Below are 115,343 nucleotides of genomic sequence, written 5' to 3'. Positions count from 1 at the left end.
GCTTATCAGTCTGTGCTGTGCTTTGTAATTATAATGTTTGTCAACTGGATAGTCAGAAGATATGATAAAGACTATGCACTGTTCTAAATCTTGACATAAAAGGGGAGATAACATTGAGAAAGGGTAAGGATTATATCCTCTTTAACATTGTCGGATATATATTCATAACAATAATCGGACTATTTACTTTCATACCTTTTGTTGCGCTTGTTGTAAGTTCATTTGCTTCAGAAAACTATATCATAAATCACGGTTACACTCTAATTCCAAGAGAATTTTCACTCAGTGCATACAAGCTCATCTTCCAAAACCCTCAAAGAATTTTCAGAGCTTACTTGGTAACCATTATAGTGACAAGCGTTGGTACAAGCTTGTCGTTGTTTCTTTCCACAATGGCTGCGTATGTTATGTACAGAAAAGATGTGAAATATAGAAATGCATTGGCTTTTTTCCTGTACTTCACAACACTTTTTAACGGCGGTCTTGCTCCGTACTATATAATATTGGCAAATTACTATCATTTGAAAAACAACGTACTTGTTCTGATACTTGTGCCACTTTTCAATGTGTTTTACATTTTAATCTTGCGCAACTTTATCAGAGGTTCTATTCCAGACTCTTTGATAGAGTCAGCAAAGATTGACGGCGCAGGAGATTTTACAATATTCTTGAGAATTGTTTTGCCACTTTCAAAACCAGCTTTGGCATCTATTGGACTTTTTATAGCTCTCAATTACTGGAACGACTGGTGGACGCCGATGATGTTCATCGAGAAACAGAGCTTGTATCCTCTACAGTATACATTGTATTTAATCCTGTCAAGTGTCAATGTTGCGGCAAATATTCTGCAGAATGTGGTTAGAATTGATATGCCCAAAGAGTCTTTAAAACTTGCAATGACAGTTGTTGCAACAGGCCCAATAATTTTCTTGTACCCGTTTGTTCAAAGGTATTTTGTCAGAGGCATTACACTTGGTGCTGTGAAGGGTTAAGAAAATGGTATCAACAGGTGCTTTTTATAATGCCTGTTGGTATAGATTAAAATGAATCAGGGAGGTTGATTTTGTGATGAAAAAGAACTTCAGGCTTTTATCGTTCATTTTGACAGTATGTTTTGTACTTTCGACCGTTTTAGTTTCAATGTTTGTGGTTGGTTTTGGTGCGCAAACAAAGGCGAAAAGAACTGCACCCGGTTTTGATCCGAGCATTGATGTGTCAAAACCTGTCAAGATTGTTGGTTATCTTTTAGGTGATGCACCGGCTGAATTTCCAAACGTTATGAAAGAACTCAACAAAAAGCTTCAAAAAGATATCAACGCAACAATGGAGATTAACTACATTGGATGGGGAGATTTGAACTACAAATATCCGCTTATTTTGGCATCTGGAGAAAATGTTGACTGGATGTACGCAGCAAACTGGTGCTTCTACTTCCAGGAAGCTGCAAAAGGTGGATTTAAGGAACTAACAATGGATATGATCAAAAAATACATGCCAAGACACTACAAAGCAACACCTTCTGTTGCATGGCAGGAGGCAAAGGTAAAAGGCAAGATTTACATGATTCCGACTGCAACACCCGACAGAAAAGCTGATGTTGTAATTTTAAGAGGAGATTTGAGAGAAAAATATAAGCTGCCACCAATCAAAAAGTATAATGACATTGAACCGTTCCTTGCTGCAGTAAAGAAGAATGAAAAAGGCATGATGCCAATGAACTTGGACAACCAGTATGATTTGAACTCAGTTATGTGGAGACTTTTGGTTGAAAAAACAGATTACTTAGAAGATGTTGCAAGAGTATCAACAGGCGGTACAGGACTTTTCACAACAATATATGATACAAAACCAAAAGTTTACTATATTATGGATAAGGAAATACTTCCTGCATTCAAAGAGGCAGCAGAGAAGGTAAAGTCATGGTATGACAAGGGATATATCAACAGAAACGCTTATGCTAACAAAGTAAGAAGCAAGGATGCGTTTGACCAAGGAAAGTCTGCAGTTGCATTTGGAAACAGCCAAGATATACAATCAAATCTTGCAAATGCAAAAGCCAAGGGTTGGAAAGTTGAGATTATCCCAATATTCGATAGAAGAGGACACAGACCAGCAGACCCATATATAAACAATGGTGTTGCTCTTGTTGCAAAGACAAAAAACGCTGAAAGAACACTTATGGCACTTGACCTGATTATGGAAGAAAAGTCCTATAACTATCTTGTTTACTTTGGAATTCAGGGCAAGAATTATATAATCAAAAACAACAAAATTGATTTGCCAAAAGGTGTTACAGCAGATAACAACACTTATCCACCAGATGCTGCAGGGTTCTGGTTCACAAATAAAGACCAGTTCTTACCACTTGCAAGCTGGGATGATAACTACATTGCACTCAGAAACACAATCAAGAAGGCACTTGTAAGCTCACCACTGTCTTCATTCTCACTTGACCAGACAAAGGTAAAAACAGAGATTGCAAACCTTAATAGCGTTATGACACAGTATTATAATCCAATATGTTTGGGTATGGTAAAGAACGTGGATGAAGCATTTGCAACACTTGACAAGAAGCTCAAAGCAGCTGGTGTTGACAAGGTTAAAGCTGAGGCACTCAGACAACTTGAACAGTACTTCAGGGAGAGAAATCAGTAGATTTATAGAATAGTTTTTTGAAAAGGAAAGAGGCTACCAGTGATCAGAAGAGCGGGATGGTTTGCTGGTAGCCTCTACACTAATTTAGTCTACGCTAATTTAGATAGAAAATAGAGCATAAAGGATTTTTATAAATTAAATATAAAGTAACTTGTTGTGAAATGCAAATTTTTGAAACAAGTTCTTGCCTGCTTTTAAACGACAATAAAGGGGTGGAACAAAAAATGAAAAGAGTATTTACCATTTTTGTATTGCTCATTTTTGTCATTTCTTTTACTTTTGCTTTTCCTTTGTTGCCAACCAAGGTCTTAGCCCAGAATTCAGCTCAGGTAAAGAAGCAAATTGGGATAAAAGTTGACCCAATTGGTACTGATATAGCTGTGGGCAAAAATATTTTTTCTGACAGTGAAGCCCCAACAAATCCGGCAACCCTTGCAAATGACGGTGATGAGACTACTTTTTGGAGTGCACAGGATGCAGGCATTCATTGGCTGAAGATTGATTTGGGAGATGTTTATACAAACCTTTTTGCAACTGAAGTAGTTTTTAATGGTAATGGAAGCTATCAGTATAAAATTGAATATTCAATAGATGACAATAGGTGGACAGTGTTAGTAGACAAATCAAACAATAGTGACACTTCACAAACACAGTATGACAAGTTCATACCACCTGCCTCAGGGATAAGGTATATCCGTGTTACAATCACCTCAACACCAAACAATGAGCCAGCTTCAATAAAGGAGTTAAAGGTATACAGAATGGTTGATGATACTTTCATAAAGGGCGCAGATGTGTCAATGCTAAAACAAATAGAAGATTGTGGTGGTAAGTTCTATTTGAACAGAGTCCAGATGGATGCACTTGAGATTTTGAAATATTTTGGAGTTAACTGGATAAGGCTTAGAATATGGAATGACCCTAAAGATGCTGATGGTAATCCATTGGGAGGAGGAAATTGCAGTGCGGAGAATATGCTTGTGATTGCAAAAAGGGCAAAGGCTTTAGGTATGAAACTATTACTTGATTTTCATTACAGTGACTTTTGGGCAGACCCAGGAAAACAAGATAAACCAAAAGCATGGGCAAACCTTTCATTTGATGAACTAAAACAGGCAGTTTACCAGTATACTTATGACGTCATAAAAATGTACAAAGATCAAGGTGCTCTTCCTGACATGGTTCAGGTTGGAAATGAGGTTAATGGCGGTATGCTCTGGCCGGATGGGAAAACATGGGGCGAAAATGCTGGAGGATATGACAATTTTGCAGAGCTTCTAAAGGCAGGGATTAGAGGTGTAAAAGATGCTGCTGGACCTGATAATCAGGTAAAGATTATGATTCACCTTGCAAACGGAGGGGACAATGAACTATACAGAAGAGTATTTGACAATTTGACCCAGCGCGGTGTTGAATTTGATGTAATTGGACTTTCATATTATCCATACTGGCATGGAAAGCTTAGTGATTTAATCTACAATATGAATGATATTAGCAAAAGATATAACAAAGAGATAGTTATTGCAGAAACAGCGTATGCATACACTTTAGAAAATGGAGATGGACTGAATAATATCTTTGGCACAAGAGAAGCTGCAACAGCAGGATATGATCCATCAGTCCAAAATCAAGCGCTGGTTATTAGAAACATTGCAAACGCTTTAGCACAAGTTCCAGATGGCAAAGGACTTGGCATATTCTATTGGGAGCCAGATTGGATACCTGTTGAAGGTGCTGGCTGGAAGACAGGTGAGGGAAATGGATGGGATAACCAAGCTATGTTTGATTTTAATGGGAATACTTTGGATTCTCTGTATGTGTTCAAGATGCTCAATAACATTATGATCGTAGGTTACAAACCAGTTGTTGTTGGAACAGCTCCCGGTGAGATGCCAAAACTTCCTGCTAAAATCACGGCCATTTTGAGCAATGGTCTTACAAAAGAGGTTGATGTCACATGGGACAGTATTGACCCGTCAAAATATGCTCAAGCTGGTAGCTTTGAAGTTTACGGGTATGTTGAAGGAAGTGAGGTTACACCTGTTGCAAAAGTAAAAGTAGCAAATCTGATACAAAATCCTGGATTTGAAGAGGATTTAACTGGTTGGAATATAGAGGGGCAGACTGGAGCAGCAAATGCAAATAGCAGTGCTCCTGTCCGTTCAGGAAATAAGAAATTAAATATTTGGTATAACTCACCATACAATCTTGTAATATCTCAAACAATTACAGGCTTAGGGCAAGGCAAGTATACATTAAAAGCATGGTTTGTTAATACTGGTAGTGCTCAAAAACGTGATATTGTAATAAAGGATTATGGTGGACAGGAGATAAGAATACAAATTCCACAGTCAGCTTCATGGGATGCTTGGACACCTGCTGAAATAAATGATATTAATGTGACAACAGGAAAGTGCACAATTTCGTTTGAAATTGCTGCTGATTCAGGTTTTTGGTGTGCAATAGACGATGTTCTGTTCTATCGCCAAGACCCAGATATCGAAAAGAATATAGTGAGTGTTCAAAGATTAGATATTACAACAGAGGTAGGACAAAAGCCACAGCTTCCGCCAACTGTCATGGTGGTTTATGATGATGATACATCATCTGAGGCAAATGTTACATGGGAAGCTATTGATGAAAGTAAATACTCAGCGATTGGTGAATTTACTGTGACTGGTACTGTAGAAGGCACGACTCTAAAAGCGTATGCCAAAGTCAAAGTTATCAACAGCAAAAACCTTGTAAAAAATTACAGTTTTGAAGAAGGACTAAAGTATTGGATAAGTGAAGGAAATACAAATGCAGTCAAAACTGAAAGTGGAGGGCATTCTGGGACAGCGCAGCTTACTCACTGGAGTGACAAACCTTACAAGGTGGTCACATATCAAACAATTGAAAATATACCAAATGGTATATACATCTTCAGAGCCTTTGCAAATGGTGGTGGCGGTCAGAATGCTAACTACTTGTTTGTAAAAGATTATGGTGGAGAAGAACTGAGAATAAATATGCCAACCAAATGGGTTGCTGAATGGCATAGAATGGTAATTGCTAACATTAAAGTTACCACTGGACGCGTTACAATAGGGCTTTATTCAGATTCAGAGAATGCAGGAGGAACATGGTGTAACCTTGACGATGTAGAATTTTTCAAGGTTGCTGACAGTGAATTTGAGATTTCAAATACAAGCCTGCAAAAAGATAAAGGACTTATTGCAAGTGTTACGGTAAAACAATCAGAAGGTATTCAGCATGATGGCAGAGAAGTTGTAGTGTTTGAACTATTAAAAGGGACAACTCCTGTTTCAATTGTTGCTGTTGAAAAGGATGTAGTAGAAGCTGAAGACTTTAAGGCCTATTTTAATGTAAGTGATTATCTGAGCACTGACTACAGAGTAAAAGTATTTGTATTTGACAAATTTGACACAAGCCTTTCTGTTCCAAATAGTCTTGCTGAGCCTGTTGATCTTCGATGAGGTTTTAACTGCCCGGCAACTATTTTTAGTGGTTGCCGGGCAGATTTTAAAGGTTTTATAAGGCTATAATCCTAAAAGGAGGATTTTAGTAATGGAAAAAAGAACAAGGATAGCTTCAAGTATATTGCTTGTTTTTGTGTTTTTGTTCTCTTTATTGTCTGTGGGATATTCTGCCCAGGAAGTTATTTTAAATTCCATACCTGATAAAAATCCAGGTGAAGACGTTGTAATTTCTGGGCAAACAGTGTTTGATGAGATCGTTATCAAAGTGCTGAGACCAAATTCTACCATACTTTATATAAATACAGTGAAGGGGAAAAACTTCAGTGACAAATTTACTTTACCAGCAGACTCGCCTGAGGGTACTTACACAGTTGTGGCAGGTAAAGGTTCTATTGTCGATATAAAAACTTTCAATGTAATAAGGAAACAGCCATCTTTGTCTTCTTCATCCTTTGAGATTTTAACCCCTGAGTTTAAAGAAGCTGAAAGGCAGATAGGTAGTCAATCATCTCAAAAGGAAGATATTAAACAAAGTGATAAAGAGGCTTTCCCTGAAATTACGATTGACAATAGTGGGATAATTAGGCCCAAAATATATCAGCTGTCAGAGGGAAGATTAGACGTTAGATTAGATGAGTCTTTAGTACAAAAAGCGCTGCAGATGCAGGTGTCAAAAAACAAAATTTTAACGTTGGATCTAAAAAACAGCAAGCCTTTAGTACAGTACAATATTGTGCTTCCATCGAAAGTATTTACAGCTTCTTTTGATGTGCAGGAAGTTTTAGTTGATACAGATGAATTAGATTTGAAACTTCCAGCTGACCTATTAAAGGAAAAGAACATAGACAAGAACAAGCAAATAGAGATATTGATAAAAAAAGTAGAAAATTCTAATATACCTTCAGAGATTGGTGCGGCAGTTGGGAAAAGACCAATATATGAAATTGGGTTTTATCAAGATTTGAAAAAGGTGAATGTTGAAAGACTTACAAATTCTATAAAAATATCTATTGCTTATACTCCTGGAATAGAAGAGCTGAGCGGTATTGAAAACTTGGTTTTGTTTCATATAAAAGAGGACAGGAAAGCAGAGATTTTATCAAATAGTAAATATGTAAGGACATCGAAATGTGTGATTGCAAATGTGAATGGTTTTAGCAAGTTTGCAATAGGGTATGTTACCAAAAAATTTGACGACTTGAAAAATTATTCGTGGGCTGAAAAAGCTGTGTCTTCCCTGGCCGCAAGAAATATAATAAGTGGTGTTGACAAAAATAGTTTTAGACCTCAAGAGTATATAAAGCGTGGAGAGTTTGTCAAGTGGCTGGTAAATGCTCTTGGCCTTGATGCTCAGTATTCTTCGAACTTTGAGGATGTCAAGAAAGGTAGCAGCTACTGGCGTGAAGTTGCAATTGCAAAAGTACTTGGCATTGCAAAAGGTTATGCGAATAAGTTTAAGCCGGAGGATTATATAACAAGGCAAGATATGATGGTTCTTGTTGAAAGAGCATTGGAGGTTGCAAACAAACCAATTGTAAAAACAAAAAGTAGCCTTGCAACTAAATTTTCTGATTCGTCTGATATATCTACGTATGCTCAAGATAGTGTTTCTGTTTTGGTTGCAAATGATTTAATAAAAGGAAATAGCAAAAATCAAATACTGCCTCGAAAGTTTGCAACTCGTGCAGAAGCTGCTCAGCTTTTGTTCAGGATATTTTTCAAATGGGAATAGAAAGTAAAATAAATTTTGCAACTTTTCTATACGCAGTCTTCACAGTGAGTGGAGACTGCCTTTTTTATTTACTTTTCATAAATTCAAGTCTTTAATTTATTCAAATTGCAGCATATTGACAATGTTAATGAAAAGATATATAATCATTACAAAGTAAAAGCAAACCTTTGCATTAATAAATTGTATTTTTGATTTTTAAATTTATTATTTATTTGTGATTGTTTTAAAATCTTATCAAATTTGCTGGGAGGTAAGAAAGATGATAAGCTATTTTAAAGGCAAACGTTTTATAGCTGGTTTAGTAACATTCTTGTTTATTGCTACTCTTATTTTTCCAATTTCTATTTTAAGAGCAAATGAAAAGACAACTCTCATCATCCACTATTACAGGTACAATGAAGACTATCAAGGCTGGAATTTGTGGATATGGCCTGTTGAGCCAGTCGGTGCAGAAGGCAAAGCTTATGAGTTTACTTCCAAAGATGACTTTGGTGTAAAAGCAGTAGTTGAACTTCCTGGAAAGGTGACAAAAGTAGGTATCATAGTTAGAAAAGGTAACTGGGAAGCAAAAGATGTTGCTGTTGACAGGTTCATCTCAGGAATCAGCGGTTCAAAAGAGGTTTGGCTGATAGAAGGTGAAGAGCAAATCTATACATCTCAGCCTCAGAAAACTCCAAAAATGACAGCTTTTATTGATGGTCTTAATACAATCGTTGTAAAGCTTGCAAAGAAGGCAGATATCCTTTCAAATAACAGGACTCAAGGGTTCAAAGTTACAGCCTTTTATGAAGAAGTTTCTATCAAAAAAGTTGAGCCAGTTTTGCCTAAGATAAATAAGAATTTTAAACCAGAAGAAGCTGGGTATGAACTCATTGATGGTGGCACAAAAGTGAAATTTATATTAAAACCTGGAGCAGGTGATTTTAAATTTACAGACACCTCTGGTAAGATAGATGTATATGTCTCTGGAACAATGAACGACTGGGGCGGAACAGCATCTTCCGAAGGAAAGTACAAACCGCTTCCTGCATGGAAAATGACATGGAATGCAGAGAAAGGTTACTATGAACTTGTAAAAGAACTTGGCAAAGACGGTGTTGTAATTGGTGCTAAGTTCAAGTTCACCTCATGGGATGGTACATCTGCAAAGTGGTATCCGGATGGAATGGGGAATGACAAGGTTATTGAAGAGCTTTACACTGGTAATGAAAAGATAACAAAAGTTGACACCTTTAAGATTACAACTGAAGATGAATTAGAACCACAGGTTCCTTATGTTGTATCGAAAGATGGCTTCAAACCAACAGTTGCACAGGCAAGAAACATCTTAGACAATCCAAAATATTATTATAAAGGCAATGACTTAGGATGCACATATACAAAAGCTTATTCAGCGTTCAGACTTTGGGCTCCAACAGCAATTGGAGTTATACTAAGACTCTATGATGATTATAAGACTACCAAGTATAAAGAGTATGAAATGGAGCAGTCTGTCAACGGAACATGGTATCTTAAGATAAATGGAGATTTGAAAGGGAAATACTACCAGTATGAAGTTTGGCATGCTTCTAACTCTATAACTGACGATACAATCAGAAAATATGTTGTGCCAGATCCATATTCAAGAGCAACATCTGCAAATTCTGAAAGAACCTTAATCTTTGATCCAAAAGATACAAACCCTGTCGGCTGGGAAAAAGATACTTTTGTGACTCTAAAGAATCAAGAGGATGCGATAATTTATGAGACGCATGTAAGAGACTTCACAATAGATGATTCAAGTGGTGTAAGGCCAGAGTTTAGAGGCAAATACTTAGGTTTTACCCAAACAGGGACAAAAGGACCGAATGGCGTAAAAACAGGTATTGACCATTTGAAAGAGCTTGGTATAACCCATGTACATCTGCTTCCAACATATGACTTTGGTTCAATAGATGAGACCAATCCTGACAAAGGCTATAACTGGGGATATGACCCTGTTTTATATCAAAACGTTGAAGGTTCATATGCTACAAATCCAAACACAATTGCAAGGATTAAAGAGTACAAACAAATGGTCATGGCACTGCACAAGGCTGGCATAGGCATTATCCAAGATGTTGTTTTTAATCACACATTCCAGATTGGCGATGCAAAATTATCAATATTCGACAAGATAGTACCAGGATACTTCTACAGAAAAGACAAAGATGGAAACTACTCCAATGCATCAGGCTGTGGTAACGAAATTGCAACAGAAAAACCTATGGTAAGAAAGTTTATAATTGATACCTTGACATACCTTACAAAAGAGTATCACATAGATGGTTTTAGATTTGACTTAATGGCAGCAATAGACAGGGTTACTATGGCAAAAGCTCAAGAAGAAATAAGAAAGATAAATCCATCAGCAGTAATCTATGGAGAGGGCTGGCTTGCAGGTTCAACACCGCTTGATAGCTCACTTAGAATGGAAATAGGCTCATTTAATCAGGCAGGCCTTCACATAGGACTTTTTAACGACAGAATAAGAGAGGCAATAAGAGGAAACCTTGACAATGAATCTAAGGGATTCATGCAAGGGAATTACTCGTTTAGGCTTGAAGATCTCAAAAGAGGCATTCAAGGTGGTCTTGGTGATTTTGCTGCAGACCCGGATGAATGTATAAACTATGTTTCAGCACATGACAACCTAACTCTTTGGGATAAACTTCAAAAGAGTGTGCCAAATGAACCAGATTACATCAAGGATAAGATGGGTAGACTTGCGAATGCAATTGTTTTGACAGCACAGGGTGTTCCATTCTTGCATGGTGGAGTTGAATTCAACCGAACAAAATATATGAATCATAACTCATACAATGCGGGTGATAAAATTAATAAGTACAACTGGAACCTTAAAGTAAAGTGGTACAACACTTTCAAGTACTATCAGGGTCTGATTGCACTAAGAAAAGCTCATCCGGCCTTCAGAATGACAACTGCAGAAGACATACTGAAATATCTTACATTTATCCAAACACCGAAAGGAACATTAGGATTCAGACTCACATATCCAAAAGATACATGGAATGACATTATAGTTGTTTACAACTCAACAAAGAAAGTACAAGAGGTCACACTGCCAGAAGGGAACTGGGTAGTTGTTGCAAATGGAGATGAAGTTGGCACAACACCAATTAAGAATCTTACAAACTTTGTTGCTGGCAAGGCATTGGTTGCACCAATTTCTATGTTTGTTGCATACAAGAGCAATGAATTTCCACAAGGTTTTACTAAGGTAACCGGTAAGGACCCTGTATTATTAGAAAGCTCAAGTACAGTAGCAGTTCCAAAAGTTTATGGTAATGGAAATATTGAAGTCACATTTAAAGTAAAGGTACCAGCTGGGACAGATGATGATGTTATCTATTTGGCAGGTTCGTTTGGGAAAGCTGGACTTTCTGATTGGAATCCAGGAGATAAGGATGGAGCAATAGAACTTGTAAGATTGCAAGATGGGATATATACTGTGACTGTTAAACTTAACGCAGGTGAAACATTCGAATATAAATACACAAGAGGTAGCTGGACTACAGTCGAGAAAGGTGCAAATAAAGAAGAGATAGAGAATAGGAAACTAACAGTTAAAGATGAAGGCGGCGGAAAGATGATAGTCAACGATACAGTTTTGAACTGGGCTGATAAATAAAGCAAGATTATTTGCCCACCTTGCGCACCGTCCAATCTCTAAGTGAGATGGATAGGTGTGCAGGGTTGGGTATTCACCCCTAAAACCAAAATAAGTAGAAGGAGGTCAAGAGAAGGATGAGAATGCTATTAAAAAGGTCTCTTGCTCTGCTGGTAAGCATTGTCCTTGTATTTTCGTTGTTCTTAGGTGTTTTTCCACAGCAAGCAAGAGCACAAGATACCATAAAAATTGTAGGTAACTGGCAGGATGCTGGTAACTGGAATTTTGACAGCTCTAATATTGTTTTGAGTGAAACCTCAACTCCGGGACTTTATTATGGTGAGTATACTTTTAAAACTGGTGGTTCTTATGAGTTCAAAGCAGTTATAAATGGTAGTATATGGTGTACAGGTGCTCCAAAAGTAGCAGATAATAATACTAACATACCTCTTAATGTTACAGATGGTCAGACAGTTAAGTTTTGGTTCTTCAAAAATTCTCAGCTTGTAATTGACAGCACTCATTTTCCAAATGGGCCTGATAGTTTAGTAGGGCAAAATTCTTTTAAATTTGTAGGAGTTAATAGTGAATGGGACCCTAATGATGGTAAGTATCAATTTGTAAGAGTGCCAGATGCAACATATACCTATTTATATGATAATAGTTACAATGATTTTTCGATACCATATGGATTTAAGATTATAATAGGTGGTTTTGGGAACCTATCATGGGCATGGAATGGTGCAAAAGAAGGTTCAGTTGTTAAATTTAAAGAGACCAGCTAATTAAAGTCAAAAGTTTTTTAAAAAATTTTTGATAACATTTTATGGTAGAAAATTCTTTTAAAAGGGTATAAGAAAGTAAGCCATCCATTAGAAGTTGACATAACATATGGAGGCTGAGCACATATTATGGTTAACTAATGTTTCATTAATAAAACAACTATTTATACGCAATAAACAGCAGTGTTATTAAAGCATCTTCGAATATGTTCCTTAGGAGTTTCTGCTTTCAAAAGGTTTTTTATCACGCATAATAGCAAAGATGATACAAATAATTTTTCTCATAACAGCGAAAAATAGTAACTTTTTTGAGCTTTTTGTTGGGGTGTGTAAATAATTTTGTGTATTTAAGATAAGCCGTCCTTCTTGGTAAGTAATCATTCAAAATTTTATTGCCAACTTTCTATTTTTAGTATTTCCATTTCAATATTTTTTATGCATAAATTTTTAACTTCATGGAGAAAATTTAATACTGGGTTATATTATCTTTTTTTATTTGTTTTTTTAACTGCTTCTATAGAAGCAGTTAAAAAAACGCGAACAAATGATTGCTTCTACTTTATATATTCTTTCAACCGCTCAGGATACATTATTAAAAGCTGGTTTAATATCATATCCCAGTTTCTGTATCTTTGCGTCCACTTTCTTACAACATTTTTTGTCGCAAGATAAAGCATCTTTTCTAAAGCTATATCATTTGGAAATACTGATTTTGACTTTGTAACTTTCCTAAACTGTCTGTGAACACCTTCTATAATGTTTGTTGTATAAATTATTCTTCTAATCTCTGGGGGAAACTTAAAAAACGAGGTCAGCATTTCCCAGTTGCTTTACCAGCTTCTAAATGCATAAGGATATTGTTTCCCCCATTTCTCTTTTATTTGTACAAAAATTACTCAAATGCCTCTTCTTCATTTGTTGCCTGGTATACTCTCTTGAAATCTTTTGAAAATTCTTTTATGTGTTTATACGAAACATACTTAAATGAATTTCTCAACTGGTGGATTATACATCTTTGAATATCACTCTTTGGAAACACTGCTTCTATTGCTTCTTTTAAACCAGTAAGACCATCAACACAAAACAGCAGGACTTCTTCTACCCCTCTTGTCTTTAAATCATTCAAAACTCCAAGCCAGAATTTAGAACTTTCACTTTCTCCTATCCATATTCCTAAAACATCCTTATATCCCTCAATGGTAATCCCTAAAACAACGTAAGCAGCCTTATTTACAATCTTGCCTTCATCTTTTATCTTGTAATGGATTGCATCCATAAAAATAAACGGATATATCTTTTCCAATGGTCTGTTTTGCCACTCTCTTATTCTATGGTACTATTTTTTCTGTAATTTTGTTTACCATCTCAGCAGATACTTCAATACCATAGATATCTTTTATTTGTTTATGAATATCTCTTGTTACTATTGCTCTGGAATATAAAGCTATTATTTTATCTTCAATTTCAGAGATATCTCTTTTATATTTGAGAATTATCTTGGGTTCAAATTCACCTTCTCTGTCTCCTGGAATATCAATTTCCATCTCTCCAAATTTTGTTTTTACGGTTTTCTGGGTATATCCGTTTCGAGAGTTAGTAGTTTGTTTGTTTTTAATATCATATTTTTCATAACCCAGAGTTTCCTCAGTTTCTGCTTCTAAAAAGCTTTGAAATACATCTTTGAACAGGTCTTTCAAACTTTCGTAAATATCACTTACACTCTGAATATTATTTTTTCTTATAAACTCTAAGAGCTGCTCTTTTGTTAAAACATTCTCCATATCAAAAAACCTCCTTCTTTGATATTTTTGTTTATATTCTGATTCTTACCAAGAAGGAGGTTCTTATACTTTACACAAAATTATTTATAGTCTCAAGAAGGCTGTCCAACTCATTATTGAACAGCCTTCTATTTAATTACTCTTCATTATAATAATTACAAATTAATCTTAAACAGCATTTGTTACAAATTGGCTTTTTGCTTTTACAAATTTCTTTGCAATGCTTTACAATAAGTGCATGAAACTCATTAAAAAACTTGGTTTGAGGAGTCAGATTGGCCATAATAATTGCTTGTAAATCATTATATGATATTTTTTCACTTTCTATTAAACCCAGCCTATAAAAAAGTCTTTTTGTATAACTGTCTACCACAAAGATGGGTTTTTCAGCACCATACAAAATTATGCTATCAGCTGTTTCAAATCCTATTCCCTTTTGAGAAAGCAAAACCTGTCTCAAGCTGGAGATGTCAAGAGCAAATAATTTTTCTAAGTCAGAGTTAAACTCTCTTTTTAAAAAGTTGCAAAATTCCTTCAACCTTTTGGCTTTTTGGTTATAATATCCCGCAGCTTTGATTAATTCAGCAAGCTTCTCCTCAGGAGTTTGTAAAATTCCCTCAACTGAGAGAATATTTAATTTTTTCAGATTACAGATAGCTTTTTTAGCAGAGATCCAAGAGATATTTTGAGCTAAGATTGCACCAATGACCATTTCAAATTTGGTTTCAGCAGGCCACCAGTGTTGAGGGCCCCAATATTCATAGAGCTTGTTATATACGTTATAAAGAAATTGCGAAATATCTTCTTGTTTCATAGCGTTTTTCTAATCCTCGTCTCCTTTCTTTATCACAGTAAATTTATAAACCGACTTTAAAAACACATTAAAAAAGTCATTTGGGCTGTGGTCTTTTATCACAGATAAGAGCGAATATTCTTCTGGTTTTTTACTTCTATCGACAAAGAATGTAAGGACAATCATTTCACCGTCAATTAAAGAACTTTTATTGTTTTCAATCTTTTCTAAAGGATAAAACATTACAGCAGCATTTATATACTTTGATGTTACGTCAATTTTTTCAATGTACACATCATAAATTCCTTTTTCAAAGACATTTGACATCAAGATTTGAGACTTGATAAAACTAATAACAGGGCTATAATATTTCATCTCAGATGCAGAAACCTTATTTTTATAGTAAATTTTCTGAGTTGTGGTCCCATTTGAATTTTTACTACTTACAATATAAATGGAATCTGAAACCTTTTGAGTAAAGACATTGTCAGAGATAGTAAGATTATCATTTATTTGTTGATTTTCATACAGCTTACTGTATACAGAAGTCGAAATGTATGATCTATTATCAGAAATTTTATTTGGGGCTGTTATATAATACTGACGATTAGAAAAATGTTTAATCTCATTTTTTATCTTAACGTGGTTAACAATAGTAGTTATGATATACATAGGTACAAGCAAAAACGCAAGAATGGTAAAAAGTTTTACTATTGATTTGTTCATAGTTTTAAAATCTCCTCAACAAAAGTGTATATTGAAATATCTAATTTAGATTATAAAACATTTCAACAAAAAAATCAGCTTCAAAAGCTCATTTGAAATTGTTAGCATTTAACAAAATGAAGTTACATATTTCATTATAAAAGCTAATAAAAATACAACAAAAATATATTGAGAAATGACAAATTATTTAATATTAATTAACAAAAGATTAAAAAATCGAAGAAGGAGTTTTAAAATTTGCAGCGAAATATATAAATAGTTTGTTTAATAAATAAACCAAAAGGAGTGGTGTAATGTGAAGAGGCTTGGAAGAATTGTAGCGTTGGTAACTTTGGTTGTTTTTATGTTGAGCTTAGTTTTAGTTTTTTCACCATCTGAAAAGGCTTTCAGCTCAGCTGGTGGAACAAAAAAGATTGTATTTTGGCACATCACAACTGATGCTGTCGGAAAGCAAATGATTCAAAACCAAGTAAACAGATTTTTGAAAGCGCATCCAGACTTTAAGGTTGAAGTTGTTCCACTACAGAATGATTCATTCAAGACAAAATTAAAAATTGCTATGGGTTCTAACCAGGCACCAGATGTATTTGTTACATGGGGTGGTGGTCCTTTCTTTGAATATGTAAGGGCTGGTAAGGTAAAAGATATTACAGCTTATATGAACGAGAAAAATTATAAGAGCAGATTTGTTGATGCAGCATTTGGCCCAATTACTTATAACAATAAGATATGGGCAGTTCCAGTTGAAGGCGCTGGTGTTGCGCTTGTATGGTACAATAAGGAAATATTCAAAAAATACAATTTGAAAGTACCAACGACTTATGATGAGTTTCTAAATATTGTAAAGGTATTAAAATCAAAAGGAATAACTCCGATAACTCTTGCTAATAAAACAAAATGGCCTGGTTGTTTCTGGTATTGGAATTTGGTAAATAAATTAGGTGGTGCTTCAGCGTTTGAAAAAGCTGCTGAGAGAACAGGTGGTAGCTTTGCAGATGAACCGTTTGTAAAAGCAGGTCAGATGCTTCAGGATTTGGTCAAAATGGGAGCATTCCCAAAAGGATTTAATGGACTTGACTGGGATACGGGACAATCAAGAATGCTTTTATACTCTGGAAAAGCTGCAATGGAATTAATGGGAACTTGGCAGATACCTATAGTAAAGGCTGAAAAGAAAGAATTTTATGAAAAGAATCTTGATTTCTTCCCATTCCCGTCGATTAAGGGTGGGAAAGGAGATCCAACAAGTTTAGTTGGAATGGCGTCTTCAAACTACTATGCTGTGACAACTACATGTAAGTATCCAAAAGAAGCATTCAATATGATTCAATACTTGATTGATGATCAGGCAGTAAAAGAGAGAATTAACTATGGTCAAATTCCACCTGTAAAAGGATTAAAATTTACAGATCCAATGCTACAAAAAGTTTATGATGTAATTTCAAAAGCAAAGAGTATTCAGCTTTGGTGGGATCAATACCTTCCACCACAACTTGCAGAGACTCATAAGGATATTGTGCAATCTCTCTTTGGCTTGACAATTACACCAAAAGCTGCTGCAGAAAAAATGGAGAAAGCTGCTAAGGAATATTTCAAGAAGTAAGAATTAAATATTTTATACTAATAAAGAAAATTGGTATTAGCCATGGAAAGTAAATCTCCATGGCTAATACCAATTCAATTTTCTATAAAACTGTTTAAATTAAAACTTAATTTTGGGGAGTGAAGTTAAAATTGCAGAGAGATAAGGCATCAAAACTAATGCAAAATTTAGGCATTTTATTGTTTTTGGCTCCCGCTTTAATTCTTATTGGAGTTTATATAATTTGGCCAATAATAATGTCTTTTGACCTCAGTATGTACGAGTGGGATGGTGTTTCTCCTCGAAAATTATATCTTGGTTTTAAAAACTGGATTGATCTTATACATGACTCGATATTTTGGCACGCATTTGGTAATAATATTAAATTTATATTTTTATCTATAATAATCGAAATGCCAATTGCAATATTGATAGCAGTAATGCTTGATAGAGGTGGCAAAAAGTTTGATGCATTTAAGTCACTGTTTTATCTTCCAATGTTAATGTCATCAGTGGCGATTGGTGTACTATTTAAATATATATATGATCCATCATTTGGGCTTTTAGCTGGAATACTTAACTTTTTACACCTTGACTTTTTAAATCAAGATTGGCTGGGTGATCCAAATGTAGCTTTCTACTCTGTTGTTGCTGTTATATGTTGGCAATATATACCTTTTTACATGATATTCTTTATAGCTGCAATTTCTAACATTCCTCATGAACTTTACGAAGCAGCAAGAATAGACGGGGCAACACAAGGTCAGTATTTTTGGAAAATAGAACTTCCTCTTTTAGCCCCGTCCATAAAGACTGCTTGTATTTTATCCTTGATTGGTTCTCTTAAATATTTTGATTTGATTTATGTTATGACAGAGGGCGGACCGTCAAACGCAACAGAACTCATGGCAACTTATATGTATAAAAACGCTTTTGCCTCATTTAAGATGGGATATGGCAGCACAATTGCTTCGGCAATGTTCATAATAATTACAACAGCAGGAATTTTAGCATATTTTGCGACAAAGAAAAAAGAAGCTTAAATTTTAAGTTTGCGCCAAAAGGAGGTACAATACTATAATGGGTTTTGCAAAAGAAATTAAAAAATGGTATTTCATATTTTTAGCTATATGGACATTAGTTGCAGATGTGCCATTTTTGTTTATGTTTTTTACGTCTATAAAAACACAATCAGAGCTACTTGAAGGTAACACATGGCAAATACCAAAACAGCCTACTGTTGGAAACTATTCAACTGTAATTCATGGTAGTTTTTTTAACTACCTCAAAAATAGTGTTATTGCAGTTTCAATTTCAGTAATTTTAATACTTATTATATCTTCAATGGCAGCGTATGTATTTGCGAGAATGAAATTTTCTCTGAATAATATATTGTATTCTCTTATAATTGCAGGAATGGCAATTCCTATTCATGTTACTTTAATCCCAATTTATGTTCTTACTAATAAAATTAAGTTATATGATACTATATTTGCATTAATTGGGCCGTATGTAGCATTAAGTTTGCCTATGTCAATATTTATCCTGACAGAGTTTATGCGAGAGATTCCTTTTGAGCTTGAAGAAGCAGCTAAAATAGATGGCTGTTCCATGTTTAGATTGTATTCTGATATCCTTCTTCCTCTTTCGAGACCTGCTTTAATTACAGTTGGGATATACAATGGGACATATCTTTGGAACGAGTTTGTTTTTGCTTTAGTATTAACAAGTTCGCCAGATAAAAGGACACTCCCACTTGGTATTTGGGATTTTCAGGCAAGGTATGGTTCAGACATACCAGCTATCATGGCATTCTTAACATTATCGCTTTTGCCAATGTTGATTGCGTATATTTTGGGTCAGGACAAAATTATAAAAGGTATGATGGCAGGTGCAGTAAAAGGATAAGAAGTTGTTTTAGCGTCAAAAACTGTTTTCCTGCAACCTATTTTTGTTGTATAATAATTTGCAAAGCTTAATTAGCAAAGGAAAATGACAGGATGGGTAACCACACGCTGTTAAAACAAATAAATAAGCTTTTGGTTTTGAAAACAATTTTGGACAATAAAATAATATCCCGCGCGAAAATATCAAGGCTTGTGGATTTAAATAAAGCAACAGTCTCAAACCTCACAGATGAGCTTATAAAAGAAGGGTATATAGTAGAAAAAGGATATGGTAAGTCAAAAGGTGGAAGAAGACCTGTACTTTTGCAGGTGAATAAGGATGTAGGTTCAATCATAGGAATTGATTTGGGTGTTGACTATATTCATGTTATTCTTTCAAACTTTGTTGGTGAGGTTATTTTTGAAGAATATGCAGAAATGAAGATGGGGGAGGACAAAGACAAACTTTTTGATCTTCTTTTTGACCTAATTGAAAAAGCAATAGATAGGGCTCCGCACACACCAAAAGGAATTTTGGGTATAGGAATTGGTGTTCCAGGTATTGTGGAAAAAGAGTCTGGTATTGTGCTTATTGCTCCAAATTTGAAGTGGAAAAATGTTCACTTAAAATCAATTGTTCAGCAAAGATTCAACCTCCCTGTTTATATTGACAATGAAGCAAATGCAGGAGCACTGGGCGAAAAGTGGTTTGGTGAGTGGGGAAAAGTTAGTGATTTGATTTATTTGAGTGTTGGAATTGGGCTTGGTGCAGGAATTATTATCGACAACAAACTTTTCAGAGGTGCTGCAGGATTTGCAGGTGAAGTTGGACATACCACTATCAACTTTCAGGACGATGTTTGCAGCTGTGGCAATATTGGCTGTCTTGAGAACTTTGCATCCGAGAGGGCACTTTTGAGTGTTATCAAAAAGCTTGTAAAACAAGGAGTAGAGGATAGGTATATAAGCTGTGAAAATGTACATGAAATCACTCCTTCTCGGATAATACAAGCAGCAAAAGAAGGAAGCAGAGTTTGCAGGATGGCTATACTTGAGGTTGCTGAAAAGATGGGGATAGGCGTGGCAAATCTTGTAAATATTTTTAATCCTGAAATGGTAATTATAGGTAATAAGGCATCATTTTTTGGAGAGTTGTTTTTAGAAAAATTGAGGGAAGTAATTAACCAGAGATCCTTTATCGCCCAGTTTTATAATCTTAAGATAGAGGTTTCAAAACTAAAAGACAGAGCTGTGGTGCTGGGATGTATAGCTATGGTGATTTCCGACATGCTTTCTTTTCCAGAATATGCATGAGGAGGAGGTACTAAGTGAGTTGTTGCTTTTATAGAAGATTGAAAAGGTTTTCAGTATTGATTTTAGTAATTTTATTTTTGATTGTAACCTTAATTGGTATAGAAAGTACTAAAATTAGTAGAGTCATTGGAGAAACAAAAAAGAGTTTTGTGGAGTATAATTTTGAAAATAGGTTTATAGCACCATTTAAAGCGTCAGGAAAATCTATGAGTTTAAGGATTGACAATACAACAGCAGCAGAAGGGACCTTTTCACTTCTTGCAAGTGGCCGAAAACAAATAGATGATGGAATTTTGCTTGATGTAACCAATCTTATAGATTATGCAAATGAATATAAAATTACTCTATATGTTTATCACAAGTCAAGCAAAATGCAGCGTTTTGTTGTGAGTAGCGAAATTGAGACAAAAAGCGGAAAAGAAAACAAACTGCTGTGTGAAAAAATTATTATTCCAAAAAGTTGGAAAAAACTTGATGCAAGTTTAAATTTGACTGAGGAAAAAGGGATAAAAAAAGTTTGGCTAAAAGTATATGTACCAACCTCAACCACAAATTTTTACGTTGACCTTTTTACACTCAAAGTTGCTGACAAATCTCATCTAATAAAATTTGAAAACTTTGAAGATAAAAATATAGCAGGATTTATCTCTCAAGATAAAAAATGTAAATTATCCATTTCAAAAGAAAAAGCTTACCAAGGTACATATAGCATAAAAGTTCAGCAAACAGTTAAAAGACAAAACACAACAGTTATCTTGCCTGTAAAAGGAACATTTGAAAAGGGGAAAAGTTATTCAATATCTTTTTATATGCATCAATCCATTCTAAAGAGTTTAAATTTTGCAGTTGGTATAAGGTTTCTGGAAAGTGGAAAGAATATGAGAGAGATTGTGCTTGGGAGGGTAACCATTCCAAAGAATAAGTGGACAGAAGTATTTGCAAGTTATACGCCCTCTTTGGATTCAAAGATAAAAGACTTTGTGATTTTCATAAGACCCCTCTCAGATATTTCCTATTACTATATCGACAACTTTACAATTTCAGATGATGGATGGTATTCAGCTGTACCTGATTTAGATTTACCTTCTTTGAGAGAGAAATACAAAAACTACTTTAAAATTGGTGTTGCTGTACCATACAGGGCTTTGACAAATCCAGTTGATGTTGCTTTCATAAAGAGACATTTTAACAGCATTACAGCAGAGAATGAGATGAAGCCAGAAGCACTTGAACCAATAGAGGACAATTTCAACTTTTCAATTGCTGATGAGTATCTTAATTTCTGCAAAAAGAATAATATAGCTATTCGTGGTCACACACTTGTGTGGCATCAGCAAACCCCAAACTGGTTTTTTGAAAACCCTCAGACAGGGAAAAAGCTGACGAATAGTGAAAAAGACAAAAAGATACTTTTAGAGAGGCTAAAAAAGTATATCCAGACAGTTGTTTCAAGATACAAGGGTAGAATATATGCATGGGATGTGGTAAATGAAGCTATTGATGAAAATGAGCCAGATGGATTTAGAAGAAGTGACTGGTTTAATGTATTGGGTCCAGAGTATATCGAAAAAGCGTTCATATACGCTCATCAGGCAGACCCTAACGCTCAGCTTTTTTACAATGACTACAGCACAGAAAATCCAGTAAAGAGAGAATATATTTACAAGCTAATAAAGAGTCTAAGAGAAAAAGGAATACCCATTCATGGTGTTGGTCTTCAGTGCCATATTTCTGTAAGCTGGCCAAGCGTTGAAGAGGTAGAAAAAACTATAAAACTTTTTAGCAGCATTCCTGGTATTAAGATACATGTCACAGAAATTGATATAAGTGTGGCAAAAGAATATGGCAAAGACATAGATGAAGAAACAAAAAGATATCTTTTAATTCAGCAGGCAAGAAAGTTAAAAGATCTTTTTGATGTGTTCAAAAAATACAAAAATGTAGTAACAAGTGTTTCGTTCTGGGGACTCAAAGATGACTATTCATGGCTTCAAGGTGATTTTCCACTTTTGTTTGACAAAGATTATCAGCCAAAATTTGCTTTCTGGAGCTTAATAGACCCGTCAGTTGTGCCAGAAGAATAAAAAGCAGATAGAATGGGAAAGCACCACAAGAAGGTTTTAAACTTCTTTAGAAGTGGTGCTTTCCTATTTTTTGTGTGGTTATGAAGTTGAAAAAACTGAAAAATTGTTATATTATGAAATAGAAAATTTTAAAGAAAGGAGTCTGGGAAAATGCTTGATAATTTAGAGACAATTGCACAGAATGACCCAAGCGGTATGTTTGAGGCAGTTTATAATCTTCCTGAGCAAATTCAAAAAGCATACGAAATAGGCAAAAATATTAGCGTGAATGTAAAAGCAGAAGATATAGATAAGGTTGTGATTACAGGTCTTGGCGGTTCAGCAATAGGTGGAAACCTTTTGAGAGTATTTGTCCTTGATAAGTGCAAAATTCCTGTGATTGTTAACAGAGACTATGTACTTCCTGCGTATGTTGACTCTAAAACTCTTGTTATAGCGTCCAGCTACTCAGGTAACACCGAAGAGACACTTTCTGCATACCAGGATGCAAAGTCAAAAGGGGCAAAAATCATTGCAATCACAACAGGCGGAAAGTTAAAAGAGTTTGCCGAAAAAGACGGATTTGATGTAATCACAATTCCAAGCGGGCTTCAGCCAAGAGCTGCACTTGGATACTCATTCATTCCACTCTTGATGCTATTTGTCAAACTTGGTCTGATTGAACCTGTTGATGACCAGATAGAAGAGACAGTAAAGGTTTTAAGTGACTTGAGAGAGAGATATAAACCAGAGGTGCCGGAAGAGAAAAACCTTGCGAAGAGACTTACACTAAAACTTTGGAACAAGCTCCCAATCATATATGGCATTAGCGGAACCACAGAGGTCATAGCAGAGAGATGGAAGGGTCAGATTTGTGAAAATTCAAAATCACCAGCATATTTCAATGTGTTTTCAGAACTCAACCACAACGAGATAGTTGGAACTGAGTCGCCAAAACATATTCTTGGACTTTTTGAAATTGTAATGCTCCATGACACAGAAGACCACAAGAGAAATGCAATCAGAATGGATATTACAAAAGACCTTATAAAGGGTGTTGTGTCTGGTGTAAATGATATATACTCAATCGGAAATTCGAGGCTTGCAAGAATGTTTTCTCTAATCTACTTAGGAGACTATGTATCGCTTTATCTTGCAACACTTTATCAGAATGACCCAACTCCTGTGAAGAAGATTGATATTTTAAAGAACAAACTTGCAGAGATTAAAGATTAATGTATTTAACAAAATTTTTGATGAGAGCTGAGATGAAAATGTTTTTGGAAGTGGAAACACACTGTCATACCATTGCAAGCGGTCATGCTTACAATACCTTGGAAGAGATGGTACTTGAGGCACAAAGAAAAGGTTTGAAAGGGATATGTATTACAGACCACGGCCCTGAGATGCCAGGGTCGTGCAGTAGTTTATATTTTTACAATCTAATTGTTGTACCGAGAAAAATAAATGGTATAATGGTATTTAGAGGCTGCGAGGCAAATATTGTTGACTATGAAGGCAGAATAGATATCCCGGAAGATGCCCTGAAAAGGCTTGATTTTGTGATTGCAAGCCTGCACGATGTTTGTATCCCGAGTGGGACAGTTTTTGACCATACCAGGGCACTGATAGGTGCAATCAAAAATCGGTATATACATTGTATAGGGCATCCAGGGAATCCATTATATGAAATTGATAAAGAAGAGGTTGTGCTTGCTGCAAAGGAATATAAAAAAGCAATTGAGATAAACAACTCTTCGTTTTATGTTCGTGAAAAAAGTAAAGAAAATTGCATAGAGATTTTAAAGCTGTGCAAAAAACATGGTGTGTACATTGCAATGGGCTCAGATGCACACTACAAAGCAGACATCGGCAGATGCGAAATTACTCAAAAACTTGTGTGTGAGTATGAATTTCCGCCTGAGCTTATTGTCAACAAAAGCTTAGAAAGCTTTATAAGCTTTCTAAAGCTTCATGGAAAGGATATTGAGATTTAAAACAAAAACTTTGGGGAGGTAATTTAGAATGCCGTTAGTTACCACAAGAGAAATGTTTAAAAAAGCGGCCGAAGGCAAGTACGCAATAGGTGCATTTAACGTCAACAACATGGAGATTATCCAGGGAATTGTTGAGGCTGCAAAGGAGGAGCAGGCACCGCTTATTTTGCAGGTTTCAGCAGGTGCAAGAAAGTATGCAAAGCATGTATATCTTATCAAGCTTGTTGAAGCAGCTTTGGAAGATTCAGGAGACCTACCAATTGCTCTTCATCTTGACCATGGTGAAGACTTTGAGATTTGCAAAGCTTGTATTGACGGTGGATTTACTTCTGTTATGATTGATGGGTCAAGACTTCCTTTTGAAGAAAATATTGCACTTACAAGAAAAGTTGTTGAATATGCTCATGAACGTGGTGTGGTAGTTGAGGCAGAGCTTGGCAAGCTTGCCGGGATTGAGGACAATGTGAAGGTTGCAGAGCATGAAGCGGCGTTTACTGACCCTGACCAGGCGGCAGAATTTGTTGAAAGAACGGGTGTTGACTCTTTAGCTGTTGCAATTGGAACAAGCCATGGAGCGTACAAATTTAAAGGCGACCCAAGACTTGATTTTGAAAGACTTCAGAAGATTGTTGAAAAGCTTCCAAAAGATTTTCCGATTGTTCTTCATGGTGCATCAACAGTTTTACCTGAATTTGTTGAGATGTGTAACAAGTATGGAGGAAATATTCCAGGTGCAAAAGGTGTACCAGAGGATATGCTCAGAAAAGCAGCAGAGCTTGGTGTGCGAAAGATTAACATTGACACTGATTTGAGACTTGCAATGACCGCAGCTATCAGAAAACACCTGTATGAGCATCCTGATCATTTTGATCCAAGACAGTATCTCAAGGATGGCAGAGATGCAATAAAAGAGATGGTAAAACACAAGCTTAGAAACGTTCTTGGCTGTGCGGGCAAGGCTCCTGAGATTTTAGAAGAAATAAAGAAAAACAGAGGTTAAAAAGACTTCAAATAAAGGGCAAGAGAAAACCTTGCCCTTTTTCTTTTGACAAAATTGTATTGTAAAATAGTTTGTGGTAAAATACTATATGTTGTTTATGCGTATGACGCATATTTTTACGAAAAAAGAATAAGTTTAAAAAAACTTCTTACTTTAAAAGGAGGGTTTAAGTCTTTATGAAGCATGTAAAGGTTGTTGTAAAAAATGCTCTTTCAAAAACAGTTGTTTCTGGTGGCTGTGGTGAGTGTCAAGCATCCTGCCAGTCAGCTTGTAAGACATCCTGTACTGTTGGAAACCAGATTTGCAAAAATAGAAAATAATCTTCTGGGAGTGGGCTGTCAAAAAATTTTTTTGAGGGCAGCCCTGTGCAAAACTTTTTAATTTAAAATGTAATAAGGCAGGAGGAAGACAAATAAAAAAAGATGGTTCATACGTTTGAGAAGTTCGGACTCAAAATTGTTGTAGATGTGGCGTCAGGTTCAATTTTTACAGTTGATAGCGTTGCTTATGAGGTAATAAAGTATTACAAAGAAAATGGAAGTTTTAAAGGAGTAGAAGATGCACTTGAGTTTAACAAACAACAAATAGCTGAGGCAGTTTCTGAAATAAAAAGCTTGATTGAACAAGGCGTTTTATTTTCTGAGGATACTTATAAGGATATGAATTTGATTGAAAAAAGAAATCCGGTTATAAAGGCAATGTGCCTTCATGTTGCCCACGACTGTGACCTGAGATGCAGATACTGTTTTGCATCAAGTGGCAGTTTCAAACAAGAGAGAAAACTTATGAGCTTTGATGTGGGAAAAAAGGCAATAGATTTTCTGCTTCAAAATTCTGGTTCAAGACAAAACTTAGAGGTTGATTTTTTTGGTGGAGAGCCACTTTTGAATTTTGATGTGGTAAAAAACATTGTTGAGTATGCAAGGCATGAGGAGAATAAATATAACAAGAAAATATCTTTTACCCTGACAACAAATGCGACAAACCTTTCAGACGATATAATTGAATATTTAAACCAGAACATGGAAAATGTTGTACTCAGCCATGATGGAAGACCTGAAATCAATGACTTTATGAGGATTGACAGGGACGGCAATGGCACCTATAACAAAATTACAGACAACATTTTGAGGTTTATCCAAAAAAGAAATGGGAAAACTTATTATGTGAGAGGAACATTTACAGCAAAGAACCTGGATTTTTCAAAGGACGTTTTACACTTATACAGCCTTGGGATAAAAGAAATTTCGGATGAACCTGTTGTGCTGGACAAAAGCAGTCCCTGGGCGATACGTGAGAGTCACATCGAAAGGATAAAAGAAGAGTATGATATTTTGGCTGAGGAGTATATAAATGCGAAACTTAAAGGAGAAGGCTTTAACTTCTTCCATTTCAATATAGACCTTACAGGTGGTCCATGTGTTTCAAAAAGAATTTCAGGATGTGGTGCTGGGTTTGAGTATGTAGCAGTTGACCCTGAGGGTAATATCTTTCCGTGCCATCAGTTTGTTGACAAACCAAGTTTCAAGTTAGGAAACGTGTTTGAAGGTATAAAAAGACTTGATTTGGTTGAGGAGTTTAAGAAAAATAACGTTTATGAAAAAGAAGAATGTTCACAGTGCTGGGCGCGGTTTTACTGCAGTGGCGGATGTGCTGCTGCAAATTATAATATGAATGGTGATGTTAAAAAGTCTTACATTGTTGGTTGTGAACTTGAAAGAAAGAGGGTGGAAAATGCAATAGCTATAAAGCTTTATCTTATGGAAAAGGGGATAGGAAGCTAAAATGATAATTACTTATAAAGACAAAACGCCTAAGATTGCGACTTCTGCTTTTGTGGCTGAGAATGCAGTTATAATAGGTGATGTTGAGATTGGAGAAAATTCAAGTGTGTGGTTTGGCTGCGTTTTAAGATGTGAAGAGAATAGAATTATAATTGGAAAGAATACAAATATACAGGACCTTACGACAATTCACACAGATCACTGCTGTTCTGTTATAATAGGCGACAATGTTACAGTTGGTCACAATGTGGTTCTACATGGTTGTGAGATAGGCAACAATGTTTTAATTGGAATGGGGACTATCATTATGAACGGCAGCAAAATAGGAGACAATTGCTTGATTGGAGCAGGAAGTCTTATAACTCAAAATATGGTTATTCCGCCAAATACCCTTGTGTTTGGCAGACCTGCTAAAGTGATAAGAGAGCTTACACCAGAGGAGATTGAAAAGATTGCAATTTCTGCGAGAGAGTATATAGAACTTAGCAATGAGTATAAAAAGATAAAAGGTTATTAAATTTTATTTGTTGACTTTTTATCAAACAGAGGATTATAATTTTACTGAATAAGTATTTATCTGTGTTTATATTAAATCTTCTACAAGTTTTTTTAACCTTCTAAGAAGAAAGGAGAAAGGGTTATGCAAAATAAGAGCTTAGCAAAGTTTTTGATAGGATGCTTGGTAATAGCCTTTGCATTTTACATAGTGTTTTTTGGGCTGGAAATTGGAACTGCAAGCATCCCGTCAGTCCAAAAAGTTATAAGGTATGGGCTTGATTTGAAAGGCGGCGTTTACATTGTATATGAGGCAGCAAAGGAAAACCCAACAAGAAGAGAAATGGAATCAGCGTTGCAGCTTATCAGAACAAGGCTTGACATGAGAAACTTTTATGATGCAACGGCGACAATTCAGGGTTCAAAAAGAATAAGGGTAGAAATTCCAGGGGTCAAAGACCCTGATGAAGCTATACAATATATAGGAAGAACAGCTTTGATTGAGTTCAAGGGACCTTCTGGAGATTTGATAGTTTCAGGTAGGAATGTTGTTGATGCATATGCACAGCAGACAGCATCAGGATATGTAGTTGCATTAAAGTTTGACAAAGAGGGAACAAAAAAGTTTGCCGAAGGGACAAAAAAATATTTGGGTCAGAACATTGGAATTTATCTTGATGGCAAGCTCATTTCAAATCCTATTGTTCAGGCAGAGATTGACAATGGTGAGGCTGTAATTGAAGGTATGAAAGATTTAGAAGAGGCAAAAACTCTTGCTCAGCAGATAAAAGCTGGTGCTCTTCCATTTGCTTTGAAAGTGATAGAGAGCAAGGCTATAGGACCTTCACTTGGAAATGAGGCTTTTAAATCAACTTTAAAAGCTGGAATTATTGGAATTTTGCTTGTGTTCCTGTTTATGATAATTTTCTACAGACTGCCAGGGCTTGTTGCGGATATAGCTTTAGTTGCTTATATAGTTATTCTGGTTGCAATTGTGGGGTATGCAAAGATAACTTTGACCCTCCCTGGTATAGCAGGTATAATCCTTTCTGCCGGAATGGCAGTTGACGCGAATATCTTGATCTTTGCAAGGTTGAAAGAGGAGCTGAGAAGTGGAAAGACATTAAGAGCTGCTATGGACGCAGGTTTTAGGCGAGCACTAAATGCTGTTATTGACTCTAACGTGACAACAATAATCGCAGGAATTGTTCTTTTGTTCTTAGGAACAGGTCCTATTAAGGGTTTTGCATGGACGCTCACCATAGGTATTGTGGTATCGTTCTTCACAGCAATCACCGTTACAAGATTTTTACTTACTTCAATTATAAATACAGGGTTATTTAAAGATATCAGGTGGTATGGCGGTAAGAAAACCAGGGAGGTGGATGCTTAAATGACCAAGATTGATTTTATGGGGAAAAGAAAATACTTTTATATAGTTTCAATTTTGGTTATGGTAATTGGGCTGATTTCGTATTTTGTACAAGGTTTTAACTATGACATAGACTTTACAGGTGGTACAGTTTTGGAGATAAACCTTCATAAGGTTCCGACAGCTCAAGAGATATCCGAGCTTGAGAAACTGACAAAGCAAATTACAGGAACTCAAACTCCAATTGTGAGAAAAGTTGAAGATGGCAAAAAGATAATGATAAACGCACATGAGGTTCACGGCAAAACCAAGACAGAGCTTTCAAAGGAAACAAGAGACAAGCTCTTTGCTGAGATTGCTAAAAGATATAATCTGAAAAAAGAGGATTTAATATCTTATCAGAATGTAGGAGCTACTATTTCATCTGAGCTAAAATCTCAGGCTATTTGGGCGGTTGTGATTGCATCAATTTTGATGCTCATTTATATTGCTATCAGATTTGAGTTCAGGTTTGGCACAACTGCAGTAGCAGCACTGATTCATGACCTGTTGATTGTTTTGACTGTATATACTCTCTTTAAAATTCCATTAAATTCCACTTTTATAGCTGCAATCCTTACTGTCCTTGGTTATTCTATAAACGACACTATTGTTGTATTTGATAGGATAAGAGAAAACAGAAGGATAGCAGGGAAGATGGAACTCAAAGATCTTGTGAACCTTAGCATGAACCAGACAATAGGAAGATCAATTGCAACAGCAATGAGTGTCATTATAGTTCTTGTCGTTCTGTATATCATGGGTGTTCAGTCAATAAAAGAATTTGCGTTTCCTCTTTTGATTGGTGTTATATCAGGTACTTATTCTTCTATATTTATAGCAACAGCACTGTGGTTTGACTGGGAGCTCAGTACAAGAAAGAAAAAACTTCAGGCAAAGCCGAAAAGAGCATAAAAGAATGCTTATTTTATGACTTATTTTTAAATTCTTCAAAAAGCTCTTGCGAAAGCCATTTTCGTAAGGGCTTTTTTAAAATGCCTTTTTACCTTTTTTACATTTGATTTTTTTTGGAGGAATTCTTTATGAAGAAGAAACAAGAACACAAAATTAGAATTATACCTCTTGGTGGATTAAATGAAATTGGCAAAAATATGACAGTAATAGAAGTAAATGACGAAATAGTTGTCATTGACTGTGGTCTCGCATTCCCAGAAGATGAGATGCTTGGCGTTGATCTTGTAATACCTGACATATCATATCTTTTAAAGAATAAAGAAAAGGTAAAGGCTTTGATTTTAACACACGGTCATGAAGACCACATTGGAGCAATACCATATGTCCTACGCGATTTAAACGTTCCAATATATGGTACAAGACTTACTCTTGGGCTTGTTGAGATAAAGCTTTTAGAATTTGGCATTGATTTGAACACTGTTAAGTTGTTTACTGTCAGGGCAGGAGATGTAATTAGCTTTAACAATATGCGCATTGAATTTATCAGGACAACACATTCGATTGCTGACTCTGTTGCTGTTGCTATACACACACCGCTTGGTCCTATAGTCCATACAGGCGATTTCAAGGTAGATTTTACGCCCATTGAGGGTGAGTCGATTGACTTAATAAGGTTTGCGGAACTTGGCAAACAGGGAGTTCTTGCACTTTTGTGCGATTCAACAAACGCAGAGAGGCCCGGTTTTACATTGTCTGAAAAGACTGTTGGTGCGACATTTGACAGGATATTTTCCCAAGCTCAGGGAAGAGTAATTGTTGCAACATTTTCTTCACACATTCACAGAGTACAGCAGGTCATAAACTCAGCTGAAAAGCAGGGAAGAAAGATTTGCGTCTTGGGAAGAAGTATGGTAAATGTTGTGAACAAAGCACTTGAACTTGGATATCTGAAGATGCCAGATGGAATGCTGATTGATGTTGATGAGCTTGACAACTATCCTTTGAACAAGATTGTTCTTATCACCACAGGAAGTCAAGGCGAGCCTATGTCTGCACTTTCACGAATGGCATCTGCCGAGCACAAAAAGGTAGGAATTATTCCTGGAGATGTTGTTATAATCTCAGCAGCGCCAATTCCTGGAAATGAAAAGTTTGTAAATAGAGTAATAAATGATTTGTTTAAACAGGGAGCGCAGGTTATATATGAAGATATTGATGACATTCATGTGTCAGGTCATGCCTGCCAGGAAGAGATAAAGCTTATACACAATCTTACAAGACCAAAATATAGTATTCCTGTGCATGGAGAATTCAAGCATTTAATTCATCATGCAAAGCTTGCATTAGAACTTGGCGAAAAAAATGTATTTGTACTTGAAAATGGGAAAGTATTGGAAATAACAAAAGATGGAGCAAAAGTTGTTGGAATGGTACAAGCCGGGAATATTTTAGTTGATGGTCTTGGTGTGGGAGATGTTGGAAATGTAGTTCTCAGAGATAGGCGTCACCTTGCACAGGATGGGCTTTTTATCGTTGTGCTGACTATTGATTCGGCAACAAGAGATGTCATCTCAGGTCCTGATATAATCACAAGAGGTTTTATATATATTAGAGAATCTGAGCCCCTGATTGAAGAGGCAAAAAGAGTAATAAAAGACGTTCTTTACTTTTGCAATAAGAACGATATTACTGAGCCCAATGCAATAAAGGTAATTTTAAAAGATAATCTGAGAAATTTCTTATTTGAAAAAACAAGAAGAAATCCGATGATAATTCCAATCATAACCGAGATTTGAATTTAATTACTTATGCTGATAGGGCCGCAGGCAAATATAAAATGTACCTGCGGCTTTTTGCTAAAGTGAAATTTTCACATGAAGAAAACTTTTGCATATAATAATAAAAGACAACAGTGCTTGAAAAGTGATAAAAGAAAATGTATAAGTCTTCAGATTTGAGAGAAAAGGATGTAATAAACATCTCTGATGGAAAAAAGCTTGGTAAGGTTTGTGATTTAGAGGTTGATGTTAAAACTGGAAAAATAGATGCAATAATTGTTCCGGCACCATTTTCTGTGGGCAACATCTTCTCAAAAGAAAAAGATTATGTAATTCCATGGGAAAGAATAAAAAAGATTGGTGAAGATGTTATTTTGGTTGAGATATAGGACTTAGATTTCTGCAGTCAAAAGATATTCCCCTGCCTCATCAGCCTCACATATAATACATCCGCTTCCATCTACAATCAGGCTATGACCAAGACTTATCATGTTAAGATGAGCACCTGTTGCGTTTGCCAAAAACACATAATATCCGTTTTCAACGGCTCTTGTAATAGGGATACTTCTATTTTTGTCTATTTTCCAGCGTGCTTCTTTCGGACTGTAATAGTGCGCAGCTAATATAAATACACCGTCGCATTCTCTATCTTTGTATTCTTTGAATATATTATAAAAATTCTGGTCTCTGCAGATGGCTGTACCAAAACGCTTTTGTTTGTATTCAAAAACAAGTGGATTTTTTCCGTCAGAAAATATTTTCTTTTCAATCTCAGTTGGGTGAAGCTTGTAATATTTTTCGCATCTGCCATCAGGAAATATTATCGATGCACAATTTTTTAACTCTTTACCTTCGTAAAATGGATGTCCAATTATGCAACAAACTGAGTATTTGCTTGCAAGTTGAGAGATTTTATCAAGAGCAGGCAAAATAATATCATTCAAATTCATTGATTTTAAAAGCTCAATATTATAGCCAGTCAGCGCCATTTCAGGAAAGCAGATTAAGTCTATCTCTTCGACCTTTGCTTGTTCTAAAAAATTTGCAATTTTGAGAAGATTATTTTCGATACTATTTGAGATCTTCATTTGAACAACTCCGATTTTCATCTTTTGTTTCCCCTTCGGCTATAATTTCTTGGCTTATTCTTATTATATCATTTTTTAGAAAATCACACTACTTTTTCATTTCCGCTGATATTTTCAATTGGCTTGATGAAAAGAATATTCTTCTTTTCAGATTTCACAAGAAAGAATATAATATAAAAGAATGGGAAAATAAATAAAAGCTTTTTGAAAAGAGAGGGTGCAAGAGTTGAAAGAAGCTTATGAAAAACTTGTGATAGAAGGTGGCAATCCTTTAGATGGCGAGGTTATAATAAATGGCGCAAAAAATGCTGCAGTTGCTGTAATTCCCGCAGCTTTAATGGCTGACGGGGAAAGTGTTATAGATAACCTTCCTTTAATTGAAGATGTGTTTGCAATGGATGACATTTTGCTAAGGCTTGGAGCAAAGATAGAGTATGACAATCATTCTCTTAAAATAGATGCGAGGAACCTGCACAGCTGTGTAGCACCATATGAAAGTGTCAAGAAGATACGAGCTTCATATTACCTCATTGGAGCACTTCTTACTCGGTTTGGCAGGGCGGAGGTTGCCATGCCAGGTGGGTGTAATTTTGGTTCAAGACCAATTGACCAGCACATAAAAGGTTTTACAGCGCTTGGTGCTGATGTTAGAATAGAAAATGGTATGATAAAAGCATATGCAGACAGGCTTGTTGGAACAAAGATATATTTGGATGTTGTGTCTGTTGGTGCAACAATCAATCTTATGCTTGCCGCTGTCAAGGCCAAAGGTACAACAATAATAGAAAATGCCGCAAAAGAACCGCATGTTGTTGACACCGCAAATTTTCTGAACAGTATGGGCGCAAAAATCAAGGGCGCAGGTACTGACGTTATAAGGATTGAAGGAGTGGATAAGCTTTATCCAACAAAGTATGCAATTATTCCTGACCAGATAGAAGCAGGGACATATATGATTGCTGCATGCGCAACAAAAGGACATGTAATTGTAAAAAATGTGATTCCTAAGCATTTAGAGTCGCTGATAGCAAAGCTTATTGAGATGGGGGCAGAGGTTATAACTTATGAAGACAGCATCGAAGTTATTTGCCGGCAAAGACTTAGAGGTTCGAGCATAAAGACAATGCCGTACCCAGGTTTCCCCACAGACCTTCAACCTCAGATGACAGTGCTATTGAGTCTTTGTAATGGTACAAGCATTGTTACAGAAGGTGTGTGGGAAAATAGATACCAGTATGTGGATGAGCTCAAAAAGATGGGAGCAAACATTAAGGTTGAGGGAAGAGTGGCCGTTGTTGAAGGTGTTGAGAGCCTTCAAGGTGCTGAGGTTGTTGCTGTGGACCTTCGGGCAGGTGCTGCATTAATTGTTGCAGGGCTTGCAGCAAAAGGGAAAACTGTAATTTACAATGCCAAAAATGTGGATAGAGGTTATGAAAATATAGATTTTAAGCTTTCAAAACTGGGTGCAAAGGTTTCAAGAACATAAGATAAAAGGGGAAAGATAATAATGTCAGATGAAGTGCTTTTTTGTCCGCTGTACAGTGGAAGCAGTGGAAATAGCATTTTGATTTCGTACAAAGATACATCAATAATAGTTGATGCTGGTGTAAGCTTTAAAAAACTTACACAGGGACTTGAAAAAATTGGATTTAATAAGAAAATTGATGCAATTTTACTTTCACATGATCATTCCGACCATGTTAAATGTGCAGGCATTTATTTTAGAAAGCTCAATGTTCCCATTATTACAAATTACAAAACATGGGAAAGCATAAAAAACTCTCTTGGCAAAGTTGACGAAAGCTATGTCAAATTAATTGATACAGGTACAAGCTTTTCGGTAGGAAGTATTGGAATTGACACATTTTCAATACCTCACGATGCATCTGATCCGATGGGGTTTTGTTTTTATTTCAAAGACAAAAAAGTTTCAATTTGCACAGATGTTGGACATGTAAATGACAGCGTTGCCAGAATGATAGATTTTTCAGATATTATCTTACTTGAATCAAACCACGACGTTGAGATGCTGATGTTCGGACCTTACCCATATTATCTTAAACAGAGGATAAAAAGCGATAAAGGTCATCTTTCAAATGAACAGGCAGCTCAGATGATTTTAAGACTAAATCTTGATCGAACAAAAAGAATCTATTTAGGACATCTGAGTGAGGAAAATAATCACCCGGATGTTGCGCTTTTGACAGTAAGTTCAATTTTAGAGCAGCATGGTGTATTTGAAAGTTATCATCTTTCTCTTGAAATTGCAAACAGGTACAGTCCATCACTTTGTTCATTACTATAAAGAATTTTTTGAAAGGGGAGAATTTAAAAGTGAAGATTGCAATAGGTTCTGACCATGCAGGATTTTCTTTGAAAGAGGCGGTGAAGAAACATCTTGAGAAAAAAGGGGTTGAGTTCAAGGACTTTGGAACGTATTCTCAGGAGTCTTGTGACTACCCGGACATTGCGAAAGATGTAGCGCTGGCAGTAAAAAACGGAGAGTTTACATTTGGTATACTCATCTGTGGGACAGGAATTGGAATCTCTATTGCTGCGAACAAAGTAAGGGGAATTAGAGCTGCGCTTTGTCATGACACATTTTCTGCTAAAGCTGCACGAGCTCATAACAATGCAAACATCCTTGCGATGGGTGCAAGGGTTATCGGTGAAGGGCTTGCATGTGAGATTGTGGACACCTTTTTGGCATCAAACTTTGAAGGTGGAAGACATCAGAGAAGGATTGATAAGATACATCTTATAGAGAATGACCAGAAATAGTAAAATTATTACAAATTTATTAGAAAGGAGTAAAGAGTATGGTAGAGTACAAGAAAAATGTATATGTATTTGATCATCCTTTGATTCAGCACAAACTAACCTTAATTCGTGACAAAAACACAGGGGTTAAAGAGTTCAGAGAGCTTGTTGAAGAGATAGCAATGCTCATGGCGTATGAGGTTACAAGAAATCTACCTTTAAAAGAGGTTGAAATTGAAACACCTGTTGGAGTTGCAAAGTGCAAAGTAATCTCTGGAAGAAAACTTGCAATTGTGCCTATTCTGCGCGCCGGGCTTGGCATGGTGGATGGACTTTTAAAGTTAATTCCTGCTGCAAAGGTGGGGCATATTGGTCTTTACAGAGACCCTGAGACTTTAAAGCCTGTTGAGTATTACTGCAAACTTCCACAGGATGTCCACGAAAGGGACATAATTGTGCTTGACCCGATGCTTGCAACAGGGGGGTCTGCGTCTGCCGCGTTTGACTATATAAAAAAATACAATCCTCAGAGTTTGAAACTCATGTGCCTCATTGCAGCACCAGAAGGCATTGAAAGGTTAACTCAAGACCATCCTGACGTTGAGATTTACTGCGCAGCAGTTGATGAAAAACTAAATGACCACGGCTATATTGTTCCCGGACTTGGTGATGCCGGTGACAGACTGTTTGGTACAAAGTAACGGTGAAAGTTTGGGAAAGATTCAGAGAAGCTGGATGGAGGAATTTTAAGATGAGACCTACATGGGACGAATACTTTATGCAGATTGTGGATATAGTAAAAGAGCGCTCCACTTGCCTCAGAAGAAAGGTTGGGGCTTTGATCGTAAAAGACAAAAGGATTCTTGCAACAGGCTACAATGGAGCACCCACAGGTATTCCTCACTGTGACGAGGTTGGGTGCTTAAGAGAAAAGTTAAATGTTCCTTCAGGTCAGAGACATGAGCTTTGCAGAGGACTTCATGCAGAACAAAACGCTATAATCCAGGCAGCAAAAATGGGTGTTGTGATAGATGGAAGTGTAATTTACACAACAACATATCCTTGTGTAATATGTGCAAAGATGATAGTAAACGCAGGGATAAAGAAGGTTATATATAAAGGTTCGTATCCAGATGAAATGAGTCAGCAGATATTTAAAGAAGCGGGGATAGAGGTGATAAAGTTTGAAGAAAAATAGTGAAGGTGGTTTGAAATGAAAAGTCAAGCGTTTATTGTACTTGCTGCTGGTGAAGGCAAAAGAATGAAGTCAAAGTATTCTAAGGTTGTTCAAAAAATAATGGGAAAACCAATGATACTTTATCTGATTGACGAGATTGAGAAAAACTTTGAAAATAGCGAGATAGTAGTTGTTGTCGGCAACAAAAAAGAGGATGTCTGCAAGGTATTAGAAGGCAGGAATGTAAAATTTGCTCATCAAGAAAAGCAGCTTGGGACTGCCCACGCGGTGATGTGTGCAATGGAGATGGTTTCAAAGCAGGCGGAAGATGTATTTGTTCTTTACGCAGATGCACCTTTTATTAAAGCAGATACACTAAAAAGAATTTCTGAAAAAAGAAAGAAGGAGAACGCATCGCTCTGTCTTTTGACTGCCATCTTCGAAAATCCGTATGGTTATGGGAGAATAATTTCTGATGAGAATGGTAATGTTTTAAAGATTGTCGAGGAGAAGGATGCAACAGATGAGCAAAGGCGAATAAAAGAAATAAATCCAGGATTTTATTGCTTTGAAAGAAATGCACTTGCAAGTGTTTTAACAAAGATAGACAATAACAACAGCCAGCACGAGTATTATCTTACAGACAGCATTGAGATACTAAATAAAGAAGGCAAGAAGGTAGTAAAAATTGCATGTGATGATAATTTTGAGGTCATGGGTATTAACTCAAGATATGAATTATTTTTGGCTGAGCAGGAGCTTAAAATAAGAATAAATAAAAAACACCTTGCAGAAGGTGTTCAAATGATAGATATTTATTCTGTCTATATTCATCCAGATGTGCAGATAGGTAAAGACACAGTGATATATCCCGGCACATTCATACTTGGCAACACTACAATAGGGGAAGAGTGCGTAATTGGACCAAACTCATACATTGTAAATTCAAAAATAGGCAACAAGTGCCATGTGTGGTTTTCGGTGATTGAGGATTCTGAGATAAAAGACAATGTAAAGGTTGGACCTTATGCTCACTTGCGTCCAAACAGCATCTTGGAAGAAGGAGTCAAGATTGGCAACTTTGTTGAGGTGAAAAACTCAAAGGTGGGCAGAAACACAAAGTCAGCTCATCTTACATACATCGGAGATGCTGACATTGGCGAAAATGTGAATTTGGGTTGCGGGACCATATTTGTAAACTACGATGGGTATAAAAAGCACAGAACAGTGGTTGAAGACAATGCGTTTATTGGCTGCAACTCGAATCTTGTAGCACCTGTTAAAATTGGGAAGAACGCCTACATTGCGGCAGGTTCTACAATCACAGATGATGTTCCTGCAGATGCTCTTGCGATTGCCCGTGAAAGGCAGACTATAAAAGAAGGCTGGGTTTTAAGGCGCAAGAAGATGTATGAGAGCCACAATAATAAATAATAAAATGAATAGATTTTGTAGACATTTTAAAATAAATTTATTCAATATTTTGTGTTATAATATAGTTTGCGTAGGAAAAGGGTAGAAAAATTAACTTTTGTGCTGGGGGTAAAGAAAGTGATAACACATGGTAAAGAGATAAAAATATTTACTGGTAATTCAAACAAGGAGCTTGCAGAAGAGATAGCCAGTCACTTGGGCAAGAAACTTGGGGATGCAGAGATTGGCAGGTTTTCAGACGGTGAGATATCAGTTAGAATAAACGAAACTGTGCGAGGTGCAGATGTTTTTGTAGTCCAGTCAACCTGTCATCCCGTGAATGAAAATCTGATGGAACTTTTAATCATGATTGACGCTTTCAAAAGAGCTTCTGCAGGAAGAATTACGGCTGTGATACCATACTATGGATATGCAAGACAGGACAGAAAAGCACGAGCACGCGACCCAATCACAGCAAAACTTGTTGCAAATTTGATAACATCTGCAGGGGCAGATAGGGTCCTGACAATGGACCTTCATGCACCTCAAATTCAAGGGTTTTTTGATATACCACTTGACCATCTAATTGGTGTTCCGATTTTAGCAAAATATTTTATGGAAAATGTGAACTTAGAGAATGCTGTTGTTGTATCGCCAGACCTTGGAAGTGTGACACGTGCACGCAACTTTGCAACAAAGCTTGACCTGCCACTTGCCATAGTTGACAAAAGAAGGCCCAAAGCAAACGTTGCCGAGATTATGAATATAATCGGTGATGTGAAAGACAAGACATGTTTGATGGTTGACGACATGATAGATACGGCAGGCACAATTGTTGCAGCAGCTCAGGCACTTATGGATTATGGTGCAAAAGAAGTTTACGCGTGTTGTACGCACCCGGTTTTATCCGGACCTGCTGTTGAGAGGATACAACAGTCGCCTATTAAAGAGCTTGTTGTGCTCAACACCATTCCTCTTCCGCCTGAAAAAAGGATTGATAAGATAAAGGTGTTGTCTGTTGCAAGCCTTTTTGCTGAAGCAATAACAAGAATATACGAAGATGTGGCTATTTCTACCCTTTTTGATGAATATATAAGCACAAAAGGGAACAGATAAGAATTACTCTCAAAGAAGATAAGTAAAGGCTGTCTTTTGATGTATTTTAAAAGGCAGCCTGTTTTTATAAATAAAAGGAGTGAGTAGGAATTGGATTATATCATTGCAGGACTTGGGAATCCTGGTGAAAAATATATCTTTACAAGACACAATGCAGGTTTTTTGGCGATTGACTATTTAGCTCAGCTTTTCAATACAAAGGTAGATAAAATAAAGTTCAAAGGTTTGGTTGGCAGCTTTGAATATGCCGGTAAAAAAGTTTTGCTTTTAAAGCCAATGACATATATGAACGCAAGTGGAGAAAGTATCATAGAGGCAGTAAACTTTTATAAGATAAAGACTGAAAAGCTTATTGTGATTTACGATGATATAGCCTTTGATGTTGGAGTTGTGAAGATGAGGAAAAAAGGGTCTGATGGAGGGCACAACGGTGTAAAATCAATAATACAGTGCCTTGGTACAGAAGAATTTCCAAGAATCAGAATAGGTATTGGTGTTCCAAAATATGATATGGTGAAATATGTTTTGTCTGAATTTGAAGATGGTGAAAAAGAGAAGATATTCAGAGCAATTGAAAAAGCATCAAACGGCATAAAAATCTTGCTTGAAAGTGATATAGATAGGGCAATGAATTATATAAACGGAGATGTGGTGGTGTAGGCTTTGTTAAAGGTTTTAGAAAAACTTGAAAGTTTCAAAAGGCTTGAAGAAGATGTAGTAAAAAAGAGCCTTCCTCTTGTTGTTACAGGCCTTGGCGAGATGGGGAAGGCGCTTGTGGTCAAGTCTCTATGTGAAAAGTTTAACAAAAAGGCGTTGTTTATCACAACTCAAAGAGCAAAGCTTGAGTGGGAAAGAAGGTTTAAAAACATTTTTAGTTGTGTTGTGAGCCTGCAGGAAAGAGAAAATCCATATATTGCATCTTTTGCAAAGAGCAGGGATTCTGAAATTAGTAGAATAGAGCAGTTAGTAAAGATTTTTGAGGACGGTTTTGATGTTCTCATATTAAGTAGCCAGAACCTTTTTGAAAAGTACACAGATTTAAAGTTTGATTATATCCATCTCACAGAAGGTCATGACATTCAGCTTGAAATCCTTATAGAAAAGCTTTTAAAATTCGGATATGAAAGAGTGAAAACTGTCGAAAAAAAAGGACAGTTTTCGCAAAAGGGTGGCATAGTTGATATATATCCTGTAGCAAGTAAATACCCTGTGAGGATTGAGTTTTTTGGAGATACGATAGACACAATTAGACTTTTTGATGTTGAAACTCAGAAGTCTTTTGAAAGAATAAATAGTATGAAGATTTACAAGGCAATTGAGTGGGATTTGGAAGAGGACTTTTCAGAAGGTTTAAAACGCGTTAAGGAAGACTACAAAAAAATGAAATTGAAATTGAAGGAAGATGGCAGAAAAAATTTAGAGGAGAGTTTCAGAGAGGTTGTAGAAGAACTTCAACTAAATGTTGAAAGATTGTATCCCTATTACTACCAACAATTTTTCTCAGTTGTCGATATTTTTGGTGAATGTCTTATCTTTGTTGACGAGTACAACCAAGTTTATAGCAGCTTGAAAGCTTTCGAACAAGAGATACAAGAGATGTTTTCAGACCTTTTAGAAAAAGGATTTGTGCTTCCAAAAATGGCAGAGTGTTATTTTACCACAAGCGAAGTTTTAGAAAAGCTTTCGAGGTCGATAATTCTTCAAACATTTGTCTCAGCTATAAAGGAGCTTGAACTCAAAGATATCATTTCTTTCAATTTTTTAAGGGAGCTTCCTTCTTATAATGGGCAGAAGGAAGTTTTAATAGACGATTTGAAGTATTACATGTCCAAAAGATATACCATAAACATCTTTACAGGAAGTCGAACATCACTTGAGGACTTGGCTGATGCACTTTTAAAAGAAGATATACAGTTTTCTGAGGCTGAAGAACCAGAAGTAGAAAGAACGGGAGTGTATTTAATAGCCCGGTCTATTGAAAAAGGCATTGAGGTGCAAGATCTCAAATTGGTTTATCTTTCGTTTTTCCACCTTGAAAAGAAGAAGGAAAATGAGACAAAAAAGAGGGTAAAATCTAAAAAGGATGCCTTTTATACTATTGAAGATTTAAAACCTGGAGATTTTGTTGTTCACAGGACATATGGTATTGGCAAATTCTTAGGGTTTGAAAAGATTACTGTCGAAGGCACAACAAAAGAGTATGTAAAGCTTGAATATGCTAACTCTTCTTATTTATATGTCCCAACAACTAACTTAGATGTGATTGAAAAGTATATTGGAACAGATGATGTACAGCCAAAACTATCTAAGCTTGGGTCACAAGAGTGGCAAAAGCAAAAACAGAAGGTAAGAAAATCTCTTGAGCTTGTGGCAAAAGACTTGGTTGAGCTTTATGCAAAAAGGCAGCTTGGGAAGGGTTTCAAATTTTCAAAAGATACCCTCTGGCAGAAAGAGTTTGAGGAGAAGTTTCCATATACAGAGACAGAAGGTCAGCTTCAGGCAATAGAAGAAATAAAAAGAGATATGGAAAGCGAAAAGCCGATGGACAGGATACTTTGCGGCGATGTTGGATATGGCAAGACCGAGGTTGCAATGAGAGCGGCGTTCAAAGCTGTGATGGATTCAAAACAGGTGGCAGTACTTGTTCCTACAACCATTCTTGCGCAACAGCATTACATGACATTTTCTGCACGAATGAAAGATTTTCCAGTAACAATTGAAGTTCTCTCGCGTTTAAAAAATGAGACACAACAAAAGAAGATAATAAAAGGATTAAAAGAAGGTACAATTGACATTGTGATTGGTACGCACAGGCTACTTTCAAGCGATGTTAAGTTCAAAGACCTTGGTCTTTTGATTATTGATGAAGAGCACAAGTTTGGCGTAGAAGCAAAAGAGAAGATTAAAAAGCTAAAAACAAATGTTGATGTTTTGACCCTCACCGCAACACCTATACCAAGGACACTTAACATGGCACTTTTGGGAATTAGGGATTTGAGTGTGATTGAAGACCCGCCGGAAGACAGGTTTCCTGTGCAGACATTTGTGCTTGAGTACAATGAAAGGATAATAAAGGAGGCTATTTTGAAAGAAATTTCAAGAGGAGGTCAGGTATTTTATCTTTACAACAGGGTAAAAGACATACAAGAAGTGGCAGCTAAACTACAAAAACTTGTAGGAGACAGTGTGAAAATTGCATGTGCTCATGGGAAGATGTCTGAAGAGGAGCTTGAAGAGGTATTGATTGATTTTATTGAAGGCAGGTACGATGTGCTTGTGTGTACAACAATTATAGAGTCAGGTGTTGATATGCCAAACGTCAATACACTTATTGTGGAAGACAGTGATAGACTTGGTCTTGCTCAGCTTTATCAGCTAAGAGGGAGGGTAGGTCGTTCTTCAAGGCTTGCGTATGCGTATTTTACGTTTAGAAAAGACAAAGTGCTGTCTGAACAGGCACAAAAGAGACTTGCTGCAATAAAAGAGTTTACAGAACTTGGGGCTGGTTTTAAAATTGCCATGAGGGACCTTGAGATAAGAGGTGCTGGGTCTTTGCTTGGAAAACTTCAGCATGGGCATATAAACAGTGTTGGGTATGATATGTATATAAGACTTCTTTCAGAAGAGATAAGGCGTCTTAAAGGTGAAAATATACAGCCAGAGATTGAACCTCAAATAGATGTAAAAGTAAGTGCATTTATTAGTAGCAGTTACATTGATGATGAAAAAGAGAGAATTAATATGTACAAAAAGATTTCATCAATTGAGTCAAAAGATGATATAAACGATATTTATGATGAACTAATAGACAGATTTGGAGATGTGCCAAAGGAGGTTGATAATCTAATAAAGGTTGCATACTTGAAATGTTTGTGTAAAAAGGCAGGGATAATAAGTATTTTGCAGTTTCAAGAAAGTCTTTTTAAACTTCAGTTTTTGAACAAAGAAATGCTTGAAGCTGCAAAGGTGAAGTTTTTAAGGAAAGGACTTTCATATTTACAAAACAGGGATGATATGTTACAGCTCTTGATTGCAAATAACTGGTTTGATACCTTAATAGCTATTTTAGAAGATTTACAAGGAAATTAAAAAAGTTTTTACAATTGGGGTGCTTTAAATTAGTCCTTTATTGTTTTATAATATTAATATTATCAAAATACTTTTAACAAAGGAGAAGGGATGTATGGATAAAAGAACTAAAATTGTGCTTTTTTCTATTGCAGCAGTTGTACTTCTTATAATTCTTATTGCTGTGACACCTGAAATAGTAAAGTACGTAGATGAAAACAGAGCAGTTGCCATAGTAAATGGCGAGAAAATAACAAAAAAGGAGTTTGCTATTAACTATAGGTCACAAATAAACTACTATGGACTTGACAAAACATTTTTATCACAAAAGGTTGGAGATAAGACATATGAGCAGCAGATAAAAGAGAATGTTTTGGATGGTCTTATAATAAGACAAATTGAGCTGCAGCAGGCAAAAAGGAAAAATATTGCTTTGACTTCGGCAGAAAAAAAGGCAATAGACCAGCAAATTGAGCAATACAAGTCAGATTCTCAATCAGGTGCTGAGTTCAAGCAGTATCTTCAGACAATTGGTGCAACCGAGAACGAATATAAGGACCAGGTAATAAAATCTCAGATCGTTTCAAAGTTGTATGATGAGATAACTAAAAATCAAAAAGCGACAGATGCTGAGATAGAAAACTATTATAGTTCACATAAATCAGACTTTGTTGAGGTAAAAGCAAGCCATATTTTATTTAAAGTAAATGATTCAAAAGAGGAGGCTACAAAAAAGAAAAAGGCTGAAGAAGTTTTGCAGATGATAAAAGACGGGCAGAACTTTGAAAAGCTCGCACAAAAGTATTCTGAAGATGAGACAACAAAACAAAAAGGTGGAGACCTTGGGTATTTTAGAAAAGGACAGATGGTCAAAGAATTTGAGGATGCTGCATTTTCTCTTAATATTGGCGAGATAAGCAATATTGTCAAAACAAGTTACGGGTATCATATTATAAAGGTAACAGATAAAAAGCAACTCTCTCTCAACGAGGTCAAGGATGAGATAAAGTCAACAATTGAGAGTCAGAAGAAGGATGAGTATTATCAGAGCTTGCTTGAGAAATGGAAAAAAGAAGCAAAGATAAAAAAGTTTGAAGATGTTCTAAAGAGTGTATCAATATAATAGTTTTTAGCTTTAAACCTTGAGGTGTGAATTTAAAGTGGAGTTTTTGGAGAAGGTAAAGAGTAACATAGAGAAATATGGGATGCTAGAAGAAGGTTTTAAGGTGTTAATAGGATGTTCTGGCGGCGTTGACTCAATGGTATTGCTTGACTGCATCTTAAGGCTAAAAGATAAGTACAACTTGGATATAACTGTTGCACACCTTAATCATATGCTAAGACCTGAGGCAGATGATGATGAGAAATTTGTAATTGAAATGTGCAAGAGGTATAATATTAAATGTATTACGCGGAAAGTTGATGTTGCAAAACTAAAAAAAGAAAAAGGACTTTCTGAAGAGGAAGCAGGAAGAAACGCAAGATATAGTTTTTTTTATGAAGTAGCAGAAGAGCTGAACATTGACAGAATACTTCTGGGGCACAACAAAAACGATGTGGTTGAAACCTTCTTTTTGAACCTGTTCAGAGGAAGTGGCTTGGAAGGTCTTGCATCTGTTCCTCCTGTACGTGATATTATTGCAAGACCTCTTATAAATATTTCAAGGGAAGAGATTGAAGAGTATGCCAAACTTAATAGTGTTCCATTTGTTGTCGATAAGACAAACTTTAGTCTTAAATATAAAAGAAACATAGTAAGAAACGAAATCTTACCACTTATAAAAGAAAAATTTGGAGAAAGTGTGTTAAATACAATTTTTCGAACAGTCGAAATAATAAGAGAAGAGAGTGACCAGATAGAAGCACTTGCTCAGAAATATTTTCAGGAATATGTTCAAAAAGAAGATGTTTATTATGTTTTAAATATTGAAAAAGCAAAAAATCTTCCAGCATTTTTGCGAAGAAGAATTATAAAAATTATGCTTGAATATTTTAACTCTACAATTTCGTATGATATGTTAAGAGAAATTGAAGATTTGTTTTTTCTTTTGTCTGGCAAGAAAAAGGTATATAAAGATTTGGTTGTTGAGAAACAAAGTGATTCGCTGGTGTTTTACAGAAAAGCTGATGAAAGTTCTTTTTGTTTTGAAATTTGTTTAGACAAGGAGCATCAAATATTTTACAAAAATTTCAAGTTTAATATTAAAACTACTCATAAAATAGAAAATCAGAAGAGTATATACATCGATATTCAGCAGATTGCAGAAAAAAAGTTATTTCTCAGAACAAGAAAAGATGGTGATTTTATTTATCTTAAAGCGGGTAAAAAAAAATTAAAAGAATGGTTCATCGACAAAAAGATTCCTAAACGGTGGCGAGATTCCATTTTACTTCTTGCAAAAGATAGTGAAGTGATTGCTATATTTGATATTTATTCAAACATGGTTACCATAAATCAGAAGTATAAGATAAAGCCAGATTCAAATACTTTTTTGGAAGTAAACATACAAAAAACGGAAGGAGACGGATGACTGTGAAAGATTTATCACTCAAAGTTAAGGAAATTTTGATAACAGAAGAGCAGATAAAGCAAAAGGTAAAAGAGCTTGGACAAAAAATTTCTGAAGATTATAAAGATAGTGACGACTTTTTGATGGTATGCATTTTAAAAGGTGGGGTAATTTTTATGGCAGACCTTTTAAGACAGATAACTATCCCTGTTAAGATAGAGTTTATGGCAGTGTCAAGTTATGGGAACTCAACATCTTCATCTGGGATTGTAAGAATTCTAAAGGACCTTGACACAAGCATAGAAGACAAGGATGTTTTGCTTGTTGAGGATATTGTTGATACAGGTTTGACTTTAAGATATATAACCGAATATTTGAGGGGGAGAAAACCAAGAAGTTTAAAAATTTGTACCATGCTTGACAAGCCCAGTAGACGAAAGGTGGATGTTGAGATACATTACAAGGGGTTTGAGATACCAGACAAATTTGTAATTGGTTATGGACTTGATTATGCAGGGCTTTACAGGAACCTGCCTTATATAGGCGTTTTGGAATAAAAAGAAATTTAATTTTACAATATTTGAAGGGAGTGCCTATTTACAATTGAGGAACCTATTTAAAACTGCAACAATTTATATTCTAATAGCTCTTGTAATTTTGTTACTTGTAGATATTTTAAGTGGAGGACTTTCGTACAATCAGCTTTTTTCAAATTTGAGCGAAAGAAGAGAGGTAATTTATTCAGAACTCATAAACGACATAAACGATGGCAAGGTCACAAGGATTGTTTTGAGCTACAACAATGTGTCTGGACAGTATGCCGACGGTACCAAGTTTGACAATGTATTTGTACCTTCTCCAGATAAGTTTTTGGACCAGATACAGCCAGCCATCCAGGCAAAGAAGATTCAGATAGTGACAAAAGAACCACCACAGGTACCATGGTGGCTTTCCACCTTTTTACCAATGCTAATCTTTGCTGGCTTGATGATTTTTGTATGGATATTTATGTTGCAGCAGACCCAGGGTGGCGGCAGCAAGATAATGTCGTTTACAAAATCGCGTGCAAAGACAATTCAGGACCTCAAAAAGAAGGTCACATTTGCAGACGTTGCAGGTGCAGATGAAGAAAAAGAAGAACTCAAAGAGGTTATTGATTTTCTCAAAAATCCAAGGAAGTATATTGAACTTGGTGCAAGAATTCCGAAAGGGATTTTGCTTGTCGGACCACCTGGAACTGGTAAAACGCTTTTAGCAAAAGCAGTTGCAGGCGAGGCAGGAGTTCCATTTTTCAGCATATCAGGTTCTGACTTTGTTGAGATGTTTGTTGGTGTTGGCGCAGCAAGAGTAAGAGATTTATTTGACCAGGCAAAGAGAAATGCACCATGTGTTGTGTTCATAGATGAGATTGACGCAGTTGGTCGTCACAGGGGAGCAGGGCTTGGTGGAGGTCATGACGAAAGAGAACAGACTTTAAACCAACTTCTTGTTGAAATGGATGGTTTTGGAACAAACGAAGGAATAATTGTAATGGCGGCAACTAACAGACCTGACATATTGGACCCTGCACTTTTGCGACCAGGTAGATTTGACAGGCAGATTGTTGTAAATGTTCCTGATGCAAAGGCAAGAGAGGAGATTTTAAAAGTTCATGCACGAAACAAGCCTCTTGGTGAAGATGTTGATTTATCTCAAATAGCAAAGATAACAGCTGGGTTTACTGGTGCTGACCTTGAAAATCTTTTGAATGAGGCTGCACTTTTGGCAGCAAGGAAGGGTAAAAGGCAGATTAACATGGAAGAGGTTCAGGAAGCTGTAGCAAAGGTGTTGATGGGGCCTGAAAAAAGAAGCAGAGTTTATACTGAAAAAGAAAAGAAGCTTACTGCATATCATGAAGCAGGGCATGCAATTGTTAGAACTATGATTCCTGATTCTGAACCTGTTCATGAGGTTTCAATTATACCAAGAGGGTATGCCGGTGGGTACACTATGTATCTTCCAAAGGAAGATAAGTTCTACGCATCAAAATCTGATATGATGAGAGAGATTGTAACATTGCTGGGCGGAAGAGTTGCAGAAAAGCTTGTTTTGGAGGATGTATCAACGGGTGCAGCATCTGATATAAAAAGAGCAACCAAGATTGCAAGGGACATGGTAACAAAATATGGAATGTCTGACAAACTTGGTCCTATGACCTTCGGAACAGAGCAGGAAGAAGTGTTCTTAGGAAGAGACCTTGCGCTTGCAAGGAACTACTCAGAGGAAGTTGCTGCTGAAATAGACAGGGAGATAAAAAGCATTATTGAAGAGGCATATAAAAAGGCCGAAGAGATACTAAAACAGAACATTGATAAGCTTCACAAGGTTGCAAATGCACTTTTAGAAAAAGAAAAGCTCACGGGCGAAGAGTTTAGAAAACTTGTTTTTGAAGATGCTCAGCCACAGCTTGTTTAAATAAGGTATGAAAGATTATAAAAATGTAGTTGCATTTTTTCGAAGAATATAATATAATAAAATTGAAAGGACAAAGGCGTCCTGAAGTTTAAAGTGGGCGTCTTTGTCCTTTTTTGTTTATTCAACAAGCATTATAAAAAATCTTTAAATGGAGGGGAATTTAGTAATGAAGAATTACACCAAGGAAGACATCATTCGCATATGCAAGGATCAAGATGTAAAATTCATAAGGCTTCAGTTTGTCGATATTTTTGGGATTTTAAAGAATGTTGCAATTACAGTTGATCAGTTAGAAGCAGCTCTCAACAATGAAATTATGTTTGATGGTTCGTCGATTGAAGGTTTTGTAAGAATTCAGGAATCAGATATGTATTTAAGACCAGACCTCAACACATTTACAATTTTCCCATGGAGACCTTCACCAAATAGAGTTGCAAGACTAATTTGCGACGTTTATCTTCCAGATGGAACACCGTTCCCTGGCTGTCCACGCGGTGTGTTAAAGAAGATGCTCAAAAAGGCTGAAGAAATGGGATTTAAGTTTTTTGTTGGACCTGAGCTTGAATTTTTCTTGTTCCTCACAGACGAAAATGGCAATCCAACTTTGCAAACACATGACAATGCAGGATATTTCGATTTGGGTCCAGTTGATTTGGGTGAGGATGCAAGAAGAGACATGGTATTGACTTTAGAGGAGATGGGATTTGAGATAGAAGCATCTCACCATGAAGTTGCACCTGGCCAGCATGAGATTGACTTTAAATACGACGACGCACTTTATACAGCTGACAATGTTGTGACATTCAAGCTTGTTGTAAAGACAATTGCACAAAGACATGGTCTGCATGCAACATTTATGCCAAAGCCGATATTTGGAATCAATGGTTCTGGAATGCATACAAATATGTCTCTTGCAAGGGTATCTGACGGCATGAATGCATTTTTAGACCCAAATGATAAGCTCCAGCTTTCAAAAGAGGCATATTATTTCATTGGTGGTCTTATGAAGCACGCAAGAGAGTTTGCGCTTGTTACAAATCCGCTTGTAAACTCATACAAGAGATTAGTGCCAGGGTATGAAGCACCAGTTTACATTGCTTGGTCACCAAAGAACAGAAGCCCGCTTATAAGAGTTCCAGCTAAAAGAGGGCAAGCAACAAGGGTTGAGCTAAGGAATCCTGACCCATCAGCAAATCCATACCTTGCATTTGCAGCTGTTTTAGCAGCTGGGCTTGACGGCATTAAGAACAAGATTGAGCCACCAGAACCAGTTGAAGAAAACATCTTCGTAATGAGCGAAGAGGAAAGAGCAAAACGCGGAATTGGTTCTTTGCCTGGAAGCTTAGAAGAGGCAATCAAAGAGTTTGAAAACAGTACTCTTATGAGAGAAACACTTGGAGATCACATCTTTGAAAAGTACTTAGAAGCAAAGAAACTTGAATGGGACGATTACAGAACAAAGGTACATCAGTGGGAGATTGACTCATATCTTACAAAATACTAAATTTAATAATAAAGGCTGCCAACTCAAAATAAAGAAGGCAGCCTTTATTGCATATTGCTGTAAGTTTAAGATTTACTATTCATTTTAGCATTTAAATACCTGTCAATACTCTCTGCAGCCTTTTTCCCCATCCCCATTGCAAGAATGACAGTAGCTGCGCCTGTGACAATGTCGCCTCCTGCAAACACACCTTCAATGTTTGTCATAAGATTTTCATCTACCTTGATAGAGCCATTGGGGTTTAGCTCAAGGTCAGGTATAGCTTTTTTGACAAGTGGGTTTGGACTTTGGCCAATTGCAACAATGAAGTTGTCTGCTTCGAACACAAAGTTTGAACCGTCTACAGGTTTTACGCTTCGTCTGCCAGAGCTATCCGGGTCAGATAGCTTCATTTTTACAAGTTCTAAAGCTCTGACATGGCCCGACTCATCGCCTATGAACCTCACAGGACTTACAAGCTCAACTATTTTTATCCCCTCTTCTTTTGCATGCAGAATCTCTTCTTTTCTTGCAGGCATCTCAGCCTCAGTTCTTCGATAGAGGATATAAACCTCACTTCCAAGCCGTCTTGCAACTCTTGCCGCGTCCATTGCCACGTTTCCACCGCCAATTACACCAACCTTCTTACCAAGTTTGATTGGTGTGTCATATTCAGGGAACTTGTATGCCTTCATGAGGTTTATCCTTGTTAAAAATTCATTTGCTGAGTATATCCCGTTTAAAAGTTCACCTTCAATATTCAGGAAATTTGGAAGTCCAGCGCCAGAGCTTATAAATACAGCATCAAATCCTTCCTGCTTTAAATCCTCTAAATCAAATGTCTTGCCGAATATCATGTTTGTTCTAAACTCAACGCCCATCTTCTTTAGATTTTCAATCTCCCACTCAACAACCTCCTTTGGAAGTCTAAATTCAGGTATTCCATAGTACAAAACACCGCCAAGCTTATGGAATGCTTCAAATATTGTAACTTCATAGCCCATCTTTGCCAAAGATGAGGCACATGAAAGTCCTGCGGGACCAGAGCCAATTATTGCAACTTTTCTGCCGTTTGGCTGGGGCTTTGAAAATTCAAATTCACAGTTTTGTCTAAACCAATCAGCCGCAAACCTTTCAAGTTTGCCAATAGCAATTGGTTCACCTTTCATTCCACGAACACAGTTCTGTTCGCACTGAGTTTCCTGTGGACATACACGCCCGCATATAGCGGGAAGAAGGTTTGTCTCAAGTATCTTAAAGTAGCTTTCTTTGAATTTTTTTTTCTTTATAAGCTGAATAAACTCAGGAATCTTGACTTCAACAGGACAGCCTTTTACACACGGTGCATTTTTACACTCAAGACATCTTTGTGCCTCCCTAGCAGCTTCATCAGGTGTATAGCCCAAGCACACTTCATCAAAGTTGTGTATCCTCTCAATAGGTTCCTGTTCCTTGATAGGAACTCTTTTCAATACGTCCAATTTCTCTACTCCCCCAATCCAATTTTGCATTTGTGTTCCTTGTACGAAATGTTTTCAAGATCTTGATAATAAGAATTTCTTTTCATAAGTCCGTCAAAGTCGACTTCAAATCCATTAAAAATAGGACCATCAACACAGGCAAACTTTACTTCATTTCCAATCTTTACCCTGCATCCGCCACACATTCCTGTCCCATCAACCATAATTGGATTAAGACTTACTAAGGTCTTGATTGAAAACCTTTTTGTTATATCAACAACTGCCTTCATCATTGGAACTGGTCCTACAGCGAATATTTCATCATACCTTTTGCCACTTTCTAAAAGCTCTTTTAAGATATCTGTGACAAATCCTTTTTTTCCATAGGAGCCGTCGTTTGTGGTGATGCAGAGATTATTACAATATTTTTTTAGCTCATCCTCAAAAAAGATATTTTCTTTTGACCTTCCTCCAATGATGATATCTACATTTTTGCCCTCACTGTGAAGCATCTTTACTTTTGAAAATATTGCTGGTATTCCAAGTCCACCTGCAATAAAGAGGTAGTCATTATCTTCAGGGCTGTGTTTATATGGCATACCAAGCGGTCCGACAAAATCAATAATTCTGTCACCGTTGTTTAGCTGAGATAAAAGTGAAGTTGTTTTTCCTACAACCTGAAATATGATGTATACTATTCCCTTTTCATTGTCAAAATCTGCAATTGTAAGAGGAATCCTTTCACCGTTTTCTGTAACTCTTAAGATAACAAACTGACCGGGTTTTGCCTTTTTTGCAACCTGTGGGGAGTATATACCCATGAGCCATACATTTGGTGCTAAGTTTTGCTTTATAACAATCTCATTCATATTTTATCACCCATATTAACACAGATTTTAATATATAGTATCAAAAAAGCTCTGAAAATTCAAACATAAAGTTTGACAAAAACTTAACTATTGCTCTTTCGTAGGGAAAGCTTCTTTGAAATGTAGCATATAATCCTAAGTAAGAGAAATGTTCTGGAGGACAAGACGTTGAGGGAGGATATTGAAAAAAGAGTGATTTTGGCAGCAGAAATTATGATTAAGTACAATGCAACAGTGAGAAAGGTTGCAAGGACTCTGGGTGTGTCAAAGTCCACAATTCACAATGACCTCACAAGAAGACTTATGTACATTGACAAAGGGCTTTACAGGCAGGTAAGAACTATATTAGAAAGAAATAAGCAAGAGAGGCATATAAGAGGAGGACTTGCAACTAAGAGAAAATACCTTATCAAAAAAATCACAGCTTCTTTCTAAAAATAGTGGTATAATATAGCTTATAAAAATCTGGTGCAGGAGAGGTCGGAAGATGAAAGCAAGTTTTGAGGAACTTGTAGAAATAATGGACATACTAAGGAGCAAATGTCCGTGGGATAAACAGCAGACACATGAAAGTCTTAAAAAATACCTGATCGAAGAGACATATGAGGTTATTGAAGCCATAGACGAGAAAGACTTTACAAAACTTAAAGAGGAACTTGGAGACCTGCTTTTACAGGTAGTGTTTCATGCCAAAATTGCACAGGAAAATGGTAGATTTGATATATACGAGGTTATTTATGACATCTGCCAGAAGATGAAGAGAAGGCATACACATGTATTCGGTAGCGACAGCTTTTCAACCGCTGAAGAGGTTCTTCTAAACTGGGATAAAGTCAAAAACAATGAAAAAGAAATTGAAACTGTGACAGATAGTATGAAAAGAATTCCAAAACATCTTCCAGCTCTTATGAGAAGTTATAAAGTTCAAGAGAAAGCGGCTAAAGTAGGCTTTGATTGGGAAAGTTATGAGGGAGCTTTAAATAAGGTATATGAAGAGCTTAAAGAACTGAAAGAGTGTCTGTCGAAAAATGAAAAAAAGGAGAAAATAGAAGAGGAAATTGGAGATATTCTTTTTGCAGTTGTAAATATAGCAAGGTTTTTTAATGTTGACCCTGAAGAAGCCTTGCACAGAACAGTTAAGAAGTTCATAACCAGATTTTCTTATATAGAGGAAAGTGCCTTCAAACAAGGCAAAATATTGAATGAAATGACCCTTGAAGATATGGACAAATTTTGGGAAGAGGCAAAAAAAGTTTAGAAAAGGCTTGAAAAAAGAAGGATTTTTGATATAAATATAGAATAGAAATATTTAGAATATCACAAAATACGCGAGGAGGTAAGAAAGAATGAACAAAACAGATTTGATTTCGGCAATGGCGGAGAAGAGCGGTCTTACAAAGAAGGATGCTGAAAAGGCACTAAATGCGTTTGTAGATGCAGTAACAGAGGCACTCTCTAAGGGGGAAAAGGTTCAGCTCGTTGGTTTTGGTTCATTTGAGGTAAGAGAAAGGGCAGAAAGAGTTGGTAGAAATCCTCAAACTCAAGAAGAGATAAAGATTCCAGCAACAAAAGTACCTGTGTTCAAAGCAGGTAAGATGTTGAAAGATGCTGTTGCAAAGTAACTTTTTTGGTCGAAATAGGGGTTTATAAATAAGAGGGATATAAGTTTTTTGCTGTTAATTTGGCTGCAGCCATTTTTTAGCTGCAGCCATAAATTTTTCGTCGCTTTTATGATTTTTTCAGAAGGCTCAAAGAAGGTGGGGACTTAAAAAAATGAGAATAGACAAATATCTGAAAGTGTCGAGAATTATCAAAAGAAGGACTTTGGCTCAGCAAGCATGTGAAGCGGGAAGAGTATTTGTGAACGGAAAAGTAGCAAAACCGTCAACAGATGTTAAAGTTGGAGATGTCATTGAGGTGCACTTTGGTGACAGGGTTTTCAGATGCAAAGTGACAAGTGTTGATGAAAAGGTCCAAAAGAATCTGGCAAGTTCAATGTATGAAATGATGGAATAAGATTTTCAAAATAGGTTTTGACATAATTTTCTGTCGGAAGAAATATAGTAATTATTGTGATGCTGAGAATATTTTTGAAGGATGCCACATGGTAATGGATGAAAGAAAAAATCTAAAATCTAAAATTCACAGTGTGCTTATCGAGAACAGGGAAAAGATAACAATAAATGGTGTTGATGATGTTGAGAGCTTTGATGAGAACAATATCATCTTGATTGTCAATGATGAGTTGCTTGTAATAAAAGGGTTTGACCTTAGAATAAATAAAATAAATACAGAGACAGGTGAGGTATTCATAGAAGGACAGATTTATTCACTTGAGTATGGGGAAAGTCCAAAAAAAGGACTGTTTTCGCGACTATTTAAATGAGAGGAGAAAAAGATTGCCAAAAAGCATATTTAGTCAAATTTCTGATTTTACAAGCTGTTTTTTTCTTGGGTTTGCAGTAGGAATTGTATTTGATTCATTCTTTTTCAAAAGAATATTGAAGCGCCGAACCAGAGAAATTTTATTTTTTATATCTTCAATTTTATCCACAGCAGTATTAATAGCAGGTCTTATGTTTATAAATTTTTATACTCTCAAATGGTACACCTTTTTATCAATAGCTTGCGGTATTTATGTTTATAAAAATACAATTTCGCCTCTTTATAAAGGATTTTTAAAAAAGGTGAACAAAGTTTTATCTTTTAATAAAAGATGAATTGTGATAGAATATAACTACACTTTTGAGAGTTTCCAAAAAGGAAGACAAGCCGTGAAAAAATTATTTAAAGTTCTCAAGAGAATTTTTGTGCTTATATTTGTAATAGCCTTTTTTGTATATTCTGCTACTACAGTTTTTAAGCAGCAAATGATTTTAAAACAGGTAAAGGCTCAGCAGAGGGAAGTTATTTCTCAGATAGAAAAAGTCAAAAAAGAAAATGAATATCTAAGGAGACTTGCGCAGTATGTTGGTACAAAAGACTATATTCAGCAAGTAGCCAGGGAAAAGCTTGGTCTTGTTGGCAAGGATGAGATTGTGTTCATAGATAAAAACAAAAAGAAAAAGGAGTAGAGGAGGCTATTTTGTGTCAATCAAAAGAGGTCAAATATTAGAAGGTATTGTAAAGGGCATAACACAGTTTGGTGCGTTTGTTGAGCTTCCAAGCGGAAAAGTTGGGCTTGTTCATATCTCAGAAGTGGCATACGAGTATGTTGAAGATATTAAAAAGTATTTGAAAGAAAATCAAACTGTTAAAGTAAAGGTTATTAATGTAAAAGAAGATGGTAAAATTAGTCTGTCAATAAAGAGAGTAAATGAAACAGCAAAAAGAGAAAATGAAAAAAAGAGGTCTAAAGATGATTTTGAAGCAAAACTTTCAAAGTTTTTAAAAGATAGTAATCAAAAGCTTAGCGAGTATAATAAACGATATGACGGAAAAAGAAGATAACAGCCTGTTTTAAAATTGAAACAGGCTTTTAATTTAGAAAAAGTATGTCAAAAAAATATCAAAAGAAGATAAGGGGGAGAAAAGTTGTTCAAAAAAAAGAACATCTCACTTGCGGTTATAAGAAGGTTGCCGAGGTATCTTCGGTATGTTGAAGACCTTTTAAACCATGATGTTTTGAGAATATCATCATCAGAACTAAGCCAGAGAATGGGTTATACAGCCTCTCAGGTAAGGCAAGATTTTAACAATTTTGGCGGGTTTGGTCAGCAAGGATATGGTTACAGCACACAGGTTCTTTATGAGAATCTTGTAAAAATTTTGGGGCTTGACAGAAATTTTAAAATGGTTATTGTTGGAGTAGGTAACCTTGGACAGGCATTGGCAAATTATGCTAACTTTTATAAAAAGGGTTTCAGGCTCGTCGGGCTATTTGACATTGACCCCCAAAAGGTAGGGAAAACTATTCGTGATATAAAGATTGAACATATTGACAAGCTTAAAGATTTTATCAAAAAGAATGATGTTGACATAGGTGTTCTGTGTGTGCCAGCAGATGTTGCACAAGAGGTTGCAGATATAATGGTTGAAGGTGGGATTAAGGGTATTTGGAATTTTACTGCAAAAGAGATTGAAGTAAAAGGTGATGTGGTTGTTGAGAATGTACATCTGATTGACAGTCTGATGGTACTATCGTATAAGCTAAATGAAAAACTTCTTGAAAAAGAGAAAATAAAGTAAGACTTGAGGTGAAATGAATGCGTTATATAAGTACAAGAGGTAATAAAGAGGTTAAAGCAAAAGAGGCTATTTACAGGGGGATAGCCGAGGATGGGGGACTTTACACCCCTGTTTTCATACCTCATCTTGACTTAAGTAAAATAAAAAATATAGAATCTTACGCAAATCTTGCAAAATATATATTTGAGCTCTATCTTACTGATTTTACAAATGAAGAGATTATTGATTGCATTGACAAGTCATATAGTAATGGCAAGTTTGACACAAAAGATGTTGTTGTTTTAAAAAAGCTTGACAGTAGCCTTTTTGCACTTGAACTTTGGCACGGTCCGACATACGCTTTCAAAGATGTTGCTTTACAGGTGCTACCTCATCTTTTACTAAAATCAATGCCAAGTTTTTACAAACAGGCACTCATACTTGTTGCAACGTCAGGCGATACTGGCAAAGCTGCCTTGGAAGGGTTTAAGGATGTTGATAGAACAAAGATAGTTGTGTTTTATCCATCTGAGGGTGTGTCAGAGGTTCAGAAAAGACAGATGACCACTCAGGAAGGCAGAAACACTTTTGTTGCTGGGATAAAAGGCAATTTTGACGATGCCCAATCTGGCGTGAAAGAGATTTTCACAAGCAAAAAATGCATAGATGAAATTGAAAATCTGGGGTTTTTCTTTACGTCTGCGAACTCAATAAATTTTGGTAGGCTTCTTCCACAGATTGTATACTATATCTGGAGCTATCTGGTGCTTTTAAAAGCTGGTGATATATCTGAAGGTGAAAAGATAAACTTTGTTGTTCCGACAGGCAATTTTGGCAATATATTGGCAGGTTTTATTGCTAAACTTATGGGAGTTCCTATAAATAAGTTGATTGTTGCTTCAAACATAAACAGTGTGGTTGCTGATTTTGTCAGGACAGGCTTATATGATAGAAGAAGAGAGTTTTACAAAACAATTTCACCTTCAATGGATATTCTTGTTGCAAGTAATTTAGAAAGGTTATTATATTTAATAACAAAAGAATCAGAAAGAGTAAAAAAATACATGATGGATTTAAAAAGTGAGGGGTATTTCAAAGTTGAAGAAGAAGTTTTAAAAGAGATTCAGGAAAGTTTCTGGGGTGATTTTTCCACAGATGACCAGACAAGAAGTAGTATAAAGATTATTTACCGCGAGTATGACTATCTTATTGACCCGCACTCTGCTGTTGGGTTTGATGTTTACAGAAAATACCAGAAGCAGACGTTTGATAGTACAAAAACGGTTGTACTTCAAACTGCAAATCCTTACAAGTTTGCAAAAGATGTTTTGAACGCTTTGTTTGATGGTGAATATAATAATATTGACCCGTTTGAAGCGGTAGAGATTTTGTATGCAAAGACAGGTGTTGAGATCCCGGATGGGATTAAAAGTCTTCTTGCAAAACCGATTTTGCATCCCGATGTGATAGAAAAAGACAAGATGTTTGATTTTATATTAGAGAAAATAAGAGATAATTGAAGAAATTTAAAAAAATTGCCCAGAAAACATATGATTTTTGCCGAAAAAGGCTTGAAAAATGAAAAAATTGTGCTAAAATAGAAGTTGAAAAAATAAATATTGCAAGATATCTCGGTAGGCGAGGCTCCTACAGGGATATAGGCTGCTGCCGCGAAAGATTGGAGACAATCTGAGCTGGTGAACAGGTTTTGCCGAAACCAAGGCATAACCTAATGCAGCTTTTTATGCCGTGTAGTGCCAAAGCTTGTACGAGGTAGCTTTAAAAGGGCGTAAAGTGTGCTTTCACCTCGTTTTTAAGCTTTGGGTGAAAGCACTTTTTGTTTCTAATATCAATGTATAAAATTTTGCTATTGCAAAAATTCTTCTTAAAGAAGGAGTTGAGAGAAAAGATGGACTCTGGTCCTGTGAGTAAGCAGGATTGGACAACAAAAAGCAATTGTACTTTGGAATGTGGAGGGGTGCTAATTTTTCTCTGTTTTGAAAAGAAGAAGGAATAAATGCACCTTCTTGCAAATAGATTTTAAAGGCTTTTAGCACCCCTCCACCAAATGACACAAAAAAATTCAAAAAAGGAGGGGTGCTAAAATGCCAAACGTCACAAGCTTTTATCTTAGCAGAGTAATCGGCAACAAGGTCTTTTCAGAAGAAAAGAAGGTTGTGGGAAGGCTTTTAGACTTGGTTGTTGATGCAAGTTATATAAGACCCAAAGTAATTGCTGCAAAGGTAAAAAGTGGCGGTCAAACTCAAATTGTTGATTTTTCGTTTTTCATAATCTACAAGGAAAAAGGGCAATACGTGATTGAAACAAGGAACTTAAAGCCAATCGATGTGAAAAAAGAAGACACCATTATGCTTGTTCGTCATATACTTGACAAGCAGATTGTTGATATGAATGGCAGAAAAGTTGTGAGGGTAAATGATATAAGACTTGCAGTACTTTCTACAGGTGTTTATGTAATAGCTGTAGATATTGGTCTTGAAGGACTTTTGAGAAGGCTTGGTCTTGCAAAGCCCCTGAAAAAAGTCTTAAAACCTCTTGGTAAAAACATTCCTTCGCGGCTTATTTTGTGGGACGATGTACAGCCGCTTGCATCGCCAAGGCTTGATTTAAAGCTTTCAACCACATATTCAAAGCTTGCCACCTTGCATCCTTCGGATTTGGCAGACATCATTGAAGAACTTGACAAAAAGACGCAAGCTTATATATTTTCGACTCTGGATGAGGAAAAGGCTGCAGATGTTTTGGAAGAGCTTGAGGTTGAAGCACAGAGAAATGTTTTAGAGAGTCTTCCTGTTGAAAAGGCAGCGGATGTACTTGAGAAAATGCCGGCTGATGAGGTTGCAGATATTTTAGACGAGATAAAAGAGGAAAGAGCAGAAGAACTTTTAAACGAAATGGAAAAGGAAGCATCAGAAGAAGTCAAAGAACTTATGGAATATCCAGAAAACAGTGTTGGTGCAATAATGACAACTGATTTTATCGCGTTCAAGACACATTTCACAGTTGAGCAGACAATAGAGGAGCTAAGACGCTTGAAACCTGAACCAGACGAGATTTATTACCTGTATGTTGTTGACAATGATGAAAGGCTTTGCGGAGTTGTATCTTTGCGCGACTTGGTAATCTCTGAGCCTCAAACACCGCTTTATGAGATAATGAACAGGGATGTGGTTTGTGTAAAGGATACTGATAATGTTAATTCTCTTGTTGAGATTATTTCAAAATATAGTCTTCTTGCTGTGCCTGTTGTGAATGAGAGCAAAAAACTTATAGGAGTTGTCATTATAAACGACATTGTATACGAACTGTTAAAGATGAAAAGAAAACTGCTGCTGTAGATAATAGGTTGATACTAAAGAGGTGATGAAAAGATGGCACAGACAACGAGAAGCACCAGACTAAGAAATATTCTTTTAATTTTAAGTGTAATTGGGCCAGGACTTGTGACTGCAACAGCTGACAATGATGCATCGGGTATTGCAACATATGCAATGGTAGGTTCCATGTTTGGTTACAAGATGCTGTGGGGACTTTTTCTGATAACTATAAGCTTGGCAGTAATTCAAGAAATGGCAGCACGAATGGGTGTTGTAACTGGCAAGGGACTTTCTGACCTTATCAGGGAAAACTTTGGTGTGAAAATGACATTTTTTGCAATGGTGACCCTTTTGATTGCCAACTTTACAACAACAGTTGGAGAGTTTGCAGGAATTGCAGCAAGCCTTGAAATATTTGGTATATCAAAATATATCTCTGTTCCTCTTACTGCTATTTTTGTTTGGTATATTATTAACAAAGGGTCATATAAAAAAACTGAAAAGTTCTTTTTAGGTCTTATGGTAATTTATATCAGCTATATAATTTCAGGATTTTTAGCTAAACCAGACTGGAAAGAGGTGTTCAAAAACACATTTGTACCTTCATTTAGTTTTGAGCCCAGTTTTGTATTGATATTTATTGCTATGATAGGTACCACGATAACGCCATGGATGCAGTTTTACTTGCAGTCCTCTGTTGTGGATAAAGGGGTTGATGTTAAGAACCTTAAGTACCAGCGATGGGATGTCTTTTTGGGAGCCTTCTGGACAGACTTTATTGCGTTTTTCATAGTTGTTGCAACAGCAGCTACACTTTACAAACATGGCATTAACATTGAAACAGCAGAAGATGCGGCAAAAGCCTTGGAGCCGTTTGCAGGGAAGTATGCATCAAGCCTTTTTGCGATAGGGCTTTTTGGTGCATCACTTTTAGGTGCACATATTCTGCCACTTTCAACGGCATATGCTATAACTGAGGCATTTGGTTTTGAAAATGGACTTGACAAGAAGTTCAAAGAAGCACCTGTATTTTATGGAATAATACTTCTTTTTATTGTCATAGGGGCAGGAATAATTTTGCTTCCAAATATACCTTTGATAAAACTAATGATAGTTGCTCAGGAGATAAATGGAATTTTACTTCCAATAATTCTCATTTACATGCTCAAGCTTACAAACGACAAAGAAATCATGGGTGAGTATGTGAATTCAAAACTATTTAATGTAATTGCATGGGTGACAGTTGTGTTCATAAATAATTTTAACATTGATTTTGCTTGTACAGCCATTTTTGAATATATAGACCTTTTTGGAACTTCTTTTTACGTTTGCTTTTGAGAAAGAAAGTTTTAAACTATATGATAAATTTGGCCGCAGATGGTTTTCATCAAAGAACTGTTCTTGCGGCTTTTCTTTTTCTTCACTTGACATGAAGCACATCTTTGATTTATAATTGACAAAAGTTAAAATGTACAAGCATAAATTGAAGTGGTTTGAATTAAAATTAATCATAAAAATTATTATTTTCTTTTTGAAAAAGGGGAGGAAAAAATGGCAAGAGAAATGGATACAGCAAAATATCAACTTTCTCGTGAAGCATATGAAAAATACTTAAAAGAACTTGAAAATTTAAAGACAGTAAAAAGAAAAGAGGTTGCAGAAAAGATAAAGGTTGCACGTTCGTTTGGAGACCTTTCAGAGAACTCCGAGTATGATGAGGCAAAGGCCGAACAAGCAGCTTTAGAAGAAAGAATTGCGTATTTAGAACAACTCATCAATAATGCTAAGATTATTGATAAAGATGAAGTTTCAACTGATTTTGTTGGAATTGGTACAAACGTAAAAATTCAGAATTTAGATACTGGGGATATATTTGAATATTCAATAGTTGGATCAAAGGAAGCAGACCCTTTAAATTTTAAGATTTCTGATGAGTCACCTGTTGGAAAAGCTTTAATGGGCAAGAAAGTTGGAGATGTTGTTGAGGTGAGTGTACCTGCAGGGAAGTTCAGATATAAGATACTTGAGATATCAAAATAAAAAGACGGAGATGGTGAATGGGGATGCAGGATTTTGAGTTTACTCAGGAAGAGCTAAACGAGCAGATACAAAACAGAATAAAAAAGCTAAAAGAACTTCAGCAGAATAAATACAATCCATATGAAAAGGTAAAATATGACCCGACACATTATTCTACTGATATTAAAGAGAACTTTGAAGTATTTGAAGGCAAGTTTGTCTGTGTTGCAGGAAGAATGCTTTCAAAAAGAGGTCATGGTAAGGCTTCGTTTGTGGATATTTTAGATACAAAAGGTAAAATCCAGATATATATAAAAATTGATGAAGTTGGAGAAGAAAAGTACGAGGAGTTCAAAGAATATTATGATATTGGAGATATAATAGGGGTAAAGGGAGAGGTTTTCAAGACTCACAAGGGCGAAATTTCGGTAAAGGCGAAAGAGATTGAGATGCTCACCAAGTGTTTGCGACCACTTCCTGAAAAGTGGCATGGGCTCAAGGATGTTGATACAAGATATAGAAAAAGGTATCTTGACCTGATTGTAAATCCTCAGGTTCGGGATACTTTTATCAAAAGAAGTTTAATAATCCGTTCAATACGCAAGTTTTTAGATGACAGGGGATTTTTGGAGGTTGAAACTCCTGTTTTGAGTCCTGTTGCAGGTGGTGCTGCTGCAAGACCTTTTATTACCCATCACAATGCTTTGGACATTGACCTTTACTTGAGAATTGCAACAGAGCTCCACTTAAAAAGACTTATAGTTGGTGGGTTTGATAAGGTATATGAGCTTGGTCGAGTGTTTAGAAATGAAGGTATTTCAATAAAACACAACCCTGAATTTACAACCATTGAGATTTACCAGGCGTATGCTGACTATAAGGACATGATGGATTTAACAGAAAAGCTTATCACAACGGTTGCACAAGAGGTTTTAGGTACATTAAAAATAACATATCAAGGGCAGGAAATTGACCTGACACCGCCATGGCAAAGGCTTACCATGGTTGAAGCAATCAACAAGTATGTTGGCGTAGACTTTGAAAATGTTACTTCTTTGGATGAAGCAAGAAAAATTGCAAAGGACCTTGGGATTGAGGTTGAGGAAAACTGGCAGATAGGTCATATCATAAATGAAATATTTGAAAAGAAAGTTGAAGATTTTCTGGTTCAGCCCACGTTCATAATGGACTATCCGGTTGAGGTTTCACCACTTGCAAAGCGTAAGAAAGACAATCCTCAGTTTACTGAGAGGTTTGAGCTTTTTATTACTTGTAGGGAAATTGCAAATGCATTTTCAGAGCTCAACGACCCGTTTGATCAGAAAGAGAGATTTTTAGAGCAGCTCAAGGAAAGACAGAGAGGTAATCAAGAAGCCCACATGATGGATGAGGACTTTATAGAAGCGCTTGAGTACGGTATGCCACCGACAGGCGGGCTTGGAATAGGAATTGACAGGCTGGTTATGCTTCTAACAGATTCGTATTCAATCAGAGATGTGTTACTTTTCCCAACAATGCGACCGAAGGATTAGTAAAAGATGAAGGGGCAGTTTTGTTTATTTTTGAAAAAGCTGCCCCTTTTTTTAGAATACTATAATCTTTTAATTGTGCTATAATAGTAAGGGAAGGTAAAATGGGAAAGAAGGAGATTTTAAATAGCATGAAAATTGCTATTCCACATTCACTTTTGTATTACTACTACTTTCCTTTATGGGATACATTTTTTAAAGAGCTCGGGTTTGAGGTTGTGGATACAGGACCAACAACTAAGGATATTCTTGATAAAGGTTCAAAGGCGGCTGTTTCTGACATCTGTGCGCCTATAAAAATATTTACAGGACATGTTATTGAGGGTTTGAAGGTAGCTGATTATGTATTTGTTCCAAGATTTGCGAGGATAAAAAAACCAGAATATTTTTGTCCAAAGTTTATGGGGCTTCCAGACATAATTGAAGGAACGGTAGAAGAAAGTAAAGGAAGAGTTATCTCACCCATAATAAATGAAAAAAACAACGAGAATATAAGCTCACCAAAGATTTATGAAATGTTGACAGAGATGTTTGGATTTTCTTACAGGGAGATACGACTTGCGATAAAAAGAGCAGAAGAGGTTTTTGAAAGGTTTAAAAAACTAATGCACAGTGGGCTTTCTTGCGACAAAGCACTTGATAGCTACAGAACGGGTAGATGGGAAGAGGACTTGAGAAGAGTAAAAAAAGATGGCGATGTGACAATTGCTGTTTTAGGATATGTGTATGATGTATATGATTCTTTTATAAGCATGGATGTTATAAAAAAGCTTGAAAATTTGGGTGTAAATATAAAAACATTTGAGATGGTACCCCAAGAGGTTGCATATGACAATTTAAAACATTACAGGAAAAGACTTTTTTGGACTTTTTCAAACAGGGTACTTGGCGCAGGTCTTCATTATCTTAAAGACCCAGAGGTAGATGGTGTAATCCATGTGACAGCTTTTGGGTGTGGACCTGATGCAATTGTCGGAAGGTTTTTGCAATATGAGAGTGATGTTGCAGGAAAGCCATTTACCACTTTGAGAGTAGATGAACATACAGGCGAGGGGCACATGATAACAAGGATAGAAGCCTTTGTTGACATGCTCAAGCGAAAAAAGTGGGCAAAATTGTCGGAGGTATTATAAAAATGAAAGTATCATTTCCTTACATGGGCTCTGCCATAGTGTATAAAAAACTTTTTGAGTTTTTGGAACATGAAGTGGTAATGCCGCCAAAACCAACACAGAGGACCATGGACCTTGGTGTCAAATACTCACCAGAGTTTGCTTGCATTCCTCTTAAAATGGTCATGGGAACATATTTAGAGGCCATTGAAAAAGGTGCAAAAGTGCTTGTAACATCTGGTGGACATGGTCCGTGCAGAGCAGGTTTTTATGGTGACACTCACAGGAACATATTAAAATCTCTTGGTTATGACGATGTCGAACTTATAATCTTTGATGCTCCACAGGACAATTGGAGGGCATTTTTCAGGAACGTTCAAAAAATCAGAAATGGAGTTCCATGGCACAAGGTTATAAACAGGATGTACACCTTATACAGATTTGTCCAGAAGCTTGATGAGCTTGAGAAGATGGTTCAAAAGATAAGGCCATATGAGGTCAATAAGGGTCAGACAACTCAGGTTTGGAATCAAATCCACGAAAAGTTTGACAAAGTAAAGACAAGGAAGCAGCTGTATGAAGTTTATGAGGAATGCAAGCAGATGCTTCTTAGTATCCCGACAAGAAAGGTTGATGAAAAAGACAGAATAAGAGTTGGGATTGTAGGCGAGATTTATGTTGTGATGGAGAGCTCTATTAACTTTGGGATAGAAGAGATTTTGGGCAATCTTGGGGTTGAGGTAGAAAGAAGCTTATATCTTTTTGAATGGATAAACGATAATCTTGTTCCATGGATTTTGAGACCAAAGAGGTTTAAAGAGATTATAAAAAAGGGTCAAAGATATATTAAGATTTTAATTGGTGGTCATGCGGTCGAGACTGTGGGACATATTATTGACTTTAAAGAGAGAGGGTTTGACGGAATTGTTCATCTTATGCCCTTTGCATGTTTGCCAGAACTTGTGACTCAGAGTTTGATTCCAAAGATATCAAAAGAGATTGATATTCCAATTCTGTCGCTTCCAATAGATGAGCAGACAGGAAAGGCAAATATGCTCACCAGGATAGAAGCTTTCATTGACCTTTTGAAAAATAGGAAAAGAGGAAAAACAAGAGAAATCTTTATTGATAACATACAAGAAGATGTTCAGGAAGAAAGGGTTGTAATGGTATGAAGGAAATCTACATAGGAGTTGACGTGGGTTCTGTTTCAACTAACGTTGTTGCCATTGATAGAAATGTAAACGTACTTTTTAAGACGTATATAAGGACAAACGGACAGCCTATAGATTCTGTCAAGGAAGGTGTTAAACAGTTAAAAGAAGCTTTAGGTGATGTAGAAGTTTTAGGAGTAGGGGCAACTGGTTCTGGAAGACAGCTTGCAGGTGCTATTTTGGGTGCTGATGTTGTGAAGAACGAAATTACAGCTCATGCGACAGCTACAATTCATTTTGTGCCTGATGTGAGAACTATTTTTGAAATAGGAGGGCAAGACTCAAAGATAATAATCATAAAAGACCAGATGGTTGTAGATTTTGCAATGAACACTGTATGTGCTGCAGGAACTGGTTCTTTTTTAGACCATCAGGCGGAACGGCTCAAAATTCCTATTGAACAATTTGGCGATTTGGCGCTGTCTGCTACAAGGCCAGTTCGAATTGCAGGAAGATGTACGGTGTTTGCAGAGTCTGACATGATTGCAAAGCAGCAGTTTGGATTTTCAAAAGCTGAGATAATAAGAGGGCTTTGCGATGCTCTTGTTAGAAATTATTTGAACAATGTTGGAAGGGGAAAAAACTTAGAACCGCCATTTGTTTTTCAGGGTGGTGTTGCAGCAAACAAGGGTATCAGAGCAGCTTTTGAAAGAGAGCTTCAAAGCAAGATTATTGTACCTGAACATTTCAATGTAATGGGTGCGATAGGCAGTGCCATTTTGGCAAAAGATTACATTGAGAAGACAAAGACAAGAACAAATTTCAGGGGGTTTGACGCTACTGACATTGATTTTTCAACCTCATCTTTTGAGTGTAAGGGTTGTTCTAACAGGTGCGAGGTTGTAAAAGTCTCAATGGAAGGCAAGGTCATTGCAATGTGGGGTGACAGGTGCGGTAAGTGGACAAATTCGTTGTAAGTTCTTCAGCAGCAAAGCCATGGAAGATATGTTCCATGGCTTTTAATTTTTTATTGGTAAGTTTATTATTTTTTTATTTAAAAAGTGATATAATAAAAATAGAAGATAATACTTTCTGAAGAAGGTTTTAATCATGTCAGAGGGGTAAATGATTATATAAGGTCAATTCTTTTGAAGATGTGTGCTTTAGAGTCGTATCCGGGCAAAGAAGAGGAGCTAAAAGAGTTTGTTGAAAATGAACTTTCTGAGATGCTCATCTTTTATGATGACGATATGCAAAACAATCTCTTTGGCGAGAGAGGAAAAAATCCAAAGGTGCTTTTGAATGCTCATCTTGACTCATATGGTTCAGAACATGTAGGGAAAAACTGGATGTTTGAAGTAATTTACGATGAGAAAACAGGTAAAATAAAAGGAAATGGTGTAAGGCCTATAGGTGCTGATGACAGATGTGGTATTGCTATAATCTTAGCTCTTTTGAGATTTACTGACTATCAGTTCAAGTTTCTTTTCACTACATCATGCGAAGATGAACATCAAGGTGTGAAATTCTTTATTGAGAATCATCCAGAATTTTTCAAAGGTGTAAACCTTGTAATTGGTCTTGACAGAAAAGGGTTTGGGGATGTTGTATGCAGCTATGGTGGGAAAGACGTATGTTTCAAAAATGAATGTATCGACAAGGTGATAGATATTGGTAAATCATTGGGAATACCTGCTAAGAAAGAAAAAAGCCCTCATGTTGCTGATATAAGATTTATTGCAGACAAGTTTGGAATTAGCAGTTTTTGTCTTTCTGTGGGATATTATAATCCTCACACAACATCTGAGTATGCTGTTTTGGGTGAGATTGTTAAGACATATGAATGGATGTGCAAAATCTTAGAGTGTGTGCAATGAAAGGAAAAACCTGCAAACAGCTTTTCACAAGGACCTTTTTACAAGGTCCTTTTTTGTTATTGTAATTTTTCCTTTGCTCAAGTATAATGTATTAAAAATGATTAATTATTCATCTTTACTATTCTATTTAGGCGAAAAAATCGTTAAAAAAATTAGGGATATTATAAAAAACATGTCGACAAAGATTTTTAGGTATTATACAATAAATAATTAATCTTCTTATGAACATATCAAACTATACACATAGGGGGAAATGTTTCAATGGAAGAAAAACTAATATATATTGATGGAAAGTTTTACAAAAAATCAGAAGCTAAAATTTCAGTGTTTGACCATGGTTTTTTGTATGGCGATGGCGTGTTTGAAGGAATAAGAGTGTATAATGGCAAGATTTTTAAGTGTAAAGAACATGTGGACAGGCTGTATCAGGCTGCAAAAGCAATCTATATGGAAATTCCAATATCAAAAGAAGAGATGATTGAAGCTCTGAAGAAGACTTGCAGGGTAAACAATATCAGGGAAGGATATATCAGACTTGTTGTGTCGCGAGGGGTGGGTGATTTAGGTCTTTCTCCAACAAAGTGTCCAAAACCGACAATTGTAATAATTGCTGATTCAATTGTTTTGTATCCACAGGAAATGTATGAAAAGGGAATGAAGGTAATAACAGCATCCACAAGAAGAAATAGTCCTCAGTGTGTCGACCCGCAAATAAAATCATTAAACTATTTAAATAACATTTTAGCAAAGATAGAAGCGAACAGAGCCGGAGTTCCTGAAGCTATAATGCTAACGCAGGATGGGTATGTGACAGAGTGCACAGGAGACAACATCTTCATTGTCAAGGATGGTGAGCTTATCACACCACCTGTGTATCTTGGAGCTTTGGATGGAATTACAAGAAGAACTGTTATGGCTTTAGCGAAAGATTTGGGAATACCTGTGTATGAAAAGGTATTTACACTCTACAACCTCTACAATGCTGATGAGTGTTTCTTTACAGGAACTGCGGCAGAGGTTATTGCTGTAACTGAAGTTGACGGTAGAAAGATTGGAAATGGTGAGGTTGGACCAATCACCAAAAAGCTCATGGAAGAATTTAAAAAGTTAACACAGATAGATGGTGTTGATATTTACGAATAAGGAGATGAAAATGAAAGATGAGAAGTGATACTGTCAAGAAAGGGTTTGAAAAGGCTCCTCAGCGTTCGCTTTTCAAAGCAATGGGATACACTGATGAAGAGATAAGAAGACCACTTATTGCAGTTGTGAATTCATGGAATGAAGTTGTACCTGGACACATTCATCTTGACAGAATTGCAGAGGCAGTGAAAGCTGGTATCAGGCTTGCTGGTGCAACTCCAATGGAGTTTAATGTCATAGGTGTATGTGATGGTATTGCTATGGGTCACATTGGCATGAAGTATTCGCTCATCACAAGAGAGCTCATTGCAGATTCAATCGAGGCAATGGTAATGGCTCATCAGTTTGATGGCATGGTCTTGATTCCAAACTGTGACAAAATAGTCCCTGGAATGCTAATGGCAGCAGCAAGAGTAAACATCCCTGCCATTTTAATAAGTGGTGGACCTATGCTTGCGGGTAAAGTTGGTGATAAGGTATGTGACCTTAACTCTGTATTTGAAGGTGTGGGTGCATACTCTGCAGGCAAGATTTCTGAAGAAGATTTATATGCCTTAGAAGAAAATGCATGTCCTGGATGTGGCTCATGTTCTGGAATGTTTACAGCAAACACCATGAACTGTTTGAGCGAGGTTTTGGGGCTTGCTCTTCCTGGAAATGGAACAATTCCGGCTGTAATGGCAGCACGCATTCGTCTTGCTAAAATGGCAGGTATGAAGATTGTTGAGCTTGTTGAAAAGGACATAAAACCGTCTGATATTTTGACAGTTGAAGCATTTGAAAATGCCTTAGCAGTTGACATGGCGCTTGGTGGGTCAACAAACACTATCTTGCATCTTCCTGCTATTGCAAATGAAGTTGGAATAAAGTTAAATCTTGATATAATAAACGCTATAAGTGATAGAACACCAAATCTTTGTAAGCTCTCACCGGCAGGACAACATCATATTGAGGACCTTTACTTTGCAGGCGGCGTTCAGGCTGTTATGAATGAGCTTTCTAAAAAAGGTTTGCTTCATTTAAATCTTATGACAGTTACAGGCAAAACAGTTGGTGAGAATATTAAAGATGCAAATGTTAAGAATTACAATGTCATAAGACCAATTGACAATCCATATTCTGAAACAGGCGGGCTTGTGATTGTGAGGGGTAACCTTGCACCAGATGGTGCTGTTGTCAAAAAAAGTGCTGTGCCACCAAAGCTAATGAAGCACAGAGGACCTGCGCGTGTGTTTGAAAGCGGTGAAGAGGTATTTGAGGCAATCTTGAAAGGGAAAATCCAAAAAGGAGATGTTATTGTTATAAGGTATGAAGGGCCAAAAGGCGGACCTGGTATGAGAGAGATGCTTTCTCCTACATCAGCACTGGCAGGAGTTGGGCTTATTGAAGATGTTGCACTGATTACAGATGGAAGGTTTTCAGGTGCAACAAGGGGTGCATGTTTTGGTCATGTATCGCCGGAGGCAGCAGAAAGAGGACCAATTGCAGCAGTTCAGGATGGAGATATGATTTCAATTGACATAGAAAACAAGACTCTTACGTTAGAAGTACCAGAAGAAGAAATCAAAAGAAGACTTGAAATCTTACCACCGTTTGAGCCAAAGGTGAAAAAAGGGTATCTTTACAGATACTCAAAGCTTGTCAGGTCTGCGTCAACAGGTGCTATACTTGAGTAAAAAATCTTATTTGGGGGTTGTTGAGTTTTGAAATTGACAGGAGCTGAGATTATAATTGAGTGTTTAAAAGAACAGGGTGTAAATGTTGTTTTTGGTTATCCGGGTGGTGCTGCTTTAAATATTTATGATGCTCTTTACAAACATCAAAATGAAATAAAACATTATCTAACATCGCATGAACAGCACGCATCCCACGCTGCAGACGGATATTCAAGAGCGTCCGGCAAGGTTGGCGTGGTCTTTACCACTTCAGGACCTGGTGCAACAAACATTGTAACAGGCATTGCAACAGCGTATATGGACTCTGTGCCGGTTGTGGCAATTACTGGTCAGGTGCCAACTAATTTGCTTGGGAAAGATTCTTTCCAAGAGGTTGATATTACAGGTATTACCATGCCAATTACAAAGCATAATTTTATTGTCAAGGATGTAAATACACTTGCAGATACAATCAGGCGCGCGTTTGAGATTGCGCAGAGTGGAAGGCCTGGACCTGTTTTAGTTGATGTGTGTAAGGATGTGACAGCAGCATATGCTGAATATGAGATGAAAGAACCTAAAAAGATAAAAAAGAAGGTATTAGCAACAAAAGAAGAGATAGAAAAGGCAATAGAACTTATCAATGCAAGCGAGAGACCTTTTATCTGCTCAGGTGGCGGTGTTATTTCATCTGAAGCCTCTGAAGAACTTATTGAATTTGTGGAAAAAATAAACGCACCTGTTGCAACAACGCTGATGGGTGTTGGTGGATTTCCTTCCACCCATCCGAACTATACAGGCCTTGTTGGAATGCATGGAAGTCGTGCTTCTAACTATGCAGTTTCGCACTGTGACCTTTTGATTGCTGTTGGTGCAAGATTTTCAGACAGAGTAATAAGCAAGGTAGACAGGTTTGCACCAAATGCAAAGATTATTCACATAGATATTGACCCGGCTGAGATTGACAAAAACGTGAGCACAGACATTGCACTTGTGGGCGATGTAAAGCAGATATTAAAAATATTGATTGAGAATGTACAGAAGAAGACCAGCACAGAATGGATAGAGATGATTTGCGAATGGAAGAAAAACTATCCTTTGAGCTATCCTCAAGATGGCAAGCTTCACCCACAGTATGTTGTTGAGAGAATTTCTGCTCTTACCAACAACGATGCAATAATCACAACAGAGGTTGGGCAAAACCAGATTTGGGCAGCACAATTTTACAAATACCAAAGACCAAGGCAGTTTATTTCCTCTGGTGGGCTTGGTACAATGGGTTATGGATTTGGTGCAGCAATTGGAGCAAAGATAGCAAGACCGGACAAAGTAGTAATTGACATTGCAGGAGATGGAAGTTTTAGAATGAACTGTGGTGAGCTTGCAACGGCTGTGCACTACAACATTCCGGTTATAGTTGCACTGCTTAACAATGGTGTATTGGGCATGGTTCGTCAGTGGCAGGACCTTTTCTATGGCAAGAGATTTTCACAAACAACCCTTGATAGGCCTCCAGATTTTGTAAAGCTTGCAGATGCATACGGTGCACTTGGCATAAGAGTTACATCACCAGATGAGGTTGACAGGGCTATTTTAAAAGCGTTAGAAGCTGGAAGACCAACTGTGATTGACTTTGTAATTGACAAGGACGAAAAAGCTCTTCCAATTGTCCCACCCGGTGCGCCAATTGATGAGATTATTGATTAGAAAAAAGGGGCTAATTTTTAAAAAGCCCCTTTTCTGTTTTGTTATTAAAAAAGTTTTGTATTTTGGGTATGTTGAATATCAAGATTCCTGTAAGATAACCAAGTAAATTAATTATAATGTCTAAAATATCAAATACACCCCTTTTTGTTAAAAACTGTAACAATTCAACTACTATAATCCATACTGAAAAAATAAAAATTGTGATTTTTGGTTTATTTCTTATTCTAAAAGAAAGGTAAAAACCAGCTGGCAAATACAAAATGAAGTTTTCAATTATTTGAGATAAACTATAATTAATTATTTCATTTAAATTAAAGTTGATGTAATGTTCTGATCTGCTTATCCGGAAAAAGCTAAGCGAAATAACTAAAACAATATAACTGGTAAATAAAATATCTAACATGAAATAATATAATTTTCCGTTAAATATAAGATGCAAGAGAGAAAACAATAAAATAGCTACAAAAACTCTCAAAAATATAAAGCTAAATGCTTCAATTGAGAAATGTAACCAGATATCATCTAAAACATAATAACATAAAAACATTGACAAAACAAGAGAACATATAACTATAAATGCATTTTTTAAGATTTCTTTAAGTTTCATAATGGTCCTCCTGCTAAAATTTCTAATATTACTTATCGTCATATACAATACCATCAAAATCTACATTATCTTTATAAGTGGACTGGAAGTATATTTTATAAGTTCCGTCAGAAAGCTCAGTAAATGGAAGTGTATAATATGATGTATCATTTGGACTAACTTGAATTGTTTGAGCTTTATTACTTACAGCCTTGTATCCCAACCATTCTTTTTTAAGAGGAGTTAATTTCATTTCAGCATATGTCCCAGTATTCCATCGAGTTGATTTAGTTATTCTGTGATAACAATAAAAATCACCTTTTGTAATTGTAAAACTGTCAACAGATTCTTTGCCGACATCAGTAAATCCTGTTCCTTGATAAGTGTCTAATTTATTTGATAGTGCAAAGACAATGTTGGTCATTAATGGTAAGCAAAATATTGCAGTTAAAGTAAGAATAATAAGATATACTTGTTTCTTGTTATACATTGGCAATCACACACCTTTCTATTTTTAGTTATTATAAAAAATTTTTGTTGCTATTATTATATACTCTAATATTGATGAAGTCAACAACATATACCAGTAATTTAGCAACAACGCTGTAAGAATGTATAAATATCTATCTAAGTATATTAAACTAAATCAATACATTGTGTAAAAAATATTATTCTGTTAGGTTATAACAGGAATTTGGAAATAAAATACAGTTTTAATGATAAACCATTTACAATTGAATTTTCAAAATTTCAAATGTGATAAACTAACAAATAATTATAGATTGCTCTATAAAAAATAATTATTTTTATCTTTCAGTTAGGAGAAAGCTAATTATTATGTTTCAACAACAGAAATGAGTGTTAATAGCAAACGACAAAGTAGTAGAATGGTATTTAATGTAAAGATTTTAAGAAAAAAAATATTAAATTAGTTTTTTCAGAAAAAATTAAAACAAGAAAAAACTAATAATACAAAATTAAAAGTTAAATTTGCAACTATTAATAAAATTTTCTGTACATACGGGAAAAATGCAAGAATAGTTAAAAAGTAACCTTATCTTTAACCTATTTTAGTATTTTCTGAGAAAGCCATTACAGAAGATGAAGCGGTTGCTACTTTTGATATAGTTGTTTCAGATATTGAATATTAATAAAGGGACTTCCACAAACGGTAAGTTTGATATGCTCTACTTTTAGTAAGCAATAAAGAGACAAAACTTTTGATTAAAATGGAGCATATTTTTTTAGTAAAAGTATTTAAATTAATTTTAAAAATCGAGAAAATCGAAGAGATTTAAAGTTAATTAAAGAAATATGTATTTTTTGCTCAAAATTTAGCCAAAAATTGGCTAAAAAAAAAGAATAAATAGGATTGACAAAGAGAAAATATATAAGATATGATTTACATAAAAATTCCAAGAAGAGATTTACAGAAGAAATAATTTAAGAATAGAATAGTCTTAAAAAAAATAAAAGAATGAATATATAAAAAATCAAGTTGATTGAAAAGATAAAAAGAAGATGCTATTATGTAAGGCACAAGATATAACAGACTATGCTCAAGAAGGCTTATCAACAATTTGTTTGCAGTGTAGGGGAAATAGATGAGCTAAGAAATGTATGAGATGCAGATAGAGTTTTAAATAGGCCTCGTGTGATATTTGAAAAATCTTTAGAATAAAAAAATTAGAATTTTTTAAATCTAAGCTCTAACCTTTTATCAGCCGGCTGAAAAAGGTTGAGATAAATATCAAAACAAAAAAGAGGAAGAACATTTTATGAAAAAAAAATTAAAAAAATATTTGAAAATATTTGTTTTCTTTTAATTATATGCTCATTATCTATATTATTCAATGTAGTTAATACCGATACGGGTTATGGAGAAGTATACAACCAAACTAAAAATCAGAATAAAACAGAAAAGATTGATGTTTTTTCAATAACAGATATAGATACATTAGATAGTCAAAGGCTTAACATTGTCAAAGAGAAAATCCTATCTTTTGATACGGATGAATTTGTACGTTTCATTAACAATTATATAAGACTTCATATGGACAATAAACAAAAAATAAAGGATGATTTAGAAAAAATAGGGGTATACATTGAATTTGCTAACAATGAGCAAAACATATCTATCCAAAAAATAGAAGCTTATGAAATGGAGCATGAAATTGCCATAGCAAGAAGAGCAGGTTCACAACTTTATTATGTTAGTTATATGTTTAAATTTAATAAAAAAGAGACGTGCCCTGGCTCGTATGATGTTTTGGGTCTTTTTTGGGACAGTAACAGATTATCCTATGAAAACTACAGTACATCTGAAACAAAATATGTAGATTTAAGGGATAACACCAACAAATTGAAAGGCACATTGGTATTTAATGTATTTGATAAAAATATAGAAGTTGGTAAATATTATTATGCAACTGTTGTTCTTGCTCCAAAAGTTGTTGATAGCAATTGGTATGAAGTTGGTGCCAAGTATACTCATACTTTTACAACTACACAGACAACAATTAGTTTATCTAACAAAATTGATTACGGAGGTAGCGGAGTAGTAAGTGGCTCAATTGGTTATACAGTAACAATAAACCAAATAGAGCAGATGTGGGAAAAAGCAGCTGACAATGCTTTTAAATACTAGTATAGGGGGGTTATTCTTTAATTGAAAAAAACTTATTTGTGCAATATTTTAGTAATTATTTTTTTAGCATATTTAATTTTGAGTGTGATTATAGGAGGCTTTTTGTTTAGTAGAATAAACAAATTAGAAGTGTTTAAAGTCAATTATAATGCAAAAATTATTAATATATTTTTTGTCGAATATTCTCATAAACTCTCTGATGCAAGTGATATTCTGGAATATCTCGTCAAAGATGAAAATATGGATTTTTCATATCTAATCGGAAGACTTGAGGAATATTTTTTAAATAATACATTGACGATGTTAATTGCAAAAGAGCCAAACATATTTGAAGATGAGGAGATAGGTAAAATAATTAACTCAAGATATGAATTAATTATCAAAATTGTTGATTTTCTTAAGAAAATTAAAACAAAAATAGTTGACCCTAAAAATAAAGAAAAAATTATTTATATTAAACCTGATATTGAAAAAACAATATTTTTATTAAATGCCTTAAACGAAGATTTGCAGTCATTCAGAAACTCAAAAACCAAAAAAGTGTATGAAGAATACGAAAAAGAACTCTTAGAATGTATAGCAAGAGTTGAAAAAAATATTTCTCAATAACTTTGATGAAGTTATAGAATTAAATTTAAAAAAGATAATTAGGCTAAGAAGCTTTCTATCTTTCTGAAATGAAGTTTTTAATAATATTTTTCAGGTTATATGTCAAGAGTTAGGGGGTTATCCAATTATCTTTTTGGATAGCCCCTACATTATCAAATGTTTGGGAGTGATTGTAATTTGATTAATGTGTTAAGATATGAATTGAAGAGGTTATTTAGTAGAAAGGAATTTTTTATTGTAATTGTAATTGCTTTTTTTTTACATAAGTGTCGATTTTATTTATCATTCAGTAATGTTAATCAATTCACCTCTTTTTGAACTACCATCTAGATATCAGATGTGGTTGTTGTACAATAAAGTTCGTGGACAGTGGGGGCAACTATTTGCTTATTTCTTAATTCCGTTATTTGCAACTATACCGTATTCAGATTCATATTTAGAGGATAAGAGAGCAGGAGTTATAAATTTTATTATTACGCGTTGTGATAAAAGAGTGTATCTTTTTTGTAAGGGAATAGTTGTCTTTTTCTCTGGTTTTATTGTAGTTTTTGCACCTTTGCTTTTTAATCAATTATTATGCTTTTGTCTATTGCCAGTTTATTCTCCGTCAGAAAATGTATTTAATCATCCGACATATAACGCTTACCAATTTTTAAGTACAGTACAACTTCCAAAATTGCACTCGATAAATCCTTATTTACATAATTTATTTTACATGCTTTTAAATGGCGTTTGTGCTGGTATCATTGCTTTGGTTTCATATTCTATATCATTCTTTAGAAAAATGAACAGATATTTGGTGGTTATTTTAGCTTTTTTATTCTATCTTCTGGAAAATTTTATTGGAAAATTAATTAGTTCGTCAACCACATTTTCAATAGCTGATTATTTAATTATTCTTCCATTTTCTTCTGAAATTACGAAATACCAGTATTTACTAATCTTTATAATGGTGCTATTGTTTATAAGTGCTATTACTATAAACCTTAGATGTAGTAAGGATGAAGTATAATGAAATTAAGGCAAATTTTTTATATAAACTTAACAAGAAAGTTTATGGCTTATTTTGCAACTTTATTTGTAGAATTAGTACTTTCAATTTTATTGTTAAAATTTTTGGATGCAAATAAAACATGGACTGTTAATTTAATTATAAGTCAAATATTTAAAGCAAACGCAATTACGTTTTTTTATGTATCCATATATCTTCTTTTGGTCAGTTCGCAAATACATATGGATAATTGCCTGATTATTCTGAAATATACTCATGTTGAGGATTGGTGGAAGGAAAAAATAAAAATTTTACTAAAAGATACCTCAATCTATTTGTTATCGATATACACCATACCTTTAATAGTAACTATTATGTTAAGTTCGAAATATTTAAAAGTTTTAAGCTATAGGGAATTTATCTTCATTTTAGAATTTCTATTTATTGTACTTCTTTTGTTAGTTATATATGGAACAGTATATCTTATTGTATTGGCTATTATTAAAAAAGCTATTGCGGCATATATAGTTGGCATATTAGTGCCTTTCATAGATTTTGTCTTTATATATATATTTAAAACAGTGAATTTTTCTGGTATTACCTTAGGTATGTTAATAAATTTTTTAATGAGCTATAATTTATCATTTAAAAAACATCTTTTTTTGTTCGGAATATACCTTAGTTATTTTTTTCTGCTTTTTACCTTCTTGAACATTATTATGACAAATACACTGAGAAAAATAGATATCTACAGAGGTGATAAGAAATCAGAAAACTAGTAAATAGTATTGTCAGTTCAGCAGTTATCTCTTTGTTAATTGATTTATATTGGTTGATGTCTTTGAAATTTTATAATAATACTTCTGCTGAGATTTTTTTTGATTTTTAGTTTCAATTATTTACCTTTTCCAGGTAAAGTAACTTCTTTTATATATCCTTAATATATGCTTTGCCCAGATTATATCTTATAGCTACCTTAGGAGATGTTTTTTCTCGTGATTTTAAAAGATCTGCAGTTTACATTCTTACGAGAAAAGATAGTAGGCTCTCATGGTATTTTAATAAACTTTATTTTATATCTTTATATATTCTGTCATTTCTGATTACGTTTGTAATAACTACAGCTCTATTTGCTTTGGCAAATAAATTTAAGGTAGAATCTTTTTTTAAAGTTCTATTGTGTTGTGCTGTAATAGTTCTACTAAATTTTATTTCTATAATATTGTTTACTATGGTTGCAAATATATTATCATTATATGTAAGCTCAAGAATATCCTTTCTGCTCACTATAACAGTTTGGCTAATATTTTTTGTTCCCTCTTTTATATCTTTAAATGATTTCAATTATCTTTTAATAAAATTTAGTCCTGTTTTACAAGATGTTTTGAGTTGGCATAGTGATAGATTTATTGTAGATATAACTGGAATCTTTGGTATAGACAGAATAAACGGTTTTAACATATTGTGGTCAATATTTATCCTTGCTATTTATTTTTCGATTGTAGTGATAATAGGAATAAAAATAGTTAAAAATATCGAAATATTTGAGAGAGATTGACAGGAAAGAGGTGATTTTAAATATGAAAGCAATAGAAGTTAAAAATTTAACAAAGATAATCAAAGGAAAAGTTATTTTGGATAATGTTAATCTTGAACTCGAAGAGGGAAATATTTATGGATTTTATGGTAGAAATGGTTCAGGCAAGACTATGTTATTTAGAGCTATATGTGGTTTGATAAAACCAACGTTTGGAGAAGTTATTGTTTTTGAAAAGAAAATAGGAAGAGATATTTCTTTTCCTGAGAGTTTAGGGGTTATTATAGAAAATGTTGATTTGTGGGAAAATTTAGCAGGCTTTCAAAATCTCAAATTATTGGCTTCTATAAAAAATTTAATTACTGATGATGAGATCAAAAGTGCTATAAAAAGGGTTGGGCTTGATCCAGAAGATAGAAGACCGTATAAAAAATATTCGCTTGGTATGAAACAAAGATTAAAAATTGCACAAGCTATAATGGAAAAACCTAAATTGATTGTTCTTGACGAGCCAACAAATTCTCTTGATGAAGATGGTGTTAAACTTGTAAGACAGATTTTGTTAGAAGAAAAGAGAAGAGGAGCAACAATTTTATTAGCAAGTCATATAAAGGAAGATATAAATTTGCTATGTGATTATAAATTCAGGGTAGATTCAGGGAAAGTTTACTATTCGGAGGATGAAAACAAAGATGAATAAAAAGTGGTTTGTGGTGATATTTATTATTTTAGCCTTAGATATAGTTATAGGTTTTTTAGTAAAAAAATCATTTATTAATACTGAAATACAAAGTGTAAGTGAAAATATAGTAGACCAATGCATTTTTTTAAATGGTGGTAGTTTTAAGGGGTGCAATAATGAAAATTTTTCGTTGGAAAAGATTATTAGAGATTCTGAGGTAATTGTAAAGGGTACTGCGCTGAGCGATAGAATTTATTTAAAAGGTTCAGTACTGACAGCTTTCAATGTTATCAAGGCTTACAAAGGGGATACAAAAAATTTAAAAATTTACATATTTGAACCAAGTTATCTTAATTTAGGTAAGTACAACAACTATTTTGCATACTGTGGTTATAATCTTATGAAGCCAGGTCACAATTATATTCTTTTTTTGAAGAAATGGAAGTATACAAATTTTGTTAGATATAATCCATATTATAGAGGCAAAGAGATTTATGTCTTTGCTCATAATTCTGCTGTTGATAAATTTGAAATTAATAAATCAAATACTACAAAGGTGATTAATCTTGAAGGGGATAAATTAATAAAATACGGGCAAGTGAAAGATTATGAGGTTTTTGTATATAACAAAAATGAATTAACTGAATACTATCTGCTAAAAGATAAGATATTGAATTGGATTTCTCAAAATTAATCGGCACTTGATGGAAAATTATTTTTTAATACACTAAAGGGGCTCTCACAAAAATTTTAAGTGAGAGCCCCTTTTTGGCTATTTTGTTGCCAAATCCCCCTCAATCAAGATAGACAAAATCTGGTCAATCTCAGCAAAAGCAAGAGCAATACAAGAATCTGCAGCTCCATAGTAAAGATAGATTTGGTTGTCTTCAACAATTGCTCCACAGGTGAATACCACATTGTTGACATCTCCTATTCGTTCGTATACTTCCTGAGGTGATAGTAACCACTCTGGGCATCTTTTTTTGACTTTTGCTGGATTTTCTAAGTCCAAAAGCGCAGCACCAAGCCTGTAAATTGGTCCTGATGGCATCATTTTCACGCCGTGATAGATTATTAGCCAGCCCTCTTGAGTTTTTATTGGGACAGCTCCTGCCCCAACTTTAAAGCCGTCCCACCAAGGCCCTCCTTTTTCAACAAGCACAACCTCATGGTTTCCCCAGTGGATAAGGTCTGAGGAATATGCAATCCAAATGTGTTCGATGTCCCCTGCAACAGGTCTGTGAAGCATGGCGTACCTACCGTTAATTTTTTCAGGGAACAAAACTGCATCTTTGTTGTTGGGAGGATAAATTAATCCCATTTTTTCAACTTTTTTGAAGTTCTTTGTTCTTGCAAGTGCAACTGCTGGACCATAACGAGAGTATGCAGTATAGGTTATATAGTAGTAATCATCTTCAGGAATATAGGTTATTCGCGGGTCTTCGCAGCCAAACTCTTCGTATATGAACACTGTGGGTTGGGGATAAATCAGAGGTGACTTTTCAATCTTCCAATTGGTCTTTCCATCACTACTTCGAGCAACAGTCAAATGCGATTTTCCTTGTCTGTCCTCAACTCTCAAAAGTAGTAAGTACTCATTTTTATATTTTATTGCACCAGCGTTAAACACAGCATTTGCTGAATATGGAATATCAAATACTGTGATTATTGGATTTCCGCTGTAGCGCGTGAATATATCCTTTTTTGCAAAGACCTTTTTCATTGTTTTAATCCCCCCACAAATAAATTGTCTATACATTGAAATATACCACATTTGGTATTGAATAATTACAAAAAAATTATGTAAAATATCTTTGAAACCTGTCAATAGGATAACCAATTTTCACAAAAGAGGTGAAAAATATAAAATGAAAACTTACAGAAAAGAGCTGTGGTTTGAAATACCAACAAGAAGAGCATTTGTAAACATTACAGACACTCTTCAAAAGTGTGTTGATGAAAGTGGTATAAAAGAAGGACTTTTGCTTTGCAATGCTATGCACATAACTGCAAGTGTATTTATTAATGACGATGAACCAGGTCTTCACAAAGATTTTGAAATCTGGCTTGAAAAGCTTGCACCTGAAAAACCTTATTCTCAGTACCACCACAACGTCGGTGAAGACAACGCAGATGCGCATCTTAAAAGAACCATCATGGGAAGAGAAGTTGTTATTGCTATAACAAATGGCAAGCTTGACTTAGGTCCATGGGAACAGGTGTTCTATGGTGAATTTGATGGTAAAAGAAAAAAGAGAGTGCTTGTGAAGATTATAGGAGAGTGAGAGATTGACAATTATTCCTATGTGTATTAAGATACACATAGGGAGGTGTATAAAATGAGGACCAATATTTTTATAGATGAAAATTTATTAAAGAAAGTGATGGAGATTGCTGGGGTAAAGACAAAAAAAGAAGCAGTTGAGATTGCCTTGAGGGAGTACTTAGAAAATCACACACGAAAGAATTTGTTGGAGTTGAAAGGCAAAATAATGTTTGCAGAAGATTATGATTATAAAAGGATGAGGGCAGGGCAATGATTTTAGTTGACACTTCTGTGTTGATAGACTTTTTTAAAGGGAATACAAACGAAAAGGTAAAAAAGTTTGAATGGGTATTAACAAATAAAATACCATTTGGAATTACTCATTTGATTTACCAGGAGATTTTACAAGGTGCTAAAAATGAAAAAGAGTTTGAGCTATTGAAAGAATATTTGAGTACTCAACCATTTTACGAATTGACAAAAGGAAAAAAATCGTATGAAGAAGCAGCGCTGCTCTACTTTAAGTGCAAGAAAAGAGGCATAAATCTTAAAAGTACTGTCGATGTGATAATAGCCCAGATAGCTATTGAAAATAATCTTTACTTGCTCCACAATGATAGAGATTATTCTAAAATTGCTAAAGTTGACAATAGGTTAAAAGAGTATTGAATATAATAACATTTCCGGTTGACAATACTCTTTTGTTTTGTTAATATTAATGAGGCAAATTTAAAAATTGAATATTGTTAATATATGAGAAGCTTATCCTTATCAAGAGAGGTGGAGGGAAAAAGGCCCGATGAAACCCGGCAACCGGCAAAGCTTTTAGCTTTGCAATGGTGCCAACTCCGTCAGAAAGCAAAATATCTTAGCTTTCTGAGAGATGAGGATAAAACTTTTGCAAAAGAAAGTTTTGCCTCTTCTTTTCAGAAGGGGCTTTAAATTTTTAAAGATTTTCAAGAGAAGTTTTTATTTTACTTAAAAGGAGGTAAAAATTTCAGATGAGAAAGCTATTTACATCAGAGTCAGTAACAGAAGGTCATCCTGACAAAATCTGTGACCAAATTTCAGATGCTGTGCTTGACGCAATATTGGAAAAAGACCCCTACGCAAGGGTTGCGTGTGAGGTTGCGGTAACAACAGGCCTTGTTCTTGTGATGGGCGAGATTACAACAAAATGCTATGTAGACATACCAAAGATAGCAAGGGATACAATAAGAGAGATTGGCTATACACGTGCAAAATATGGATTTGATGCTGACACATGTGCTGTTATAACCTCAATTGACGAACAGTCACCTGACATTGCAATGGGTGTTGACAAAGCTTTAGAAGCAAAGCTTGGTGAGATGACAGAAGATGAGATAGAGGCAATTGGTGCAGGCGACCAGGGTATGATGTTCGGATTTGCATGTGATGAAACACCTGTTTTGATGCCAATGCCAATTTACCTTGCTCACAAGCTTGCAAGAAGACTTGCTTATGTGAGGAAAGAGGGTATATTGCCTTATCTTCGTCCAGATGGCAAGACTCAGGTTACAGTTGAGTATGAAGATGACAAACCAGTTAGAGTTGACACGGTGGTTGTATCTACACAACACAGTCCGGAGGTTACTCATGCTCAGATAGAGGCAGATGTTATTGAGCATGTTATAAAACCTGTAATTCCAGAAGGAATGCTTGATAAAAACACAAAAATTTTTATAAATCCTACAGGAAGATTTGTGATTGGCGGACCACAAGGTGATTCAGGTCTAACAGGAAGAAAGATTATTGTTGACACTTACGGTGGGTATGCACGCCATGGAGGCGGTGCTTTTTCTGGTAAAGACCCGACAAAGGTTGACAGGTCTGCAACATATGCTGCAAGATATGTTGCAAAGAACATTGTTGCATCAGGGCTTGCAAAAAAATGTGAGGTTCAGGTTTCATATGCAATAGGTGTTGCAAGACCGCTTTCAATTAGGGTTGACACATTTGGCACGGGTAAAATTAGCGATGAAAAGATTGCTGAGATTGTAAAGAGGGTATTTGATTTGCGCCCTGCTGCAATAATTAGAGATTTGAACTTAAGGCGTCCTATCTACAAGCAGGTTGCTGCCTATGGTCATTTTGGAAGGGAAGATTTGGACCTTCCGTGGGAAAGAACAGACAAGGTAGGTGAAATACTCAAAGAGGCTCAGAACGTTTAAAATTCTCGAAAGAATAGTTCTAACTTTTTAAAAACTTTAATAATGTTTATTAGAGATTATTTTAAGTAGATTTGAGCAAGTTTAATGGATAAAAAGAATACAGCAGTTTCAGTTTATCAATATATATGGGTTATAGTAAAGTCTTTGTTCATGGCTTGCTTTTTGATATTTGTTATATCCATTTTTGTAATGTATTTCTCTATGCCAGACAGGGTTGCATTTTTTCTTACGTTATTTTCTATGTTTGTAGGAATAGCATTTTCGGGCTATGAAGCAGCAACTTTGTCACTAAGTAATAAAAAGATTGCAGCGTTTTTGGTTTCGACTTTTGTTGCAGCTGTCCTTTTTGCCTTAAGTGTTATATTTAAAAAAGGCTTTAATGTTTCAAAATACCAATTATATATCCTTATATTTGGACCGCTTGTAGGATTTTTAACAGGTGCACTCAATTCAAGTAAAGCGAAAAGACCAAGAACAAAAAGAAGATAAAGCTCAAAATAATGCATAACCCTTTTGCTTTTAAAAGAGCAAAGGGGTTTTATTTTTTGCTTTTAAACCGCTTATGGTATATAATAATTTCAAGAAAAAATTAATCTTTTTGGGGGAAAAGATAATGAAACAAAAGATTGCATATCTTATCAGCAGTCTTTTTACAGTTCCTATGGTAGCACTACTTGTTTTTACAATCATGTGGTTTGACAATAGTTATAAAAACTTTAACGGGAATTTCTACTACTATCTAAATTCGATATTCTTTTTTACTATAATTCCCCTTTGTGCTTACATTGTTGCAAGAAGTTTTCCAAAGTTTAAGGCCGTGGGAAGAGAAGTTGAGAGAAAACTTGCGTTTGTGTTCGGAATAGTTGGATATCTGCTTGGAAATATAAGTTTAATGTTTATGAAAAAACCAACAAGGGCCATGGTAGGACTTTATTTATCATATCTTATCTCAGCCTTGATTTTGGCGTTTGTAAACAAGGTCTTGAGATTCAAAGCAAGTGGTCATGCATGTGGAATTACCGGTCCGATTGTTGCAATAAACTTTATTGCAGGAATAAAGATGATCTATTTAGTTTTGCTCATTCCTCTTGTCATGTGGTCAAGACTTGTACTCAAAAGACATGATACAAAACAGCTTTTGGCAGGTGCTGCCACATCTTTTTTTGTAACACTCATAATAATGATTTGGATATATTGAGTTTCATAAAAAGTTATTTTCTGCCTCTGAGGGGGATTTTTTGAGATATGATTTTTCAGAAAAAGAGATGGATTTTGAAAGATAACAGCAACATTGAAGATATGGATATTGAAATTGATGGTAGGAAAATAAAGCCTCAAATTGTAAAGGTTTTAAACAATAGAGGTATACAGGAAAAGGAGGAAATAGAGAAGTTTTTAAATCCTTCACTTAAAAATCTTCACAATCCATTCCTTTTGCCTGATATGAAAGAAGCAGTTAAAATTATAAACCAGGCTATTTTGTGCAAAAGTAGAGTGCTCATATATGGTGATTACGACTGCGATGGAGTTACAAGTACATATTTGCTTTATTCAGTTTTGAAAAATTTTTTGCCAACAATATATTATATTCCCAATAGATTTAAAGATGGATATGGGCTCAACTTTGATGTTTTAAAGAAACTGGAAGACAAGTTTGACCTGCTTATTACTGTTGACACGGGGATTAGCGCACAAAATGAGGTGAAGTATCTCAAAGAAAAAGGGAAAACAGTTATAATAACAGACCATCATGAACCGAAAGAAGTTTTGCCAGAGGCTGATGCTGTGATAAATCCCAAAAGAAAAGATAGTATTTATCCGTTCAGGGATTTGGCGGGTGTTGGGGTGGCGTTTAAACTTTTACACGCACTCAAAAACTCAGGGATAAATCTTAAACTATCTGAGTATCTTGATGTTGTTGCGATTGGAACAATTGCAGATGTAATGCCTCTTGTTGATGAGAATAGGGTTTTAGCAAAGTTTGGGCTTAAAGTTTTAAAAAATACGAAAAATGTCGGACTCAAGAAACTTATAGAAGTAGCTGGACTTTCGTCAAAAGAGGAACTGAAACCCTATGATGTGTCGTTCATAATTGGTCCGAGGCTGAACGCTGCTGGGCGGATTTCTGATGCGAATTTAGCTGTGTCACTTCTTTTAGAGCAGGATATTATAAAGGCAGAGAGTATTGCAAAAAAGCTTGACGAAGAGAATAGAAAACGTCAGGAAATAGAAGAAAAGACAATTAAAGAAGCTCAGAGCTTAATTAATAAAAATAAAGGTATTTTAAGAAAGAAGATATTTGTTCTTAGCAATGGTTCATGGCATGCTGGAGTTGTTGGGATAGCTTCTTCAAAAATCACAGAAAAATATTACAGACCTTCTCTTTTGCTGACACTTGCTGACGAGGGTGTTTTAAAAGGTTCAGGAAGGTCAATTAAAGGTTTTAACTTGTTTGAAGCACTCAGAAACTGTGCAGAAATTTTGCTCAAGTTTGGTGGTCATGAACATGCAGCAGGTCTTTCACTTCCTGTTGACAATGTTGACAAACTTGACGAGATTTTAAACTCAATTGCACAGGATTATCATTTTATGATATTCAAGCCGGCAATTGAAGTTGACCTTGTGCTCTCTTTAAATGAGATTGATGATGAACTTATCGACCAGGTTTATCTTTTAGAACCGTTTGGTGTTGGTAACCCTGAACCAACTTTTTTGATAAAAAATCTTGTTGTAGAGAATTTTAGGTTCATGGGTGATGGCAACAAATACTATAAATTTTTTGCTGGCAACTCAACAAAATATGATGTTGTGTGCTTTTCCAACTTGGAAGATGAAGATGAGCTGATTTCAATGAAAAAAGTAGATATTGTTTGCAAACTCGAAAAGAATCTTTTTAACAGTGTGAGAAAAAATCAGTTCAATATTATTGATATTTGCGAAAATGTTAGTTTTGGAGTTATAAAGGACTTATATAATAATTTGAAGGCTGTTAGAAATAACTGCTTAAGTTTTCAGAGATATGAAGTAAAAAGAGGCAGCTTGCAGGATATAGAAGAAAAAAGGTGTGTTTTTGTAGCTTTTTGGCCGCACATTGTTCTCAATTTTCTTAAATTTTTAAAAGGAGAAGACGTGGAGAGTGAATTTTTTGAATTTTTAAATAAACAAGGTAGGATAATTCAGCATCAAAGTAGTCTAAAGGAGGTATATTTTGACGATATCTTTGCAACAAGGCTTGATAAGCTAAATGCTATTGTGAACGAGGCAGATTTGGTTGTTGCTCTTGATATGCCTTCTTATCAGTATGTCAAAAACTTTTATCAAGATATTAACACTGTTTTGATTGACTTTGACAACAAATTTGATGAATTTTCACTTCACATAAATGAAGAATGTGTTAATGTTTATAAAACATTGAGGGACTGTGAGTTTATATCTTACAATTTTTCGGGTATATATGAATCAGACCCATTTTTGAAGGTGGTAAAATTGCTCTTTATTATCCAAATGTTTGAAGAGACAGGTCTCATTTTAGCAGAGGTTACTCACGAAGGAATTGAGGTAAAAGAGTTTTTTAAAACACAAGAAAAAGTGAACCTAAAATCTACAAAGGTGTACAGCTTTTACAGAACGTTGAAAGTATAAAAAATGAAAGGGGGAGTTTTGTTGAATGTAAACATTTATGACTTTATATGGCTTGGGATTGCTCTTGCAACTCTTGCAGCTGATATGTTTATAGGTTTTGTTTTGTTTCCGATTTATATATCTGCTTTTGTAGTGTTCATTCTTGACTTATTTATAAACAATATAGCACTTGAAATGGGGATATTTATTGTTTTGGCAATTATTATTTTCTTAATTTTTAAGCCCAAGATTAAAAGATTTCTTCAAAACATGCCAAAAATAGAAAATAAAAGTTTTATATCTGTAGGAGATGAATTTTTTGTTGAAGAAGTATCTGGGGATGGATATTTTGGTAAGATAAAAAAAGACGGAATATTTTATAATATTTATTGTCAAGAAAAACTTCAAATTGGTGATAAGGTCAGGGTTACAAAGGTAGATGGGCTAAAAATCTTTGTTGAAAAAATTGAAAATAAAGTGTAAGGGGGAAATGTAAATGTCAGCAATTGGTTGGGTAATACTTGTTATTGGATTATTTTTAATATTTTTCTTCTCAAGCATAAAGGTTGTCAGGACAAAATACTGCTATGTTGTTGAAAGAATCGGTCAGTTTCACAGGGTTTTAGAACCTGGTGTTCATCTCATAATTCCGTTTATTGATAACGTTAGAGCAAAGGTAAATATGCAGGAAAGAATTCTTGATGTTCCGCCACAGGATGTGATTACAAAGGATAATGTCAGAATAAAAATAGACTCTGTTGTGTTTTTTGAAGTATTTGACGCTAAAATGTGTACTTACAACATTCAAAACTATCAGGCGGCCATTATGTATTCAGTGCTCACAAACCTTAGAGATGTTGTTGGTAACATGACACTTGACGAAATATTTTCATCAAGAGAAGTAATTAACTCAAGACTTACATCTGTTTTGGACCAGATAACAGATAATTATGGTGTTAAGGTTAAAAGAGTTGAGATTAAAGATATTATTCCGCCAGCAGAAATTACCCAGGCAATGGAAAAGCAGATGAAAGCAGAACGAGACAAAAGAGCAATGATTTTAGAAGCAGAAGGTGTAAGAGAAAGTGAAATTGCAAAGGCAGAAGGGTATAAACAGGCACTGATAAAGAGGGCAGAGGGTGAAAAACAACAGAAAATTTTGCAGGCAGAGGGTCAGGCGCAGGCAATAGAGATGGTGGCAAAAGCTCAGGCAAATGCTATTGCATATGTCAACAGAGCAATAAAAGAGAGTGGAACAGATGCGGTTGTCCTTGCAATGAGACAGATTGAGGCTGCAATTGAGATTGCTAAAAATCCAGCAAATAAAGTATATATTCCAACAGATGCCTTCAAAAATCTTGGAACTCTTATTGGCGCTTCTGAGCTAATAAGAACAAATGATAATACAAGTTCTCAATCATCGTCACAATAAAAAGTGGGAAGAGGTGGCAAAACCAAAGATGAGAAATATATATGACATTGCATATGAACTTGCTGCTGCTTTGAAGGAGTCAAGCGAATTTAAAAGATTTAAAGCTGCAAAAGAAAAGATTGAGAAGGATGAAAAGCTAAAACAGATGATTTCTGATTTTAAAAAGAAACAGTTAGAACTTGAACAAAAGCGTCTCAAAGGTGATGAAGTTACAAGCTCAGATGTATACTCCTTGCAACAGCTTTATCAAATAATATCTCTGAATCCAGACATAGAGGAGTATCTTTCTGCTGAGATGATGCTGGCAAAGATAATTGCTGACATTTCAAAAATCATTGCCGACAGTATTGAGCTTAAAGATGAGCTGTGGGGATTTGCAGATAAATAAGCAAAAACAAAAGTGAGGGGATTTGTTCGAAGATGGCAGATAGAATAATTTATGATTATAAAAAGGAAAAGACAAAAAGGCTTTTAAAAAGAATAGGGTTTGTTTTGGCACTGCTGATTTTGATTGCTATTGCGTTTTCAATCGCATTTGATTTGTTTTTGGAGTTAATCCAGATAAGAGAGATTGGTAAGAATTTTGTCAGTGTGTTCTGGAAAAATTTCTATGTAAAACTGTCTGTGCAGATAATTTCTTTTGTTATATTGTTCTTTGTGTTTTTTACAAACAATGCAATTGTGAAAAAGAATATCGAAAGAATTGTAGGGAAAATTGGTTTTTTGAAGAAGAACATTCTCAACATTATTCTTTCAATTTTCTTGGCACTTGTGACAAGTAAATATTTGGAAAACAATCTCTATATAAAGTTTTTGACATTGACGCATTCGAAACCTTTTGATATCAAAGATCCAATCTTTAAGAAAGACATAGGTTACTATGTATTTGAAAGACCATTTTTTCTGACTGTGGTGAATTTCCTCTTTTTCTTGATGATATTTGTATGTATATACACAGTGGTGCTATATTTGCTTCTTTACACAGCTTCATTTGTTAGCAGAACAAGTTCGTGGGATATTCTATCTGACAAAAAGGTCAGGGCTCATATATTTTTCAATCTTATACTCATATTAGTTGTTAAAATGTTCACATTGAAGTATGAAATGGAAGGGCTTTTATACTCTTTCTTTGGAGAGGTTGTTGGTGTTGGGTATACAGACTATTATATTAGAATGAACTATTTTAAGCTTTCCTATATAGTCTTGGCTGCAGTTATTGTTCTTAGTATTTACTTTTTTGCAAAAGGAAAGTACACAAACATCGGAAAAGTTATGCTTTCTTATGTTGGATGGGCAGTTTTGGGGACTATAATTTCAGCAGCTTTTCAGTACTTTGTTGTATCACCAAACGAACAGGTATATGAAAGACCGTTTTTGGAGAAAAATATAAAATTTACACGTCTGGCCTATAATTTAGAAAATATTGAAGAAAAATATTTTCCTATAGACACAACAAATAATATAACGGCAAAAGATTTGCAGCAAAATAAAGCAACAGTTGAAAATATAAGGATAACAGATTTTCCAACTACCCTGGATATACAAAACCAGATTCAGAGGTTTAAACAGTATTATATATTCAACGATGCAGACATTTCAAAATATACCATAAACGGCAGGATAAAATCTGTGTTTATCTCTGCGAGAGAGATAAATTACGATGGCATTCCAACAAAGACATATATAAACCAGAAATTCCAGTATACCCATGGTTACGGTGTTGTTATGAGTCTTATGACAGAGGTGACACCAGAAGGTCAGCCAAAGTTCATAATAAAGGATATTCCTGTAAAAAGTTTAGATGGTGCGCCAAAGGTTACTCAGCCGCGCATATACTATGGAGAAAAGACAGACCCGTATGTGATAGTCAACACAAAGGTTGATGAGATTGATTATCCAGAAGGTGATTCAAATAAGCTCTACAGATACACAGGTCAGGGCGGAATAAAACTCACACCGCTAAACAGACTGATATTTTCATATGTATATAAAGATTTTAGGCTTCTTGTTTCTTCTGCCATTAATTCAAACAGCAAAATTCTTATAAACAGAAACATTATTCAAAGAGCAAAAAAGGTTGCACCGTTTTTGGAATTTGACCCAGACCCATATATCCTAATTGATGGGAAGGGCCGTTTAGTGTGGGTTTTGGATGCATACACAAAGACAAGTTATTTTCCATATTCAGAACCAACTGAAGAGGGTTTTAATTATATCCGTAACTCTGTAAAGGTTTTGATTGATGCGTACAATGGCACCTTGAGGTTCTACATTGTTGACAAGAACGACCCGATTGTAAATGTATACAAGAGCATATATCCTCAGCTTTTTGAAAAAGGAGACATTCCAGAGGATATTGCCGAGCACATACGATATCCGGAGTATATCTTTACTGTCCAAGCAAATGTCTTGAAAAGATATCACATGACAAACCCTAATGTGTTCTACAACAAAGAAGATTTGTGGGATTTTGGTAAACACAAAACCCCTGATGGCTCAATTGACTATATTCCCCCATATTATAGCGTAATGAAACTTCCAGATTCGCAACAAGAAGAAATGATTTTGATGGTACCATTTACACCGCTAAAATATAATACAATGATTGCATGGCTTGCAGCAAAAAGTAGCCAAGAAAATTATGGAAAGCTTGTGCTTTACAAGTTTCCAAAAGGCTCAACTGTTTATGGTCCGCTGCAGGTGGAAAATATGATTGACCAGGACCCGCAGATCTCAAAAGATTTGTCTCTTTGGAATCAGGGAGGTTCTAAAGTAATAAGAGGTAATTTGTTGGCACTGCCTATAAACCAGAAGATTTTGTACATCGAACCAATCTATATTGCATCTGACAACGCATCAGCTTTGCCAGAGGTAAAAAGAGTGATTGCTGCCTGCAACGGCAAAGTAGTAATGGGAAGCAGCCTAAATGATGCTCTCACGCAGCTGATTGGGCAGCAGCTTACACAGACTACTCAAGAGCTACAAACGCCGCAGCAGCAAGGTGCTCAGGAAATTCAAAGCTTTTCTGAGCAGCTTTCCAAGCTAAAAGTTATATTTGAAGATGCTAAGAAAGCATTGAAAGAAGGCAACTGGGAAGAATTTGGCAGGAAGTTCAGAGAACTTGATGAGATGATGAAAAATATAAAATAAAAGAAGAGGCTCTTTGTGTGGATGCCCTCACGAAGAGCCTTATTTTTTTATTTTCTTCTTCACAAATAGAAAATATACAGGCAGGCCAAGTAATGTGATTAGAACAGAAAAAATTGAGTCTGTAGGGTTTGAGAATATGTTGTTTACAAGAATGTATAAACCACTGAAGATTGCGACAAGTGGGGTTATAGGATACAAGAATGTATTGTACCCTTCCTTGTTCTTTCCTTCTCTTTTTCGCTTGATAAATATTCCAATAAAAAACAGAACATAGAATATCCATGTTGAAAACATGGCAAGGTCTTGACTTTGTCAATTAGGAGTGGTTATTGAGCTAACAAAAAATGACAAAGTCTTAATTTATGCGGGTTTTGAAAATAGAAAAATAAAAAATTTTAAAAATTGTAGTGGCAAATTAGAGTCTGAAATATGCTATAAATACTTGACATTTTGAATATTTTGTGGTACAATTATTCAAAATACCTTTGAGGAGCTACCATATGTTTGTCAAAATAACTAATGCTGGCGGTTACCAGTATGTTAGATTAGTCGAAAACTATCGTGAAAATGGCAAGGTTAAGCAAAGAGTGTTATTTAATTTTGGTAGACTTGATCTTCTCAAAAATGATCCTGCTTTTAGAAACATTGTAAAAAAACTATCTGATATTGTTGAAAGAACAACTACTGACAATACAGAAGCTGTTACTATTGAATCTGAAGAGGATGTATCGGATGCAGTTATAAAAAATTGGGGGTACATTGTATTCAGAAAGTTATGGGAAGAACTTGAAATAGATAAATTTTTAAAAGAGAGAGCAACAAGGGGGAGAAAGATAAAATTTGACGTAGACAAAGTAAGTTTTTTAATGACCATACAGAGATTGATAGAACCTATGAGCAAACTGAGAACTTATCATGAGAAGAATAGATATTTTGGATTTGAAGAGGATATAGATTTAAATCAATTATACAGGTGTTTAGATTTTCTTGACAGTATAAAAGAGGATTTAGAGACATACCTGTATCAGAGAAATAGGGATTTATTTAAGATGGTGGTTGATATAGTTTTTTATGACGTGACGACAATATACTTTGAGAGTTGTAGAGCCGATGAACTTAAAAATTTTGGTTTTAGCAAAGACAACAAGATAAATGAAGTACAGGTTGTGTTAGGGCTTTTGGTAGACAAAGAAGGCAGGCCGATAGGTTATGAACTTTTTCCTGGCAATACAATAGATAGCAAAACAATGGTAAAGATATTGAGGAAACTGAAGGAAAAATTTAGTATAGATAAGATAGTGATAGTAGCAGACAAAGGGCTCAACAGCAGATTAAATTTAAAGATGATAAAAGAAGCGGGATATGATTATATAGTAGCAAGCAGATTAAAGAATGCAAGTAAAGAAGTTTTAGATGAAGTATTTGAGCAAGAAGGATATAAAAGGCTTGATGGAAAAAGTTGTTTGAATGCTGAAGAAATTTATGGAGATGAATTCAAATATAAGGTATTGGAAAGAACAAATGTTATCAAGGATGAAGAGGGTAAAGAGTTTAAAATAGAAGAGAGACTGATAATAACGTATTCAAGCAAGAGAGCTAAGAAAGACAAAGAAGACAGGGAAAGACTTGTATCAAAAGCCAAAGAGCTTTTAGAGAACAAAGGAAGTATAACATCCTTAGAGAAAAAAGGTGCGAGGAGATATTTGAAGAAGAAATCAAAGACAGAAGAATATGAATTGGATGAGGAAGCGATAAAACGAGATGAGAAGTTTGACGGTTATTATGCAATACAGACGAGTAAAAAGGATATGGATGTAGAAGAAGTTTTAGGAGCATATCACGATTTATGGAAGATAGAACAGTCATTCAGAGTAATGAAAAGCTGTTTAGAAGTACGACCGATATATCACTTTACAGAAAGTAGAATAAAAGGACATTTTGTGATATGTTTTTTGGCATTTTTATTACAACGGACATTGGAATATATTTTGAGGAAAAAAGGTAAAGAGATAAGTAGTGAAAGGATAATGGAAGCGATAGATTCAATGAATTTTATTGAAATAGAGATAAAAGGGAAGAAATATTTGATAAAGCAAAGGACAGAAGGAGGAGCTATAGACATCCTGAATGTGATGAAGATAAAGGGGCCAAAAAATTTCATGACATATGAGGAAGGTTTAGGATTTATTGGCATTAACAAATGATGTAGTGACAAAATTGAGGTCCAAATTTTGTCAATCCCAGTCCTCCCAAGCTTTTTGAGTTTCAAACTGACAAAGTCAAGAAAATATAAAATAAAAGAAGAGGCTCTTTGTGTGGATGCCCTCACGAAGAGCCTTATTTTTTTATTTTCTTCTTCACAAATAGAAAATATACAGGCAGGCCAAGTAATGTGATTAGAACAGAAAAAATTGAGTCTGTAGGGTTTGAGAATATGTTGTTTACAAGAATGTATAAACCACTGAAGATTGCGACAAGTGGGGTTATAGGATACAAGAATGTATTGTACCCTTCCTTGTTCTTTCCTTCTCTTTTTCGCTTGATAAATATTCCAATAAAAAACAGAACATAGAATATCCATGTTGAAAACATGGCAAGGTCTGTGAGTCTGTTAAAGCTTCGTGTGAAAATATACAAGAGCGAGAGAATAAAAACAAGTATGCTTGAGTTCACAGGTGTTGCGAAACGAGGATGAAGCTTTGAAAATACATTGTTTGCAATAAATCGCTGATTTGTTGCCATGGCATAAGGAATTCTTATACCTGTCAGGGCAAAACCATTCAAGGTTCCAACAATGGAAATAATTATACCAAGTGATATTAGAACCTTTCCAGTACGACCAAATAACTTTTCAGAAATAATGTTTATGGCATTTTCAGCTGCTGCAAGCTTCCCAATTCCAATGACATTAATGTAAGCAATGTTTACAAGTAGATAAACCACCATAACAAATAACATTCCGAATATTAGCACCAAAACTAAGTTCTTTTTAGCATTTTTCATCTCTCCAGCAACATTTGGGACAGAGAGCCAACCATCGTAAGCCCACAGTGTAGATAAAACTGCAAGTCCAAAATTTTCCGTAAAATGTCCATAAGATATAAAATTTTCAGCTTCAATAGGTCTTATGAGACCAAAAAAAATAATCAAAAAAAGGGGTATTAGTTTTAAAACTGTTGCCAAAAGCTGAAAAGCCCCACCATATTTGTTGCCTATAACATTGATTATAACTATTGTTGTCAAGATACTGATAGCTAAAATATCATGTACTAATTGATTTACGTTTAACATACTTGATACTTGGTCTGCAAACAAAACTGATAATGCAGAAAGTATGGCGGGTGTATAAATTAGAGTATTCATCCAACCAAACAAAAAAGAAATTTTATTGCCATAAATTTTTTCAAGATAGACATAAAGCCCACCTGTGTGAGGATATCTTGCTGAAAACTCAGCAGCAACAAGGGCACCGCAAAGTGACATAACTCCGCCTAAAAGCCATGCAAAAAAAATAAAAGCAAAACTTCCAGAGTACTTTGCAACAGGTGTTGCTTTAAAAAATACCCCTGAACCGATTACCATTCCCACAACTAAGGATAGTGCCATCCAGATGTTTAGATTTTTCTTAAGAAGAATGTTGCTTTCCATCTTGCGCCCCCTTTTTGGATAATCTATTTCAAAAGTTGCAAAAGCTTTGTCGCATTTAGCTAAAAATATAACACAGGTAAAATCTTTGTGCAAGATAAATATTATCGTGGTGAAACTTTTTAGCAGTGGTTTGTTTTGAAATGATTTTTGTGTATTTTTAATAATCTCACAACAATTTGCAGAGTAAATTAACAATTTAATTAGTTTAAATTTTAAATAAATCATAGTGACAAAATACCTGAGTTATATTATAATAATTAATAAAAGACATCAAAATCAAATACAAAAACACATAAATACAAAACTATTTAACTTTAGCTTTAAAAATCAAGCATAATTAAACATAAAATCAAAAATTGCACAAATATCGGTTGTAGAAAGGAGCATAAATTATGAAATTTGAACTACTACATCCAGCCGACCAGATAGTAATGATAATGGAAAGGATATATGGTTATGGTATGACAACAACATCTGGTGGCAATATATCAATTAAAGATGACAATGGCGATATCTGGATTACACCCTCTGGCATAGACAAAGGAAGTTTAAGAAGTAGCGATATTGTTCAGGTAAAAGAAAATGGAGAGATTATTGGCAAACACAAACCTTCTGTTGAACTTCCATTTCACGAGATGATATACCGAGCACGGCCTGATATAAAAGCAATAATTCATGCGCACCCGCCATCAATTATGGCATTTTCGCTTGCACGCAAAATTCCAAATACCAAGCTTATTCCAAATGTCCATCTAATATGTGGCGAGGTTGAGCTTGTTGAGTATGCTTTACCTGGAAGTACTGAGCTTGGTCAGAAAATAGCTGAGACTTTCAAAAAAGGGGTATCAACAGCTGTTTTATCAAACCACGGGATTGTTGTAGGTGCAGAAAACCTTTTCAAGGCTTTTATGGCGTTTGAAACGCTTGATTTTTGTGCTCAGCTTGAGATAAGGGCAAGGCTTATTGGTGAACCAAGACAACTCAGACCAAAAGATATTGAGATTTCAAAAGCAAAACAGGATATTCAAATGGATGAATTCATTCCAAAAACATATTCGAGTTTCGAAAGGCTATCAAGAAAAAAGATGTGTGAACTTATCCACAGGGCATATGACCAGAGACTTTTTACAAGCACCCAAGGAACATTTTCACAAAGGCTCAGTGACAATTCTTTTATAATAACTCCTTACATGGTTGATAGGAAGTATATTCAGCCAGAGGATATTGTGAGAATAGAAAATGGGTACAAGGAGGCTGGGAAAAAGCCAAGCAGGTCAGTTCTGTTGCATAAGTTTATTTATGAAAAGCATCCAGATGTCAATGCAATCATAATTGCTCATCCGCCTAACATTATGGCTTTTGCAGTGACATATAATGATTTTGATTCTAAAACAATACCCGAAACTTATATTTCTCTCAGAAACGTTAAAAAAATTCCGTTTGGTTCATCGTTTATGCAGCCAAAAATGACTGCAGATGTGTTTTCTAAGCAGACTCCAGCTGTGATTGTTGAAAATGACTGTGTAATTGTTGTTGGTAAAGACCTTTTAGATGCATTTGACAAACTTGAGGTGCTGGAATTTACTGCAAAGGCCATAATAGACGCAAAGAGGTTGGGTGATGTTGTGTTAATAAGCCAAGAAGAGATTGAAGAGATAGAAAGAGCATTTAAACTGTAAAAAATATTTTGAAAGGGATGATGAGATGGAAAGAAGCAAAACCTTACAAGAACTTGTATGGCTGTGCCAGAAAATTGGCAGGAAAATTGACTATGTTCAGGGTGGCGGGGGAAATATTTCTGTAAAACTTGATTCTCAGTATATGGCAATAAAAGCCTCTGGTTTTAGGCTTGACCAAGTGACAGAAGAAGACGGGTATGTAATTGTAGACTATCAAAAAATAAAAAGCTTTTATGAGAATGTTAATCTTTCACAGGTTAAGGACTATGAAAAAGAAAGTTCAGAAGTTGTTCAAAAGAGCGTCTTAAGTTTTCCCAGTAGGATTTTAAGACCATCAGTGGAGGTAGGATTTCACTCGATTCTTGACAGATATGTAATTCACTCTCACTCTGTATATGCAAATATCCTGACTTGCTCACGTGAAGGCAAATGCTTGTGTTATAAAATATTTGAAGATAGGAAATTTAACTTTATCTGGATACCTTATATCAATCCTGGTTTTTCATTGACCATTGAAATTGCAAACCAGCTTAGAAGCCTGCCAGCTGAAGATAAAAGGCCGAAGGTAATCTTCATGGAAAATCATGGACTTATTGTGTCTTCAGATAATTTAAAAGAAGCATATGAAGTGCATGAAAGGGTTAACCTTTTGATAAAAAGGTGGTTCAAAATAAGAGGACGATATCCGTCTTGTGTGCTAAAACAAATTGGTGATAACAGATATCAGAGCAGAACAAGGTTTATCTTGGATTTTATAAAATCAGAAATGTTTGAAGTTGAACTATTTGAAAAATATCCTCTTTATCCTGACCAGCTTGTTTATATAAACTCAAGTCTGTATGCAGAAAATCCAAAGATAGAAATAGATTTGCCAAGAGGCAGAGTTATATACAATGCAGCCTATTCAGAGGCGCTTGCAACTGAAGAGACTTTGCTTGCTTATCTTTATGTGATATCTAAAATAAACAAGTTTGGTCTTACTATAAAAACTATGTCACAGAATGAAATGGAGTATATCAAAAACTGGGAGAGTGAAAAATATAGAAAAGAACTATTAAAGAAAATGGCAAAATAAGAAGGCAACAAGTAGGCACAACTGCTTGTTGCCTTTTAATTTGGTAAAAAGTATTATTTTTTAATCTGATTTTGACCACATTTTAAGGCCAATATTTTTAAAATATTCAATTCTGTCTCTTAAATTTGGAAATTTTTCTTGCATTTTATCTGAAAAAAATCCAAGGTCTTTGTCCTCTGTTGCCATTATTTCATGTCCAATCAAAGCCCATGTAGTATTTATCAAATGTTTAAACTCATCCTGATTTAATGCTTCACATATAAAACTTTGGCGAGGTGAGTTTATGTCTTCACCGCTTATCTGAAGAAAGTCATATTTTTCGCATAAGTTTTTTACTCTTTTGAGCTGAGTAAGAGTATTTCTTGACGGCATGTATGTTACTGCTTTTATGCCAAGCTCATTTAAAACCTCAAACAGAAGCTCAAGATAATCATCTTCAAATTTTTCACTTCTTTTATCGCCTGTTACAGATTCAACAATATCACCAAGATATGCGTATGCAATTATTGCACCTATCTTATATGAAAACTCTACAACCTCTTTTATGTCAGGGCACTCTTCTGTGGCATTTATATAGAACTTTGGAGTAAAATCGCTCTTGAGAAGACCTAACAGGTCATATTCATAAAAAGGGTTTTGCTCATCGCTGAGAAAACTTTCTATCTTTTTACTAATCTTAATTTTCAATTCATTTTTTAGAAAATTTACCAATTTCCTTCCTTTGCCAACTCTTTCAATGATTTTTTTTGCAAGAGCAAAAAGTATATGTCTTTCTGTGACAGTTCCGCCTTCTTTATATTTTGAAATACTCACAACATCCTTTTCAAAATTCAAAGCAATTTCGTACTTTGAGAGAAGGTTATTAATATTTTGTACCATCAGTCTATTTCTTTTCATTCTTCTTTCGATATACGGTTTGAAAAATTTCATTACAGTTTCAACTTGGTTATGTGGAATTCCATGAATTGCAACATACGCAATTGAATGTTGGTCAGGATTATTTATTTTTTTGCCAGAAAGCAAGGTTTTTGAAAAGTCAGCTCTACACTCAACACCAATTGTTGTTGCAATACCTGCTATTTTCCCGGCAGAGATAAATTCTTCACTGCCTGCTATGGTGTCATGGTCCATTATACCTGCTGTCGGAAGACCACTTTTTGCCGCCATGTAGATTGCCTTTGAAGGAGAGTAAGGTGAAAATGAGTAGAATGTATGTATATGATTGTTAATGACGCTGTTTTTTGGTGGCAATGAAATCTTGCCTTGCCTGACAAGCTCAAAAAACACTGAAAGAACTTCAAGTCTTCTCTCCTTATCTTCATGATTTAGTTCTTTTTCAAGATCAAACTCAACTTGTGCCATGTTTCAAATCTTTCTCCTTTTTCAAGATTTATCTCATTTCCTGACCACCTGTTACATTTATAGCTTGCCCTGTCATGTAGCTTGCTTCATCAGATGCTAAAAATACGAGAACATTTGCAACATCGTCGTATGTGCATGCACGCCTGAGTGGTACTTGGCTCAAATATTTTTCTCTTATCTGTTCTGGTGTAAGTCCTTGATTTTTGGAGTACTGCTCATAAAGGCTGTTTACCCACAGAGGCGAGTCAAGAAGATTTCCCGGGCATATAGCATTTACTCTTATCCCATACTCTGCAAGCTCAAGTGCCAAACTCTGGGTAAGGCCAATTCCACCAAACTTTGATGCAGAGTATGCAGAGTTTTTGTATGATCCTTTCTTTCCGGACTTACTATTTATCTGGATTATATTTCCTTTTCGACGGGGAATCATAACCCTTGCTGCGGCTCTTGCACACAAGAAATATCCAATGAGGTTTACATCGATTACCTTTTTCCACTCAGCAAGTGAAAATTCTGTAATAGGTTTTGCAATCAGTATTCCGGCATTTGCAACCATCAAATCAAGCTGGCCAAAAGTTTCAATTGTCTTGTCAACCATTGCCTCAACCTCTTCTTCGTTTGTAACGTCACACTTTACAGCAATAGCTTCAGATAGCTCACTTGCGACTTTCTGAGCACCTTCCAAATTTATATCTGCAACAACAACCTTGCATCCTTCTTTGTCAAGTCTTCTTGCTAAAGCCTCACCAAGTCCCTGGGCAGCCCCTGTAACAATCGCAACCTGTCCCTCTAATCGTTTACAGCTCATATTACTCTACCCCCTTTGATATTGTTTTAACATGTTGTCTTTTTGCTCTATCTAAAATTAATTATACAATATGTGTTGTGTTTATGTCTATATCAATTTGATTTATTTTTGAGTTTATTGATTTTTGGACTAAGATGTATTATCATTATCTTATGACAACATTGATGTTATAGTTAAGATTTTGATTTGTAAAGGAGGATATAAAAATGAAGACAAAAGCTGTGAGATTATATGGCAAAAATGATTTGAGACTTGAAGAATTTGAACTTCCACCAATAAAAGAAGACGAAATCTTGGCAAAAGTAATTTCTGATAGTCTTTGTATGTCTTCTTACAAGGCAGCAATTCAAGGAAGTGACCACAAAAGAGTACCAAAAGACATAGATAAAAACCCTGTTATAATAGGTCATGAGTTTTGTGGGCAAATAATGGAAGTAGGTAAAAAGTGGCAGAATAAATTCAAGCCAGGTGACAAATTCACAGTTCAGCCTGCGCTGAACCTCAAAGACAATCCGTATGCAGCACCGGGATATTCGTTCCAGTACATTGGTGGTGATGCAACGTACATCATTATTCCAAATGAAGTAATGGAACAAAACTGTCTTTTAAAATATGAGGGTGATGCATTCTTTTACGGTTCACTGGCAGAGCCAATGTCGTGCATTATTGGTGCATTTCATGCAAGCTATCACACCCAGCCAGGCAAGTATATACATAAAATGGGTACATTAGAAAACGGTTTTATGGCAATCTTAGCAGGTGCTGGTCCAATGGGGCTTGGGGCTATTGACTATGCTGTGCACGGCCCTAAACCACCAAAACTGCTTGTTGTAACAGATATAAACCAGGAAAGGTTAGATAGAGCAGCCTCAATATATACTCAAGAGGATGCTAAAAAGCATGGTGTTGACCTTTATTATGTCAATACTGCCAATATAGACAATGTTGAGAATTATCTTATTTCATTTACTGATGGCAGAGGCTTTGACGATGTGTTTGTCTTTGCACCAGTCAGAGAACTTGTTGAACTTGCAGATAAAATTCTTGCAAGAGATGGGTGCATAAACTTTTTTGCAGGACCGAGCGATCCCAATTTTTCAGCACTTTTGAACTTTTACAATGTCCATTACAACTCAACACACGTTGTTGGAACAAGTGGTGGAAATACCGATGACATGATTGAAGCGCTTGATTTGATGGCAAAAGGTATCGTCAATCCTGCTGCAATGATTACTCATATTGGAGGACTTAATTGTGTAGCGCAAACAACTCTAAATCTTCCCAAAATCCCTGGCGGAAAAAAGCTTATATACACAAACATAGAGCTTGACCTTGTGGCAATAGAAGATTTCAAAGAAAAAGGTAAAGAAAATCCTCTTTTTGCAGAGCTTGCAAAGATTGTTGAAAGAAATAATGGTCTTTGGTGCAAAGAGGCAGAAGATTTTCTTTTAGAAAACGCAAAAAAGATATGACAGTTAAAGTAAAAAATTGGCAAAGATGAAAGGAAGATATGCCAAATGTGTATAAATGTCTGTTATTTAGAAAAGGTAGACTATCAGGAAGCTCTTTTTATTCAAGAGATTATTTGGTCTTTAAGGGTTGAAAAGAAGATTGGTGACACACTGCTGCTGCTTGAACATCCACCTGTTATCACAATAGGAAGACGTGGCAGCAAGAAAAACATACTTGTGTCAGAGGAATTTTTAGAGAAAATGGGTGTCAAGGTGTTTGAGGTAAGCCGTGGTGGGGATGTGACATACCACGGTCCTGGTCAGCTTGTTGGGTATCCAATTTTTGATTTGGCTTTGACAGATAGAGACATAAAAAAGTTTGTGTATCTTTTAGAAAAGGTTTTTATAAGGCTTTTAAAAGACCAATATGCAGTTGAAGCGCGCAGGGATGAAGATAAATACACGGGTGTTTGGGTTGGCAATGACAAGATAGTTGCCATAGGTATAGCAGTTAAAAAGTGGGTAACCATGCACGGGTTTGCTTTCAATGTAAATACAAATCTTGAACACTTTTCATGGATTGTCCCGTGCGGACTGAAGGATAGAGGTGTTACATCCTTAGAAAGACTGATTGGAAGCACAATTCGGTTTGAAGATGTGGTTGATAAGGTTCAAACTTATTTTGGAGAGGTTTTCGGCAGGAGTTTGAATATCTTTAACAAAGAAGAGCTTTTCAATTTGCTAAAAATTCAAACACAAGAAGGTATGGAAAGATGAGCTATCTAAAAAAGCCTGATTGGCTAAAGATAAGAGTAAAGGCTGATCAAAAAATAGATGATGTAATAGAAATTTTAAAAATGTTTTCTCTTCACACAGTGTGTGAAGAAGCTCAGTGTCCAAACATTTATGAGTGTTTTTCAAAAAAAACTGCTACGTTTTTGATTATGGGAGATGTATGCACAAGAAACTGCACTTTTTGTGATGTCAAGAAAGGAAAACCTGTGAAGTTAAAAAGTGATGAGCCCAAGATGGTTGCAAATGCAGTAAGTACATTGGGACTAAAGTATGTTGTTATAACCTCTGTTACAAGGGATGATTTGCCAGATGGAGGGGCTTCTCATTTTGCAGAGTGCATAATGAGCATAAAAGGAAAAAGCCCATACACAAAGATTGAGGTTCTAATTCCTGACTTTAAAGGTAGTTTTGAATCAGTTTTAAAGGTTGTAGAAGCTTCACCTGATGTTGTTGCACACAACATAGAGACCATCGAGAGATTATATCCATCTGTAAGACCGTTGGCAAGTTATAAAAGGTCGATTGATGTCTTGAGGATGATAAAAGAGATTGATAAGAATATATTTACAAAATCGGGTATCATGGTTGGACTTGGTGAAACAAAAGATGAAGTTAAAAAGGCACTTGAAGACTTAAGAAATGTAGAATGTGATTTTGTAACAATAGGACAGTATCTATCTCCTTCCAAAAATCACCATCCTGTTGTTGAGTTTATTCATCCGGATGTCTTTGAAGAGTACAAAGAGTTTGCAATTTTAATTGGATTTAAGTTTGTTATGTCAGGTCCTCTTGTGAGAAGTTCATATATGGCAGAGAATGCAAAAGATATAATTGAAAATATTCACAAAATATAAAATTAGAAATACAAAAATCAAAATAATATTGACAAAAAAACAAACAAAATGATACTATTAAATTGGAGATGAAAAAAGTTAACATGATAGATGAAAAAATATATCAAACATATTGAAATAAATAAACAGCTAAAATGGAGGTCATTGATATGGCAACACCTGTAATAATGCCCAAGCAAGGGCAGACTGTTGAAAGTTGTATAATTACAAAGTGGCACAAGAAAAAAGGTGATAAGGTTGAGGTTGGCGACCTTTTATTTTCTTATGAGACCGACAAGGCAAGCTTTGATGAGGAAGCAAAGGTAAGTGGTGTGCTTCTTGACATTTTTTTTGAAGAGGGTGAAGAGGTTCCTGTCTTGACAAATGTGTGTGTGATTGGTGAACCTGGTGAGGATGTACTTAAGTTCAATCCAAAGACCTTCTTGGAAGCTCAAAAAGATGACATCTCACATTTGCAGACATCTGAACAAGATATGCCGATGGAAACTCAAGCAAAAATTCCAGGTGACTATTCTCCAATTGAAGGGAAAATAAAAATTTCGCCTAGGGCAAAGAACTTAGCTGAAAAATTAAATGTTGATTTTAGGTTTGCAAAACCTTCAGGACCAGATGGAAGAATAATTGAAAGAGATATTTTAAAACTTTTTAAATCAGGTCCAGTGTTCACGGCTGCGGCAAAGCAGGAAGCAAAAGAAATTGAAGAGGCTAATGTTTTAGAATCAACTGGCATTGGTGGGAGAGTCACAACTTTTGACATTGAAAGGGCAAAGCAGGAAAGCTATGTCTCAAAAACTTCTGAGTCTTCTGTACAGAATGTAGAATATGAAGATGTGCCGCTATCTAACATCAGAAAGGCAATCGCAAAGGCTATGTATGTATCTCTTACCACAACAGCTCAGCTGACATTACATACATCATTTGATGCAAGTAAAGTCCTTGAGTTTAGAAAGAAAGTAAAAGAAAACAAAGAAAAACTGGGACTTGAGGATATAACAATAAACGATATAATCCTTTTTGCTGTCTCAAGGGTTTTACCAAAACACAAATCGCTCAATAGCCATTTTTTGGATGATAAAATGAGATATTTCAAAAATGTTCATCTTGGGTTTGCAGTTGATACAGAGCGTGGTCTTATGGTGCCAACAATATTCAATTGTAACCAAAAGAGTTTGAGTCAAATCTCGAAAGAAGCAAAGGAGCTAATTGGCCTTTGCAAAAAAGGAACAATCTCACCAGACCTTTTAAAAGGAGCAACATTCACTGTCACTAACTTAGGAAGCTTTGGCATAGAAAGTTTTACACCTGTCCTAAATCCTCCTCAGACAGGGATTTTAGGTGTAAATACAATTGTCCAAAGGCCTAAGGAAGAAGATGGACATATAAAATTCTATCCAGCGATGGGACTATCACTAACATTTGACCACAGGGCGTTAGATGGAGCCGATGCAGCAAAGTTTTTGAAGGATTTAAAGGAGTTTTTAGAAAACTTTGATTTGCTTTTGGCACTCTGATTTTTTTAGAAAGGGTGAAAACTTAGATGAAATACGACCTTATAATCATAGGTGGTGGTCCTGCAGGGTATCTGGCAGCAGAGAGAGCTTCAAAAGGAGGACTAAAAACGCTCCTGATAGAAGAAAGGTATTTGGGCGGTGTTTGCCTCAATGAAGGCTGTATTCCTACAAAAACTTTACTGTACAGTGCAAAGATTTTAGAAGGGGCAAAGCACGGTTTTAAATATGGTGTTGAAGTCAAAAATATTACGTTAAACCATAAAAAGGTACTTGAAAGAAAAGACAAAGTAATAAAAACTCTTGTGACAGGAATAAAAAGTAAGCTCAGAAAAAGCGGTGCTGAAATACTCAGCGGCCATGGAGAGATTTTGGGAAGAAATAGCAAAGGATATATTGTAGCAGTGGGCGATAAAGAATTTGCCACAGATAGGCTCTTGATTGCCACCGGTTCTTCGCCTTTCATTCCGCCAATTGAGGGTATGAAAGAGGGGCTTCAAAGAGGTTTTGTGCTAACCAGTCGAGAAATGCTTGAGATTGAAAGTGTGCCAGCATCGATGGTTGTGATTGGTGGGGGGATTGTTGGGCTTGAGATGGCATCATATTTCAATTCGGCAGGTTCAAAAGTGACTGTGATAGAAATGCTTGACTACATTGGTGGCAGCATGGACAGGGAAATTTCGAATATACTGCTTGAAGCATACAAGAAAAAGGGAATTGAGTTTGAACTTTCAGCAAGAGTTATTAAAATTGATGACCGAAAAGTGGTGTATGAAAAAGATGGAAAGATATTCGAAAAAGAGGCAGAGAAAGTTTTGCTGAGCGTCGGAAGAAGACCAAATATCACAGGGTTTGGACTTGAAAACATAGGAGTTGAGGTTGAAAAAGGGTGTGTAAAAACAGATGAGAGAATGAAGACAAATGTTCAAGAGGTGTATGCTGCGGGGGATGTAAATGGAAAGCTCATGCTTGCTCATACAGCCTACAGAGAAGCAGAGATTGCTGTATGGAATATGCTTGGAAGAAGAGTGAAGGTGAACTATGATTCTATTCCTTCTGTTGTATATACAAATCCGGAGGTTGCATGGGTGGGCGAGAGTGAAGAGTCGGCAAAAGAAAAAGGCTTAGAATATGAAGTTGCAAAGCTTCCCATGCTTTACAGTGGGAGGTTTGTTGCCGAAAATGAAGAATTTGACGGCCTTTGCAAGATATTGATTGATAGAAAGAAACGAACAATACTTGGCTGTCACATGATAGGAAACTACAGCTCAGAAATAATTTTCGGTGTTGGTGTGATGATTGAGGCACAACTGAGAGTTGAAGATATAAAAGATATTGTATTTCCACATCCGACGGTTAGTGAAATTATAAGAGAGGTTATATTTGAACTATAGAATTTGTGGGGGGAGGTTGGTTTAAAGATGCCAAAGTCACAGTTTATTGACCCGAACGAGGTAAGAAAAAGTGGCTGGATAAAATTTTTTGATATTCCTGTAAATCAGTATAACAAAACCTTAGAAGAGGAGAGACAGAACTTTTCGGATGACCAGCTGATTAGAATTTACAGAGATATGTTTATAATCCGTGAATTTGAAACAATGCTCTCTTTAATAAAAACAACTGGGGAGTACAATGGAATAAAGTATGATTATCCAGGACCGGCACACCTGTCGATTGGTCAGGAAGCAGCAGCGGTGGGTCAGGCTTTTGTGCTTGATAAAGATGACTTTATATTTGGTTCACATAGAAGTCATGGAGAGGTTATTGCTAAGGGCCTTTCAACAATTGAAAAGCTCAGTGACAATGAGCTTTTAAAAATTATGGAAAGCTATTTTGATGGATCAATACTTAGAGTTGTGGAAGAAAACTTAAAAAATATCTCAAGTATTAAAGAACTTGCAGTCAACTTTTTCTTGTATGGCACTCTTGCCGAGATATTTGGAAGAGAAACAGGTTTCCAAAAAGGTCTTGGCGGATCCATGCATGTGTTCTTCCCACCATTTGGAATTTACCCAAACAATGCAATTGTTGGCGGGTCTGCTGATATTGCAGTAGGAGCAGCTTTATTTAAGAAAATCAATAAGAAAAATGGCATTGTTGTTGTCAATATTGGCGATGGTTCGATGGCGTGTGGACCTGTATGGGAGGCTATGTGCCTTGCTTCAATGGACCAATACAAAAAATTGTGGGATGATGAATACAGAGGAGGGCTTCCAATAATCTTCAATTTTATGGACAACCAATATGCTATGGGTGGGCAGACACGTGGCGAGACAATGGGATATGACATGCTTGCAAGAGTGGGAGCAGGCGTTAACCCTGAACAGATGCATGCCGAGCGTGTTGATGGCTACAATCCACTGGCTGTAATTGATGCAATGAGGAGAAAGAAATACCTTCTTGAACAAAAACAGGGTCCGGTTCTTTTGGATATTGTCACATACAGGCTCACAGGCCACTCTCCATCTGACTCATCTTCCTACAGGACAAAAGAGGAGGTTGAGGCATGGGCAGCTCAAGACCCAATAGTAACTTATAAGGATGAGCTAATCAAAGCAGGTGTTGTGACAGAAGAAAAGATAGAGGAGATTCAAAGCTATGTGAAAGAGCTTATAACAAAGATATGCGCTCTTGCTGTTGATGAAAATGTTTCGCCAAGAATAAATCTTGTGAAAGACTCTGATGGTATAGCAAGATATATGTTCTCAAACCAGAAGATTGAGAAGATGGAAGACAGAACTCCTGAAGTTTTGATTCCAAAAGAAGAAAATCCGCGCTTAAAACAGATAAAGAACAAAATAAGAGTAGGAATTGTTGATGGGAAACCTGTTCCAAAGGCAAAGGTGTTCAATCTCAGAGACGCAATATTTGAAGCGTTACTTGACAAGTTCTACACAGATCCAACACTTATCTCATACGGGGAAGACTTGCGCGACTGGGGCGGAGCTTTTGCGGTCTACAGAGGACTTACAGAGTCTTTGCCATATCACAGACTATTTAACACCTGTATCTCAGAAGGTGCAATAGTTGGGTCTGCAGTGGGATATGGGATGTGTGGTGGCAGGGTTGTTGTAGAGATAATGTACTGCGATTTTATCGGAAGAGCAGGGGATGAGATATTTAACCAGCTTGCAAAATGGCAAGCAATGAGCGCAGGAACGTTGAAAATGCCTGTTGTTGTGAGGGTTTCTGTTGGTTCAAAATATGGTGCACAACACTCACAGGACTGGTCTTCTATTGTTTCTCACATTCCTGGACTTAAAGTTGTATTCCCAGCAACACCTTATGATGCAAAAGGTCTTATGAACAGCGCACTGTCTTCCACAGACCCAGTGATATTTTTTGAAAGCCAAAGACTGTATGATATTGGAGAACTTTTCCACAAAGAAGGTGTCCCGGAAGGGTATTATGAGATTCCAATCGGCGAACCTGATATCAAAAAAGAAGGTAAGGACATTACAATCCTGACAGTTGGAGCAACGCTGTACAGAGCACTTGATGCAGCCAAGATCTTAGAAGAAAAGTATGGAGTGAGTGCTGAAATCATCGATGCAAGAACGCTCGTACCTTTTAACTATGAGAAGGTGATTGAATCTGTCAAAAAAACAGGAAAAATTGTGCTTGCATCTGACGCATGTGCAAGGGGCTCAATTTTGAAAGACATGGCAGCAACAATCGCCGACCTCGCATTTGACTATCTGGACGCACCACCTGTTGTAGTTGGTTCTAAAAATTGGATTGTCCCAGCATACGAATTTGAAAACTATTTCTTCCCGCAAGCTGACTGGATTATTGATGCAATCCATGAAAGGATTATGCCACTTAAAGGTCATGTGCCAAAGAACAACTTCACTACAAATGAGATTTTAAGGACAAATAGACTTGGTATATAATACTTTTAAATCCAAGATGAGTTTTCGGGATGTGGTGTTGTGAATGATTTTAGAAAGAAAAAAATCCTTGATATATTAGAACAAAAAGGGGAAATCCAGCTTCAAAAACTCAAAGAATTTTTTCCAGATGTATCTACCATGACGCTGCGACGTGATTTGATTGCGCTTGAAAAGGAAGGCCATCTCATTCGGACGCATGGTGGTGCTATCAGCACAAAGAAGCTGTGGCAGCTGACTGGCCAGGAAGACGAATATTCAAAGCGTGCTCAGGAAAATATTGAAGCAAAGATGAAGATTGCAAATATTGCAAAAGGACTTGTTGAAAAAAATAGGTCAATATATTTTGACGCAGGTTCCACCATCATGTGTCTTGCCAAAATCCTCGAGAGTGACAATTATACAATCATTACAAGCGGGCTTAACATTGCACTTGAGCTTGTTAAAAAGAAAAATATTTTTGTTGTGATGCTGGGAGGAATTGTCAATAGCAATACCTTATCAGTGTCTGGTCCAAATGCCATATTTTCTCTTGATAGAATGAACATTGACATTGCCTTTATGAGCGCATCAGGTTTTTGTCTTGAAGCAGGATTTAGTGTATCAAATGCATATGAAGGTGATCTCAAAAGAAGGATAATTGAACGGAGTCAGAAAGTAGTTATGCTTATGGACACTTCAAAAGTAGGCAAAAACATGCCGTTTTCGTATGCAAGGCTTGATGAGATTGACATTTGGATTTGCGAAAGAGAACTTCCTGAAGACATTGAAAAGGCTGCTCGAGAATGTGGTGTTAAGATTTTATATTGAAGGAAAAAGGGAGGGAAGGTTTTTTATGAGCTCAAGTTATGAAAAGATTCTTGCCGATTACGAAAGGGCAAAAGAGGTTTACAAAGAATATGGTGTTGAGACAGATGAAGTCTTAGAAAAGATGAAGAGAATTAGTATTTCACTTCACTGCTGGCAGGGCGATGATGTGACAGGGTTTGAAGAAGCGACAAAAGGGATGGGCGGTGGCGGAATTTTAGCAACAGGAAACTATTTTGGCAGGGCGAGAAACGGCGATGAACTCAGGTCTGATTTAGAGTTTGCTATGAGTCTTATCCCTGGCAAGCACAAGGTAAATCTTCACGCTATATATGCTGAGACAAATGGGAAAAAGGTTGACAGGGATGAGCTTTCAATTGACCACTTTGAAAAGTGGCTTAAGTGGGCAAAAGAAAAGGATATAGGGCTTGATTTTAATCCCACATTTTTTGCTCATCCAAAGGCACAGTCAGGATATACTCTCTCAAGTACAGATAGAGATATTAGAAATTTCTGGATAAAGCATGGAATAAAATCAAGAGAAATTGCATCCCAAATAGGGAAAGAACTAAAAAAGACTTGTATAAACAACATTTGGATTCCTGATGGGTCGAAAGACTTTACAGCAAAGAGGTATGAGTACAGGAAGATTTTGAAAGAGTCTTTAGATGAGATATTTGCTGCGTCGGTTGACAAAACATACCTTGTTGATTCTGTTGAGAGTAAGCTTTTCGGAATTGGGTCTGAGGCGTTTGTTGCTGGGTCTCATGAGTTTTACATGGGCTATGTTTTTACAAGCAAGCATGATATAGCAATTTGTTTTGACCTTGGACATTTCCATCCAACAGAAAGTGTGGCTGACAAGATTTCATCAATTTTAGCATTTTCAAAGAAGGTGCTTTTGCATTTGAGCCGCGGTATGAGATGGGACAGTGACCATGTTGTTGTGCTAAACGATGAAGTGGTGTCTGTTTCGCAGGAAGTAAAAAGAGCAGATGCTTTTGACAGGGTGTTTTTTGCATTGGACTTTTTTGATGCAAGCATAAACAGGATTACTGCTTGGGTGACAGGTGCAAGGTCTGCATTAAAATCAATTTTGTACGCTTTGCTTGAACCAACACATCTTTTAAATGAAGCTGAAAATGAAGGAGATTTTGGTAAACGGCTTGCGCTTTTAGAAGAGTTCAAAACTTTGCCATTTGGTGCTGTGTGGAACAAGTTCTGCTATGAAAGTGATGTTCCTGTTGGAAGTAGCTGGCTTGACAAGGTGAAGGAATATGAAGATAAGGTATTGAAAAACAGAATATAAAACAAAAGAGGCTGCAGCTTGCGGATAGAGTACATAAAACCGGCTGCAGCCCTTTTTATATCCACATTATTTAAATGGATTTTCGTCCTTGTAGAGCATATTTGCTGGTTGATTGAACGATATGTCATCAACACCCAGCATTTTCATTGCGTCAAATAGAACTTTTCCAACATGTTTGAATGCAACTGCTGTATGATGAGGGAATCTCTTTTGAATCAGAACGTATCTGTAGAATCTTCCCATTTCTTTTATTGCAAACACACCAATTCCACCAAACGAACGTGGGTCAACGTCAATTACCTCACCCTGTGCAACGTACGACCTGAGCAAACAATCGGCTGTTGACTGAAGCCTGAATATTGTTATTTCACCAGGTTTTATTGCACCTTCAAGTGTTCCGCGTGTGATGTCGGGTTCTTTGTCAGGTTCCAATAGTCTGTGCATAATAAGCTGGTATCTCATCTCTGCATATTTCATGTGGCAAATTGGAGTATTTCCGCAGTGGAATCCCATGAAAAGGTCTGTTGGCTTGTAATCTTTGAACTTGTCCTTGTTTGCCTCGTACATATCTTTTGGTACTGTGTTGTTTATATCGAGGATTGTTGCGGGAAGCTGTGTTGCAAGTGTCACTATATACTCGCTCAGTGCCCCGTAGATATCAACCTCACATGCAACTGGAATACCTTTTGATGCAAGCCTTGCGTTTACATAGCATGGAACAAATCCAAACTGTGTCTGAAAAGCTGGCCAGCATTTGTTAGCAAATATTGCAAATTTGCAGCTGCCGCGATATTTTTCATACCAGTCCATCAAAGTGAGCTCATATTGAGCAAGCTTTGGCAAAATACCTGGATGTTTGTTGCCAGTGCCAAGCTCATCTTGCATTTGTTTTACAATCTCAGGTATACGTGGGTCATCTTTATGATTGTTGAATGCCTCAAACAGATCAAGCTCAGAGTTTTCCATTATCTCTATGCCAAGGTCATAAAGAGGCTTTATTGGTGCATTGCAAGCAAGAAAATCCTGTGGACGTGGTCCAAAACTGAAGATTTTAAGGTTCTTTACTCCTATCACAACCCTTGCAACATCTACAAAATGGGCAATCATGTTTGCAACCTCGCTGCTATCTCCAACAGGATACTCAGGAATGTAAGGATTGAGCTTTCTAAGACCTATATTGTACGAAGCGTTTAGCATCCCACAGTAAGCATCGCCACGACCATCAAACAGGTTTTCTTGTGTCTCTTCAGCTGCTGCGACAAACATGGAAGGACCATTAAATTTTTGTGCAAGCATTGTTTCAGGTCCTTCTGGACCAAAGTTTCCAAGGTACACAACAAGAGCATTTACATCTGCTGATTTGAGTTCGTCTAAGGCTTTTAAAACGTCGTTTTCATTTTCTACTGTTGTCTTTGCCTCAAAGATGTCAATGCCAAGACGTTTGCACTCTTCAACCACTGCTTTTCTTCTCTTTTCGGAAAGTGTGACTGGGAAACAGTCTCTGCTGACTGCCACAATTCCAAGTTTTACTTCAGGTATGTTTTGAATCATCTTAAATGTTCCCTCCCAAATGTTCATTTTAAATCATAATTAAATTATATACCTTTCAACTTGTGCATACAATAAAATAATTCCATAATATTCCATTTTGAATTAAAAAATTGTTCGCATACAAGTTGGAAAGCAAACTTTTCAAAATCCACTTTTAAAATAAAAACTTTTATGCTACAATATCATAGTTAAAATATAACTTTTTATTAGACAGACAGCAATGAAAAATTTAAAATAAATCTTTTTGAGGGAGGATTAGAATGGAGTTCAAGATTGAGAAAAAGGGTACAAACAAGGCAATCATTGAGGTTGAGGTTGAGGCTGAGAAGTTTGAAGAAGGTCTTCAAAAGTCTTATTTAAAGAACGCAAAATATTTCAAAATTCCAGGTTTCAGGCCTGGCAAGGCTCCAAGGTCTTTGATTGAAAGAGCTTATGGCGAAGAGGTATTTTATGATGATGCTATTGACTATGTTTTAAATGAGACATATCCAAAGGTAATTGAAGAGAGCAAACTTGAAGTTGTCTCAAGACCAGAAGTGGATATTGTTCAGGTTGGAAAAGGCAAGAGCTTCATATACAAGGCTGAAGTATATGTAAAACCTGAATTTGAGCTTGGTCAGTACAAAGGAATTGAAATTAAAAAGATTGAATATCCTGTTGCTGAAGAAGAGGTAGAACATGAGCTTGAACACTTGAGAGAAGAAAATGCAAGGTTTGTTCCTGTTGAAAGACCGGTTGAAAACGGAGATATTGTTACAATTGACTTTGAAGGTTTTGTAGATGGTGAGCCTATAAATGGCGGTTCAGCAAAGGACTATGAACTTACAATAGGTTCAAATACTTTTATACCAGGATTTGAAGAACAGCTTATTGGTATGAACAAGGGTGAGGAAAAGGAAATAGAGGTAACATTCCCAGAGGATTATCAAGAACCTTCACTTGCTGGTAAAAAGGCAACTTTCAGGGTAAAAGTGAAAGATATAAAGGTGAAAGAACTTCCTGAGCTTGATGATGAGTTTGCAAAAGATGTCAGTGAATTTGAGACATTAGAAGAACTGAAGGCAAATATTAGAAACAGAATTAAAGAGAAAAATGACCAGAAAGCAAAAGACGAAATGATTGATGCAATTTTAGAAAAGATTGCGCAGAATACTTCTATAGATATTCCTGAGCCTATGATAGAAAATCAGATAAATTATTATGTTGAAGATGTTGCAAGAAATCTTCAGTACTTTGGCATGACATACGAGAGATACCTGCAAGCTATAGGAAAGACTGACAAGGAATTTAGAAGCCAGTTTAGAGAAAGAGCAGAAAAGGCTGTAAGGAATAACCTTATCTTGGAAAAGATTGCAAAGGTAGAAAATATCCAGGCAACAGATGAAGAGCTTCAAAAAGAGCTTGAAAGACTTGCAAAGATGTACAACTTGGAAGTTGATAAGCTTAAAGAAAGACTTTCTGAAGATGATATTGAATATATAAAAGAGGGTATAATCCTAAATAAGGCTATAGATTTTATTTACGAAAATGCTAAAATTATAAGTGAAGATAATCAAGGTGAAAATCAAGAGAATTAAACAGAATTGTTGAATGGAATTAATATTTTTAGTGTTACTAAATTGTTTTTTGGATAAAGGAGGGAAAAATTATGTCTGCACTTGTTCCAATAGTTATAGAGCAGACAAACCGTGGCGAGAGAGCATATGATATATATTCAAGGCTTTTAAAAGATAGAATAGTAATCTTGAGCGGTGAAATTACAGACGATATTGCATCACTTATTGTTGCTCAGCTTCTCTTCTTAGAAGCTGAAGACCCTGACAAAGACATTTACCTTTATATAAACTCACCTGGTGGCTCTGTTACAGCAGGCTTTGCAATCTATGACACAATGCAATATATAAAGCCTGATGTTTCAACAATCTGTGTTGGTTTGGCAGCGTCAATGGGCGCGTTCCTGCTTGCGGCAGGTGCAAAAGGCAAGAGGTTTGCACTTCCAAACAGCGAGATAATGATACACCAACCGCTTGGTGGTGTTCGCGGTCAGGCAACAGATATAAAAATCCATGCAGAGTGGATTTTGAAGATAAAAAATAGAATAAATAAAATTTTGTCAGAGAGGACTGGTCAGCCAATAGAAGTTATTGAACGTGATACAGACCGTGACTTTTTCATGACAGCAGAAGAGGCATTAAAATACGGTATCATTGACAAGGTGATTGAAAGGCGCCCATAAATCCTTCTTTAATTTGAGGTGATTCAAAATTGGCTAAGTTTGAAGAGAAGAAACAGCTAAGATGTTCATTCTGTGGGAAGTCACAGGATGAAGTAAGACGACTTGTTGCTGGTCCTGGCGTTTATATCTGTGATGAGTGTATTGAACTTTGCTCTGAAATAATCTCAGAGGATTTTGAAGAAGAAGAATACAATGAGTTTGACGACAGACTCCCAACTCCAAAGGAGATAAAAGAGTTTTTAGACCAATACGTTGTTGGTCAGGACCACGCAAAAAAGATTTTGTCTGTGGCTGTATATAACCATTACAAGAGGATATACTACCACGACACTAAAAAAGACGATGTTGAACTTCAAAAGAGCAACATCTTGATGCTTGGACCAACAGGGTCTGGTAAAACATACCTTGCTCAGACTCTTGCAAAGATGTTAAATGTCCCGTTTGCAATAGCTGATGCAACAACTTTGACAGAGGCAGGTTATGTTGGTGAAGACGTTGAAAATATCTTGCTCAGGCTCATACAGAATGCTGACTATGATATTGAAAGAGCAGAGCGTGGTATAATCTATATAGATGAAATTGACAAGATTGCAAGAAAGTCTGACAATCCTTCTATCACAAGAGATGTTTCAGGCGAAGGTGTTCAGCAGGCCCTGCTCAAAATATTGGAAGGGACTATTGCTTCTGTTCCACCACAGGGTGGGAGAAAACATCCGCACCAGGAATTTATACA

100 protein-coding genes, 2 pseudogenes and 2 riboswitches (2 of these 104 cut by a window edge) are annotated in these 115,343 nt (G+C 35.8%); of the genes and pseudogenes, 89 read left to right on the top strand and 13 right to left on the bottom strand.

Annotation, left to right across the window (positions count from 1 at the left end):
- The 7 genes from CALKRO_RS10235 to CALKRO_RS10205 form a co-directional block, all read left to right on the top strand.
- Positions 1 to 87, top strand: the 3' portion of a protein-coding gene (locus tag CALKRO_RS10235; RefSeq protein ID WP_013430939.1) for an ABC transporter permease. The gene continues 834 nt to the left of window position 1, outside the view; the window shows 87 of its 921 coding nt (coding positions 835–921); its start codon lies beyond the left edge, outside the window; it ends in the stop codon at positions 85 to 87.
- A 26-nt stretch (positions 88 to 113) separates the two neighbouring features.
- Complete coding sequence (locus tag CALKRO_RS10230) at positions 114 to 992, top strand: carbohydrate ABC transporter permease (protein ID WP_013430938.1); 879 nt, start codon at positions 114 to 116, stop codon at positions 990 to 992.
- A 76-nt stretch (positions 993 to 1,068) separates the two neighbouring features.
- Entirely contained in the window at positions 1,069 to 2,655 is a 1,587-nt protein-coding gene (locus CALKRO_RS10225) for an ABC transporter substrate-binding protein (RefSeq protein WP_013430937.1), read from the top strand.
- A 224-nt stretch (positions 2,656 to 2,879) separates the two neighbouring features.
- The gene (locus CALKRO_RS10220; protein WP_013430936.1) at positions 2,880 to 6,134 is read left to right on the top strand and encodes a glycosyl hydrolase 53 family protein; all 3,255 of its coding nucleotides are present in this window, start codon (positions 2,880 to 2,882) and stop codon (positions 6,132 to 6,134) included.
- Between the two features lie 91 nt (positions 6,135 to 6,225).
- Entirely contained in the window at positions 6,226 to 7,869 is a 1,644-nt protein-coding gene (locus tag CALKRO_RS10215; RefSeq protein WP_013430935.1) for an S-layer homology domain-containing protein, read from the top strand.
- Positions 7,870 to 8,128: 259 nt separating this feature from the next.
- Entirely contained in the window at positions 8,129 to 11,539 is a 3,411-nt protein-coding gene (pulA, locus tag CALKRO_RS10210; protein ID WP_013430934.1) for a type I pullulanase, read from the top strand.
- A 116-nt stretch (positions 11,540 to 11,655) separates the two neighbouring features.
- Positions 11,656 to 12,303 (top strand): glycoside hydrolase, encoded by a 648-nt coding sequence (locus CALKRO_RS10205; protein WP_013430933.1) that lies wholly within the window; start codon positions 11,656 to 11,658, stop codon positions 12,301 to 12,303.
- Positions 12,304 to 12,854: 551 nt separating this feature from the next.
- Here CALKRO_RS10205 and CALKRO_RS13355 read toward each other — a convergent pair.
- From CALKRO_RS13355 to CALKRO_RS10180, 3 genes and pseudogenes are all read right to left on the bottom strand, one after another.
- Positions 12,855 to 14,081 (bottom strand): annotated as a pseudogene (locus tag CALKRO_RS13355) (IS256 family transposase).
- Positions 14,082 to 14,217: 136 nt separating this feature from the next.
- Positions 14,218 to 14,895 carry an endonuclease III domain-containing protein gene (locus CALKRO_RS10185; protein WP_013430932.1) on the bottom strand — a complete coding sequence of 226 codons (678 nt, stop codon included), beginning with the start codon at positions 14,893 to 14,895 and terminating at the stop codon, positions 14,218 to 14,220.
- A gap of 9 nt (positions 14,896 to 14,904) precedes the next feature.
- Positions 14,905 to 15,600, bottom strand: a complete 696-nt coding sequence (locus CALKRO_RS10180; protein WP_013430931.1) for a hypothetical protein — start codon at positions 15,598 to 15,600, stop codon at positions 14,905 to 14,907.
- Positions 15,601 to 15,895: 295 nt separating this feature from the next.
- On the opposite strand from CALKRO_RS10180, the gene CALKRO_RS10175 reads away from it, so the two are divergent.
- From CALKRO_RS10175 to CALKRO_RS10110, 15 genes are all read left to right on the top strand, one after another.
- Positions 15,896 to 17,203: an extracellular solute-binding protein gene (locus CALKRO_RS10175; protein ID WP_013430930.1), complete on the top strand. Its 1,308-nt coding sequence runs from the start codon at positions 15,896 to 15,898 to the stop codon at positions 17,201 to 17,203.
- Between the two features lie 131 nt (positions 17,204 to 17,334).
- Positions 17,335 to 18,225: a carbohydrate ABC transporter permease gene (locus CALKRO_RS10170; protein WP_013430929.1), complete on the top strand. Its 891-nt coding sequence runs from the start codon at positions 17,335 to 17,337 to the stop codon at positions 18,223 to 18,225.
- A gap of 37 nt (positions 18,226 to 18,262) precedes the next feature.
- Entirely contained in the window at positions 18,263 to 19,090 is an 828-nt protein-coding gene (locus CALKRO_RS10165; protein WP_013430928.1) for a carbohydrate ABC transporter permease, read from the top strand.
- Positions 19,091 to 19,182: 92 nt separating this feature from the next.
- Positions 19,183 to 20,382: an ROK family transcriptional regulator gene (locus tag CALKRO_RS10160; protein ID WP_013430927.1), complete on the top strand. Its 1,200-nt coding sequence runs from the start codon at positions 19,183 to 19,185 to the stop codon at positions 20,380 to 20,382.
- Positions 20,383 to 20,396: 14 nt separating this feature from the next.
- Positions 20,397 to 22,466 carry an endo-1,4-beta-xylanase gene (locus CALKRO_RS10155; protein ID WP_013430926.1) on the top strand — a complete coding sequence of 690 codons (2,070 nt, stop codon included), beginning with the start codon at positions 20,397 to 20,399 and terminating at the stop codon, positions 22,464 to 22,466.
- Between the two features lie 150 nt (positions 22,467 to 22,616).
- Positions 22,617 to 23,681 (top strand): bifunctional phosphoglucose/phosphomannose isomerase, encoded by a 1,065-nt coding sequence (locus CALKRO_RS10150; RefSeq protein WP_013430925.1) that lies wholly within the window; start codon positions 22,617 to 22,619, stop codon positions 23,679 to 23,681.
- A gap of 38 nt (positions 23,682 to 23,719) precedes the next feature.
- Positions 23,720 to 24,442, top strand: a complete 723-nt coding sequence (locus CALKRO_RS10145; protein WP_041741994.1) for a phosphatase — start codon at positions 23,720 to 23,722, stop codon at positions 24,440 to 24,442.
- Positions 24,443 to 24,470: 28 nt separating this feature from the next.
- Complete coding sequence (fba, locus tag CALKRO_RS10140; RefSeq protein WP_013430923.1) at positions 24,471 to 25,442, top strand: class II fructose-1,6-bisphosphate aldolase; 972 nt, start codon at positions 24,471 to 24,473, stop codon at positions 25,440 to 25,442.
- A 176-nt stretch (positions 25,443 to 25,618) separates the two neighbouring features.
- On the top strand, positions 25,619 to 25,762 hold the full coding sequence (gene scfA, locus CALKRO_RS13350) for a six-cysteine ranthipeptide SCIFF (protein ID WP_013430922.1): 144 nt from the start codon (positions 25,619 to 25,621) through the stop codon (positions 25,760 to 25,762).
- A 102-nt stretch (positions 25,763 to 25,864) separates the two neighbouring features.
- The gene (gene scfB, locus CALKRO_RS10135) at positions 25,865 to 27,226 is read left to right on the top strand and encodes a thioether cross-link-forming SCIFF peptide maturase (RefSeq protein WP_013430921.1); all 1,362 of its coding nucleotides are present in this window, start codon (positions 25,865 to 25,867) and stop codon (positions 27,224 to 27,226) included.
- A gap of 1 nt (position 27,227) precedes the next feature.
- On the top strand, positions 27,228 to 27,743 hold the full coding sequence (locus tag CALKRO_RS10130; RefSeq protein WP_013430920.1) for a gamma carbonic anhydrase family protein: 516 nt from the start codon (positions 27,228 to 27,230) through the stop codon (positions 27,741 to 27,743).
- 123 nt (positions 27,744 to 27,866) lie between these two features.
- The gene (secD, locus tag CALKRO_RS10125; protein ID WP_013430919.1) at positions 27,867 to 29,114 is read left to right on the top strand and encodes a protein translocase subunit SecD; all 1,248 of its coding nucleotides are present in this window, start codon (positions 27,867 to 27,869) and stop codon (positions 29,112 to 29,114) included.
- Positions 29,115 to 30,047, top strand: coding sequence for a protein translocase subunit SecF (gene secF, locus CALKRO_RS10120; RefSeq protein WP_013430918.1), 933 nt, complete (start codon positions 29,115 to 29,117; stop codon positions 30,045 to 30,047).
- 128 nt (positions 30,048 to 30,175) lie between these two features.
- Positions 30,176 to 31,843 (top strand): ribonuclease J, encoded by a 1,668-nt coding sequence (locus CALKRO_RS10115; protein WP_013430917.1) that lies wholly within the window; start codon positions 30,176 to 30,178, stop codon positions 31,841 to 31,843.
- A 140-nt stretch (positions 31,844 to 31,983) separates the two neighbouring features.
- Complete coding sequence (locus CALKRO_RS10110; protein ID WP_013430916.1) at positions 31,984 to 32,214, top strand: YlmC/YmxH family sporulation protein; 231 nt, start codon at positions 31,984 to 31,986, stop codon at positions 32,212 to 32,214.
- A 3-nt stretch (positions 32,215 to 32,217) separates the two neighbouring features.
- On the opposite strand, the gene CALKRO_RS10105 is transcribed toward CALKRO_RS10110, so the two are convergent.
- On the bottom strand, positions 32,218 to 32,934 hold the full coding sequence (locus CALKRO_RS10105; RefSeq protein ID WP_041741713.1) for a carbon-nitrogen hydrolase family protein: 717 nt from the start codon (positions 32,932 to 32,934) through the stop codon (positions 32,218 to 32,220).
- Positions 32,935 to 33,139: 205 nt separating this feature from the next.
- Here CALKRO_RS10105 and CALKRO_RS10100 point away from each other — a divergent pair, with 205 nt between their 5' ends.
- The 14 genes from CALKRO_RS10100 (at position 33,140) to glnA (ending at position 49,915) form a co-directional block, all read left to right on the top strand.
- Positions 33,140 to 34,399 carry a UDP-N-acetylglucosamine 1-carboxyvinyltransferase gene (locus CALKRO_RS10100; RefSeq protein WP_013430914.1) on the top strand — a complete coding sequence of 420 codons (1,260 nt, stop codon included), beginning with the start codon at positions 33,140 to 33,142 and terminating at the stop codon, positions 34,397 to 34,399.
- A 21-nt stretch (positions 34,400 to 34,420) separates the two neighbouring features.
- Positions 34,421 to 35,218 carry an MBL fold metallo-hydrolase gene (locus CALKRO_RS10095; RefSeq protein ID WP_013430913.1) on the top strand — a complete coding sequence of 266 codons (798 nt, stop codon included), beginning with the start codon at positions 34,421 to 34,423 and terminating at the stop codon, positions 35,216 to 35,218.
- 29 nt (positions 35,219 to 35,247) lie between these two features.
- Complete coding sequence (gene rpiB, locus CALKRO_RS10090; protein WP_013430912.1) at positions 35,248 to 35,694, top strand: ribose 5-phosphate isomerase B; 447 nt, start codon at positions 35,248 to 35,250, stop codon at positions 35,692 to 35,694.
- Positions 35,695 to 35,732: 38 nt separating this feature from the next.
- Complete coding sequence (gene upp, locus CALKRO_RS10085) at positions 35,733 to 36,374, top strand: uracil phosphoribosyltransferase (protein ID WP_013411502.1); 642 nt, start codon at positions 35,733 to 35,735, stop codon at positions 36,372 to 36,374.
- A 50-nt stretch (positions 36,375 to 36,424) separates the two neighbouring features.
- Complete coding sequence (locus CALKRO_RS10080; protein ID WP_013430911.1) at positions 36,425 to 36,871, top strand: deoxycytidylate deaminase; 447 nt, start codon at positions 36,425 to 36,427, stop codon at positions 36,869 to 36,871.
- Positions 36,872 to 36,886: 15 nt separating this feature from the next.
- The gene (gene glmU, locus CALKRO_RS10075; RefSeq protein WP_013430910.1) at positions 36,887 to 38,284 is read left to right on the top strand and encodes a bifunctional UDP-N-acetylglucosamine diphosphorylase/glucosamine-1-phosphate N-acetyltransferase GlmU; all 1,398 of its coding nucleotides are present in this window, start codon (positions 36,887 to 36,889) and stop codon (positions 38,282 to 38,284) included.
- Between the two features lie 117 nt (positions 38,285 to 38,401).
- Positions 38,402 to 39,379: a ribose-phosphate diphosphokinase gene (locus CALKRO_RS10070; protein ID WP_013403879.1), complete on the top strand. Its 978-nt coding sequence runs from the start codon at positions 38,402 to 38,404 to the stop codon at positions 39,377 to 39,379.
- Positions 39,380 to 39,469: 90 nt separating this feature from the next.
- Positions 39,470 to 40,039, top strand: a complete 570-nt coding sequence (gene pth, locus CALKRO_RS10065; RefSeq protein WP_013430909.1) for an aminoacyl-tRNA hydrolase — start codon at positions 39,470 to 39,472, stop codon at positions 40,037 to 40,039.
- A 3-nt stretch (positions 40,040 to 40,042) separates the two neighbouring features.
- Entirely contained in the window at positions 40,043 to 43,468 is a 3,426-nt protein-coding gene (gene mfd / locus CALKRO_RS10060) for a transcription-repair coupling factor (RefSeq protein ID WP_013430908.1), read from the top strand.
- A gap of 94 nt (positions 43,469 to 43,562) precedes the next feature.
- Complete coding sequence (locus CALKRO_RS10055) at positions 43,563 to 44,570, top strand: peptidylprolyl isomerase (RefSeq protein WP_013430907.1); 1,008 nt, start codon at positions 43,563 to 43,565, stop codon at positions 44,568 to 44,570.
- A 37-nt stretch (positions 44,571 to 44,607) separates the two neighbouring features.
- Complete coding sequence (tilS, locus tag CALKRO_RS10050) at positions 44,608 to 45,978, top strand: tRNA lysidine(34) synthetase TilS (RefSeq protein ID WP_013430906.1); 1,371 nt, start codon at positions 44,608 to 44,610, stop codon at positions 45,976 to 45,978.
- Positions 45,975 to 46,514 carry a hypoxanthine phosphoribosyltransferase gene (hpt, locus tag CALKRO_RS10045; RefSeq protein ID WP_041741710.1) on the top strand — a complete coding sequence of 180 codons (540 nt, stop codon included), beginning with the start codon at positions 45,975 to 45,977 and terminating at the stop codon, positions 46,512 to 46,514. Before tilS ends, hpt begins: the two co-directional genes overlap by 4 nt.
- Before the next feature lie 46 nt (positions 46,515 to 46,560).
- Positions 46,561 to 48,411, top strand: coding sequence for an ATP-dependent zinc metalloprotease FtsH (gene ftsH / locus CALKRO_RS10040; RefSeq protein ID WP_013430904.1), 1,851 nt, complete (start codon positions 46,561 to 46,563; stop codon positions 48,409 to 48,411).
- Between the two features lie 166 nt (positions 48,412 to 48,577).
- Complete coding sequence (gene glnA, locus CALKRO_RS10035) at positions 48,578 to 49,915, top strand: type I glutamate--ammonia ligase (protein WP_013430903.1); 1,338 nt, start codon at positions 48,578 to 48,580, stop codon at positions 49,913 to 49,915.
- Positions 49,916 to 49,980: 65 nt separating this feature from the next.
- On the opposite strand, the gene gltA is transcribed toward glnA, so the two are convergent.
- Positions 49,981 to 51,405 carry an NADPH-dependent glutamate synthase gene (gene gltA, locus CALKRO_RS10030; protein WP_013430902.1) on the bottom strand — a complete coding sequence of 475 codons (1,425 nt, stop codon included), beginning with the start codon at positions 51,403 to 51,405 and terminating at the stop codon, positions 49,981 to 49,983.
- Complete coding sequence (locus tag CALKRO_RS10025) at positions 51,381 to 52,223, bottom strand: sulfide/dihydroorotate dehydrogenase-like FAD/NAD-binding protein (RefSeq protein ID WP_013430901.1); 843 nt, start codon at positions 52,221 to 52,223, stop codon at positions 51,381 to 51,383. The genes gltA and CALKRO_RS10025 overlap by 25 nt, the downstream gene beginning before the upstream one ends.
- Before the next feature lie 168 nt (positions 52,224 to 52,391).
- Between CALKRO_RS10025 and CALKRO_RS10020 the strand changes: the two genes are divergently transcribed.
- From CALKRO_RS10020 to ilvB, 21 genes and pseudogenes are all read left to right on the top strand, one after another.
- Positions 52,392 to 52,658, top strand: a complete 267-nt coding sequence (locus CALKRO_RS10020) for a sporulation transcriptional regulator SpoIIID (RefSeq protein WP_013430900.1) — start codon at positions 52,392 to 52,394, stop codon at positions 52,656 to 52,658.
- A gap of 52 nt (positions 52,659 to 52,710) precedes the next feature.
- Positions 52,711 to 53,481 (top strand): nucleoside triphosphate pyrophosphohydrolase, encoded by a 771-nt coding sequence (gene mazG / locus CALKRO_RS10015; RefSeq protein ID WP_013430899.1) that lies wholly within the window; start codon positions 52,711 to 52,713, stop codon positions 53,479 to 53,481.
- 88 nt (positions 53,482 to 53,569) lie between these two features.
- The gene (locus CALKRO_RS10010; protein WP_011916753.1) at positions 53,570 to 53,845 is read left to right on the top strand and encodes an HU family DNA-binding protein; all 276 of its coding nucleotides are present in this window, start codon (positions 53,570 to 53,572) and stop codon (positions 53,843 to 53,845) included.
- Between the two features lie 151 nt (positions 53,846 to 53,996).
- Positions 53,997 to 54,239, top strand: coding sequence for an RNA-binding S4 domain-containing protein (locus CALKRO_RS10005; protein ID WP_013430898.1), 243 nt, complete (start codon positions 53,997 to 53,999; stop codon positions 54,237 to 54,239).
- A gap of 94 nt (positions 54,240 to 54,333) precedes the next feature.
- The gene (locus CALKRO_RS10000) at positions 54,334 to 54,609 is read left to right on the top strand and encodes a YabP/YqfC family sporulation protein (RefSeq protein ID WP_013430897.1); all 276 of its coding nucleotides are present in this window, start codon (positions 54,334 to 54,336) and stop codon (positions 54,607 to 54,609) included.
- Positions 54,563 to 54,943 carry a spore cortex biosynthesis protein YabQ gene (gene yabQ, locus CALKRO_RS14100; protein WP_333782304.1) on the top strand — a complete coding sequence of 127 codons (381 nt, stop codon included), beginning with the start codon at positions 54,563 to 54,565 and terminating at the stop codon, positions 54,941 to 54,943. Before CALKRO_RS10000 ends, yabQ begins: the two co-directional genes overlap by 47 nt.
- A 54-nt stretch (positions 54,944 to 54,997) precedes the next feature.
- Positions 54,998 to 55,297 carry an FtsB family cell division protein gene (locus CALKRO_RS09990; RefSeq protein WP_013430895.1) on the top strand — a complete coding sequence of 100 codons (300 nt, stop codon included), beginning with the start codon at positions 54,998 to 55,000 and terminating at the stop codon, positions 55,295 to 55,297.
- Between the two features lie 13 nt (positions 55,298 to 55,310).
- Positions 55,311 to 55,673: a S1 RNA-binding domain-containing protein gene (locus CALKRO_RS09985; protein WP_013430894.1), complete on the top strand. Its 363-nt coding sequence runs from the start codon at positions 55,311 to 55,313 to the stop codon at positions 55,671 to 55,673.
- Between the two features lie 84 nt (positions 55,674 to 55,757).
- Positions 55,758 to 56,411: a redox-sensing transcriptional repressor Rex gene (locus tag CALKRO_RS09980; RefSeq protein WP_013430893.1), complete on the top strand. Its 654-nt coding sequence runs from the start codon at positions 55,758 to 55,760 to the stop codon at positions 56,409 to 56,411.
- A gap of 17 nt (positions 56,412 to 56,428) precedes the next feature.
- Positions 56,429 to 57,910 carry a threonine synthase gene (gene thrC, locus CALKRO_RS09975; RefSeq protein ID WP_013430892.1) on the top strand — a complete coding sequence of 494 codons (1,482 nt, stop codon included), beginning with the start codon at positions 56,429 to 56,431 and terminating at the stop codon, positions 57,908 to 57,910.
- A gap of 103 nt (positions 57,911 to 58,013) precedes the next feature.
- Positions 58,014 to 58,170, top strand: a riboswitch (M-box (ykoK) riboswitch).
- 325 nt (positions 58,171 to 58,495) lie between these two features.
- Positions 58,496 to 59,749 (top strand): magnesium transporter, encoded by a 1,254-nt coding sequence (locus tag CALKRO_RS09965; RefSeq protein ID WP_013430891.1) that lies wholly within the window; start codon positions 58,496 to 58,498, stop codon positions 59,747 to 59,749.
- 33 nt (positions 59,750 to 59,782) lie between these two features.
- Positions 59,783 to 61,031, top strand: a pseudogene (locus tag CALKRO_RS09960) (Nramp family divalent metal transporter).
- 260 nt (positions 61,032 to 61,291) lie between these two features.
- On the top strand, positions 61,292 to 61,768 hold the full coding sequence (gene greA, locus CALKRO_RS09955; protein ID WP_041727332.1) for a transcription elongation factor GreA: 477 nt from the start codon (positions 61,292 to 61,294) through the stop codon (positions 61,766 to 61,768).
- A 17-nt stretch (positions 61,769 to 61,785) separates the two neighbouring features.
- Complete coding sequence (lysS, locus tag CALKRO_RS09950) at positions 61,786 to 63,279, top strand: lysine--tRNA ligase (RefSeq protein ID WP_013430888.1); 1,494 nt, start codon at positions 61,786 to 61,788, stop codon at positions 63,277 to 63,279.
- A 128-nt stretch (positions 63,280 to 63,407) separates the two neighbouring features.
- Positions 63,408 to 64,409 carry an acyl-CoA dehydratase activase-related protein gene (locus tag CALKRO_RS09945; RefSeq protein ID WP_013430887.1) on the top strand — a complete coding sequence of 334 codons (1,002 nt, stop codon included), beginning with the start codon at positions 63,408 to 63,410 and terminating at the stop codon, positions 64,407 to 64,409.
- Between the two features lie 2 nt (positions 64,410 to 64,411).
- Positions 64,412 to 65,563 (top strand): 2-hydroxyacyl-CoA dehydratase, encoded by a 1,152-nt coding sequence (locus CALKRO_RS09940; RefSeq protein ID WP_013430886.1) that lies wholly within the window; start codon positions 64,412 to 64,414, stop codon positions 65,561 to 65,563.
- On the top strand, positions 65,560 to 66,519 hold the full coding sequence (locus CALKRO_RS09935; protein WP_013430885.1) for an acyl-CoA dehydratase activase: 960 nt from the start codon (positions 65,560 to 65,562) through the stop codon (positions 66,517 to 66,519). Before CALKRO_RS09940 ends, CALKRO_RS09935 begins: the two co-directional genes overlap by 4 nt.
- Before the next feature lie 177 nt (positions 66,520 to 66,696).
- Positions 66,697 to 67,419, top strand: a complete 723-nt coding sequence (locus CALKRO_RS09930) for a M28 family peptidase (RefSeq protein WP_013430884.1) — start codon at positions 66,697 to 66,699, stop codon at positions 67,417 to 67,419.
- Positions 67,420 to 67,680: 261 nt separating this feature from the next.
- Positions 67,681 to 68,562: a branched-chain-amino-acid transaminase gene (ilvE, locus tag CALKRO_RS09925; protein WP_013430883.1), complete on the top strand. Its 882-nt coding sequence runs from the start codon at positions 67,681 to 67,683 to the stop codon at positions 68,560 to 68,562.
- Positions 68,563 to 68,579: 17 nt separating this feature from the next.
- Positions 68,580 to 70,238, top strand: a complete 1,659-nt coding sequence (gene ilvD / locus CALKRO_RS09920) for a dihydroxy-acid dehydratase (RefSeq protein ID WP_013430882.1) — start codon at positions 68,580 to 68,582, stop codon at positions 70,236 to 70,238.
- A gap of 27 nt (positions 70,239 to 70,265) precedes the next feature.
- A complete protein-coding gene (gene ilvB / locus CALKRO_RS09915) occupies positions 70,266 to 71,924 on the top strand; it encodes a biosynthetic-type acetolactate synthase large subunit (protein ID WP_013430881.1) in 1,659 nt (552 codons plus the stop codon).
- A gap of 10 nt (positions 71,925 to 71,934) precedes the next feature.
- On the opposite strand, the gene CALKRO_RS09910 is transcribed toward ilvB, so the two are convergent.
- Both CALKRO_RS09910 and CALKRO_RS09905 read right to left on the bottom strand, forming a co-directional pair.
- Positions 71,935 to 72,531: a VanZ family protein gene (locus CALKRO_RS09910; protein WP_013430880.1), complete on the bottom strand. Its 597-nt coding sequence runs from the start codon at positions 72,529 to 72,531 to the stop codon at positions 71,935 to 71,937.
- Positions 72,532 to 72,559: 28 nt separating this feature from the next.
- Complete coding sequence (locus tag CALKRO_RS09905; RefSeq protein WP_237698987.1) at positions 72,560 to 72,934, bottom strand: hypothetical protein; 375 nt, start codon at positions 72,932 to 72,934, stop codon at positions 72,560 to 72,562.
- Positions 72,935 to 74,563: 1,629 nt separating this feature from the next.
- Here CALKRO_RS09905 and CALKRO_RS09900 point away from each other — a divergent pair.
- From CALKRO_RS09900 to CALKRO_RS09870, 7 genes are all read left to right on the top strand, one after another.
- Positions 74,564 to 75,157, top strand: a complete 594-nt coding sequence (locus CALKRO_RS09900; protein WP_013430879.1) for a hypothetical protein — start codon at positions 74,564 to 74,566, stop codon at positions 75,155 to 75,157.
- Positions 75,158 to 75,178: 21 nt separating this feature from the next.
- Positions 75,179 to 75,766: a hypothetical protein gene (locus CALKRO_RS09895; RefSeq protein WP_013430878.1), complete on the top strand. Its 588-nt coding sequence runs from the start codon at positions 75,179 to 75,181 to the stop codon at positions 75,764 to 75,766.
- Positions 75,767 to 76,103: 337 nt separating this feature from the next.
- Complete coding sequence (locus tag CALKRO_RS09890) at positions 76,104 to 76,778, top strand: hypothetical protein (RefSeq protein WP_408605130.1); 675 nt, start codon at positions 76,104 to 76,106, stop codon at positions 76,776 to 76,778.
- Positions 76,778 to 77,536, top strand: coding sequence for a hypothetical protein (locus CALKRO_RS09885; protein WP_013430876.1), 759 nt, complete (start codon positions 76,778 to 76,780; stop codon positions 77,534 to 77,536). Before CALKRO_RS09890 ends, CALKRO_RS09885 begins: the two co-directional genes overlap by 1 nt.
- Positions 77,537 to 78,141: 605 nt before the next feature.
- The gene (locus CALKRO_RS13615) at positions 78,142 to 78,315 is read left to right on the top strand and encodes a hypothetical protein (RefSeq protein WP_158304418.1); all 174 of its coding nucleotides are present in this window, start codon (positions 78,142 to 78,144) and stop codon (positions 78,313 to 78,315) included.
- 22 nt (positions 78,316 to 78,337) lie between these two features.
- On the top strand, positions 78,338 to 78,994 hold the full coding sequence (locus tag CALKRO_RS09875; RefSeq protein WP_013430874.1) for an ABC transporter ATP-binding protein: 657 nt from the start codon (positions 78,338 to 78,340) through the stop codon (positions 78,992 to 78,994).
- Complete coding sequence (locus CALKRO_RS09870; RefSeq protein WP_013430873.1) at positions 78,987 to 79,670, top strand: hypothetical protein; 684 nt, start codon at positions 78,987 to 78,989, stop codon at positions 79,668 to 79,670. The genes CALKRO_RS09875 and CALKRO_RS09870 overlap by 8 nt, the downstream gene beginning before the upstream one ends.
- A 78-nt stretch (positions 79,671 to 79,748) precedes the next feature.
- On the opposite strand, the gene CALKRO_RS09865 is transcribed toward CALKRO_RS09870, so the two are convergent.
- Positions 79,749 to 80,699 (bottom strand): glycoside hydrolase family 130 protein, encoded by a 951-nt coding sequence (locus tag CALKRO_RS09865; protein ID WP_013430872.1) that lies wholly within the window; start codon positions 80,697 to 80,699, stop codon positions 79,749 to 79,751.
- Between the two features lie 145 nt (positions 80,700 to 80,844).
- Between CALKRO_RS09865 and CALKRO_RS09860 the strand changes: the two genes are divergently transcribed.
- The 12 genes from CALKRO_RS09860 (at position 80,845) to CALKRO_RS09795 (ending at position 93,841) form a co-directional block, all read left to right on the top strand.
- Positions 80,845 to 81,261, top strand: coding sequence for a secondary thiamine-phosphate synthase enzyme YjbQ (locus CALKRO_RS09860; protein WP_013430871.1), 417 nt, complete (start codon positions 80,845 to 80,847; stop codon positions 81,259 to 81,261).
- Between the two features lie 54 nt (positions 81,262 to 81,315).
- Positions 81,316 to 81,516, top strand: coding sequence for a type II toxin-antitoxin system VapB family antitoxin (locus CALKRO_RS09855; RefSeq protein ID WP_013403845.1), 201 nt, complete (start codon positions 81,316 to 81,318; stop codon positions 81,514 to 81,516).
- Positions 81,513 to 81,911 carry a type II toxin-antitoxin system VapC family toxin gene (vapC, locus tag CALKRO_RS09850; protein ID WP_013430870.1) on the top strand — a complete coding sequence of 133 codons (399 nt, stop codon included), beginning with the start codon at positions 81,513 to 81,515 and terminating at the stop codon, positions 81,909 to 81,911. Before CALKRO_RS09855 ends, vapC begins: the two co-directional genes overlap by 4 nt.
- A 96-nt stretch (positions 81,912 to 82,007) precedes the next feature.
- Positions 82,008 to 82,132, top strand: a riboswitch (SAM riboswitch).
- A 111-nt stretch (positions 82,133 to 82,243) separates the two neighbouring features.
- Positions 82,244 to 83,434, top strand: a complete 1,191-nt coding sequence (gene metK, locus CALKRO_RS09840) for a methionine adenosyltransferase (protein WP_013430869.1) — start codon at positions 82,244 to 82,246, stop codon at positions 83,432 to 83,434.
- A gap of 84 nt (positions 83,435 to 83,518) precedes the next feature.
- Positions 83,519 to 83,923: a hypothetical protein gene (locus tag CALKRO_RS09835; RefSeq protein ID WP_013430868.1), complete on the top strand. Its 405-nt coding sequence runs from the start codon at positions 83,519 to 83,521 to the stop codon at positions 83,921 to 83,923.
- Positions 83,924 to 84,047: 124 nt separating this feature from the next.
- Complete coding sequence (locus tag CALKRO_RS09830) at positions 84,048 to 84,632, top strand: hypothetical protein (RefSeq protein ID WP_013430867.1); 585 nt, start codon at positions 84,048 to 84,050, stop codon at positions 84,630 to 84,632.
- A gap of 47 nt (positions 84,633 to 84,679) precedes the next feature.
- Complete coding sequence (recJ, locus tag CALKRO_RS09825) at positions 84,680 to 87,076, top strand: single-stranded-DNA-specific exonuclease RecJ (protein ID WP_013430866.1); 2,397 nt, start codon at positions 84,680 to 84,682, stop codon at positions 87,074 to 87,076.
- A 21-nt stretch (positions 87,077 to 87,097) separates the two neighbouring features.
- On the top strand, positions 87,098 to 87,538 hold the full coding sequence (locus CALKRO_RS09820) for an NfeD family protein (RefSeq protein WP_013430865.1): 441 nt from the start codon (positions 87,098 to 87,100) through the stop codon (positions 87,536 to 87,538).
- A gap of 13 nt (positions 87,539 to 87,551) precedes the next feature.
- Positions 87,552 to 88,487 (top strand): SPFH domain-containing protein, encoded by a 936-nt coding sequence (locus CALKRO_RS09815; RefSeq protein ID WP_013430864.1) that lies wholly within the window; start codon positions 87,552 to 87,554, stop codon positions 88,485 to 88,487.
- Positions 88,488 to 88,515: 28 nt separating this feature from the next.
- Complete coding sequence (locus tag CALKRO_RS09810; protein ID WP_013430863.1) at positions 88,516 to 88,875, top strand: YlbF family regulator; 360 nt, start codon at positions 88,516 to 88,518, stop codon at positions 88,873 to 88,875.
- Positions 88,876 to 88,907: 32 nt separating this feature from the next.
- Positions 88,908 to 91,637 (top strand): UPF0182 family membrane protein, encoded by a 2,730-nt coding sequence (locus CALKRO_RS09805; RefSeq protein ID WP_013430862.1) that lies wholly within the window; start codon positions 88,908 to 88,910, stop codon positions 91,635 to 91,637.
- A gap of 500 nt (positions 91,638 to 92,137) precedes the next feature.
- A complete protein-coding gene (locus tag CALKRO_RS09795) occupies positions 92,138 to 93,841 on the top strand; it encodes an IS1634 family transposase (protein ID WP_013429287.1) in 1,704 nt (567 codons plus the stop codon).
- 133 nt (positions 93,842 to 93,974) lie between these two features.
- Here the strand turns inward: CALKRO_RS09795 and CALKRO_RS09790 are convergent, their stop codons facing one another.
- The gene (locus CALKRO_RS09790; RefSeq protein ID WP_041741700.1) at positions 93,975 to 95,285 is read right to left on the bottom strand and encodes an APC family permease; all 1,311 of its coding nucleotides are present in this window, start codon (positions 95,283 to 95,285) and stop codon (positions 93,975 to 93,977) included.
- A 392-nt stretch (positions 95,286 to 95,677) separates the two neighbouring features.
- Here CALKRO_RS09790 and CALKRO_RS09785 point away from each other — a divergent pair, with 392 nt between their 5' ends.
- Entirely contained in the window at positions 95,678 to 96,964 is a 1,287-nt protein-coding gene (locus CALKRO_RS09785; protein WP_013430859.1) for a class II aldolase/adducin family protein, read from the top strand.
- Positions 96,965 to 96,989: 25 nt separating this feature from the next.
- Positions 96,990 to 98,039, top strand: coding sequence for a class II aldolase/adducin family protein (locus CALKRO_RS09780; protein ID WP_013430858.1), 1,050 nt, complete (start codon positions 96,990 to 96,992; stop codon positions 98,037 to 98,039).
- A 60-nt stretch (positions 98,040 to 98,099) separates the two neighbouring features.
- Here the strand turns inward: CALKRO_RS09780 and CALKRO_RS09775 are convergent, their stop codons facing one another.
- Positions 98,100 to 99,401, bottom strand: a complete 1,302-nt coding sequence (locus CALKRO_RS09775; RefSeq protein ID WP_013430857.1) for a PHP domain-containing protein — start codon at positions 99,399 to 99,401, stop codon at positions 98,100 to 98,102.
- Between the two features lie 28 nt (positions 99,402 to 99,429).
- Positions 99,430 to 100,209 carry a sorbitol-6-phosphate dehydrogenase gene (gene srlD / locus CALKRO_RS09770; protein WP_013430856.1) on the bottom strand — a complete coding sequence of 260 codons (780 nt, stop codon included), beginning with the start codon at positions 100,207 to 100,209 and terminating at the stop codon, positions 99,430 to 99,432.
- 206 nt (positions 100,210 to 100,415) lie between these two features.
- Between srlD and CALKRO_RS09765 the strand changes: the two genes are divergently transcribed.
- From CALKRO_RS09765 to CALKRO_RS09730, 8 genes are all read left to right on the top strand, one after another.
- On the top strand, positions 100,416 to 101,681 hold the full coding sequence (locus tag CALKRO_RS09765; RefSeq protein ID WP_013430855.1) for a zinc-binding dehydrogenase: 1,266 nt from the start codon (positions 100,416 to 100,418) through the stop codon (positions 101,679 to 101,681).
- A gap of 45 nt (positions 101,682 to 101,726) precedes the next feature.
- Positions 101,727 to 102,437 carry a lipoyl(octanoyl) transferase LipB gene (gene lipB, locus CALKRO_RS09760; RefSeq protein ID WP_013430854.1) on the top strand — a complete coding sequence of 237 codons (711 nt, stop codon included), beginning with the start codon at positions 101,727 to 101,729 and terminating at the stop codon, positions 102,435 to 102,437.
- Positions 102,434 to 103,309: a lipoyl synthase gene (gene lipA / locus CALKRO_RS09755; RefSeq protein WP_013430853.1), complete on the top strand. Its 876-nt coding sequence runs from the start codon at positions 102,434 to 102,436 to the stop codon at positions 103,307 to 103,309. The genes lipB and lipA overlap by 4 nt, the downstream gene beginning before the upstream one ends.
- A 149-nt stretch (positions 103,310 to 103,458) precedes the next feature.
- A complete protein-coding gene (locus tag CALKRO_RS09750) occupies positions 103,459 to 104,820 on the top strand; it encodes a dihydrolipoamide acetyltransferase family protein (RefSeq protein WP_013430852.1) in 1,362 nt (453 codons plus the stop codon).
- Positions 104,821 to 104,846: 26 nt separating this feature from the next.
- The gene (lpdA, locus tag CALKRO_RS09745) at positions 104,847 to 106,211 is read left to right on the top strand and encodes a dihydrolipoyl dehydrogenase (protein ID WP_013430851.1); all 1,365 of its coding nucleotides are present in this window, start codon (positions 104,847 to 104,849) and stop codon (positions 106,209 to 106,211) included.
- Positions 106,212 to 106,238: 27 nt separating this feature from the next.
- Complete coding sequence (locus CALKRO_RS09740) at positions 106,239 to 108,710, top strand: alpha-ketoacid dehydrogenase subunit alpha/beta (RefSeq protein WP_013430850.1); 2,472 nt, start codon at positions 106,239 to 106,241, stop codon at positions 108,708 to 108,710.
- A gap of 39 nt (positions 108,711 to 108,749) precedes the next feature.
- Positions 108,750 to 109,517, top strand: a complete 768-nt coding sequence (locus CALKRO_RS09735) for a DeoR/GlpR family DNA-binding transcription regulator (protein WP_013430849.1) — start codon at positions 108,750 to 108,752, stop codon at positions 109,515 to 109,517.
- Positions 109,518 to 109,542: 25 nt separating this feature from the next.
- Positions 109,543 to 110,823 (top strand): L-rhamnose isomerase, encoded by a 1,281-nt coding sequence (locus CALKRO_RS09730; RefSeq protein ID WP_013430848.1) that lies wholly within the window; start codon positions 109,543 to 109,545, stop codon positions 110,821 to 110,823.
- 66 nt (positions 110,824 to 110,889) lie between these two features.
- Here CALKRO_RS09730 and CALKRO_RS09725 read toward each other — a convergent pair whose 3' ends face one another.
- Positions 110,890 to 112,374 carry an L-fucose/L-arabinose isomerase family protein gene (locus CALKRO_RS09725; protein ID WP_013430847.1) on the bottom strand — a complete coding sequence of 495 codons (1,485 nt, stop codon included), beginning with the start codon at positions 112,372 to 112,374 and terminating at the stop codon, positions 110,890 to 110,892.
- A 260-nt stretch (positions 112,375 to 112,634) separates the two neighbouring features.
- Here CALKRO_RS09725 and tig point away from each other — a divergent pair, with 260 nt between their 5' ends.
- The 3 genes from tig to clpX all read left to right on the top strand — a co-directional run.
- A complete protein-coding gene (tig, locus tag CALKRO_RS09720) occupies positions 112,635 to 113,951 on the top strand; it encodes a trigger factor (RefSeq protein WP_013430846.1) in 1,317 nt (438 codons plus the stop codon).
- Positions 113,952 to 114,022: 71 nt separating this feature from the next.
- The gene (gene clpP, locus CALKRO_RS09715) at positions 114,023 to 114,610 is read left to right on the top strand and encodes an ATP-dependent Clp endopeptidase proteolytic subunit ClpP (protein WP_013430845.1); all 588 of its coding nucleotides are present in this window, start codon (positions 114,023 to 114,025) and stop codon (positions 114,608 to 114,610) included.
- 29 nt (positions 114,611 to 114,639) lie between these two features.
- On the top strand, positions 114,640 to 115,343 hold the 5' portion of the coding sequence (gene clpX / locus CALKRO_RS09710) for an ATP-dependent Clp protease ATP-binding subunit ClpX (RefSeq protein ID WP_013430844.1). It continues 598 nt past the right edge of the window; the window shows 704 of its 1,302 coding nt (coding positions 1–704); it begins with the start codon at positions 114,640 to 114,642; the stop codon falls past the right edge of the window.

This window comes from Caldicellulosiruptor kronotskyensis 2002 (assembly GCF_000166775.1).
Taxonomy (GTDB): Bacteria; Bacillota; Thermoanaerobacteria; order Caldicellulosiruptorales; family Caldicellulosiruptoraceae; genus Caldicellulosiruptor; species Caldicellulosiruptor kronotskyensis.
The sequence above is the reverse complement of the archived record's forward strand: the minus strand, read 5'-3'. Positions and strand labels throughout refer to the sequence as shown.

What these genes read in the sequence shown, in the direction of transcription:
- CALKRO_RS09855 (WP_013403845.1), top strand. Translation starts at nt 81,316, where the DNA reads ATGAGGACCAATATTTTTATAGATGAAAATTTATTAAAGAAAGTGATG.
- fba (WP_013430923.1), top strand. Translation starts at nt 24,471, where the DNA reads ATGCCGTTAGTTACCACAAGAGAAATGTTTAAAAAAGCGGCCGAAGGC.
- CALKRO_RS10185 (WP_013430932.1), bottom strand. Translation starts at nt 14,895, where the DNA reads ATGAAACAAGAAGATATTTCGCAATTTCTTTATAACGTATATAACAAG.
- CALKRO_RS09805 (WP_013430862.1), top strand. Translation starts at nt 88,908, where the DNA reads ATGGCAGATAGAATAATTTATGATTATAAAAAGGAAAAGACAAAAAGG.
- CALKRO_RS10145 (WP_041741994.1), top strand. Translation starts at nt 23,720, where the DNA reads ATGTTTTTGGAAGTGGAAACACACTGTCATACCATTGCAAGCGGTCAT.
- gltA (WP_013430902.1), bottom strand. Translation starts at nt 51,405, where the DNA reads ATGCAAAATTGGATTGGGGGAGTAGAGAAATTGGACGTATTGAAAAGA.
- CALKRO_RS10215 (WP_013430935.1), top strand. Translation starts at nt 6,226, where the DNA reads ATGGAAAAAAGAACAAGGATAGCTTCAAGTATATTGCTTGTTTTTGTG.
- CALKRO_RS09835 (WP_013430868.1), top strand. Translation starts at nt 83,519, where the DNA reads ATGGATAAAAAGAATACAGCAGTTTCAGTTTATCAATATATATGGGTT.
- CALKRO_RS09785 (WP_013430859.1), top strand. Translation starts at nt 95,678, where the DNA reads ATGAAATTTGAACTACTACATCCAGCCGACCAGATAGTAATGATAATG.
- CALKRO_RS10005 (WP_013430898.1), top strand. Translation starts at nt 53,997, where the DNA reads ATGAGAATAGACAAATATCTGAAAGTGTCGAGAATTATCAAAAGAAGG.
- secD (WP_013430919.1), top strand. Translation starts at nt 27,867, where the DNA reads ATGCAAAATAAGAGCTTAGCAAAGTTTTTGATAGGATGCTTGGTAATA.
- ilvE (WP_013430883.1), top strand. Translation starts at nt 67,681, where the DNA reads ATGGAAGAAAAACTAATATATATTGATGGAAAGTTTTACAAAAAATCA.
- CALKRO_RS09725 (WP_013430847.1), bottom strand. Translation starts at nt 112,374, where the DNA reads ATGATTCAAAACATACCTGAAGTAAAACTTGGAATTGTGGCAGTCAGC.
- metK (WP_013430869.1), top strand. Translation starts at nt 82,244, where the DNA reads ATGAGAAAGCTATTTACATCAGAGTCAGTAACAGAAGGTCATCCTGAC.
- CALKRO_RS09885 (WP_013430876.1), top strand. Translation starts at nt 76,778, where the DNA reads ATGAAATTAAGGCAAATTTTTTATATAAACTTAACAAGAAAGTTTATG.
- CALKRO_RS10105 (WP_041741713.1), bottom strand. Translation starts at nt 32,934, where the DNA reads ATGAAAATCGGAGTTGTTCAAATGAAGATCTCAAATAGTATCGAAAAT.
- CALKRO_RS09830 (WP_013430867.1), top strand. Translation starts at nt 84,048, where the DNA reads ATGAAACAAAAGATTGCATATCTTATCAGCAGTCTTTTTACAGTTCCT.
- CALKRO_RS09860 (WP_013430871.1), top strand. Translation starts at nt 80,845, where the DNA reads ATGAAAACTTACAGAAAAGAGCTGTGGTTTGAAATACCAACAAGAAGA.
- lipB (WP_013430854.1), top strand. Translation starts at nt 101,727, where the DNA reads ATGTGTATAAATGTCTGTTATTTAGAAAAGGTAGACTATCAGGAAGCT.
- pulA (WP_013430934.1), top strand. Translation starts at nt 8,129, where the DNA reads ATGATAAGCTATTTTAAAGGCAAACGTTTTATAGCTGGTTTAGTAACA.
- CALKRO_RS09890 (WP_408605130.1), top strand. Translation starts at nt 76,104, where the DNA reads ATGTGGTTGTTGTACAATAAAGTTCGTGGACAGTGGGGGCAACTATTT.
- CALKRO_RS10055 (WP_013430907.1), top strand. Translation starts at nt 43,563, where the DNA reads ATGGATAAAAGAACTAAAATTGTGCTTTTTTCTATTGCAGCAGTTGTA.
- lysS (WP_013430888.1), top strand. Translation starts at nt 61,786, where the DNA reads ATGGGGATGCAGGATTTTGAGTTTACTCAGGAAGAGCTAAACGAGCAG.
- CALKRO_RS10150 (WP_013430925.1), top strand. Translation starts at nt 22,617, where the DNA reads ATGCTTGATAATTTAGAGACAATTGCACAGAATGACCCAAGCGGTATG.
- yabQ (WP_333782304.1), top strand. Translation starts at nt 54,563, where the DNA reads ATGGGGAAAGTCCAAAAAAAGGACTGTTTTCGCGACTATTTAAATGAG.
- hpt (WP_041741710.1), top strand. Translation starts at nt 45,975, where the DNA reads ATGACTGTGAAAGATTTATCACTCAAAGTTAAGGAAATTTTGATAACA.
- ilvD (WP_013430882.1), top strand. Translation starts at nt 68,580, where the DNA reads ATGAGAAGTGATACTGTCAAGAAAGGGTTTGAAAAGGCTCCTCAGCGT.
- CALKRO_RS09795 (WP_013429287.1), top strand. Translation starts at nt 92,138, where the DNA reads ATGTTTGTCAAAATAACTAATGCTGGCGGTTACCAGTATGTTAGATTA.
- CALKRO_RS09910 (WP_013430880.1), bottom strand. Translation starts at nt 72,531, where the DNA reads ATGAAACTTAAAGAAATCTTAAAAAATGCATTTATAGTTATATGTTCT.
- CALKRO_RS10205 (WP_013430933.1), top strand. Translation starts at nt 11,656, where the DNA reads ATGAGAATGCTATTAAAAAGGTCTCTTGCTCTGCTGGTAAGCATTGTC.
- CALKRO_RS09780 (WP_013430858.1), top strand. Translation starts at nt 96,990, where the DNA reads ATGGAAAGAAGCAAAACCTTACAAGAACTTGTATGGCTGTGCCAGAAA.
- CALKRO_RS09750 (WP_013430852.1), top strand. Translation starts at nt 103,459, where the DNA reads ATGGCAACACCTGTAATAATGCCCAAGCAAGGGCAGACTGTTGAAAGT.
- CALKRO_RS10225 (WP_013430937.1), top strand. Translation starts at nt 1,069, where the DNA reads ATGAAAAAGAACTTCAGGCTTTTATCGTTCATTTTGACAGTATGTTTT.
- CALKRO_RS09935 (WP_013430885.1), top strand. Translation starts at nt 65,560, where the DNA reads ATGAAGGAAATCTACATAGGAGTTGACGTGGGTTCTGTTTCAACTAAC.
- CALKRO_RS09930 (WP_013430884.1), top strand. Translation starts at nt 66,697, where the DNA reads ATGTGTGCTTTAGAGTCGTATCCGGGCAAAGAAGAGGAGCTAAAAGAG.
- secF (WP_013430918.1), top strand. Translation starts at nt 29,115, where the DNA reads ATGACCAAGATTGATTTTATGGGGAAAAGAAAATACTTTTATATAGTT.
- CALKRO_RS09775 (WP_013430857.1), bottom strand. Translation starts at nt 99,401, where the DNA reads ATGGCACAAGTTGAGTTTGATCTTGAAAAAGAACTAAATCATGAAGAT.
- CALKRO_RS09765 (WP_013430855.1), top strand. Translation starts at nt 100,416, where the DNA reads ATGAAGACAAAAGCTGTGAGATTATATGGCAAAAATGATTTGAGACTT.
- CALKRO_RS09810 (WP_013430863.1), top strand. Translation starts at nt 88,516, where the DNA reads ATGAGAAATATATATGACATTGCATATGAACTTGCTGCTGCTTTGAAG.
- lpdA (WP_013430851.1), top strand. Translation starts at nt 104,847, where the DNA reads ATGAAATACGACCTTATAATCATAGGTGGTGGTCCTGCAGGGTATCTG.
- thrC (WP_013430892.1), top strand. Translation starts at nt 56,429, where the DNA reads ATGCGTTATATAAGTACAAGAGGTAATAAAGAGGTTAAAGCAAAAGAG.
- CALKRO_RS09875 (WP_013430874.1), top strand. Translation starts at nt 78,338, where the DNA reads ATGAAAGCAATAGAAGTTAAAAATTTAACAAAGATAATCAAAGGAAAA.
- CALKRO_RS10010 (WP_011916753.1), top strand. Translation starts at nt 53,570, where the DNA reads ATGAACAAAACAGATTTGATTTCGGCAATGGCGGAGAAGAGCGGTCTT.
- glnA (WP_013430903.1), top strand. Translation starts at nt 48,578, where the DNA reads ATGAAGAATTACACCAAGGAAGACATCATTCGCATATGCAAGGATCAA.
- CALKRO_RS09940 (WP_013430886.1), top strand. Translation starts at nt 64,412, where the DNA reads ATGAAAGTATCATTTCCTTACATGGGCTCTGCCATAGTGTATAAAAAA.
- CALKRO_RS09965 (WP_013430891.1), top strand. Translation starts at nt 58,496, where the DNA reads ATGCCAAACGTCACAAGCTTTTATCTTAGCAGAGTAATCGGCAACAAG.
- recJ (WP_013430866.1), top strand. Translation starts at nt 84,680, where the DNA reads ATGATTTTTCAGAAAAAGAGATGGATTTTGAAAGATAACAGCAACATT.
- upp (WP_013411502.1), top strand. Translation starts at nt 35,733, where the DNA reads ATGGTAGAGTACAAGAAAAATGTATATGTATTTGATCATCCTTTGATT.
- CALKRO_RS09790 (WP_041741700.1), bottom strand. Translation starts at nt 95,285, where the DNA reads ATGGAAAGCAACATTCTTCTTAAGAAAAATCTAAACATCTGGATGGCA.
- glmU (WP_013430910.1), top strand. Translation starts at nt 36,887, where the DNA reads ATGAAAAGTCAAGCGTTTATTGTACTTGCTGCTGGTGAAGGCAAAAGA.
- CALKRO_RS10025 (WP_013430901.1), bottom strand. Translation starts at nt 52,223, where the DNA reads ATGAATGAGATTGTTATAAAGCAAAACTTAGCACCAAATGTATGGCTC.
- CALKRO_RS09900 (WP_013430879.1), top strand. Translation starts at nt 74,564, where the DNA reads ATGGACAATAAACAAAAAATAAAGGATGATTTAGAAAAAATAGGGGTA.
- scfA (WP_013430922.1), top strand. Translation starts at nt 25,619, where the DNA reads ATGAAGCATGTAAAGGTTGTTGTAAAAAATGCTCTTTCAAAAACAGTT.
- greA (WP_041727332.1), top strand. Translation starts at nt 61,292, where the DNA reads ATGGATACAGCAAAATATCAACTTTCTCGTGAAGCATATGAAAAATAC.
- tig (WP_013430846.1), top strand. Translation starts at nt 112,635, where the DNA reads ATGGAGTTCAAGATTGAGAAAAAGGGTACAAACAAGGCAATCATTGAG.
- mazG (WP_013430899.1), top strand. Translation starts at nt 52,711, where the DNA reads ATGAAAGCAAGTTTTGAGGAACTTGTAGAAATAATGGACATACTAAGG.
- vapC (WP_013430870.1), top strand. Translation starts at nt 81,513, where the DNA reads ATGATTTTAGTTGACACTTCTGTGTTGATAGACTTTTTTAAAGGGAAT.
- CALKRO_RS10160 (WP_013430927.1), top strand. Translation starts at nt 19,183, where the DNA reads ATGGGTAACCACACGCTGTTAAAACAAATAAATAAGCTTTTGGTTTTG.
- CALKRO_RS09815 (WP_013430864.1), top strand. Translation starts at nt 87,552, where the DNA reads ATGTCAGCAATTGGTTGGGTAATACTTGTTATTGGATTATTTTTAATA.
- CALKRO_RS09870 (WP_013430873.1), top strand. Translation starts at nt 78,987, where the DNA reads ATGAATAAAAAGTGGTTTGTGGTGATATTTATTATTTTAGCCTTAGAT.
- CALKRO_RS09740 (WP_013430850.1), top strand. Translation starts at nt 106,239, where the DNA reads ATGCCAAAGTCACAGTTTATTGACCCGAACGAGGTAAGAAAAAGTGGC.
- CALKRO_RS10080 (WP_013430911.1), top strand. Translation starts at nt 36,425, where the DNA reads ATGAGACCTACATGGGACGAATACTTTATGCAGATTGTGGATATAGTA.
- CALKRO_RS10000 (WP_013430897.1), top strand. Translation starts at nt 54,334, where the DNA reads ATGGATGAAAGAAAAAATCTAAAATCTAAAATTCACAGTGTGCTTATC.
- CALKRO_RS09945 (WP_013430887.1), top strand. Translation starts at nt 63,408, where the DNA reads ATGAAAATTGCTATTCCACATTCACTTTTGTATTACTACTACTTTCCT.
- CALKRO_RS10165 (WP_013430928.1), top strand. Translation starts at nt 18,263, where the DNA reads ATGGGTTTTGCAAAAGAAATTAAAAAATGGTATTTCATATTTTTAGCT.
- clpP (WP_013430845.1), top strand. Translation starts at nt 114,023, where the DNA reads ATGTCTGCACTTGTTCCAATAGTTATAGAGCAGACAAACCGTGGCGAG.
- CALKRO_RS10130 (WP_013430920.1), top strand. Translation starts at nt 27,228, where the DNA reads ATGATAATTACTTATAAAGACAAAACGCCTAAGATTGCGACTTCTGCT.
- CALKRO_RS10110 (WP_013430916.1), top strand. Translation starts at nt 31,984, where the DNA reads ATGTATAAGTCTTCAGATTTGAGAGAAAAGGATGTAATAAACATCTCT.
- scfB (WP_013430921.1), top strand. Translation starts at nt 25,865, where the DNA reads ATGGTTCATACGTTTGAGAAGTTCGGACTCAAAATTGTTGTAGATGTG.
- CALKRO_RS09730 (WP_013430848.1), top strand. Translation starts at nt 109,543, where the DNA reads ATGAGCTCAAGTTATGAAAAGATTCTTGCCGATTACGAAAGGGCAAAA.
- CALKRO_RS09865 (WP_013430872.1), bottom strand. Translation starts at nt 80,699, where the DNA reads ATGAAAAAGGTCTTTGCAAAAAAGGATATATTCACGCGCTACAGCGGA.
- lipA (WP_013430853.1), top strand. Translation starts at nt 102,434, where the DNA reads ATGAGCTATCTAAAAAAGCCTGATTGGCTAAAGATAAGAGTAAAGGCT.
- srlD (WP_013430856.1), bottom strand. Translation starts at nt 100,209, where the DNA reads ATGAGCTGTAAACGATTAGAGGGACAGGTTGCGATTGTTACAGGGGCT.
- CALKRO_RS09905 (WP_237698987.1), bottom strand. Translation starts at nt 72,934, where the DNA reads ATGACCAACATTGTCTTTGCACTATCAAATAAATTAGACACTTATCAA.
- CALKRO_RS10220 (WP_013430936.1), top strand. Translation starts at nt 2,880, where the DNA reads ATGAAAAGAGTATTTACCATTTTTGTATTGCTCATTTTTGTCATTTCT.
- CALKRO_RS10180 (WP_013430931.1), bottom strand. Translation starts at nt 15,600, where the DNA reads ATGAACAAATCAATAGTAAAACTTTTTACCATTCTTGCGTTTTTGCTT.
- CALKRO_RS10115 (WP_013430917.1), top strand. Translation starts at nt 30,176, where the DNA reads ATGAAGAAGAAACAAGAACACAAAATTAGAATTATACCTCTTGGTGGA.
- CALKRO_RS10095 (WP_013430913.1), top strand. Translation starts at nt 34,421, where the DNA reads ATGTCAGATGAAGTGCTTTTTTGTCCGCTGTACAGTGGAAGCAGTGGA.